General features: G+C 71.7%; 108 protein-coding genes and 1 pseudogene (1 of these 109 only partly in view). 48 read left to right on the top strand and 61 right to left on the bottom strand.

Annotated elements, in window-relative coordinates; all coding sequences use genetic code 11:
- The 12 genes from ABD844_RS03330 to ABD844_RS03275 all read right to left on the bottom strand — a co-directional run.
- Positions 1-891 carry the 5' portion of an extracellular solute-binding protein gene (locus ABD844_RS03330; protein WP_344872791.1) on the bottom strand. 387 nt of this gene lie to the left of the window's left edge, so the window shows 891 of its 1,278 coding nt (coding positions 1-891); its start codon is at positions 889-891; the stop codon falls past the left edge of the window.
- A gap of 159 nt (positions 892-1,050) precedes the next feature.
- Positions 1,051-2,592, bottom strand: a complete 1,542-nt coding sequence (locus ABD844_RS03325; RefSeq protein ID WP_344872789.1) for a xylulokinase — start codon at positions 2,590-2,592, stop codon at positions 1,051-1,053.
- The gene (locus tag ABD844_RS03320; RefSeq protein WP_344872787.1) at positions 2,589-3,674 is read right to left on the bottom strand and encodes a zinc-dependent alcohol dehydrogenase; all 1,086 of its coding nucleotides are present in this window, start codon (positions 3,672-3,674) and stop codon (positions 2,589-2,591) included. The genes ABD844_RS03325 and ABD844_RS03320 overlap by 4 nt, the downstream gene beginning before the upstream one ends.
- A gap of 121 nt (positions 3,675-3,795) precedes the next feature.
- Entirely contained in the window at positions 3,796-4,602 is an 807-nt protein-coding gene (locus tag ABD844_RS03315; RefSeq protein WP_344872785.1) for a class I fructose-bisphosphate aldolase, read from the bottom strand.
- Positions 4,599-5,621, bottom strand: coding sequence for a zinc-binding dehydrogenase (locus ABD844_RS03310; RefSeq protein ID WP_344872783.1), 1,023 nt, complete (start codon positions 5,619-5,621; stop codon positions 4,599-4,601). The genes ABD844_RS03315 and ABD844_RS03310 overlap by 4 nt, the downstream gene beginning before the upstream one ends.
- Entirely contained in the window at positions 5,618-6,577 is a 960-nt protein-coding gene (locus tag ABD844_RS03305) for an amidohydrolase family protein (protein ID WP_344872781.1), read from the bottom strand. The genes ABD844_RS03310 and ABD844_RS03305 overlap by 4 nt, the downstream gene beginning before the upstream one ends.
- Positions 6,574-7,533 carry an acetylxylan esterase gene (locus ABD844_RS03300; RefSeq protein ID WP_344872779.1) on the bottom strand — a complete coding sequence of 320 codons (960 nt, stop codon included), beginning with the start codon at positions 7,531-7,533 and terminating at the stop codon, positions 6,574-6,576. Before ABD844_RS03300 ends, ABD844_RS03305 begins: the two co-directional genes overlap by 4 nt.
- Position 7,534: 1 nt before the next feature.
- Positions 7,535-8,188, bottom strand: a complete 654-nt coding sequence (locus ABD844_RS03295) for a type 1 glutamine amidotransferase domain-containing protein (RefSeq protein ID WP_344872777.1) — start codon at positions 8,186-8,188, stop codon at positions 7,535-7,537.
- Positions 8,185-9,240, bottom strand: coding sequence for a phosphotriesterase family protein (locus tag ABD844_RS03290; RefSeq protein ID WP_344872775.1), 1,056 nt, complete (start codon positions 9,238-9,240; stop codon positions 8,185-8,187). Before ABD844_RS03290 ends, ABD844_RS03295 begins: the two co-directional genes overlap by 4 nt.
- A 33-nt stretch (positions 9,241-9,273) precedes the next feature.
- Positions 9,274-9,708, bottom strand: a complete 435-nt coding sequence (locus tag ABD844_RS03285; protein WP_344872774.1) for a DJ-1/PfpI family protein — start codon at positions 9,706-9,708, stop codon at positions 9,274-9,276.
- Positions 9,709-9,776: 68 nt separating this feature from the next.
- A complete protein-coding gene (locus ABD844_RS03280; protein WP_344872773.1) occupies positions 9,777-10,205 on the bottom strand; it encodes a GlcG/HbpS family heme-binding protein in 429 nt (142 codons plus the stop codon).
- Between the two features lie 113 nt (positions 10,206-10,318).
- Positions 10,319-11,065 carry an SDR family NAD(P)-dependent oxidoreductase gene (locus ABD844_RS03275; RefSeq protein WP_344872771.1) on the bottom strand — a complete coding sequence of 249 codons (747 nt, stop codon included), beginning with the start codon at positions 11,063-11,065 and terminating at the stop codon, positions 10,319-10,321.
- 147 nt (positions 11,066-11,212) lie between these two features.
- Here ABD844_RS03275 and ABD844_RS03270 point away from each other — a divergent pair, with 147 nt between their 5' ends.
- Positions 11,213-12,334, top strand: coding sequence for a C45 family autoproteolytic acyltransferase/hydrolase (locus ABD844_RS03270; protein ID WP_344872769.1), 1,122 nt, complete (start codon positions 11,213-11,215; stop codon positions 12,332-12,334).
- A gap of 158 nt (positions 12,335-12,492) precedes the next feature.
- On the opposite strand, the gene ABD844_RS03265 is transcribed toward ABD844_RS03270, so the two are convergent.
- The gene (locus tag ABD844_RS03265; protein ID WP_344872767.1) at positions 12,493-13,206 is read right to left on the bottom strand and encodes a FadR/GntR family transcriptional regulator; all 714 of its coding nucleotides are present in this window, start codon (positions 13,204-13,206) and stop codon (positions 12,493-12,495) included.
- Between the two features lie 97 nt (positions 13,207-13,303).
- Here ABD844_RS03265 and ABD844_RS03260 point away from each other — a divergent pair, with 97 nt between their 5' ends.
- Positions 13,304-13,930 (top strand): TetR/AcrR family transcriptional regulator, encoded by a 627-nt coding sequence (locus ABD844_RS03260; RefSeq protein WP_344872765.1) that lies wholly within the window; start codon positions 13,304-13,306, stop codon positions 13,928-13,930.
- 9 nt (positions 13,931-13,939) lie between these two features.
- Here ABD844_RS03260 and ABD844_RS03255 read toward each other — a convergent pair whose 3' ends face one another.
- Together ABD844_RS03255 and ABD844_RS03250 are read right to left on the bottom strand one after the other, a co-directional pair.
- Positions 13,940-14,749, bottom strand: coding sequence for an endonuclease/exonuclease/phosphatase family protein (locus ABD844_RS03255; protein WP_344872763.1), 810 nt, complete (start codon positions 14,747-14,749; stop codon positions 13,940-13,942).
- A 147-nt stretch (positions 14,750-14,896) separates the two neighbouring features.
- Complete coding sequence (locus tag ABD844_RS03250) at positions 14,897-15,382, bottom strand: DUF1801 domain-containing protein (RefSeq protein ID WP_344872761.1); 486 nt, start codon at positions 15,380-15,382, stop codon at positions 14,897-14,899.
- 84 nt (positions 15,383-15,466) lie between these two features.
- Here ABD844_RS03250 and ABD844_RS03245 point away from each other — a divergent pair, with 84 nt between their 5' ends.
- Together ABD844_RS03245 and ABD844_RS03240 are read left to right on the top strand one after the other, a co-directional pair.
- Positions 15,467-16,249 carry an SDR family NAD(P)-dependent oxidoreductase gene (locus tag ABD844_RS03245; protein ID WP_344872760.1) on the top strand — a complete coding sequence of 261 codons (783 nt, stop codon included), beginning with the start codon at positions 15,467-15,469 and terminating at the stop codon, positions 16,247-16,249.
- Between the two features lie 184 nt (positions 16,250-16,433).
- Entirely contained in the window at positions 16,434-16,931 is a 498-nt protein-coding gene (locus ABD844_RS03240; RefSeq protein WP_344872758.1) for a cupin domain-containing protein, read from the top strand.
- Positions 16,932-17,092: 161 nt separating this feature from the next.
- On the opposite strand, the gene ABD844_RS03235 is transcribed toward ABD844_RS03240, so the two are convergent.
- Both ABD844_RS03235 and ABD844_RS03230 read right to left on the bottom strand, forming a co-directional pair.
- A complete protein-coding gene (locus tag ABD844_RS03235) occupies positions 17,093-17,482 on the bottom strand; it encodes a cupin (RefSeq protein ID WP_344872756.1) in 390 nt (129 codons plus the stop codon).
- 13 nt (positions 17,483-17,495) lie between these two features.
- A complete protein-coding gene (locus ABD844_RS03230; protein WP_344872754.1) occupies positions 17,496-18,404 on the bottom strand; it encodes an alpha/beta hydrolase in 909 nt (302 codons plus the stop codon).
- A 94-nt stretch (positions 18,405-18,498) separates the two neighbouring features.
- On the opposite strand from ABD844_RS03230, the gene ABD844_RS03225 reads away from it, so the two are divergent.
- Entirely contained in the window at positions 18,499-19,533 is a 1,035-nt protein-coding gene (locus ABD844_RS03225; protein ID WP_344872752.1) for a PucR family transcriptional regulator, read from the top strand.
- A 28-nt stretch (positions 19,534-19,561) separates the two neighbouring features.
- Here ABD844_RS03225 and ABD844_RS03220 read toward each other — a convergent pair whose 3' ends face one another.
- Entirely contained in the window at positions 19,562-20,365 is an 804-nt protein-coding gene (locus tag ABD844_RS03220) for a PIG-L family deacetylase (RefSeq protein WP_344872751.1), read from the bottom strand.
- Positions 20,366-20,589: 224 nt separating this feature from the next.
- Here ABD844_RS03220 and ABD844_RS03215 point away from each other — a divergent pair, with 224 nt between their 5' ends.
- On the top strand, positions 20,590-21,660 hold the full coding sequence (locus tag ABD844_RS03215; protein WP_344872749.1) for a serine hydrolase domain-containing protein: 1,071 nt from the start codon (positions 20,590-20,592) through the stop codon (positions 21,658-21,660).
- Between the two features lie 13 nt (positions 21,661-21,673).
- On the opposite strand, the gene ABD844_RS03210 is transcribed toward ABD844_RS03215, so the two are convergent.
- A complete protein-coding gene (locus tag ABD844_RS03210) occupies positions 21,674-23,509 on the bottom strand; it encodes a DUF305 domain-containing protein (RefSeq protein WP_344873029.1) in 1,836 nt (611 codons plus the stop codon).
- Positions 23,510-23,754: 245 nt separating this feature from the next.
- Here ABD844_RS03210 and ABD844_RS03205 point away from each other — a divergent pair, with 245 nt between their 5' ends.
- Together ABD844_RS03205 and ABD844_RS03200 are read left to right on the top strand one after the other, a co-directional pair.
- Entirely contained in the window at positions 23,755-24,249 is a 495-nt protein-coding gene (locus tag ABD844_RS03205) for a SigE family RNA polymerase sigma factor (RefSeq protein WP_344872747.1), read from the top strand.
- Positions 24,246-25,493 carry a hypothetical protein gene (locus ABD844_RS03200; RefSeq protein WP_344872745.1) on the top strand — a complete coding sequence of 416 codons (1,248 nt, stop codon included), beginning with the start codon at positions 24,246-24,248 and terminating at the stop codon, positions 25,491-25,493. The genes ABD844_RS03205 and ABD844_RS03200 overlap by 4 nt, the downstream gene beginning before the upstream one ends.
- Positions 25,494-25,578: 85 nt before the next feature.
- Here ABD844_RS03200 and ABD844_RS03195 read toward each other — a convergent pair whose 3' ends face one another.
- On the bottom strand, positions 25,579-26,337 hold the full coding sequence (locus tag ABD844_RS03195; protein WP_344872743.1) for a class I SAM-dependent DNA methyltransferase: 759 nt from the start codon (positions 26,335-26,337) through the stop codon (positions 25,579-25,581).
- 323 nt (positions 26,338-26,660) lie between these two features.
- Here ABD844_RS03195 and ABD844_RS03190 point away from each other — a divergent pair, with 323 nt between their 5' ends.
- Positions 26,661-27,608, top strand: coding sequence for a GNAT family N-acetyltransferase (locus ABD844_RS03190; RefSeq protein ID WP_344872741.1), 948 nt, complete (start codon positions 26,661-26,663; stop codon positions 27,606-27,608).
- Positions 27,609-27,656: 48 nt separating this feature from the next.
- Here ABD844_RS03190 and ABD844_RS03185 read toward each other — a convergent pair whose 3' ends face one another.
- The 6 genes from ABD844_RS03185 to ABD844_RS03160 all read right to left on the bottom strand — a co-directional run bounded on the left by ABD844_RS03185 (position 27,657) and on the right by ABD844_RS03160 (position 32,200).
- Complete coding sequence (locus ABD844_RS03185; RefSeq protein WP_344872739.1) at positions 27,657-28,337, bottom strand: alpha/beta fold hydrolase; 681 nt, start codon at positions 28,335-28,337, stop codon at positions 27,657-27,659.
- Between the two features lie 136 nt (positions 28,338-28,473).
- Positions 28,474-29,088 (bottom strand): serine hydrolase domain-containing protein, encoded by a 615-nt coding sequence (locus ABD844_RS03180; protein ID WP_344872737.1) that lies wholly within the window; start codon positions 29,086-29,088, stop codon positions 28,474-28,476.
- Positions 29,073-29,522, bottom strand: a complete 450-nt coding sequence (locus tag ABD844_RS03175) for a serine hydrolase (RefSeq protein WP_344872735.1) — start codon at positions 29,520-29,522, stop codon at positions 29,073-29,075. The genes ABD844_RS03180 and ABD844_RS03175 overlap by 16 nt, the downstream gene beginning before the upstream one ends.
- A complete protein-coding gene (locus ABD844_RS03170; protein ID WP_344872733.1) occupies positions 29,519-30,049 on the bottom strand; it encodes a PadR family transcriptional regulator in 531 nt (176 codons plus the stop codon). Before ABD844_RS03170 ends, ABD844_RS03175 begins: the two co-directional genes overlap by 4 nt.
- Before the next feature lie 89 nt (positions 30,050-30,138).
- Entirely contained in the window at positions 30,139-31,503 is a 1,365-nt protein-coding gene (locus ABD844_RS03165) for an aspartate aminotransferase family protein (RefSeq protein ID WP_344872731.1), read from the bottom strand.
- A 223-nt stretch (positions 31,504-31,726) separates the two neighbouring features.
- Complete coding sequence (locus ABD844_RS03160; RefSeq protein WP_344872729.1) at positions 31,727-32,200, bottom strand: carboxymuconolactone decarboxylase family protein; 474 nt, start codon at positions 32,198-32,200, stop codon at positions 31,727-31,729.
- A gap of 376 nt (positions 32,201-32,576) precedes the next feature.
- Between ABD844_RS03160 and ABD844_RS03155 the strand changes: the two genes are divergently transcribed.
- Together ABD844_RS03155 and fmdA are read left to right on the top strand one after the other, a co-directional pair.
- Positions 32,577-32,858, top strand: coding sequence for an FmdB family zinc ribbon protein (locus ABD844_RS03155; RefSeq protein ID WP_344872727.1), 282 nt, complete (start codon positions 32,577-32,579; stop codon positions 32,856-32,858).
- An 88-nt stretch (positions 32,859-32,946) separates the two neighbouring features.
- Entirely contained in the window at positions 32,947-34,203 is a 1,257-nt protein-coding gene (gene fmdA, locus ABD844_RS03150; RefSeq protein ID WP_344872725.1) for a formamidase, read from the top strand.
- Between the two features lie 40 nt (positions 34,204-34,243).
- On the opposite strand, the gene ABD844_RS03145 is transcribed toward fmdA, so the two are convergent.
- The 4 genes from ABD844_RS03145 to ABD844_RS03130 form a co-directional block, all read right to left on the bottom strand.
- Positions 34,244-35,074 carry a ChbG/HpnK family deacetylase gene (locus tag ABD844_RS03145; RefSeq protein ID WP_344872723.1) on the bottom strand — a complete coding sequence of 277 codons (831 nt, stop codon included), beginning with the start codon at positions 35,072-35,074 and terminating at the stop codon, positions 34,244-34,246.
- Positions 35,071-36,465, bottom strand: a complete 1,395-nt coding sequence (locus ABD844_RS03140) for an MFS transporter (RefSeq protein WP_344872721.1) — start codon at positions 36,463-36,465, stop codon at positions 35,071-35,073. The genes ABD844_RS03145 and ABD844_RS03140 overlap by 4 nt, the downstream gene beginning before the upstream one ends.
- Positions 36,466-36,798: 333 nt before the next feature.
- Positions 36,799-38,013, bottom strand: coding sequence for an RICIN domain-containing protein (locus tag ABD844_RS03135; protein ID WP_344872719.1), 1,215 nt, complete (start codon positions 38,011-38,013; stop codon positions 36,799-36,801).
- Between the two features lie 258 nt (positions 38,014-38,271).
- Complete coding sequence (locus ABD844_RS03130) at positions 38,272-39,363, bottom strand: glycerophosphodiester phosphodiesterase family protein (protein ID WP_344872717.1); 1,092 nt, start codon at positions 39,361-39,363, stop codon at positions 38,272-38,274.
- Positions 39,364-39,476: 113 nt separating this feature from the next.
- On the opposite strand from ABD844_RS03130, the gene ABD844_RS53025 reads away from it, so the two are divergent.
- From ABD844_RS53025 to ABD844_RS03115, 3 genes are all read left to right on the top strand, one after another.
- Positions 39,477-39,884, top strand: a complete 408-nt coding sequence (locus ABD844_RS53025) for a substrate-binding domain-containing protein (protein WP_425568501.1) — start codon at positions 39,477-39,479, stop codon at positions 39,882-39,884.
- 158 nt (positions 39,885-40,042) lie between these two features.
- Positions 40,043-41,392: a sensor histidine kinase gene (locus ABD844_RS03120; RefSeq protein WP_344872713.1), complete on the top strand. Its 1,350-nt coding sequence runs from the start codon at positions 40,043-40,045 to the stop codon at positions 41,390-41,392.
- A 57-nt stretch (positions 41,393-41,449) separates the two neighbouring features.
- Positions 41,450-42,370 (top strand): PaaX family transcriptional regulator, encoded by a 921-nt coding sequence (locus tag ABD844_RS03115; protein ID WP_344872711.1) that lies wholly within the window; start codon positions 41,450-41,452, stop codon positions 42,368-42,370.
- 54 nt (positions 42,371-42,424) lie between these two features.
- Here ABD844_RS03115 and ABD844_RS03110 read toward each other — a convergent pair whose 3' ends face one another.
- On the bottom strand, positions 42,425-43,612 hold the full coding sequence (locus ABD844_RS03110; protein WP_344872709.1) for a cytochrome P450: 1,188 nt from the start codon (positions 43,610-43,612) through the stop codon (positions 42,425-42,427).
- Positions 43,613-43,812: 200 nt separating this feature from the next.
- Between ABD844_RS03110 and ABD844_RS03105 the strand changes: the two genes are divergently transcribed.
- A complete protein-coding gene (locus ABD844_RS03105; RefSeq protein WP_344872707.1) occupies positions 43,813-44,109 on the top strand; it encodes a hypothetical protein in 297 nt (98 codons plus the stop codon).
- 18 nt (positions 44,110-44,127) lie between these two features.
- On the opposite strand, the gene ABD844_RS03100 is transcribed toward ABD844_RS03105, so the two are convergent.
- Positions 44,128-45,006, bottom strand: coding sequence for a sigma-70 family RNA polymerase sigma factor (locus ABD844_RS03100; RefSeq protein WP_344872705.1), 879 nt, complete (start codon positions 45,004-45,006; stop codon positions 44,128-44,130).
- Positions 45,007-45,368: 362 nt separating this feature from the next.
- Here ABD844_RS03100 and ABD844_RS03095 point away from each other — a divergent pair, with 362 nt between their 5' ends.
- Both ABD844_RS03095 and ABD844_RS03090 read left to right on the top strand, forming a co-directional pair.
- Complete coding sequence (locus ABD844_RS03095; protein ID WP_344872703.1) at positions 45,369-45,869, top strand: SRPBCC family protein; 501 nt, start codon at positions 45,369-45,371, stop codon at positions 45,867-45,869.
- Between the two features lie 29 nt (positions 45,870-45,898).
- On the top strand, positions 45,899-48,235 hold the full coding sequence (locus ABD844_RS03090) for an FdhF/YdeP family oxidoreductase (RefSeq protein ID WP_344872701.1): 2,337 nt from the start codon (positions 45,899-45,901) through the stop codon (positions 48,233-48,235).
- Positions 48,236-48,244: 9 nt separating this feature from the next.
- Here the strand turns inward: ABD844_RS03090 and ABD844_RS03085 are convergent, their stop codons facing one another.
- From ABD844_RS03085 to sigJ, 4 genes are all read right to left on the bottom strand, one after another.
- The gene (locus ABD844_RS03085) at positions 48,245-48,964 is read right to left on the bottom strand and encodes a VOC family protein (RefSeq protein WP_344872699.1); all 720 of its coding nucleotides are present in this window, start codon (positions 48,962-48,964) and stop codon (positions 48,245-48,247) included.
- A gap of 72 nt (positions 48,965-49,036) precedes the next feature.
- Positions 49,037-50,236: a helix-turn-helix domain-containing protein gene (locus ABD844_RS03080; protein WP_344872697.1), complete on the bottom strand. Its 1,200-nt coding sequence runs from the start codon at positions 50,234-50,236 to the stop codon at positions 49,037-49,039.
- A 129-nt stretch (positions 50,237-50,365) separates the two neighbouring features.
- On the bottom strand, positions 50,366-51,622 hold the full coding sequence (locus tag ABD844_RS03075) for a serine hydrolase domain-containing protein (RefSeq protein WP_344872695.1): 1,257 nt from the start codon (positions 51,620-51,622) through the stop codon (positions 50,366-50,368).
- Between the two features lie 161 nt (positions 51,623-51,783).
- The gene (sigJ, locus tag ABD844_RS03070; protein WP_344872693.1) at positions 51,784-52,752 is read right to left on the bottom strand and encodes an RNA polymerase sigma factor SigJ; all 969 of its coding nucleotides are present in this window, start codon (positions 52,750-52,752) and stop codon (positions 51,784-51,786) included.
- 217 nt (positions 52,753-52,969) lie between these two features.
- Here sigJ and ABD844_RS03065 point away from each other — a divergent pair, with 217 nt between their 5' ends.
- The gene (locus tag ABD844_RS03065) at positions 52,970-53,476 is read left to right on the top strand and encodes a carboxymuconolactone decarboxylase family protein (protein WP_344872691.1); all 507 of its coding nucleotides are present in this window, start codon (positions 52,970-52,972) and stop codon (positions 53,474-53,476) included.
- Between the two features lie 192 nt (positions 53,477-53,668).
- Positions 53,669-55,249, top strand: coding sequence for a serine/threonine-protein kinase (locus ABD844_RS03060; protein ID WP_344872689.1), 1,581 nt, complete (start codon positions 53,669-53,671; stop codon positions 55,247-55,249).
- A gap of 86 nt (positions 55,250-55,335) precedes the next feature.
- Here the strand turns inward: ABD844_RS03060 and ABD844_RS03055 are convergent, their stop codons facing one another.
- Positions 55,336-56,256, bottom strand: coding sequence for an RAD23 family protein (locus ABD844_RS03055; RefSeq protein WP_344872687.1), 921 nt, complete (start codon positions 56,254-56,256; stop codon positions 55,336-55,338).
- 105 nt (positions 56,257-56,361) lie between these two features.
- Entirely contained in the window at positions 56,362-57,162 is an 801-nt protein-coding gene (locus ABD844_RS03050) for an isocitrate lyase/PEP mutase family protein (RefSeq protein WP_344872685.1), read from the bottom strand.
- 282 nt (positions 57,163-57,444) lie between these two features.
- Here ABD844_RS03050 and ABD844_RS03045 point away from each other — a divergent pair, with 282 nt between their 5' ends.
- The 3 genes from ABD844_RS03045 (at position 57,445) to ABD844_RS03035 (ending at position 62,479) form a co-directional block, all read left to right on the top strand.
- Positions 57,445-61,146, top strand: a complete 3,702-nt coding sequence (locus ABD844_RS03045; RefSeq protein WP_344872684.1) for a S8 family serine peptidase — start codon at positions 57,445-57,447, stop codon at positions 61,144-61,146.
- A 214-nt stretch (positions 61,147-61,360) separates the two neighbouring features.
- Positions 61,361-62,155 carry a ClpP family protease gene (locus ABD844_RS03040; RefSeq protein ID WP_344873027.1) on the top strand — a complete coding sequence of 265 codons (795 nt, stop codon included), beginning with the start codon at positions 61,361-61,363 and terminating at the stop codon, positions 62,153-62,155.
- Positions 62,156-62,239: 84 nt separating this feature from the next.
- Positions 62,240-62,479, top strand: a complete 240-nt coding sequence (locus ABD844_RS03035) for a hypothetical protein (RefSeq protein WP_344872682.1) — start codon at positions 62,240-62,242, stop codon at positions 62,477-62,479.
- Between the two features lie 33 nt (positions 62,480-62,512).
- Here ABD844_RS03035 and ABD844_RS03030 read toward each other — a convergent pair whose 3' ends face one another.
- Together ABD844_RS03030 and ABD844_RS03025 are read right to left on the bottom strand one after the other, a co-directional pair.
- Positions 62,513-63,733 (bottom strand): cytochrome P450 family protein, encoded by a 1,221-nt coding sequence (locus ABD844_RS03030; protein ID WP_344872680.1) that lies wholly within the window; start codon positions 63,731-63,733, stop codon positions 62,513-62,515.
- A gap of 167 nt (positions 63,734-63,900) precedes the next feature.
- Positions 63,901-64,686 carry an ABC transporter ATP-binding protein gene (locus ABD844_RS03025; protein WP_344872678.1) on the bottom strand — a complete coding sequence of 262 codons (786 nt, stop codon included), beginning with the start codon at positions 64,684-64,686 and terminating at the stop codon, positions 63,901-63,903.
- Between the two features lie 157 nt (positions 64,687-64,843).
- Here ABD844_RS03025 and ABD844_RS03020 point away from each other — a divergent pair, with 157 nt between their 5' ends.
- The 7 genes from ABD844_RS03020 to crcB all read left to right on the top strand — a co-directional run bounded on the left by ABD844_RS03020 (position 64,844) and on the right by crcB (position 70,168).
- Positions 64,844-65,869 carry an ABC transporter substrate-binding protein gene (locus ABD844_RS03020; protein WP_344872676.1) on the top strand — a complete coding sequence of 342 codons (1,026 nt, stop codon included), beginning with the start codon at positions 64,844-64,846 and terminating at the stop codon, positions 65,867-65,869.
- Positions 65,866-66,708 (top strand): ABC transporter permease, encoded by an 843-nt coding sequence (locus tag ABD844_RS03015; protein WP_344872675.1) that lies wholly within the window; start codon positions 65,866-65,868, stop codon positions 66,706-66,708. Before ABD844_RS03020 ends, ABD844_RS03015 begins: the two co-directional genes overlap by 4 nt.
- A gap of 203 nt (positions 66,709-66,911) precedes the next feature.
- The gene (locus ABD844_RS03010; RefSeq protein ID WP_344872673.1) at positions 66,912-68,126 is read left to right on the top strand and encodes a GDSL-type esterase/lipase family protein; all 1,215 of its coding nucleotides are present in this window, start codon (positions 66,912-66,914) and stop codon (positions 68,124-68,126) included.
- A gap of 244 nt (positions 68,127-68,370) precedes the next feature.
- On the top strand, positions 68,371-68,763 hold the full coding sequence (locus ABD844_RS03005; RefSeq protein ID WP_344873025.1) for a BTAD domain-containing putative transcriptional regulator: 393 nt from the start codon (positions 68,371-68,373) through the stop codon (positions 68,761-68,763).
- Between the two features lie 198 nt (positions 68,764-68,961).
- Positions 68,962-69,456, top strand: a complete 495-nt coding sequence (locus ABD844_RS03000) for a fluoride efflux transporter FluC (RefSeq protein WP_344872671.1) — start codon at positions 68,962-68,964, stop codon at positions 69,454-69,456.
- On the top strand, positions 69,453-69,809 hold the full coding sequence (locus tag ABD844_RS02995; RefSeq protein WP_344872669.1) for a DUF190 domain-containing protein: 357 nt from the start codon (positions 69,453-69,455) through the stop codon (positions 69,807-69,809). Before ABD844_RS03000 ends, ABD844_RS02995 begins: the two co-directional genes overlap by 4 nt.
- Positions 69,806-70,168: a fluoride efflux transporter CrcB gene (gene crcB / locus ABD844_RS02990; protein WP_344872667.1), complete on the top strand. Its 363-nt coding sequence runs from the start codon at positions 69,806-69,808 to the stop codon at positions 70,166-70,168. Before ABD844_RS02995 ends, crcB begins: the two co-directional genes overlap by 4 nt.
- Positions 70,169-70,292: 124 nt before the next feature.
- On the opposite strand, the gene ABD844_RS02985 is transcribed toward crcB, so the two are convergent.
- Together ABD844_RS02985 and ABD844_RS02980 are read right to left on the bottom strand one after the other, a co-directional pair.
- On the bottom strand, positions 70,293-71,444 hold the full coding sequence (locus ABD844_RS02985; protein ID WP_344872665.1) for a lactate 2-monooxygenase: 1,152 nt from the start codon (positions 71,442-71,444) through the stop codon (positions 70,293-70,295).
- Positions 71,445-71,556: 112 nt separating this feature from the next.
- Positions 71,557-72,777: an MFS transporter gene (locus ABD844_RS02980; protein ID WP_344872663.1), complete on the bottom strand. Its 1,221-nt coding sequence runs from the start codon at positions 72,775-72,777 to the stop codon at positions 71,557-71,559.
- A gap of 55 nt (positions 72,778-72,832) precedes the next feature.
- Here ABD844_RS02980 and ABD844_RS02975 point away from each other — a divergent pair, with 55 nt between their 5' ends.
- Complete coding sequence (locus tag ABD844_RS02975) at positions 72,833-73,897, top strand: LacI family DNA-binding transcriptional regulator (protein ID WP_344872661.1); 1,065 nt, start codon at positions 72,833-72,835, stop codon at positions 73,895-73,897.
- On the opposite strand, the gene ABD844_RS02970 is transcribed toward ABD844_RS02975, so the two are convergent.
- The 4 genes from ABD844_RS02970 to ABD844_RS02955 all read right to left on the bottom strand — a co-directional run bounded on the left by ABD844_RS02970 (position 73,878) and on the right by ABD844_RS02955 (position 77,852).
- Positions 73,878-74,870: a hypothetical protein gene (locus ABD844_RS02970; RefSeq protein WP_344872659.1), complete on the bottom strand. Its 993-nt coding sequence runs from the start codon at positions 74,868-74,870 to the stop codon at positions 73,878-73,880. The two genes, ABD844_RS02975 and ABD844_RS02970, sit on opposite strands and share 20 nt — an antisense overlap.
- Before the next feature lie 81 nt (positions 74,871-74,951).
- Complete coding sequence (locus ABD844_RS02965; protein ID WP_344872657.1) at positions 74,952-75,338, bottom strand: VOC family protein; 387 nt, start codon at positions 75,336-75,338, stop codon at positions 74,952-74,954.
- A gap of 34 nt (positions 75,339-75,372) precedes the next feature.
- A complete protein-coding gene (locus ABD844_RS02960) occupies positions 75,373-76,590 on the bottom strand; it encodes an MFS transporter (protein WP_344872655.1) in 1,218 nt (405 codons plus the stop codon).
- Between the two features lie 53 nt (positions 76,591-76,643).
- The gene (locus ABD844_RS02955) at positions 76,644-77,852 is read right to left on the bottom strand and encodes an MFS transporter (protein WP_344872653.1); all 1,209 of its coding nucleotides are present in this window, start codon (positions 77,850-77,852) and stop codon (positions 76,644-76,646) included.
- A 93-nt stretch (positions 77,853-77,945) separates the two neighbouring features.
- On the opposite strand from ABD844_RS02955, the gene ABD844_RS02950 reads away from it, so the two are divergent.
- Positions 77,946-78,995: an MFS transporter gene (locus ABD844_RS02950; protein WP_344873023.1), complete on the top strand. Its 1,050-nt coding sequence runs from the start codon at positions 77,946-77,948 to the stop codon at positions 78,993-78,995.
- A 115-nt stretch (positions 78,996-79,110) separates the two neighbouring features.
- On the opposite strand, the gene ABD844_RS02945 is transcribed toward ABD844_RS02950, so the two are convergent.
- Together ABD844_RS02945 and ABD844_RS02940 are read right to left on the bottom strand one after the other, a co-directional pair.
- Positions 79,111-79,629, bottom strand: a complete 519-nt coding sequence (locus ABD844_RS02945; RefSeq protein ID WP_344872651.1) for an SRPBCC domain-containing protein — start codon at positions 79,627-79,629, stop codon at positions 79,111-79,113.
- Between the two features lie 509 nt (positions 79,630-80,138).
- Positions 80,139-80,468, bottom strand: coding sequence for a hypothetical protein (locus tag ABD844_RS02940; RefSeq protein ID WP_344872649.1), 330 nt, complete (start codon positions 80,466-80,468; stop codon positions 80,139-80,141).
- Positions 80,469-80,736: 268 nt separating this feature from the next.
- Between ABD844_RS02940 and ABD844_RS02935 the strand changes: the two genes are divergently transcribed.
- On the top strand, positions 80,737-81,675 hold the full coding sequence (locus ABD844_RS02935) for a DUF1838 family protein (RefSeq protein WP_344872647.1): 939 nt from the start codon (positions 80,737-80,739) through the stop codon (positions 81,673-81,675).
- A gap of 65 nt (positions 81,676-81,740) precedes the next feature.
- Here ABD844_RS02935 and ABD844_RS02930 read toward each other — a convergent pair whose 3' ends face one another.
- Genes ABD844_RS02930 through ABD844_RS02915 form a run of 4 tightly spaced genes read right to left on the bottom strand, consistent with a single transcriptional unit; the run spans position 81,741 to position 85,552 of the window.
- Positions 81,741-82,340: a GTP-binding protein gene (locus ABD844_RS02930; RefSeq protein ID WP_344872645.1), complete on the bottom strand. Its 600-nt coding sequence runs from the start codon at positions 82,338-82,340 to the stop codon at positions 81,741-81,743.
- A complete protein-coding gene (locus ABD844_RS02925) occupies positions 82,321-82,719 on the bottom strand; it encodes a DUF742 domain-containing protein (RefSeq protein WP_344872643.1) in 399 nt (132 codons plus the stop codon). The genes ABD844_RS02930 and ABD844_RS02925 overlap by 20 nt, the downstream gene beginning before the upstream one ends.
- Positions 82,716-83,150 (bottom strand): roadblock/LC7 domain-containing protein, encoded by a 435-nt coding sequence (locus ABD844_RS02920; protein ID WP_425568498.1) that lies wholly within the window; start codon positions 83,148-83,150, stop codon positions 82,716-82,718. The genes ABD844_RS02925 and ABD844_RS02920 overlap by 4 nt, the downstream gene beginning before the upstream one ends.
- The gene (locus ABD844_RS02915; RefSeq protein ID WP_344872641.1) at positions 83,147-85,552 is read right to left on the bottom strand and encodes a sensor histidine kinase; all 2,406 of its coding nucleotides are present in this window, start codon (positions 85,550-85,552) and stop codon (positions 83,147-83,149) included. Before ABD844_RS02915 ends, ABD844_RS02920 begins: the two co-directional genes overlap by 4 nt.
- A 349-nt stretch (positions 85,553-85,901) precedes the next feature.
- On the opposite strand from ABD844_RS02915, the gene lepB reads away from it, so the two are divergent.
- The 3 genes from lepB (at position 85,902) to ABD844_RS02900 (ending at position 88,135) form a co-directional block, all read left to right on the top strand.
- Positions 85,902-86,429, top strand: a complete 528-nt coding sequence (gene lepB, locus ABD844_RS02910) for a signal peptidase I (RefSeq protein WP_344872639.1) — start codon at positions 85,902-85,904, stop codon at positions 86,427-86,429.
- Between the two features lie 135 nt (positions 86,430-86,564).
- The gene (locus tag ABD844_RS02905) at positions 86,565-87,173 is read left to right on the top strand and encodes a short chain dehydrogenase (protein WP_344872637.1); all 609 of its coding nucleotides are present in this window, start codon (positions 86,565-86,567) and stop codon (positions 87,171-87,173) included.
- A 77-nt stretch (positions 87,174-87,250) separates the two neighbouring features.
- Entirely contained in the window at positions 87,251-88,135 is an 885-nt protein-coding gene (locus ABD844_RS02900; protein ID WP_344872635.1) for a helix-turn-helix domain-containing protein, read from the top strand.
- A gap of 72 nt (positions 88,136-88,207) precedes the next feature.
- Here ABD844_RS02900 and ABD844_RS02895 read toward each other — a convergent pair whose 3' ends face one another.
- Positions 88,208-91,789 (bottom strand): alpha-N-acetylglucosaminidase TIM-barrel domain-containing protein, encoded by a 3,582-nt coding sequence (locus tag ABD844_RS02895; RefSeq protein WP_344872633.1) that lies wholly within the window; start codon positions 91,787-91,789, stop codon positions 88,208-88,210.
- Positions 91,790-91,932: 143 nt separating this feature from the next.
- Between ABD844_RS02895 and ABD844_RS02890 the strand changes: the two genes are divergently transcribed.
- The gene (locus ABD844_RS02890) at positions 91,933-93,123 is read left to right on the top strand and encodes an ROK family transcriptional regulator (RefSeq protein ID WP_344872631.1); all 1,191 of its coding nucleotides are present in this window, start codon (positions 91,933-91,935) and stop codon (positions 93,121-93,123) included.
- Between the two features lie 36 nt (positions 93,124-93,159).
- On the opposite strand, the gene ABD844_RS02885 is transcribed toward ABD844_RS02890, so the two are convergent.
- Genes ABD844_RS02885 through ABD844_RS02875 form a run of 3 tightly spaced genes read right to left on the bottom strand, consistent with a single transcriptional unit; the run spans position 93,160 to position 96,360 of the window.
- Positions 93,160-93,951: a GntR family transcriptional regulator gene (locus ABD844_RS02885; protein WP_344872629.1), complete on the bottom strand. Its 792-nt coding sequence runs from the start codon at positions 93,949-93,951 to the stop codon at positions 93,160-93,162.
- Entirely contained in the window at positions 93,948-94,898 is a 951-nt protein-coding gene (locus ABD844_RS02880) for a shikimate dehydrogenase family protein (RefSeq protein WP_344872627.1), read from the bottom strand. The genes ABD844_RS02885 and ABD844_RS02880 overlap by 4 nt, the downstream gene beginning before the upstream one ends.
- The gene (locus tag ABD844_RS02875) at positions 94,888-96,360 is read right to left on the bottom strand and encodes a xylulokinase (protein WP_344872625.1); all 1,473 of its coding nucleotides are present in this window, start codon (positions 96,358-96,360) and stop codon (positions 94,888-94,890) included. Before ABD844_RS02875 ends, ABD844_RS02880 begins: the two co-directional genes overlap by 11 nt.
- Before the next feature lie 125 nt (positions 96,361-96,485).
- On the opposite strand from ABD844_RS02875, the gene ABD844_RS02870 reads away from it, so the two are divergent.
- From ABD844_RS02870 to ABD844_RS02850, 5 genes are read left to right on the top strand one after another with little or no spacing between them, the layout of a single operon-like run.
- Positions 96,486-97,871, top strand: a complete 1,386-nt coding sequence (locus ABD844_RS02870) for an aldehyde dehydrogenase family protein (RefSeq protein ID WP_344872623.1) — start codon at positions 96,486-96,488, stop codon at positions 97,869-97,871.
- Entirely contained in the window at positions 97,868-99,322 is a 1,455-nt protein-coding gene (locus tag ABD844_RS02865; RefSeq protein ID WP_344872621.1) for a sugar ABC transporter ATP-binding protein, read from the top strand. The genes ABD844_RS02870 and ABD844_RS02865 overlap by 4 nt, the downstream gene beginning before the upstream one ends.
- Complete coding sequence (locus tag ABD844_RS02860; RefSeq protein WP_344872619.1) at positions 99,319-100,257, top strand: ABC transporter permease; 939 nt, start codon at positions 99,319-99,321, stop codon at positions 100,255-100,257. Before ABD844_RS02865 ends, ABD844_RS02860 begins: the two co-directional genes overlap by 4 nt.
- The gene (locus ABD844_RS02855) at positions 100,257-101,207 is read left to right on the top strand and encodes a substrate-binding domain-containing protein (RefSeq protein WP_344872617.1); all 951 of its coding nucleotides are present in this window, start codon (positions 100,257-100,259) and stop codon (positions 101,205-101,207) included. Before ABD844_RS02860 ends, ABD844_RS02855 begins: the two co-directional genes overlap by 1 nt.
- 59 nt (positions 101,208-101,266) lie before the next feature.
- Complete coding sequence (locus tag ABD844_RS02850) at positions 101,267-102,586, top strand: hypothetical protein (RefSeq protein ID WP_344872615.1); 1,320 nt, start codon at positions 101,267-101,269, stop codon at positions 102,584-102,586.
- Positions 102,587-102,648: 62 nt separating this feature from the next.
- On the opposite strand, the gene ABD844_RS02845 is transcribed toward ABD844_RS02850, so the two are convergent.
- The gene (locus ABD844_RS02845) at positions 102,649-103,551 is read right to left on the bottom strand and encodes a LysR substrate-binding domain-containing protein (protein WP_344872613.1); all 903 of its coding nucleotides are present in this window, start codon (positions 103,549-103,551) and stop codon (positions 102,649-102,651) included.
- A 110-nt stretch (positions 103,552-103,661) separates the two neighbouring features.
- Here ABD844_RS02845 and ABD844_RS02840 point away from each other — a divergent pair, with 110 nt between their 5' ends.
- On the top strand, positions 103,662-104,105 hold the full coding sequence (locus ABD844_RS02840) for a hypothetical protein (protein WP_344872611.1): 444 nt from the start codon (positions 103,662-103,664) through the stop codon (positions 104,103-104,105).
- Positions 104,098-105,708: a multicopper oxidase family protein gene (locus ABD844_RS02835; RefSeq protein WP_344872609.1), complete on the top strand. Its 1,611-nt coding sequence runs from the start codon at positions 104,098-104,100 to the stop codon at positions 105,706-105,708. The genes ABD844_RS02840 and ABD844_RS02835 overlap by 8 nt, the downstream gene beginning before the upstream one ends.
- Here the strand turns inward: ABD844_RS02835 and ABD844_RS02830 are convergent.
- Both ABD844_RS02830 and ABD844_RS02825 read right to left on the bottom strand, forming a co-directional pair.
- Positions 105,701-106,078: a hypothetical protein gene (locus tag ABD844_RS02830; RefSeq protein ID WP_344872607.1), complete on the bottom strand. Its 378-nt coding sequence runs from the start codon at positions 106,076-106,078 to the stop codon at positions 105,701-105,703. The genes ABD844_RS02835 and ABD844_RS02830 overlap by 8 nt on opposite strands.
- The gene (locus tag ABD844_RS02825) at positions 106,071-107,321 is read right to left on the bottom strand and encodes an FAD-dependent oxidoreductase (protein WP_344872605.1); all 1,251 of its coding nucleotides are present in this window, start codon (positions 107,319-107,321) and stop codon (positions 106,071-106,073) included. Before ABD844_RS02825 ends, ABD844_RS02830 begins: the two co-directional genes overlap by 8 nt.
- 197 nt (positions 107,322-107,518) lie before the next feature.
- Here ABD844_RS02825 and ABD844_RS02820 point away from each other — a divergent pair, with 197 nt between their 5' ends.
- A complete protein-coding gene (locus ABD844_RS02820; protein ID WP_344872603.1) occupies positions 107,519-108,142 on the top strand; it encodes a TetR/AcrR family transcriptional regulator in 624 nt (207 codons plus the stop codon).
- A gap of 115 nt (positions 108,143-108,257) precedes the next feature.
- Positions 108,258-108,974: a DUF2637 domain-containing protein gene (locus ABD844_RS02815; RefSeq protein WP_344872601.1), complete on the top strand. Its 717-nt coding sequence runs from the start codon at positions 108,258-108,260 to the stop codon at positions 108,972-108,974.
- 424 nt (positions 108,975-109,398) lie between these two features.
- Here ABD844_RS02815 and ABD844_RS53020 read toward each other — a convergent pair.
- Both ABD844_RS53020 and ABD844_RS02805 read right to left on the bottom strand, forming a co-directional pair.
- Positions 109,399-109,524 (bottom strand): annotated as a pseudogene (locus ABD844_RS53020) (hypothetical protein); the annotation flags it as partial.
- Positions 109,525-109,609: 85 nt separating this feature from the next.
- Positions 109,610-109,978, bottom strand: coding sequence for a hypothetical protein (locus ABD844_RS02805; RefSeq protein ID WP_344872597.1), 369 nt, complete (start codon positions 109,976-109,978; stop codon positions 109,610-109,612).
- Between the two features lie 455 nt (positions 109,979-110,433).
- Between ABD844_RS02805 and ABD844_RS02800 the strand changes: the two genes are divergently transcribed.
- The 3 genes from ABD844_RS02800 (at position 110,434) to ABD844_RS02790 (ending at position 112,051) form a co-directional block, all read left to right on the top strand.
- The gene (locus tag ABD844_RS02800) at positions 110,434-110,613 is read left to right on the top strand and encodes a hypothetical protein (protein WP_344872595.1); all 180 of its coding nucleotides are present in this window, start codon (positions 110,434-110,436) and stop codon (positions 110,611-110,613) included.
- A gap of 382 nt (positions 110,614-110,995) precedes the next feature.
- The gene (locus ABD844_RS02795) at positions 110,996-111,295 is read left to right on the top strand and encodes a hypothetical protein (RefSeq protein WP_344872593.1); all 300 of its coding nucleotides are present in this window, start codon (positions 110,996-110,998) and stop codon (positions 111,293-111,295) included.
- Positions 111,296-111,478: 183 nt separating this feature from the next.
- Positions 111,479-112,051 carry a hypothetical protein gene (locus ABD844_RS02790; protein WP_344872591.1) on the top strand — a complete coding sequence of 191 codons (573 nt, stop codon included), beginning with the start codon at positions 111,479-111,481 and terminating at the stop codon, positions 112,049-112,051.
- Positions 112,052-112,437 lie beyond the last annotated feature (386 nt).

The raw sequence follows: 112,437 nt of genomic DNA, 5'->3' as shown, positions 1-112,437 counted from the left end.
GGGGCCCGACGGGATGAGCGCGACGCCGAGCTGCTCCTTCAGCTCGGGCTTCTCGGCGACGAGTTGCTTGATCTGCCAGGGGCCGAACAGCCCCATCGCGACCTTGCCGAGACCGAGGCTCTTGACCGCGTCGGGGCCGAGCCAGCCGGCCGACTCGGCGGGGGCGACCTTGTCGTCGCGCACCATGCTCGCGTAGAAGTCGAAGGCGGCCTTGGCCTGTGGCGTGTTCATGGTCGCCGTCCACTTGCCGTCCTGCTGGGTGGCGATCTCGCCGCCCCAGTTCCAGACCATCGGCAGGTAGTACCAGATCTCACCGCCGACGATGCCGAAGCCGGCGATGCCCTCCGCCTTGTTGTCCGCGGCCAGCTTGGCGGCCGCGGCCTTGGTCTCGTCCCAGGTCTTGGGGACGTCGAGGCCGCTCTTCTCCAGCAGGTCCTTGCGGTAGACGAGCGCCCTGTTGGCGACGTTGTAGGGATATCCGTAGATCTTGCCGTCGTTCGTGACGCTGTCCACCATCGAGCCGACGAACTTCTGCTTGGCCTGCTCGGGCGTGAGGTCCACCGGCGCCAGCGCCCCCATCTGGGCGAACTCGGGCGTCCAGGTGTTGCCGAGGGTGGCCACACAGGGCGGCGCCCCTCCGGCGATCGCGGTCACGAACTGCTGGTGGGTGTCGGCCCCGCCGATGAAGCGCAGGCTGACCTTCACCCCTGGATTGGCCTTCTCGAATCCCGAGATCAGCCCTTTCACCGTTTCCTGGAGCTTCGGTCCCGGATCGTTGAACCAGACGCTCAGCTCCTTCTGCTCGGCGGCACCCGTCCCCCCGCCGCCGCACGCGGTCATCGCTACCGCGGCAGCCACGATCACCGCCGTCAGGCTTTGTGTCTTCCCCATCTCGAATCCTTCTTTGTGCGTTGAATGGGCGTCGTCTCGAGTTGGATCGCCTGCCGGCATCGGTGTGCCCTCCTGTCTGACCAGCGACGGGTGCGCATTGCCCCTTGGGGTGCCTGGCTACCCGACTGTCAGACAGGTTCCCATCTTGTCCATATTGCGTTAACCGCGCAAGAGATCTGCCGAATCGTTAGCCGAGCGCCCTGACGAGAGCCCCGGGAGCCCTGAGACGAGCGCTGACGTGAATTCGGCGTAGCGATCGGCGTAGTGGCCGGTGGCTGCCGGGCGGGGCTCCACGGTCAGCGCGGGCGCGGGCGCGGATCGATCCGCCTCCTTCCCCAGGGCTCGCCAGGCCAGCACGCCCAGGCCCGTGCTCGCCGCGTCCGGCTCCCCGGCCACCGTGACCGGCCTGCCCAGCACGTCGGCCAGCACCTGGACCCAGCGCGGGTCGCGGGCGCCGCCGCCGCACACCGTGAGGTCGCCGGTGAGATGCGGCGCGAGGCACCGGCGCAGTCCCATGGCGACGCCCTCCACCACGGCTCTGGCGGCGTCTTCGCGGCTCACGTCCGGGCCCAGGCCACGCAGCTCTCCCCGGCCCAGGCCGCGTTCCCGTGGCCCGGCGGCGAGGGCGAAGCCGGGGACGAAGCGGGCGCCACCCGTACCGGGGCGCCCTCGCTCGGCCGCGTCGAGCAACGCCCGGACCGCCGCGGCCTCGCCCCACGTCGTGGGCTCTCCGCGCACCCCGGACACGCTGTGTGCGGTGGTTTCGCCGGGTGGTGGTCCGAAGAGCAGGCGTCCGGCCCAGCCGAGCAGCGCGCCGCCGCCGACGGCGACGGTCGCGCAGCGCGGCGGCGCCACCTCGCGCAGCGCCGCTTCGTCGGGGAAGCCGCCGTACGCGGCCGAGGTGCCCAGGTAGAGGCAGCCGCGCCCGGGGAGCACCGCGCCGATCCCCAGGCAGGTGGCCGCCCAGTCGCCGGTGCCGACGGCGACGGGGATCCCGGCGGGCAGGCCGGTCAGCCGGGCGGCCCGCGCGCTCACCGTACCCGCGACCTCGGCGGGCCCCAGCATGGGCGGCGGCTCACCTCCCAGGCTCCGCAGCAGCGCGACCGCGCTCGACTCCGGCTCCCCGGTTCCCGCGACCAGCAGGCCGCACCCGGCACCGTCGTACCGGTCGGTCGCGACCACACCGCCGTCGCGATGGGCGGCCCTCCGAGATGCTCGCCGCGCGGCGGCCGGGACGGCGTCGGTCAGCTTGGCTCGCAGGTAGTCCTTGACGGTGACGGCCGTTGCCAGGTCCAGGTTCCGTCCGGCCGCCCACGCGGCGAACCTGGCCAGGGCGGCGCGCCCACCGGCCGAGCCGACGCCGGCGAAGGCGGCCTCGTCCACCCCGGGTCGCCGGTCGCCGGGCAGCGGGACGGCCACGTCGTCGTACGGCCCGGCCCGCCCGAACGGGACCAGGGTGTGCATGAAGCCGCAGATCGCGACCGACCGTACGGCGGCCGGCGGAACCTCGCCGCCCAGCTCGCCGATCAACCCGGCGACCGCCGCCCACCAGTCGCCCGGCCGGGCCTCCACCCGCCCGTCGCCGTCCCTGAACACGGCCGTCGGCCGGGAGACGCGGGCGACGATGCGGCCGGTGGCGTCCACGGCGGCCACCTTGGTCGAGGTCGTGCCCTGGTCGATGGCGAGCACCAGCGGGGTCACGGCCCGGCTCCGGGCTTGATGAGGATCTTCACGGCCCCGGCGGCCCGGTCGAGGTGCGTGGCGAACGCGTCGCCGATGTCGTCCAGCGCGAACCTGTGGGTGATCAGCCCGGCGGCCCTGACCTCGCCCCGCGCGAGCAGGTCGAGCGCCCGCCGGAAGTCCGGCACGCCGTCCACGCACCGGCCGTAGCTGTTGGACCAGCGCACCGAGACCTCGCGCTGGTAGGCGACGTGCGGGTCGAAGCGGGGTCCGGTGGCGTACACGCCCACGACCACCACCTCGCCGCCCGGGGCCACGAGGTCGAGCGCCTCGGCGAGCGAGGTGTCGGGGTTGCCCGCGGCGTCGTACACGGTGGCGAACCCGCCGGAGGGCAGGGCGCCGGAGAGGGTGTCGATCGTTTCGTCGGCGGCGCCCTGCTCGGTCGCCAGGCGGAGCGAGCCGGGGCGGTGGCCGAGCATCGTGACCGGGTGGCCGAGCGCGCGGGCCACCTGCCCGAGGGTCAGCCCGATGGCGCCGCTGCCGATGACCAGCACCGGTGCTCCGGGCGGCGGCGGGCTGAGGTGCAGGGCGTGCACGGCGCAGGCGTAGCAGTCCAGGATCGCGGCCTCCTCCAGGCCGACGCCGTCCGGCAGGGGGTGGACGTGGGCGGCCGGGGCGAGGTCGTACTCGGCGAAGCCGCGGCTGTGGGTGTGCACGCTGCCGATCAGGCCACGGTCCCCGCACAGGTACGTGCGCCCGGCCCGGCACCGCTCGCACGTCCCGCAACTCGCCAGGTGGATCGGCTCCACGGCGACCCGGTGGCCGACCGCGAGCCCGGTGACCCCCGGTCCGAGGGCGGCGACGGTCCCGCTCAGCTCGTGCCCGTCGCCGTCCGGACGATCCGGGCCGGCCTGCCACGGCCCGAGGCCGCGGTAGGAAAGGACGTCGCTGCCGCAGACCCCGGCCGAGTCCACCCGGACCAGCACGTCACCGGGTCCGGGCGACGGCACGGGCAGCCGCTCGACCCGGATGTCCCGGCCACCGCGAAAGACCGCCGCCCGCATCACGCTTCCGGCCTCCGCACCGGAAGCCGCCCGCGTCACGGCCCGGCCTCCGCTCCGGAAGCTGCCCGCATCACGGCCACGGCCTCCGCTCCGGGAGCCCCTCGCGTCACGGCCCCAGCCCTGGGCTCCGGGGCCGGTGGGGGCGGAGAGTCGGGGCGCATCAGAGGGGGACGTTCAGCAGCTTCGCCGCCGCGTCCACCGACGAGCCGCCGTGCACGATCTCGACCAGGGCGGCGACCATCCGGTCCGGGCGCTCTGCCTCCACGATGTTGCGGCCGTACACGACGCCCCTGGCCCCGGCCTCGATGGCGTCGGCCGCCATCTGCAGGGCGTCGCGCGGCGTCTTGCGCGGCCCGCCCAGGGCGAGCAGCGGCGCCGGGCAGGCGGCGACGACGGTGCTGAACTGCTCGACGTCCCCGACGAACTGCGCCTTGACGAAGTCGGCACCGGCCTCGGCGGACAGGCGGGCGGCGTTGGCGACGTTCTCGACGGTGTGCGCCCGCAGCTCCTTGAACCCGACCGGGATGGGCTCGGCCATCAGCGGCATCCCCCACCGGTCGGCGGTCGCGGCCAGCTCGCGCAGCTCCCCCAGCTTGGTCACCTCGGGGTTGCCGGGGAACACCTTCAGCTCGACCCCGTCGGCGCCGAACCGTACGGCCTGCTCGACGCCGTACCCGGCGGAGGGGATCTCGCTGTCCAGCGCGACGATCAATCCCCGCCCGCCCAGCTCCCCCGCCGTGGCGCGGGCGAACCCGATGGTGGCCAGGATGGCGTCGATCCCGCCGTCGACCACCGCGCGCACGGCGGCGTGCGCGTCGGCCAGGCCCGGCGGCACCCCCTTGATCCCGGCGTCCATGGCCGCGATGACCGCCCGGCCATCGGGACCGAAGAGGTGGTGCATGCGGCGCCGGGGCCAGGCCGGCAGGGTTTCGGGGAAACAATAGGGCCCGCTGGGCTTACTGGTCACTGCTCACTCGCTTCGCTAGGGGTGATGACGGATTTGAGGCCCTTCTGCGACATGGTCATCTCGAAGGCTTCCTTGACGGCCGACAGCGGGAACCGGTGGCTGATCAGCGGGCCGGTGTCGACCAGCCCGAAGCGCAGCATCCGCAGCGCGGTGCTGAAGTCGCCGGGGTTGAAGTCGTGGCTGCCGTTGATCGTCACCTGGTCGTAGTGCGGCACGTCGGGGTTCAGCCGCACCGAGCCCTTCGGGTGGGTGCCGGCGAACAGGTTGACGACCGCGTTCCTGCCCGCGACGCCCAGCGCCGACTCGATCGCCGCCGGGGCGCCGACGGTGACGATCACGGCGTCGGGACCGTAGCCGTCGGTGAGGTCGCGTACCTCGTCGAGGCCGTCGTCGCCGACCTGGACGACGTCGTGCGCGCCCAGCCTCTCGGCCACCGCCAGCCGTTCGGGGAGCCGGTCGGCGACGATCACCCGGGCGCCGCGCCTGAGCGCGACCTGGGTGTGCAGCAGCCCGATCGGGCCCGAGCCGAGCACCAGCACGTCGGCGGCCGGTTCGACGGGGATGGCGCGGTGGGCGTTCAGCACGCAGGCCAGCGGCTCGCAGAAGCTGGCCGCCTCGAACGACACCTCGTCCGGCACGATCCGCAGTTGGGTGACGGGCATCTTGGTGAACTGGGCGAACCCGGCGATCGGATGTTTGACCACGGATTCGCAGAAGTTGGCGGCGTTGCGGCGGCACTGGCGGCACACTCCGCACACGCCGCGCCAGTCCAGGACGACCCGGGCGCCGGCGACCCATGGGAACCCGACCCCCGGCCCCGTCTCCGCGATCGTGCCCGCGACCTCGTGGCCGGGGGTCCAGGGCGCCTTCGACGCCGCGGCGCCGGTGAAGCTGCGGATGTCGCTGGGGCAGACGCCCGAGCCGCGTACCTCGACCACGACCTCGCCCGGCCCTGCGACCGGTCTCGGGACCTCTTCCACGCGCAGGTCGCCGACGCCGTACAACAATGCTGCCTTCACTGCTTTCCTTCCAGTAGTGCGCGGCCGTTGCCGCCCAGCGCGGCCAGCCCGGTACGCGGGCCCAGCCCGGCCAGCAGCTCGATCTCGGCCCGCACGGTCGCCTCGTCCACGAAGGGGAAGTCGGAGCCGAAGACCACACGGGTCTCGTCCACGACCGACAGCAGCGCGCCCAGCCCGGAGGCGGAGGCCGACAGCGCGCAGTCGTAGCGGAACTCCCGCAGCGTGCCCTCGATCCCGCGCTCGCCGACGCGGGCCAGCTCGGGCAGCGGTTCGGCGATGGCGAGCCGGTGGGCGACGAACGGGACGACGCCGCCGCAGTGGGAGAAGACCCAGCGGATGCCGGGGTGGCGGTCCGCGACCCCGGCCAGCACGAGGCTGGTCAGGGTGCGGCTGGTGTCGAAGACGTACTCCAGCAGCGAGGGACGCAGGTCGATCGCGCCCTCGGCCCACCACGGGGGCAGCGTGGGGTGCACGTGGACGAGCGCGCCCAGCCCGTCCAGCTCGGCCAGGAGCGGATCGAACCGGGGGTCGCCCAGGTAGTGCCCGCCGTAGTTGGACAGCAGGCTGACACCGGCGAAACCCGGCCGGCCGGCCAGCCGCCGCACCTCGGCGACCGCGTCCGCCGCGGACGGCAGCGGTACGGCCATGAACGCGCGGAACCGCCCGCCCGAGCCGGCCACGACTGCGGCCAGCTCGTCGTTCGTGTCGCGGCAGAGGGAGGTGGCGAAGCCCTGGTCGCCGAAGTAGAAGCCGGGAGAGGCGACGGAGAGCACGGCCGTGCCGATGCCGAGGCGGTCCATCATGGCCAGGGACGCCTCGGCCGACCAGCCGGGGAAGTCGATGCCGGGCTGCGCGCGCACCCCGATCGCGCTCAGCCGCCGCCGGTAGCCCGGCAGGATCGCGTGGTGGTGCAGGTCGACGGGGCCGTCCACGGCACGGTCGAGGTCGCCGCTCACGTCAGGGTCCTGACTGCGCGGATCGTGCGGAGCTGGTCGTACGGCCCGCCGGCCTCGTGGCCGTTGAACTCCCAGACCGTCATCTCCTTGGGCCCGCCGTAGTCGTTGTAGGCGGCGTACACCGTCGAAGGCGGGCACACCAGGTCGCGCAGCGCCACCGAGAAGCTCGCCCGGCAGCGGGCCCGCCGGGCGAAGAAGACCCCGTCGAAGTAGGCGAGCGTGCCGAACGCCTCCGCCACCTTCGTCCGGTGGACGGCCATCCAGCGGGTCAGCTCGCCGTACGGGCTCTCCGCGGTCATCCGCAGCGCGCGCCGGAACGCGCACAGGAACGGCACGTGCGGCACGGCCAGCGCGATGTCGTCCCGCAGCCCGGCCACGACCAGCGACAGCCCGCCTCCCTGGCTGCGCCCCGTCACGGTGAGGCGGCCCGGGTCGACGTCCGCCAGCCCTTTGACCACGTCGGCGAACCGGTACGCGTCCACGTAGAGCCGCCGGTAGTAGTAGTCGTCGCGGGAGAGGACGTCGCGGCTGAGGTGGCCGGGGATGGCGGGCGCGCTGCCGGCCGGGTCGGGGGTGTCGCCGGTCCGCCAGGTGCTGCCCTGGCCGCGCGTGTCGAGGATGAAGTGGGCGAACCCGGCCGAGGCGTACGTGAGCGACTCCAGCGGGAGTCCCCGGCCGCCGCCGTACCCGAGATACTCGACCACGGCGGGCAGCGGGCCGGAGCGCCCGCGCGGCAGCAGCGCCCAGCCCTTGACGCGGGCGCCGCCGTATCCGGCGAACTCGAGGTCGAGCACATCCACCGTCTCCAGCTCCGCGTCGTACGGCCGGACGGTCACCGCCAGCGGGCGCTCGTCCTCGCGGGCGAGGGTGGCCCGCCAGAAGTCGTCGAAGTCGGCGGGCTCCGCGCCGTCGTAGCGGTAGCGCTCCAGTTGTTCGAGGGGGAGGTCGACCTGCACGTCAGCCCAGCTCCGCGTACGCCCGGTAGTTCGCCGACCCCGGCCCGGCCGACCGGCTGCGGAGCACCGCCGGCCGGTCGTAGGCGGCCGGGCTGGGACGCAGGGCGGGCAGCGGCGGGCGGTCCGCCGGCTCGGCCTCGGCCAGCAGCCTGAGCACCTCGCGCATGAACTCGGGCAGGTCGTTGGGGAGCTGACCGGTGACGAGCCTGCCGTCCACCACGACGGGGGCGTCGACCCATTCGGCGCCCGCGTGCCGTACGTCGTCCTTGATCGTCGCCACCGAGGTGGCCCGGCGGCCCTCCAGCAGCTCCGCGGTGGCCAGCAGCCAGCCCGCGTGGCAGATCGCGGCGAGCGGCTTGTCCACGGCGGCGGCCTTCTGGACGAACTCCACCATCGCCGGGTTGCGGCGCAGGTACTCCGGCGAGAACCCGCCGGGCACGACGACCGCGTCGAAGTGGTCGGGGGTCACCTCGGACACCGCGACGTTGGCGACCGCGGGGTAGCCGAGCTTGCTGGCGTACACCTCGTCGGCGGACGGGCCCACGATCACGGCGGTGGCGCCGGCCTCACGCAGCCGCAACACCGGATACCACAGTTCGAGCTCCTGGTACTGGTTCTCGACCAGGACGGCGACACGCGCCTCGGAGATGTTCACTGGTTTCCCTCTGCAACGTCGATGGCGAAGATCCGGCGCGGGTTGTAGATCATCATCTGGTCGAGCTGCTCGTCGGTGACGCCCTTGCTCTTCAGGCGCGGCACCCAGCTCGTGAACATGTAGCTCAGGTCCACCTTCTCGTTGAGCAGTTGCGGGTCCTGTTCCGTGACGCCCGCGCGCGGGTTCATGAACCAGCGGTCGAACGACATCACGACGCGCTCGCCGTACCCCTCGTCGAGCAGCGTGACCAGGGCCTCGGCCATCGCCTCGTCGAGCTCCTCGGCACTGTCCACCCGCCAGGGGATGCCGATGTGGTCGAGCTGGACGTTGGCGCCGAGCTTGAGGATCTCCCGCATGGACTCGAGCTGGGGCGGCACGAACGCGTGCCCGATGATCACCTTGGCCGGGTCCATGCCCTCCTCCAGCAGGATCTCGAGCTGCTCCCTGCCGGGGTTGGTGACCTCGAAGTCCATCGGGTCGATGTGGGTGTTGATGGCGCAGCCGACGCGCGTGGCGGCCCGCCCCGCGGCCCTGATGACCCGGTCCTCCACCTCGTGGATGTGGCGGCCGTTCGGGCCGAGCGGGCTCGGCATCGGGGTGACGCTCTCCTGCCCGGTCGCGATCTTGATCGCCCCGGCCCGGTACGGCGTCTGCGCCCAGGCGAACACCATGCCCTCGGTCAGGTCCTTGACGAAGAAGTCGGTCAGCTCCTCGATCGTCTGCCGCCGCCAGTAGTAGGGCACGCCCATGCGCTCGGGGAAGAAGCCGGTGATCGCGATGACGTTCATGCCGGTCTTCGTGGCCACGTCCACCATGAACTGGGGGTGCCGCCCGACCTCCGGCGGCGTCATGTCCACGATCGTGCCGTAGCCGAAGTCGTCCTTGCCGCGCCGGACCTGCCCGGCCACGAAGTCGACGGCCGCGTCGTAGTCGAGCACCGCACGGTGGTCCAGCTCCGCGCCCGGATATCCGTAGAGCAGATGCTCGTGCGACAACATCAGACCGGAGTTCTCGGCCGGGACGTCGCCCAGCACCGTACGCAACACCTTCATGGGGGGCTCTCTCCTTCTCACTCGATGGCGGGCTCAGCCTTCTGAGAGGTCACGGGACAGCCGGGCGACCAGGTCCGGCAGGTCGTCGGCGGAGTCGAAGGCGACCCACCGGTCGTGGCTGTCGGCGCCGAGCGAGCGCCGTACGGCCGCCGCCGAGTTGCCGACCGAGTAGACGCGGGCGCTGCCCTCGGCCGCGGCGCGGATCAGGTCCGACTGGGCCGCCGAGTACTCCGGCTCGCCCGTCACCGTCCCGGCCACCACGAGGGCGTCGAGCGCGGCGGGGTCGGCCTGGCCGTCGGGGAGCAGCGGGTAGCCCAGGTTGCTGTCCACGCCGCCGGGGTCGGAGCTCACGATGACGACCGTGGCTCCTTCCTCGCGGGCGCGCAGCACCGGATACCACAGCTCCAGCTCCTGGTAGCCGTCCGCGGCGAGCACGGCGACCGTACGGCCTCGCAGTTGCAGTGACATCGTCTGGCTCTCCCTAGGGGGCAAGGTGGATCCAACCTGTCTGCTTGCCTGACAGGTTAGGGAAGACGTCAGCCGGACGCAAGGGACGCCGGCAAATCGACCGTGGCGAGACCGGCCTCGGCGCAGGCCAGATCGACGGCCGGGGCGGCGCCGCTCACGCCGAGCGCTCCGATCAGCCTGCCGCCCGCCATGATGGGCAGACCGCCGGGGAGCACCAGCACCCGTCCGCCCGCCGCGCCCGCCATCCCCCAGTCGGGCCCGCCCGGCGCGGTGGCCTCGGCCCAGGCATGGGAGGGCGCTCCGAACGCCGCCGCCGTGAACGCCTTGTCCGCGGCCAGGCGGGCGGCGACGGCGTTGGCGCCGTCCATCCGCGCTGTGGCGATCGGGGCTCCGGCGGGGTCGCACACCGTGACGGCGAGCGCCACGCCCCGAGCGGCGGCGGCGCCCTCCACGCCCGCGATGATCACGCGGGCCCCGGCAAGCGTTATGGCCTCCATTGAATGACTAAATCCCATCTATTCCCCTATGTCCATCTTGTTGTTCCTGCGATTCACGGGGCCGCGGGCGGGCCCTGTTCATGAGGCGTTCATGAGGCGCTTCCGGAGTCGCTTCAGGAGGCGAGCAGGCCGCCGTCGACGACGAACGACTGGCCCGTGACGTACCCGGCCTCCTCCGACACCAGGAAGGCCATCAGCCCCGAGACGTCGTCCGGCCGGCCGAGCGCGCCGAGCGGGATCCTGGAGGCCAGCGCGGCCTCGGCCGCCTCGCGCTCCCCGCCGACGCGCTGCCAGTAGGGGTCGTTGAACGGGGTGTCGATCCAGCCGGGGCACACGCAGTTCACGCAGACACCTGACGGGCCGAGCGCCACCGCGAGCGAGCGGACGAGGGCGACCAGGCCGCCCTTGGACGCGGCGTACGCGAAGGAGCCGCCGCCGCCCCTGAAGGCCGCCGTCGATCCCGTGAGCACGACCCGCCCCCGCCCGGACGCGGTCAGGTGCGGGGCCGCAGCCTGGGTGATCAGGAACGGCGCGCGCAGGTTGAGCGCCATCACCCGGTCCCAGTCGGCCGCCGGGAAGTCGGCCAGCTCGTGCTCCACCAGCAGCGCGGCGCAGACCACGACGGCGTCCAGCCGGCCGGTCAGGCGCACCGCGTCCGCCACCGCCTGGGCCGGCCCCTCGGGGGCGGCCAGATCGCAGTACGCCGCCGAGCCCCGGCCGGGCCCCTCGCCGCGCGCCGCGTCCGTCGCCCCGTCGAGGTCGATGTCGGCGATGTGCACGTCATATCCCGAGCCCAGCAGCCGTCGAGCGGTGGCCCGCCCGATCCCGGTCGCGCCACCGGCGATCAACACAGTCGCCACAAGCCTTACCTCCGACCTGTCCGGTATGAAACTCTTGCAGCCAGGTTGTCTGACTGCCGGACATTATGCTTAGATTCTCCTCGGCTTTGCAAGCATCCCACCTGTCAGGCAACCTGACCGGTTTGGCGTCTAAGGAAAGGCTCGTCGATGTCGGTGCCCGCGCTTGTGCCGTCCTTTCCCCGATACCGGATCACCGGAACACCGGCCGAGCGCGGCCTCATGTACGGGCGGCTGGCACGCAGGGAGATCCGCGAGGCGATCACGGGTTACGCGGACGTCTTCCAGCACTACCAGAACTGGGACTGGGCCCGGGTGCGACGGCAGGCCGCGCGGTTCCGGCCGCACATCGAGGACTTCTCCCCCGCGTCGATGCGGGAGATCACCGGCATCGCGGAGGGCGCGGGGGTCGAGACCGACGACGTCCTCGCGCTCAACACGCGCAGCGAGATCATGTTCGCCGCGGGCGCGGAGGCCGAGCGGATGCCGATGGAGTGCACGTCGTTCGCGCTGACGGCCCAGGCGAGCGCGGACCGCACGGTGCTGGCCGGGCAGAACTGGGACTGGATCCTCCAGGCCCGCGAGACCGCGGTGCTGGTCGAGGTGACCCGCGAGGACGGGCCCGACTTCATCACGCTGGTGGAGGCCGGGATGCTGGCCAAGATCGGGCTGAACGAGAGCGGCGTCGGCCTCTGCACCAACACGCTCATCAGCAGCCACCTCGAAGGGGGGCCCGGCGTGCCGTACCACATCCTGCTGCGCTCGGTGCTCGACAGCGAGGACGGCGCGAGCGCGGCGAACCGGATCAAAGCCGCCAGCCGCTCGAATTCCGCCAACTATCTCATCGTCGATGAATCAGGCTTCTGCCAAGATTTGGAGACCACGCCGAAGGCCGGGGCGGTGCAGGCTTTTCTTCCGGACGACGACGGAATAATCACCCACGCGAATCACTTCCTGGCCGATCACCTCACGCCGCGGGATGTCTATCTCGAACGCAAGCGGCACACCCTGGCCCGCAAGGAACTGATCGACCGGGGCCTGCGGGGGGCGGAGAAGCTCACGATCGACCGGCTCAAGACCGTTCTGGGTGATCACACGGGCGAGCCGGACAACGTCTGCCAGCACCCGAACGCGAGCCTGCCCCGGGCCGAGCGCACGTGTACGGTGGCCGGGGTCATCCTGGCCCCGGAAAGCCGGACGATGCACGTGGCGGCCGGAAACCCGTGCGTGAGCGAGTGGCACGAGATCCGCCTGAGCACCACCACCGCCTGAACACCTCCCGAGCACTACACCACCTGAGCACCACCACCGGAAGAGCACCTCAAGAGCACCGCCACCGCCTGAACGCCGACTGGGCACCGGCTGACCGGCCGCGGCCCGTTCCGGGCGCCACCCCTCTCCGGCCGGGCTCCTCTCGGGTGCCGCCCGTCTCAGGACCCCGTCTGGCGCCGGGCCTTGGCCTGCTTCGCCGACTCGTCGGCGGGGGTGGCCGTGTGCTCGGCGACCGCTTCCAGATGGGCGTCCATCGCCCGCGCCGCGGCCTCACCGTCACCGGCCGCGATCGCGTCGAAGATGGCCTGGTGCTCGCGGGCGGCCTGCGCCGTACGCCCCTCGATGGTGGCCAGCTCCAGCGCCTGCTCCTGGAGCACGTCGCGCAGGTCCGCGATCAGCCGGGGAAAGAGCGGGTTGCCCGTCGCCTCCGCGATGGCGATGTGGAAATCGGCGTCGATCTTGACTCGCCTGCCGCTCTCCTCGGTGGCCGCGAACTGCGCGACCAGCTCCTCCAGCCGGGCCAGGTCCTCCTCACCGCGCCGCTCCGCGGCCAGCCGGGCGGACGGGACCTCCAGTGCCCGGCGGACCTCACCGAGATGAGGCGGCAGGAACCGGCCGATGAGCATGCGGGAGTTGAGCTTGGTGGAGGCGACGAATGTGCCCTTGCCGGCGTACGACTTCGTCAGTCCGAACGCGTTCAGGCTGTTGAGGGCCTCACGAACCACCGATCGGCTCACCGAGAAGGAATTTGCCAGCTCCGCCTCGGAGGGCAGGCGTTCATTGAGTTTGTAGTGGCCTTTCTCGATAAGGTCGATGAGTTGTGCCCTGACGGCCTCCGAAGCACGGCGCTGTTCAATGGGATGAATGCTCATGCTCGAACCGTACCGGTCAGGTTGTCGGACAGCAACTCGCCCGAGACGGCACTACACCCCCCTATTCTGGACTTTGTAGTCCAACCAGGAGGTGACCGTGCCGGGTGTCCTGACGCCGAAGGGCCGGGCGACGCGGGCCCGCATCGTCGAGGGCGCCGCCGAGGTGCTGCGGGAGAAGGGGGTCGCGTTCGCGACGTTGGACGACGTCCGGGCGCGGACGGGCACCAGCAAGAGCCAGCTCTTTCACTACTTCCCCGACGGGAAGGATCAACTGCTGCTGGCCGTCGCGCAGTACGAGGCGGACCGCGTGCTGGACGACCAGCAGCCGTACCTGGGGTGCCTGGACTCGTGGGATGCCTGGTACCGCTGGCGGGACGTGGTGGTGCGGCGCTACGAGGAGCAGGGTGACCATTGCCCGCTGGGCTCGCTGTTCCTGCAGATCGGGCGCTCGACACCGGGGGCGAGGGCCATCGTCGTCGAGCTGATGAGGCAATGGCAGGCGAGCCTGGCGCAGGGGGTCAGGGCGCTGCAGGCGGGAGGGCGGCTGCCGGGCTCGTTCGACGCGGACCAGGCCGCCGCCGCGCTGCTGGCCGGGATCCAGGGCGGGGTGTCGATCATGCTGTCGACCGGGGAGTCCGCTCACCTGCGGGCGGCACTCGACTGGGGCATCGCCCGGATGCGGGAGGCCGCCACCGCCGCCGATCGAGGTGACCGGCGGGCGTAGCCGCGAGGCTCAGTCCAGGAGGTCGAGCAGCAGGGCGCGGTGGTCCGAAACCTCCGGCGCGGCCATGATCTCGAACTGCTTGACGGCCCCGGGGTCGGAGACGAGCAGGTAGCTCGCGTGCCGTACGGGCTTGAGGTAGCGGGAGGTCCTGGTGTCGGCGTCCCGGACCAGGTCGACCAGTCCGAGCCCGGCGAGGATCTCGAACGTCTCGCTGCCGGGCAGCAGGTTGAGGTCGCCGCACACCACGGTCAGGTCGCCGTTCTCGCGCAGGCCGGTGACGAGTGCGGCGAGCCGTTCGGCCTGTGCGCGGCGGGCCGGGGTGTCGCCCTTCCCCTGCGCGTCGCGCAGGCCGTGAAGGTTGACGACGGTGACGAACCGCTGCGCGCGGCGGTCGAAGACGCGTACGCCCAGCGCGGCCCTGGGGCGGCCGTCGTTCGGCCATTGATCCCCATACTCGACGTAGCCGCCGTGCACGAACTCCGATCGCAGTCCGGCGACCGGAAGCGTCTCGGCGACGAAGGTGGCGACCCCGAAGTCCTGCCGCCGCGAGCGGTGGTCGTGGTCGTGGACCGGCCCGGAGTCGCTCGCGGTGAAGAGGACCTGGTGGCGGGGAAGACGCGAGCGGACGTCGGCCAGGAGGTTCGCCCGCTGCGGCAGCGATCGCTCCGCGTCGTCGAACCGTGTCCAGCCGTCGGCACCCGGGGTGTGGGTGACCTCCTGCAGGCACAGGACGTCGGCGTCGCAGTCGTCGAGCCAGCGGGCGAGTTCGTCGAACATCGCGCCGCCCCAGGCGTTGAGGGAGATGATGCGCACGGTCACGAACCTAGACCATGCCCGGACTCCCCGATCGCCGGGGGAGCGCGGAGATCGCCGGGACCGGGCTCGCTCTGGAGGTGCCCGCCGACGACGCGGCGACCTTCGTCGTCGGCCCCACCGGCCCTCGACCCTGATCCTCGACCCTGATCCTCAGCCGGATCGGCCCGACTCGGCAGCCGCGGGCCCCGGCTCCTCCTCGCGGCGGCTCTCCCGGTCGACGCCCCTGTGCACCCGCACCGTGCGGTCGACCAGCTCGCGCAGCACGCTCTCGTCGACGTCGTCGAGCCGTTTCAGGTAGAGGCATCCCTTGCCGGTCTTGTGCGGACCGAGCCGGGCGAGGACCGAGGCGTGCCGCTCCTCGAACCCGCCCACCAGGTAGACGACGAGATGCTGCTTGCGCGGCGAGAAACCCGCCAGCGGCCAGTCACCCGTACGCCCGCTCTCGTAGGTGTAGCGGTAGCTGCCGAAGCCGACGATGCTGGCACCCCACATCACCGCGGGCTCGCCGGTCACCGCGACCAGGATCGCGCGCAACCGCTCCGCGTCGTCACGTCGCCGCTGGTCGGGGACCGCGGCCAGGAACTCGTCCACGTCGGCGGCGGTGGGGACCGTGGCCGGCTGCTTCGAGGTCGCCATAGGGTCATGCTCCCACGCGGGTACGACATTCCGGCAGTCGCGCACGGGCACGCCCGCTCGAACGGACACCATCGAGGAGACACCATGCTCGACACCCGCCTCGCGGGCCAGAACGTCCTGGTCACCGGTGGAGCCGGGAACATCGGGGCGGCGATCGGCCGCGCGTTCGCCGCCCAGGGCGCGCGCGTGGCGATCCACTATCTCGCCCACGACTCCCCCGCGCCCACCGGCAGCGGATGGGCCCACGTCACGCCCGCCGCCGACGAGGCCCACCGGCTCGCCGGCCGGCTCGGCGACGGCTCGTTCGCCGTCAGCGCGGACCTGTCCGAGCCCGACGCCCCCGCCCGGCTCGTGGAGACGGTCGCGGCCCGGCTCGGCTCGATCAACGTGCTGGTCAACAACGCGGCCCACTGCGAGTCGCCGGACACCGTCGACACGCTGACCCACGGCTCGCTCGAACGGCACTACCGGGTGAACGCCATCGCCCCAGCACTCCTGACCGCCGAGGTGGCGCGTCTGCGGCGCGGCGACGACCCGTTGTGCGTGGTCAACATCACCACCGACGCCGCGCGGGCGTTCCCCGGCCAGACCGGGTACGGCACGTCGAAGGCCGCGCTCGAAGCGCTCACCCGGTCCACCGCGCTCGACCTGGCGTCGCAGGGCATCCGGGTGAACGCCGTCGCGCCCGGCCCCGTACAGACGGGCTGGATCGGGGCGGACGTCATCGACAAGGTCACGGCGATCGTCCCGTTGGGGAGAGTCGGCGAGCCGGACGACATCGCCGACGCGGTGGTGTTCCTGGCCTCCCATCAGGCCCGCTGGATCACCGGCCAGGTGCTGCAGGTGGCGGGCGGCCACGCGCTGTGACCACGGCCGGAGGACCTTGACAGGCGCGGCCCCTGACAGACACGGCCCTGACAAGCGCGGACCTTGACAGACTCCGCTTCGCCCTGAAACGCACCGATCGCCGAAGATTCCACCAGGAGAGTGATGTTTTTCCGCCGGGATGGTGAAAGGTTGACTCCGGCTCTTTACCAGACAGGAGATCGTCATGCGTGAACACCGAATCGGTGACCCGGCGACAGGCGCCCCACCGGCGCCCTTTCTTTCCGCGGCGGGTCAGGGCGAGCGGGCCGCCACGCCGCAGGGCACAGGAATGTTGATCAAGGCGTCGAGTGAGCTGACGGGCGGCGCGATCGGCTTGCTGGAGAGCGCGGACCCGCCCGGCTCCGCGACCGTCCTGCACAGCCATGAGGTGGCGGAGCTCTGGTACATCCTGGACGGCGCCTATGACTATTACGTCGCCGAACGGTGGCTGGCCGCGGAAGCGGGCGCGGTGGTGTTCGTCCCGCCCCGGGCACCGCACGGTTTCGTCGCCGGTCCCGAGGGCGGGCGCAAGTTGACCATCTTCGTGCCCGGCGGGACGGAGGGGTACTTCCGCGACATCCACCGAGCGTCCGAGGCGGGCGAGCTGACGAACGAGATCATGCGGGCGCTGGACACCACCTACGACCTGACCACCATGGGCCCGCTGCCGCCACTGCGATGACCGGCACCTCGCGCGCGGGTCATTCGCGGGCCGCCGGGGTCGCGGACGGCTCCCAGAAGCGGGCGTAGCGGCCGCCGCGGCGCAGCAGCGCCGCCAGGCTCGGTGGGGGTGCGGGTGGGGTGCGGGTGAGGGTGCGGGTGAGGGCCGCCGCTCCTACCTGCTCATGGCTCGGTTCGCCGTTCCCACCGGCTGCCGTGCGGCAGGGTGACGGCCATGATGTCGCTGGGGATGTCCAGCTCGATGCGGTGCCACCGCCCGCGCGGGACGATAGCGGCGGTCCCGGCGCCCAGCCTGATCTCTTCCTCCTCCTGTCCCGGCCGCTCCGGACGGAGGTAGAGGCGGAACTTCCCGACGAGGCAGGACACGATCTCCTCGGCCTCGGGGTGGACGGCCCAGTGACCGGCGTGCACGTCGGCGCCGGTCTTCGCGTAGAAGGCCGTCAGCCGCCAGCCCTCGTGGCCGGAGCCCGCCGGTCCGGTCCCGGCGTGGATCGTGCCGCCCTGGTGGAGGTGGATCGCGGACGCGTAGAGATCGAACGGGGTCACGGTCATGCCGGGCACGACCTCACCCGGCCAGCGCGCGGCGCAGGACGGCGCCCAGTTCGGCGAGCTGGCGCTGGGACACCTCGGCCGACAGGATCGCCTGTGACCCGTGGAAGGTCCCGGCCCACTGGTGCAGCTCGACCGGCACGCCCGCCTGGAGCAGGCGCAGCGCGTACGTGATGTCCTCGTCGCGGTTGGGGCACAGCTCGGCGGCGGCGACGTACGCGGGAGGCAGGCCGGACAGGTCGGCGGCCCGTGCCGGGGCGGCGTACGGGGAGACGGGCTCGCGGGCGGGCACGGGGCCCAGGTAGTGCCGCCACCCCGCGGTGACCTTGTCGCGGTTCATCCAGGGCGTGTCGGTGAAGGTGCGCTGCGACCAGGTCTCCTGCCGGTCGTCGAGTCCTGGCTGGTTGAGCAGTTGGAACCGGATGCGCGGCCCCTGCTCGTCCCGCGCCCGCAGCGACACCCCGGCCGCGAGCCCCGCTCCGGCGCTGTGGCCGCCGACCGCGATCCGCTCCGGGTCGACGCCCAGCTCGGCGGCGTGCCCGGCCAGCCAGGTCAGCACGGTGTAGGTGTCGTCCAGGGCGGCGGGGAACGGGTTCTCGGGAGCCAGACGGTAACCCACCGAGACCACCACCGCGCCGGAGACGTCCGCGAGCCGGATCGCCCAGGGATGCTCGGTGTCCAGATCGCCCATCACGAATCCGCCGCCGTGCAGCCACACGACGGCCCCCTGGGCCTGGTACGGGCGGTAGATCCGGACCGCCACGTCCGGATCGCCGGGCACCGTGCGGTCCTCGATCTCCATGCCCGCGAAATCGGGCACCGGGATCGCCCTGGCCAGCTCGGCGAAGCTCTTGCGCTCGACGACCGGGTCGGTGAGGTCGGCGCGGGGGAACAACGGGATGAATGCTTCCAGCTCTGGGTCCATGCCGCCATCCTCGCCGTCCGTGTCCCGGAGATCAGCCGCCAGTCGTCGCGCATTCCACCCGGACCACGCGACGAACGCCGCATATCCTCCAGGTATGGAGGCATTGGCGGCACGGCTGTCGAAGCTGGACACGGAGGCAGAGGGCGCGCTCCGCGTGGTGATGTTCTACGACACGCTGATGCGCCGCCGGGTGGATCTCCCCGCGCTCGCCCGCGCCTCGGCGGGCCTGGCCGAGTGCGTGACCGGGATCCGCCTGCACGGCACCGGACGCGTGATCCGATTCTCGCCCGAAGGCCGCGAGGCGTCGGCCCCGCCGTCACCGGCGTCCACCACGATGCCGATCACGCTCGACGAGGAGGAGATCGGCTCGGTGTGGCTGGAACGCCCCGGCCCGCCGGGGCCGCTCGACGAGATGGTGCTCGACCGGCTCGCCCTCGCCGCAGCGGCGGTCGTCGAACGGTACGGCCCGGCCCGCACCACCATGGCCGACCCCGCGCTCGTCGAGCTGGTGATCAGCTCCGACAGCGACGAGGCGGCCAGGGCGCGGGCCCTCCGGCTGCTCGGGTTCACCGCCGATCTGCCGATCCGCGTCCTCGCCGTACGCTCACCGCTGCCGCTCGACCAGGTCGGCGGCCTGATCTGCCCGGCCCGCCCGGTGAAGGCGGCGCCCCTCGCCGACGTGGGCGTCATCCTGGCCACCACCACGGACCCGGCCCGCTTCCCGCCGGGCGTCCGCGCGGGCATCGGCGCCGCCGGGAGCCCCGACCGGTCCTGGCAGCAGGCCCGTACCGCCCTGCGCTTCACCACGCCGCGGCGGCCGGTCGTCCACCACGACGACCTGGGCGTGCTGGCGCTGCTCGCGCACGTGCCGCAGGAGGCCGCGAGGGACAACGCCGACGTCGCCGCGATCACCCGCGTGGCCGCGAACCCGGACGACGTGGAAACCCTGGACGCCTACTGCACCACCGGCTCCCTGCGCCGCGCCGCCGACCTGCTCCACCTCCACCACAGCAGCGTCGCCCGGCGGCTCGACCACCTCGGGCAGGTGCTGGGCATCGACCTCACCGAGCCGGCCGGGCTGACCCGGGCCAGGCTCGCCCTCACCGCCTGGCGCCTCCTCGACGACTGACAGTGATGATGGAAGGGAGCGCTTCCCCTCAGGTGCTGACCCAACGACTGACAGTCTCGCCCGAGCCACCAAGACGGCCCAGGGTGGTCTCTTGGGCGCCGGTGAAGGAGACGCGGCGGTACCACTCGTTCGCCAGCATCTGGGCCCTGGCCTGCTCCGGCAGCGACGTGAGCAGGGTCATCGACGCGCCGCGCCCGACCTCGGACTCGTGCGCGTGCATGGCCGCCCACTTGCGCTCGGCCCACCGCTCGACGTCGAGGTGGGTGGTGACCTGCTCGTCGGGTACTCCCGGCAGCGTCATGCCGGGCTCGGGAGGCGTTCCGAAGACCGCCTGCCAGTGCGACACCACGACCGATCGCGGGATGGTCGCCAGGTAGAGGGCGCTCGGCCGCCAGGGAGCGCCAGCGTCCCGGTAGAGCTGGTCGTACCCGGCCGCCTCGACCGCGGCCATGGTCACCCGGTGCACGTGTACGTGGTCCGGGTGGCCGTATGAGCCGTACCCGTCGTAGGTGAGCACGACCTCGGGACGGAACTCCCTGATGTGCTCGACCACCCGGTTCACCGCCTCGTCGAACGGCACGTCCACGAAGCGCGGGCTGCCGGGCGCGGACTCGGGCTTGCCGGCGTCGGCGTAGCCGAGCAGCCTCGGCTCGCCCGCGCCGAGAATGCCGAGGGAGCGCTCCAGTTCGCCGGCCCGCCGGGTGCCCTCGGCCCAGGTGCACGTGACGACGGCGGTCCTGGCACCCTCGTCGGCGTACCTGGCCAGGGTCCCGCCGGTCCAGATCGCCTCGTCGTCCGGATGCGCGTGCACGGCCAACACCCCGAAATCCACGGGTACCTCCCCAAAGCGATCAGCGGCCGCTCATGGTAGCGTCCGGGCTCCCCTCGCCGCCGCCCGTTCGCCATGGTCGGACGCCGGGAGCGGGCATGCGGTGCACCGGCCGCGCGCACGCCGGAAGCGGCCGCTCGGATGTGCGCGACCATGTGGTTTTCCACAGGTCGCTGGGTGGTCGCCCGCATGGTCCCGGCCTGTCCTTAATCCTTAGCGTCGTCCCCATGTTTCTCACCAAGATCACGGCACTCCTGCTCACCGTGACCACCCTCACGCCCGCCCACGACTCGCTCCACCGGCAGCTCGACGCCCTGGTCAAGACCAAGGCCCTGTCGGCGGCGCTGGTACGGGTGAGCGAGGACGGCAAGAGCCGGACGTCCGCGGCCGGATATCGCGACCTCACCTCGCGCAAGCCCGCCGACCCCGCCGGATATTTCCGGATCGGCAGCGTCACCAAGTCGTTCGTCGCCACCGTGCTCCTGCAACTCGCCGACGAGGGCAAACTGTCCCTCGACGACCCGGTCGCCAAGCACCTGCCAGGAGCGCTGCCCACGGGCAGCACGATCACCGTGCGGCAGGCGCTCGACCACACCAGCGGCCTCTTCGACTACGCGGGCGCGGGCATCCCCGGCTGGTCGCTGCGCGACTACCGGCCGGTCGAGTCCCTCTACGACCAGACTCCCCAGGAACTGCTGGCCGTCGGCCTGTCCAGGCCGCCCTACTTCAAGCCGGGCCAGGGCTGGCACTACTCCAACACGAACTACGTGGTGGCCGCCCTGCTGATCGAGAAGCTGACCGGCGGTTCGTACGCCGACGCGATCAGGACCAGGATCCTGCGACCCCTCGGCCTGACCCACACGTTCCTCCCGGGCCACGACAAGTCCATCCCTCAGCCGCACGCCCGCGGCTACGCCCCCTCCAGCGGCAAGATCGTGGACGCCACCCGGATGAACCCGTCCCTGGAGTACGGCGGCGGCGAGATGATCTCGACCTCCGCGGACCTGGCCCGGTTCTTCGACGCCCTCCTCGGCGGCAAGCTGACCAGCGCGTCCACGCTCAAGCAGATGCGTGCCACGCACCCGGCGGGCGAGGGCATGGGCTACGGCCTCGGCCTCCAGAAGTTCGACCTGACCTGCGGCAAGAGCGTGTACGGGCACAGCGGCGCGATCTTCGGCTACCTCACGTACGCGCTGCGCTCGGACGAGGGCCGCACCCTGGTGATCTCCGCGAACCCCAACACCGGCCAGATCCCCGCCGACGCCCTGCCCAAGGCCCTGGCCACCGTCTTCTGCTGACCGGGGAGGAGAGCTAGGGCGTCTTCTGGACGAGCACCGGAGTGTCCGTTCCCGCCCCGGCGACCAGGAGGTAGCGCTGCCGGTCGCGGGCGGTGCCAGGGGCGGTACCGGCGGCGGTGCCAGGAGCGGTGAGCGCCTCTCTGAGCGGGCCGATCGCCTGGGCGATCTGGGCTCCCGAGGCGTTCGCCCTGAACGTCGCCAGCTCCTGCCGCTCCGCGAACGGCGGCGTACGCGAGGAGACGAGCCACAGCGTGTACGCGCCGCCGGGCCTCAGCCCCGAGGCGGCGATCTCCAGGGTGTCGAGAGGGCCCATGGCGTTGACCGAGACGGTGGCGCGCCCGCGCCCGCCGGTGCCGGGCGCGGCGGTCAGCTCCAGGTGCCCGGCGGTGGCCGCCTGGCCTCGGGGGCTCAGGTTCGCCGTGCCGGGGCCGGAGGTCACCGCCCGCGGCACGTAGACCAGGGCCATCGGCTGCTGCCCGATCGGGATGGTGGCGATGACCCGGTTGGTCCTGGTGTCGATCGCCGCGACCGCGTCCTGGTTCTCCAGGCCGACGTACACCCGCGTGCCGTCGCCCGACCCCCACACGCCGTGCGGCAGGTGGCCGACCGGGATCGTGGCGACGTGCCGGGGATTCGCGCCGTCGCGGCGGTAGACCTTCACCGCGTTCTCCGCGCCGACGGTCACGTACGCGAACCGGCCGTCCGCGTTGTCCACGGTGGTCACGTGGTTGGTGATGGGCCCGGTGTCGAGGGTCGCCAGGATGCGGAACGGCGGCTCGCCGCTCATCACCTGCGTCTTGCCGGTGTCCTTGAGGGTGAACCACACCTCCTTGCCGTCCCGGCTGACCGCCAGGTTGGGTGAGAAGGGGCTGGCCTGCGGAACCCTGGCGATGACCCGGTACGTGCGGGTGTCCACGACGTCCACCTCGGGCGTGAAGCTCGACGGCACGTACGCGTAGCGGCCGCTCGGATGGAAGAGCACCATGCCCGGACCGTTGGCCGTGCTCACCCGGCGCTTCTCCCGCATCGCCACCGGGTCGATCACCGACACGTAGTCCTGCCCGCGTACGGTCGCCCACACCTCCTTGCCGTCAGGGGTGAAGAACGCCTCGTGCGGCGAACGGCCGACGTAGACGACGCCCTTGACCCTGTTGGTGCCCGTGTCGATCAGGCTGACCGAGTTGGACGCGATGGACACCACCGCGAGCGTCCGGTGGTCGGGCGAGAAGCCCATCCCGTGCACCAGGAGCTGCCCCTTGTACAGCGGGTTCAGCGCGGCGGGCACGGTGTCGCCGAGCCGGATCACGCCGAGCAGCCGGTTGGCGGCGGGGTCGATCACGGAGACCGTGTTCGAGGTCTGGTCGGCGGTGTAGACGCGGTCGCGTCCTGAGACCGGGAGGGCGGAGCCCGCGGGTCCTGCGGCGCTCGGCGACGGCGCGGGTTGCGGCGTGACCGCCGCCCGGCGGCGCATCACGTCGATCTCCTGGCGCTGGGTCACGATGATCTCCTGGGCCAGCCGCCGCAGCACCGGATCCTTCCCGTACGCCAGCTCGGCCACCGCCATGTCCACCGCCCCCTGGTGGTGCGGGATCATCATGGCCGCGAAGTCGCGGTCGACGTCACCGCTCGGCCGCACGGCCGCCATGTCCCGGTGCATCCGCGCCATCATCCGGGCGAAGGGCGAGCCATCGGGCGAATCACCGGCGGCCGGTGCTGGGTGGACCGACGCCTGGTGGACCGGCGCTTGATGGACCAGCGCTTGGTGAACCGGTGCTCGGTGCGCGTGCTCCCCGCCGCACGCGGCCACCCCGAGGGCACAGCACACGGCCACCCCCGCCACCCGCCGCATCCCCGTTCCCATCAGCCGATCCCTTTCCCCGCACGGATGTCGATCGCGCCGAACGCCCCGCTGCCCGTCGCCACGCCCGGCATGCCGGGCCGCCTCGTTCTTCGTCGTACTTTGACCCGGGATCTAGGCGTTCACCGGCCGGTGGCGGAGGTCGCGTCATGACGCCGTATCGGAAGGTCTGGAGGGGCAGATGCAACACCTGTGGTCTTCGTTCCGTCTAGGTCGGGATGGAGGAGGATGCACACGTGCACGAAGATCCGCTGTTCGAGCAGTTCGTGGCCGAGCGGGTGGACGGGTTACTGCGCTACGGCTACGTGCTGACGGGCAACCCGCACGACGCGGCCGATCTGGTGCAGGAGGCCCTGGTCCGGCTGCGCGGTTCGTGGTCGCGGGTGCGCAGGAAGAACGCGCTGGAGGGTTACGTCAGGACGACGATGACGCGCCTGCACATCAATTCCTGGCGGGTGCGCAGGCGCGAGCACATCACGGCCACGCCGCCCGACGGCACCTACGAGGACGCCCCCTACGAGGGCTCCGGCCTCTGGGAGTCGCTGTCCAAGCTGCCGCAGCGCCAGCGGGCCGTGATCGTGCTGAGGTACTACGAGCAGTTGACGGACGCCGAGATCGCGGACGTCCTCGGCGTCTCGCGCGGGACCGTACGCAGCCAGGCTTTCCGCGCCCTGGACAAACTCCGCGGCGACCTGCCAGAAATCGTGAGGAGCATGGGGTACGTCACGTGACCGACAACCTGGAGACATCTCTGACCGCCGAACTCGCCGCCGCGGCCCGGCACGCCCCCCGCCCCGCGCACGACCTGCTCGCGCGCGTCGAGGAAGAGCACCGCAGGCGTCGCAGGAACGGCGTGGCGGGGCTCGCCGCCGCGGCGTCCGTGGTCCTGCTGACCGCCGGCGCGCCGTTGGTGATCGACGCGGCCAGAGGGACGCCGGTCGCGACGCCCCCGCCGACCGCCGCCGCCACCGAGAGGCCGGCCCAGCAGGCGGACCCGGTGTTCCCGCCGATCGAGAAGGTCTGGCCCGGCGCCGTGCACGTCGCGCCCGCGCTCCTGCCGAACGGCAGACCGTTCCGGCCTGAGGCGTTTCTCGACGACCGCACCGTCCTGGTCCGTACGGAGAAGGGCGGACACGCCGACAAGATGGACGGCCTGTGGGCCTACGACGTCAAGGCGCGGACGGCGCGGCTGCTCGTCCAGGTCACGCCGCCGCCCAAGACCGTCGTCACCGCGTCCTCCGTGCTGGCGGACCGCGATCGGCTGTACTGGTGGACCGTACGCAAGCAGGGCAGCAAGCGGATCGTGGACATCTGGACCGCGCCCAGAAAAGGCGGCGCGCAGAGCCGGCTGACCACGTTCGAGGGCGTGCCCGGTTACGGCGGCATCGACCTGGAGATCGTCGGCGACAAGGCGGTGTGGACGCTGTGGGGCAAGGGCGGTGTCTACGAGCTGCCGCTGTCGGGCGGCAAGCCCCGGCTGCTGCCCGGCACGTCCGGATACACGCTGATCGGCTGGCCCTGGGCCGCCACCCCTCGGTACGACCCCCAGCAGTACGACCCCGACCAGCGCGACCTCCGGCAGCGCGTGGACGAACTGGTGGTCTTCGGCGACCTGCTCAACATCGAGACGGGGAAGCGCAGCACGGCTGCCGTCAAGCCGTTCGCCACCTGCGGGATCAGTTGGTGTGTCAAGGGCGACACCCTGGAGGGCCGCGAGGGCGGCACCCGGGACCTGCCCGGCAATCCCGTACCCGACCCGCTGGCGCTCGACCGCTTCCTCACCCTGTCCCAGCAGGACAAGGACGGCAAATCGCGCGGCCAGGTCCTGTACGACGCGACCACCCGCCGAGCGGGCGATCTCGGGCTGCGGCCGTCCCAGAACGCATCGGCGTCGCTGGACTACCGGTCGAACGGGCTGTTCTGGTATGCCCGGGACGGCAAACAGGTGATCGTGAACCTGGACGCCATCCGGTGATCGGCCACGACCCCACGCGATCCGGCCGGGCGGCCGTACCGGGTCGGGTGGGGTCGCCCGGTGCTCCTCCGGACTCCAGGCGCGGTCAGAGCGGTGCCCGAGAGGCGTCCGCCCGCCGTTCGTAGACGCTGATGTGGCGCCAACTGCCGGCCGTGTACGGCTCGCCCTCCCAGCCTCCCCACCGCTCGCGCAGCCGGAGGCCCGCGATCCGGGCCATGAGGTCGAACTCGGGCGGATGGGCCAGACGGAGCCTGATGGGGCTGAAGACGATGCCCTGGGCGCTGAGTCGCACGTGATTCTCGTCGAGCACCTGGGTCACGGGGTCGTAGCGGCAGACGTCCAGGCCGACGTGGTCGACACCGACCCGCTCGACGTCGACGAACTGGTGGCCGGGGCGCGCAGGGGCGGTCGGCACCCGGCACTCGAGGACGAACACCCCCTCGTCGTCCAGGTGCCGAGCGGCGTTCTCGAAGCAGCGGACCTGGTCGTCCTGGCTGAGCAGATTGCCGATCGTGTTGTACACCAGATAGACCAGCCCGTAGGTGCGCCCGGTGGTGACGCGGGACATGTCGCCCATGGTCACCTGGATCTGGTCGCCGTCCGGCTTCTCGCGCATCCGGTCCACCATGTCGGGCGACAGCTCGATGCCGTCCACGCGCACCCCGGCCCTCGTCAGCGGCAGTGCGATGCGGCCGGTGCCCACCGCGAGCTCCAGCGCGTCGCGCCCGCCCGCGAGCCCGGCGAGGAACGCGACCGTCCGCTCCTCGTCACCTCGGGTGTCCTCGGCGTCGTAACGCTTGGACACCTCGTACCCGAAGCTCGTCCGCGGGTCGAAGCCCTCCATGTCTTTCCTCATTCCGCTCGTGCTGCCATGACCGAATGACCGCGCGCGTCACGTGATGAAGTCCATGCCATCCGGGCCCGGCGGCCAAACGATGTAGCCCATGGCTTAATGATCATCTTGGGCCAGCGAGGGTCGTGAAAATGGTTTGCGCCGGGGCCCGGTAGTCGGATAGATCTCTGGGGCCGAGACCCTCGACGACAAGGGTCACGAGACCGAGAGGAGGGATAAGCCCATGGTTCCCATGATCATCGCGCTTGTGTCCTCCCGGGGCGCGGACCACGTCTGACCCCGGAGCGGACAGGCGCCTTCACTTCGGAGCGTGCTTGACCGTGCAAGACAACCTGACCATCCGCCCGATCACCGGGCACGACGAACTCGACCTGTTCTGCCGGCTGCCCTACGTCCTCAACGAGGAGCTGGCCGACGACCTGACGGCGGGGCGCCGCCGGCCGCGATGGATGTGGGTCGCCCTCCACGGCGACCGCCTGCTGGCCAGGGCCGCCTGGTGGGGCCGGGCCGGTGACGACGCGCCCTTCCTGCTGGACGTTTTCGACGTCGACGACGGCACGACCGAACGCGACCGCGTGGACCTCGGCGAGCGGCTGCTGCGGACCGCCCTGGCCGAAGTGGTCCCCGTGGGCACCCGTCCTCCCGAATACCTCCGCCTCGTCCCGCCCGACTGGCGCGAGACCGAGGAAGCCAGGCGAAGCGTCCAGGACCTCACGGCCGCATTGGCCCGCATCGGCGCACGTCCGCTGGTCGAGCGGCTGCGTCTGGAGTGGCGTCCAGGGACTCCGATCCGCGAGCCGAGCGGACGTCTGGCGTTCCGGCCGGTGGGCGACGTCGAAGAGCTGCTCTCCCTGATGACCCAGGTGCTGGACGGGACGCTCGACGCGCACAGCCGCGAAGACCTGGCCCGGATGCCTCCCCGCGAGGCCGCCGTCAGACACTTCGAGCGCGAACTCGCGCACTACCGGAGCCCGCGCGACTGGTGGCGGATCGCGACGCTGCCGGACGGTGAGCCGGTCGGGTTCGTCGCCCCGGGCCACAACGACTACAACCCCGTCATCGGCTACCTCGCCGTCCTGCCCGCGCACCGGGGCAACGGCTACATCGACGACATCCTCGCCGAAGGCACCCGGATCCTCAGCGCGCACGACGTCCCGCGCATCCGGGCCGCCACGGATGTGGGCAACACCCCCATGGCGAACGCCTTCCGGCGCGCGGGATACGTCAACTTCGAACGCACGATCAACCTGACCTGGAGCTGAGCGTCCAGGCGCGGTGGGCTCAGGCGCGGGCCACCGGGCGTGCAAAGCTCAGGCGGCGGCCTGGCGGATGAGGCCGGCGACCGCGGCGGGCTGTGAGACGTAGACGGCGTGGCTGCCGATGGCCTCCACGACGGACGCTCCGGCCCGCTCGGCCATGCTCCGCTGGGCGGGCGGCGGGATCATGCGGTCCTCGGTGGCCACCAGGTACCAGCTCGGCCTGTGCCGCCAGGCCGGCTCGGTGACCGCCCCGCCGAGCGCGTCCACGCCCCAGGGGACCTGCGCGTCGGCCATGAACGCGGCCAGCGGCGCGGGCAGGTCGGCGGCGAACGACTCGTGGAACTTGTCCCGGTCGAGGAAGAGGAAGCCCTCGCGCGGCGGCAGGATGGGCGGCACCGGCGCCCCGGGCGGCGGGTCGGCGATCAGCGTGCTGACCGACTCGCCCTTGTCCGGCGCGAACGCGGCGATGTAGGCGAGCGCCGCCACATTGGGGTGCGTACCGGCCTCGCTGATGACCACCCCGCCGTAGGAGTGGCCGACGAGGACGGCCGGGCCGTCGAGGGCGTCGAGCACCTGACGGGTCGCGGCGACGTCGCCCTCCAGCGACAGCGTCGGGTTCTGCACGACGCGGACGTGGAAGCCGTCCCTGGCCAGCTCGTCGTAGACGCCCTGCCAGCCGGACCCGTCCACGAAGCCACCGTGCACGAGCACGATGTTCCTGATAGCCGTCATGCTCACTCCTGACCTGGATGAACGGGCCCGACGCCCGTCCCCGTGCCCTCCATCCAAGCCGTGCGGACACGCCCAGGCCATGCAGAACAGCACGCAGAAGTCGCCGCGAACACATCCAGGTCCGGTACGCGCGCTCTCACACGAGCCGCCCGATCAGCCGGAGCATGAGATGGTACGGCAGGCTGCGGTGCCGGAACTGGTTGACCGTGCCGGAGATGAACAGGTCGTGGTCCGGGGCGTGGAACAACACCGCTCCGGACGCTCCGGAGTGCCCGATCAGGGGCGGCACGGGGGCGAGCGGCGAGTACCACCGAGGGGGTGCGAACCGCATGATCCCGATGCCGTACTCGATCGGGGAGAAGATCCGGTTCCAGGTGGACGTCATCCGCTCCAGGTAGGAGGCCGGGAACAGCTCGCCGCCGAGAAAGGCGCGCAGGAACCGCAGCCCGTCGGCGGCGGTCGACACCAGGCCGCCGTCCGGACCGGCCGAGGCCATGGCGTCCGGCAGGCGTAAGGGGGCGCGGCCGTTCAGGAGGGGCGCGACCTCGTCGTAGCGCCCGCGCGTCTCCGGGGTGAACAGCCAGGTGTCGCGCAGCCCGAGCGGTTCGGCGATCCGGCGGCGGACGGCCTGCTCGTAGTCGCCGCCGGTGACCACCTCGATGACCCGGCCCAGGAGCTGGTAGTTGGTGTCGGAATAGTGCGCCCTGCCCGGCGTGCCGGGCGCGAACCCGCTGGTCAGCGAGCGGGCCACCTCGATGGCGTCGTCGAAGGTCCAGGCGCGGTCCGCGTGCGGCAGGTCCGCCGACAGGCTGCCTCCGCCGGGGCGCTTCCGCTCGAAGTAGTCGGGGATCCCGAGGTGTGCGCGAGCAGGTCGTGGACCGTGATGGCGCCGCCGTGGTCGTGGCCGTCGTAGGTGTTCAGGCCGCGCAGCAGGTCGTCGCCGAGCAGGTCCGCGACGCGCGTGCCGAGGGTGAGCGCGCGCTCGTGGCAGAGCTGCATGATCACGGATGTGGTGTGGAGCTTGGTGACGCTGGCGAAGAAGTACGGCCTGGCGGTGTCGCCGTGGCTCCAGGCGAACCCGGTGGCCGGTCGCTCGATGGCGACGCTCAGCGCCGAGGTCGTCGGCTTGGCGGAGAAGCGGGCCGCGATCCGGTCGAGCTCGCCCGCGCGGGACGGGCCGTTCACCGGCCGGTCCGGTCGAGCTGTCGTTCGACGGTGTCGAGCCAGTCGAGTTCGGCGCGGGCGTGGGCGACGCCGTTGGCCAGGGTGGCCAGGCGAAGGACCTGGCCGAGGTCGCCGGAGGGCTCGGGGACGGCGATGGCCTCCAGCGCGGCCAGCAACTCGCCGGTCTCGCGCCGCCTGGCCCGCACCAGCTTCCGTATCTCGTCCACCGGCAGCCTGTCGGCGAAGAACAGGCGCGCGAGGAACGGCTCGCGCACCGGAGGGGTGCGCAGGCCGGACGCGAGCCACCGGTCCAGCTCCGCCAGCCCACCGTCCGTCACCGCGTGGAGGTGCAGGTTGGGCCGATCGTCCTGGACGACCGTACGCCGCACGGCCAAGCCGTCGTCGACCAGCCCCGACAGCGTGCGGTAGATCTGCGACTGGTCGGCGGTCCAGAAGTGCCCGACGCTCTCGTCGATGGTCTTCTTCAACTCGTAGCCGCTCATCGGCCGTACGGCCAGCAGGCCGAGGATCGCATGACGTAAAGACACCCCTATAGGCTAGCTCCCATATGAGACTTGTCCTATAGGGGAGCTGACCCCCGATCGCCGATCGATCGGTCCGCCCTGGGACGCGGCCCTCACCGGGCGGCGGCGTCGAGCACGGCCTTCAGTGACGCCTCGAGGAGGTCCACGCCGGTGTGGAGCTCGTCCTCGCCGATCGTGAGGGGCGGGGCGATGCGGAAGATCCCGCCCATCCCGGGGAGCTGGACGATGTTCATGTGCAGCCCCCGTTCGAGACAGGCCGAGGTGACCGCCTTGCCCAGCGCGTCGGCGGGCGCCTTGCTCTTCTTGTCCTGGACCAGCTCGACGCCCTGCAGCAGGCCACGGCCGCGGACGTCGCCGACGACCTCGTAGGCGTCGCGAAGCGCCAACAGCCGCTCGGTGAGCCGGGCGCCCAGCCGCGCGGCGCGCTCGACGAGGCCGTCCCGTTCGATGACGTCGAGGACGGTCAGCGCGACGGAGGCGGCCAGCGGGTCGGAGACGTGCGTGGTGTAGAAGAGGAACCCCCGCTCGTGGCAGACCTGCTCGATCTCGGCGGTGGTGACGACGGCCGCCACGGGCAGCCCGGCTCCGAGGGTCTTGGAGAGCGTCAGGACGTCGGGGGTGACGCCGTCGCGCTCGAACGCGTACATCGTGCCGGTGCGGCCGAGACCGGTCTGCGCCTCGTCGAGGATGAGCAGCATCCCGCGTTCCTCGCACATCTCCTTGAGGCGGCGCAGGTAGCCGGGCGGCGGGTCGATGATCCCGCCCGAGGACAGGACGGGCTCGACCAGGCAGGCGGCCAGACTTCCGGCGGACTGCCGGTCGACCAGGGCGAAGCCGTAGGCCAGCTCGGCCTCCCAGTCGTACGAACCGTCGGGGCGCCGGAACGGCGAACGGTAGGCGTTCGGCGAAGGCAGCGCGAGGTTCCCCGGTGCGGGCGGACCGTAGCCGCGCCGCCCGGCCGAGAACGTCGCGGCGGCCGCCCCCTGGGTCATGCCGTGCCAGGAGCGGTCGAACGAGACGATCTCATACCTGCCCGTGCACAGCTTGGCCATCTTGATCGCGGCCTCGTTCGCCTCGGCGCCCGTGGTGAGCAGCAGCATCTTGCCCAGCGTGGCGGGCAGGGTCGCGGTGAGCCGGCCCGCCAGCTCCAGCACCGGGGCGCTGAGCATGCCGCTGTAGAGGTGGTCGAGCGACGCCACCGCCGACGACACCGTCGCCACGATGTCCGGGTGCGCGTGCCCGAGGATGGCGCTCATCTGCCCAGAGGTGAAGTCGAGGATCGGCGTGCCCTGGCGGTCGTAGACGTACGCGCCGTGGGCCCGTTCGATGACCCTCGGGGTGAAGTCGACTCCGTAACGGATCAGAACGCGGTCCGCCTCGTCCCAGAACGTCGTGTCCATCGCCCATCCTCCCTGGCCGCGCCCGGCGACGACGCCGAACGGCTCGCTCGATGCCATCCTCGATCATCGGCGGGCGTCACGACAGCTCCGCCCCGCCTCCGGCCGCACCCCGATGGTCGGCCCTCGATGGCCGGAGGCCGTCATCCGTCCAGGAGACCCGCCGGGGCCGGTGCCGGTCCTGTCGAGATCGGCGGTGTTCACGTGGGTGGTCACGCCGTCGGCGGACAGCTCCTGGGCGAGCCGAGCGGCACGGGGGGTGTCGCCACGGCCGGGGTGGCGGTCAGCCCCACTGGCCGGGTGTGTAGTCGCCGGCGGGCTGCTGGGTGATGACGTTCAGACGGTTCCAGGTGTTCATGACGGCGACGAGGCACACGAGGGCGGTGAGCTGGTCCTCGTCGTAGTGCTCGGCGGCGTTCGCCCAGACCTCGTCGCTGACGCCCCCGGCGCCGTCGGCGGTACGGGTGCCCTCCTCGGCCAGCTCCAGCGCGGCCCGCTCGGCCTCGGTGAAGACCTTCGCCTCCCGCCAGGCCGCCACCAGGTTGAGCCGCACCGGGGTCTCCCCCGCGTGCGCGGCGTCCTTGGTGTGCTGGTCGACGCAGACGGCGCAGCCGTTGATCTGGCTGACGCGGAGCTGCACCAGTTCGCGCGTCGCGGCCGGTAGGGACGAGTCCGCCACCGCCCTGCTCGCCGAGACGATGTGCTTCACGGCCTTGGTGCCTACCAGGTTGGCGGCGTAGTTCAAACGGGCGTCCATGCTGGTCCCCTTGTCGTGTTCGGGTGGTACACCCCCACCACGAACAGCTCGGCGGCGAGGGGACGGCCCCGCGATGTGACCCGCGTCACGGCGCGTGGCGCCGGGCCCGGCTCGGGCCGCGTGCCGTCCGGCCGCCCGCGCCACGGCCGCCGGGTGCTGGGGGAAGCCCCGTTTTGCTGGGGTTTTGCCCCGGGGCGAGGTGATCCGACTTACAGCGCGGGCAAGTTTGGCGGAAGCGAGATCGATTGCATTCCCTGCACACGTCGAATTGCGGATACATCCGACTCTGACGACTGTTTCCCGAGGTCCCGCCGGCAGAGAGGGCGGGCGTGGCCCGGGGATGCCTGGTTTCGAACTCGCTCGAAGGGCGCCCGCCATGGCGATGTACGCCTATCGCTGTCCGCACTGCCGGGAGATCGGGGTCACTTTTCCGATCGGCACCGCACCCGGGGCGGTGGCGTGCCCCGACTGCGGGGCGGCCGCGGTCCGGGTGTTCTCGGCGCCCATGCTGACGCGTACTCCGTCGGCCGTGTCGGCTCAGATCCGGCGCGCGGAGCGCAGCGCCGCCGAGCCCGAGGTCGTCACGTCCCTGCCACGACGCCGTGCCGCGGGCCCCGTGGCCGTCCATCCCGCCACCAGCCGCCTGCCGCGCCCGTGACCGCGCCCGCGACCGCGCCTGTGACCGTGATTGTGACCGTGATTGTGCCGGTGACCACGAACGCGACCGTGCAGAAAGGATTCCAGCCGTGCCAGAGCTGATCTTCCCGCTCGACTCGACCAAGCGGTTCACCGACCAGGCCAAGCTCGGTCACAACCGCTGGCACCCCGAGATCCCGTCGGTGGCCAGGGTCAGGCCCGGCGACAGCTTCCGGGTCCACTGCCGGGAGTGGTTCGACGGCGCGATCCACAACGACGACTCCGCCGAGGACATCCGTGACGCCCCGCTGACGACGGTGCACGCGCTCAGCGGCCCGTTCGCGGTCGAGGGGGCGCAGCCGGGTGACCTGCTGATCGTGGACATCCTCGACCTGGGCCCCATCCCCCAGGAGGACAGCGGCCCGCTGGCCGGCCAGGGCTGGGGTTACACCGGGATCTTCCCGACCAGGAACGGTGGCGGGTTCCTCACCGAGCAGTTCCCCGACGCGTACAAGGCGATCTGGGACTTCTCCGGTCAGACGGCCACGTCACGCCACATCCCCGCGGTGTCGTTCACCGGCATCACCCATCCCGGGCTCATGGGCACCGCGCCGTCGGCGGAGCTGCTGGCGAGATGGAACGCGCGGGAGGGGGCGCTGATCGCCACCGACCCGCGGCGGGTGCCGCCGCTGGCCCTGCCGCCCGAGCCGCGCGACGCCGTGCTCGGGTCGGTGCCCGCCGCCGACTTCGACCGGGTCGCGGGCGAGGCCGCGCGTACCGCGCCGCCCCGGGAGAACGGCGGCAACCAGGACATCAAGAACCTCACCAAGGGCTCGCGCGTCTTCTACCCGGTGTACGTCCCCGGCGCGAACCTGTCGGTCGGCGACCTGCACTTCTCCCAGGGCGACGGCGAGATCACCTTCTGCGGCGCCATCGAGATGGGCGGCTTCATCGACCTGCACGTCGACCTCATCAAGGGCGGCATGCAGACGTACGGCGTCGGCGAGAACACCATCTTCATGCCGGGCCGCACCGCGCCCCAGTACAGCGAGTGGCTCGCGTTCTCCGGGACGTCCGTCACGCTGGACGGCGAGCAGCGCTACCTCGACTCGCAACTGGCCTACCAGCGCGCCTGCCTGCACGCGATCGACTACCTGACGACGTTCGGCTACCGCCCTGAACAGGCGTACCTGCTGCTCGGGGCCGCGCCGATCGAGGGCAGGCTGTCGGGGGTCGTGGACATCCCCAACTCCTGCGCGACCGTCTACCTGCCGACCGCGATCTTCGACTTCGATATACGCCCCAGCGCGTCAGGACCGGCCCGCGTGCCCCAGGGCACCAGCGCGCCGCGCGCCGGCTTCGGCTGAACCGGCCACCGGGTTCGCGTCGCGGGTCGCGGGTCGCGGGTCAGGTCCACCAGCCCGCGACGGTCTCGACGCCCTCGCTCTCCAGGGCCCGGTGCCACACCGGGTCGCGCAGGAGCCGCGTCTCCCAGACCCGGACGATGCCGTCCGGCCCTCTGACCGCGTCCTCGCTGGACGGGTGCAGGAACAGCTCGCTCGTGCCCTCGGGAAGGGCCGCGAGCCGCCGCAGGTAGTCGTCGCGCAGGTGCTCGTACGAGCCCAGGTCGTGTGCGCCGCGCCGGTTGGTCGCGATCGTCTGCGGGAGGGACACGCCGAGCGCGTCGGCGAGGGCGACGGCCTGCGCGTGCGCCGCCGCGAGCTGTGGCGGGAGCGGCCCGCCGATGTAGGGCTCAGGGTCACGGGGCAGCCGGAAGGCGAGGCTGTGGCGTGCGCACCAGTGCAGCGCCTCGGCCAGCCACGATCTGCCGTGTAGTCCGTAGAGGGTGCCGGCGTGGGAGTCGGCGGCCTCGGGGACGGGGCCCCGCTCGCGCATCCAGCCGAGCTGCGCCTCGGCCTCCCCGATGACGTCGTGGGCCTCGCCGCGGGCGCCGAGTGTCATGGGGTCGTCGGTGAGCGTCCCGTCCGGATCGACGAGGCTGGCCGCGCCGTCGAGGGGCCGCCAGCGCGGGAGCCCGCGCTCGCTGGTGAGCGTCACGTGCAGCCGTGGCAGCACGCCCAACTCCCCGACCAGGCGCGCGGCCCGCTCCGCGACGGGCGAGACGCAGATGAGCGTGGTCGCGGTGACGTGTCCCTCGGCGAGCAGGGAGACGATGACGTCGGTCGTTCCCGGTTCGCGGCCGAGGTCGTCGGCGGTGATCACGACGCGGCGGGTCATCGGGGGCTCTCCACGGCCGCGGGCTCGTCCGTGGGGCCTGGGGGTGGCGGCTCGACCGGCTCGGCCGCCTCGGGCGGCGTCTCGATCGGGACGGAGATCAGCCGCGCCGCGAGCGCGCCGATCGCCGTCAGCGCGAACGGATACACGCACAGATACACCCGGAACGCGAGCCCGGGGTCGGCCCCGGCGTCGGCGCCCGAGTTGTAGCCGAAGAACACGCCCAGCGAGGTGAGCGCCAGCCCGGTCACGATCCCGTTGAGCCGGGTGAAGAACCCGAACGCGGACAGGAAGAGCCCTTCCCGGTGCTCACCGTTGCGCGCCGCGTCGGCGTCCAGGACGCGTGCGACGATGAGGTCGTTCGTGGCGAGCATGCCCGACCACCCGGCCCCGACGACCACCCCCGCGGCGATCGCGGTGACGAGGTCGGTGGCGAAGAACAGGGCCGCGAAGCTGACCGCGAGGATCGCGAAGGCGAGCCGCCAGGTCCATAACGCGCCCCGGCGCGCGACGATACGCGTCCACACCACGAGGCCGCCCGCCGAGACGAGGATGACGATGCCCTGGAGGTAGAGGGCGTTCCCGACCGGGAGTCCGAGCGAGTAGCGCACGTAGAGCTGGATGCCCGAGAGCACGAGCGCCATGGCGATCCCGTAGCAGGCGCCGGTGAGCCCGACCGTCCAGAACAGCGGGTTGCGCACGATCGACCACACGCTGCGCAGCAGCAGCGGGCGCTCGCGCGTGGAGTAGCGGGGGCTCTCGCGCGCGCTGAGCGCCATGAACACGATCACGACGAGCGCGATCACGCCGTAGACGATCGCGGTGATCTGGAAGCCCCCGGTGGACTCCTCGCTGCCGAACACGCCCGTGGTGAGCACGGGGGTGACCGCGAGGGAGATGACGAGCGCCACGAGCTGGAAGCCCTGACGCAGGCTGTTGGCCACTGCGCGGTCGCGCTCGCGCGGGAACAGCTCGGGCAGCAGCGCGCCGTAGTTCGCGTTGAGCATCGAGTCGAAAGCCTCGCACAGGATCGCGAACACCGCGAACCAGAGCACGAGGCCCATGCCCTCCAGCGAGGTCGGCGCGGAGAAGAACGCGATCATGCAGGCCGCGAGCATCGGCGCGCCGACGAGCAGCCACGGACGGCGTCGGCCGAAGCGGGTTCTGGTGCGGTCGGAGAGGTGGCCGAGCACCGGGTTGTCGATGGCGTCGATGACCGCGTACACCACCATGACCACGCCGTAGGCGCGTACGTCGAGTCCGAGGATGTCGACGTAGTAGAGGATCATCGATCCCTTGATCATGTTGATCGGGATGGAGGTGCCGAACATCCCGACGGCGTACCGCCACGCGGGAGTCCGCCCCGGGGCGGGGGCCGTACCGGGCTGGGCCACGCGATCACCCTCCTCACCGACGCCGACGTCGTGCGCCGGCGACACCTTCGCAGCCGAAGGCGAACAGCAGGTGAAGCGTAGTCGTGTCGCACCGGACGCCGAATTCCGGTTCGGTCACAGTCTTGCGTGTTCCGGGGTAACGACGGAGGAGCCGACGTGGCCATTTCCCGGCCTGGACGGCGTCAAATGGCCGTTCCTTTTACCCGATTTCCTGCGTCCAAAGGTGGGCCGAAAAGAGCTTGGGAGAGCGCGTTCTCGCGAATGAGAAGTCGTCACCCGCCCGGCGGGCCCTCCACTTCAGGAAGGGCCCGCCGGTTTCGGTGGGTACGGGTGTCAGACGCGGGTCCAGCGCTGGTTGGCACCGCCGCCGCAGTCCCAGATCTGCAGCCGGGTGCCGTTGGCCGAGCTGACGCCGGTCGCGTCGAGGCACTTGTTGGCCTGGGGGTTGACGATCTGGCCGGTGCCCGAGTTGTAGGTCCATCGCTGGGCGCCGCTGCCGTTGCAGTCGTAGAGCTGCACCTGTGCGCCGTTGGCCGTGGAACCGGCGGCGACGTCCATGCACTTGCCGAGCGCGCGGACCGAGCCGTCGGCGTTCCACGTCCAGCTCTGGGCGCCGCTGCCGTTGCAGTCCCAGAGCTGGACGGCGGTGCCGTTGGCGGTGGCGGCGCCCGCCACGTCGACGCACTTGCCGCCGATGCCGGTGATCTGACCGCCGGTGCCGCCGGTGGGCGGGGCGTAGACGCGGACGTAGTCGACGGTCAGGCTCTGCGGGAAGGTGGTGGAGCCGTCGGGGTAGCCGGGCCAGTAGCCGCCGACCGCCACGTTCATGATCATGAAGAACGGGTGGTCGAAGACCCAGCGGTTGCCGCCGAGGTCGGCCGGGGTGCGGCGCTGGTACTCGTTGCCGTCGACGTACCAGACGATCAGGTTGGGCGACCAGTCGACGGAGAAGGTGTGGAACGCGTCGGCGAACGCGCCGCCGATCGAGTAGCCCGCGCCGATGCCCGCCCCGCCCGAGTAGCCGGGGCCGTGAATGGTGCCGTGGACGGTGCTGGGCTCGCGGCCGATGTTCTCCATGATGTCGATCTCGCCGCTGTTGGGCCAGCCCACCGAGCCGATGTCGTTGCCGAGCATCCAGAAGGCCGGCCAGATGCCCTGGCCGCGCGGGATCTTCATGCGCGCCTCGAACCGCCCGTAGGCCCGCGTGAAGGTGGCCGCGGTGAGCAGCCGGGCGGAGGTGTACTGGCAGGTGCCGTAGTGGCACTGGTAGCCCGCCGGGTTCTCCCGGCGGGCGGTGATGACCAGGTTGCCCGCGCCGTCCATGGCGGCGTTGCGGGTGCTGTTGGTGTAGTACTGCTGCTCGTTGTTGCCCCAGCCGCTGCCGCCGATGTCGAAGCGCCACTTCGACTGGTCGACGGCGGTGCCCGCGGCTCCGTTGAACTCGTCCGACCAGACCAGGGGGCCGGGCGCGGGGGCGGCGCTGGCGGTGCCGGCCGTCGGGACGAGCAAGGCGAGCACCGCGACGAGGGCGGCGGCGATGGAGAGCAACCTTCTGGTTTGGGGGGTGTGAACCATTCGGCACCTCATCCGATTTAAGGATGTAGCTTTACGGAAACCTTCCGGCAATATCAGTGCCGCTGTCAAGAGAGCGCTCTCTCATCAAGCGGCGCCTTCTCCCGGGCGATTATCGAAGCGCAGGTGAACCGGTACGGCGGCGCATTCATCCGCCGTTCGGTGTGGCCGCTGCCGGGGGACGTCGAAAGCCCAGGCGAATCCCGCCTGGGCTTTCACGCGGGGCGCGGAAGGTCAGCGTCCCCGGTAGGACTTCGGCAGGCGCATGCCGCGCTCGGCCATGATCTCCCGCACCTGGTTCGGGTAGTCGGTGATGATGCCGTCGATGCCCATGTCCATGAGGGCCTCGATGGTGGCCGGGTCGTCGCACGTCCACGGGACGACCTTCAGGCCCAGCGCGTGCGCGTCGGACACCATGGTCTCGCTGACGTAGAAGCGGAAGTTCGGGTCGCTGATCTTCCCGTTCTGCGGGAAGCCGTACACCGGGGACAGGGTCGTGACACCCGGGATGGTCGCGGCGGCCTTGACGAAGTCGCCGCCGAAGTCGTCGGCGTCGATCCCGCCGAGCCACGGGGACGCGCCCGGCTTGCCCACCTGGAGGAAGTCGTAGTTGGTCAGCGCCACCAGCGGCCACTTCGGCGCGAGGCGGTGCATCTCGTTGAGCGCGCCCCAGTCGAAGGACTGGATGGTGACCTGGCGCTCGATCCCGGAGGCGCGGATCTCCTCGAACACCCGCCGGACGAACAGCTCGCGCGGCGCGGTCTGCTCCGGCGCACCGGCCTCGACCTTGGTCTCGATGTTCAGCTTGACCTGCTTGGCGTTGAAGCGCTTGACGAGGTTCAGCACGTCCTTGAGCTCGACCATCCGGAAGCCACTGATCACCTCCTGCTCGGGGAAGCCGGGCAGTTGCTGGTATCCGCAGTCCATGGTCTTGAGCTGCGCCAGGGTCAGGTCCTTGATGAACTTGCCGACGTACGGGTACATCGGGTCCCCGGGCACAACCGGCCCGGTGTCGCGGCACTTCTGCGCGCTGATCTGCCGGTCGTGGTTGACCACGACCTTCTCGTCCTTGGTGACGTGGGTGTCCAGCTCAAGGGTGCTGACGCCGAGGCGCAGGGCCTTGGCGAAGCCCTCCGGCGACTCCTCGGTCGTCATGCCGATGCCGCCCCGGTGGGCCTGCAGGTCGAAATGGGTCTTCTGCGGCCGGACACCGGGGTCGTCGGCCGTCGAGGCGTGGGCGGCCGCCGGCGCGGCGAGCGCCAACACGGAGACCAGGACGGGGGCCAGGACGGGGGCCAGACCTACCAGGGCGTGGCGAGGATTCACGGGAGACTCCGCTTGTCGGGTCCAAATGACGCTGTGACGCTAGAGGTCTGGCGGCACCTGTGGTGCGGCGGAGGCGTGATGGAGTCGTGAACGTTCGCGAAACCCTTCCGGTTATGTCCGAATGCGCCAGTGACGTGCCCCGTGAACGGATCGACAAGCTCTCGGGAGGGGCAATCTTCGGCAGCGCGTTCCGTCGCCGACGCGCCTGCCGGGGTGGAGAGCGGGGCGGCCGCCATCGTCACCTACAACGACCTCGTCGCCCAGGGGGCGCTGGCGCGGTTGCGGACCTGGGGGTGGACGTCCCGGGAGAGGTCTCGGTGGTGGGCTTCGACGACCTGTCGCTCGACTGGTTCGGGCTCGCGACGCTGACGACGGTGTCGGTCGCGCGCGACGCGCTCGGGCGGCGGGCGGGCGAGATGCTCGAACTCCTCATGGCGGACGGGCACGACACCGAGCCCCGGTACCTGCCGGTGGAACTGCTGGTCCGCGACACGTCGGGGCCGGTGCGCGGGCGCCGATGAAGGAGTCATGACGTCCGACTCCGGGGCTTGACGAGACCTTGGCAGCTTCCATGCCGTCACCCGAACCCGAGGTGCACATCCGGCTACTCCCCGCGTGCTCGACTGGGTGAAGGGGTTGCCATATGAAGACTCAGCGACGTTGGTCGATCACGACTCGCATGACACTGTTCACCGGTGCCGTGGCCGCCTTGCTGTCCGGGCTCCTGGCCACCGCCGTCATGCTCGCGATCCACCGGTACGCCACCGGGAACTTGACGGTCGAACTCGCCTCGGCCGGTAGTCGCGTGGCGCAGGAGGTGGCGTACAACGACGTCACCACGCCGCTGGTGAAGCACCCGGACCGCAACGTGCAGATCGTCGACGCGCGAGGGCACGTCATCGCCGCGACGCCCGCGCTACGCGGCAAGCCCGTCATGGCCGGGCTCATCCCCGACCACAAGGGCCTGTCCACCGAGGTCGTCTGCGGCGGGGTCTTCGCTCCCGGCTCGTGCAACCTCGTGGTCGCGCAGCAGGTCTACCGGGCGGGCGAGGACTGGTCCGTCTACAGCTCCTCCCCCACGGTCCCTCCGTACGTCATGCCCTGGCTGGCCGCGGCCGTGATCGGCACCGCGACCGCCCTGGCCGCCGCGATCACCCTCCTCGGCCACCGGATCGTCACCTCCTCGCTCCGGCCGGTGAGCGCCATCCGCTCGGAACTCGACCAGATCACCGACACCTGCCCCGAGCGCCGGGTCCCGCTCCCGCCCACCCAGGACGAGATCCACGACCTGGCCAGCACCGCCAACCGCACACTGGCGCGCCTGCAGGCCGCGATGCAACAGCAGCGGCAGTTCACCACAGACGCCTCACACGAACTACGCACCCCCATCGCCGCCATCCGCGCCGAGGTCGAGGACGCCCTGTACGCGCCCGCCGACACCAGCGTGTCCACGCTGAGCAACACCGTGCTGCGCAGCGTGGACCGGCTGGAGGCGATCGTGGGCGACCTGCTCACCATCGAACGCCTGGAGGCGGGCCGGCCGGTCGAGGGCGAGCCGATCGACCTGGCCGCGTTCGTGTCGGAGGAGTGCGAACGGCGCCCCAAACCGGACAAGAAATACGAGTACACGCTCGAACCCGGCGTGCGGGTCATCGGCGACCGCGTCAAGCTGTCCCGCCTGCTCACCAGCCTGATCGACAACGCCGAACGGCACGCCGCCACCACGATCACCTTCCACGTCCGGCACGAACCGCGCCCCAAGCGCGACCCCGGCCGCTTCCCCCACGGCATCGCGGTGCTGGAGGTGACCGACGACGGTCCTGGCATCGACCCGGACAAGCGCGAACTGGTCTTCCAGCGCTTCTCCCGGCTGGACACCGCCCGCGACAGACACGCGGGAGGCACCGGGCTGGGCCTGCCGACCGCCCGGCAGATCGCCCAGGCCCACGGCGGCACCCTGCAGATCGACGACAGCCCCGCGGGCGCCCGGCTCGTCCTGCACCTGCCCGCGGCCGCGACCCCGTCCTGACGCGGGCGGGCCAGGGGCCCGGAGCGGATTACGCCCGGGCGGGCCAGGGCTGGCAGAATGCCCGTCACGAAAGTGTCGAACGGCGGGAGAGCAGACGTGGCGGCGCCCGGCACGCGCACGGAGAGCGGTCCGACGGCCGAGCCTGCGCAGCGCCCGGGCGGGAAGACGTCGTCCAGCGCCCGGTCGCTCCTGCTGACGGTCCTCGGCGAGTTCGTGCTGCCCCGCAGGGGCGAGGTCTGGACCGGCACCCTGGTCGACGCGCTCGGCGCGCTCGGCATCGAGGAGAAGTCCGCCCGCCAGGCCCTGTCGCGCACCGCCGCCGAGGGGTTGCTCGAATCCGAACGGCACGGCCGCAAGGTGCGGTGGAGCCTCACCCGGGCCGGAGACCGCCTGCTGCGCGAGGGCACAGAACGCATCTACGGCTTCATGCGCAGGCCGCACGTGTGGGACGGCCGCTGGCTGGTCCTGACCGCGGGCGTGCCGGAGACGCAGCGGAAGTTGCGGCACCGCCTGCGTACGAAGCTCACCTGGCTGGGGCTCGGCTCGCCCGCCCCCGCCCTCTGGGTCATCCCCGACGCCTCCAAAGAGCCGATGGTCCGCGACGTCGTCCGAGAGCTCGACCTCACCGACCGCGCCTACGCCTGGACCGGCCCCTCGGCCGCCATCGGCGACACCGCCAAGCTGATCAACGCCGCGTGGGACCTCGACGACGTCGAGAAGCGCTACCTCGCCTTCATCGAGCGCTTCGAGGGTCTCGCGGTCGCGTCCGGGCGGGAGGCGTTCGTCAACCAGGTGCTGCTCATCCAGGAATGGCGGCACTTCCCGTTCCTCGATCCCGACCTGCCCGCCGAGCTGCTCGACCACGGCTGGCCCGGCCCGCAGGCCGCGACCGTCTTCCACGACCTGCGCAACCGCTGGCACCGGCGCGCCCAGGCCGAGTGGGACCGCATGGACGAAAGCGCCGCCGCCCGGCACTAGACGCCCGGCCGGCCCGGCGGCCTCGGGAAACCGCGCCCGGTGGGCGGCGTGCGCTCACCAGGTCACCGGGAGGCGGTGCACGCCGTGGATGTCGGTACCGTCGCGCGCGGGCACCTCCTCGGGCGCCACGGCCAGGCGGAGCGCGGGGAACCGGGTGACCAGGGCGGGCAGGGCCGCGCGCAGCTCCACCCGGGCGAGTTGCTGGCCGAGGCACTGGTGGATGCCGTGGCCGAAGCCCAGGTGGCCGGTGGCCTCCCTGCGCAGGTCGAGGACGTCGGGGTCGGGGAAGCGCCGGGGGTCGCGGTTGGCCGCCTGGATCGACAGCGCGACGGTCTCACCGGCCCTGATCACCTGGCCGTCCACCTCGACGTCCTCCAGCGCGGCCCTGGCGCCGGTGTGGGCGATGGCCAGGTAGCGCATCAGCTCCTCCACCGCCTTGGCGGCCAGGCCGGGGTCGGCGCGCAGCAGGGCGAGCTGGGCGGGGTGCCGGAGCAGCGTGAACGTGCCCAGCGCGATCATGTTGGCGGTGGTGTCGAGCCCGGCGCCCAGCAGGAAGCCACCGATCCCGGCCAGCTCCTCGTCGGACAGCTCCGTGCCGGCCAGGTCGCTGAGGAGGTCGTCGGTGGGGTGGGCGCGCTTGAGCGCCACCAGCTCGCGAATGTAGTCGGTCAGCTCGTCGTAGGCGGCGAACTGCTCCTCCGCCGTGCTACCCGCGCCGACCGTGGCCGCCATGGTCTGGAACCGTTCGCGCTCGGCGTAGGGCACGCCGAGCAGCTCGCAGATCATCACCGCCGGCACGGGCCACGCGAACGCCTGGACCAGGTCCGCGCCGGGGCCTTTGGCCTCCATGGCGTCCAGGTGCTCCATGGTGACGGCCTGGGTCCGCTCGGCCAGCAGGTTCATCCGGCGGACGGTGAACTTGCCGGTCAGCAGCTTGCGGTAGCGGGTGTGCTCGGGCGCGTCGATCCCGGTCAGGTCGCCCAGCGGCGCGGGCGGGATCCGGCCGACGTCGGCCAGCGGGTAGTGCAGCAGCTCGTAGCGGGAGCTGAAGCGGGAGTCGGCGAGGATCGCGCGGACCAGGGTGTGACTGAGTGCCAGCCAGCCCACGTGACCGTCGGGGAAGACCAGGCGCCGCAGCGGCTGCTCGGCTCGGAGCGCGGCCAGCTCGGACGGGGGGTCGAAGGGGCGGCCGACCGGACGGGCCTGCGGCAGGGCGGCCAGGGGCGCCAGGGGCTCTGTCATTGTCTCGCTCCTCGATGGACGCCGTTCTCTTGATGCGAACATTGTACGCAAACGGAACAGTGTGCGCAAGCTGCCGACGAAGTCCACGGGGTCACGGGCGGCGGGCGTCCGCCACGGGGCCTATCGTGGAGATGAGGAGCGTCATCAAGCCGAACCGCGTTGCATCGCGTTTGTTGCACCGCGCTGCGGAGGAGGCTGCGATGAGGGAGCACTTCGTCTGGGTGACCACGCGCCGGATCAAGCCGGGCGCGCTGGAGGAGTTCGAACGGGCCTGGCGTCCCGACCCGTACCCGCCGGGGCTGCGCCAGGCGTACGCGTACTGGTCCGAGGACGGGCTGGAGATCACCGGGGTGTCGTTCTGGAACACGCGGGCGTCCTGTGACGCCTGGCGGACGTCCGAGGCCGAGACCCGGCGGCGCCAGGCCATGGCCCCTTACGTCGTCGAGGAGCGGGAGGGCTTCTACCAGGGCCGCGAGCTGGGCATCCCGGTGCGGTGAGGCGCCCGGCCGGGCGGCTCACGCCGGGAGCGGCAGGTCCATCGACGCGAGCGTGGCCGGGTTGGCGACGACCGCGATGCCGGTGATCCTGCCGTCCACGACGGTGAACGAGATGAGCGAGACCGGGCTGCCGTCCGCGTGCCAGGAGAGCAGTCCGGGCAGGCCGTTGACGAGCACCGCCCGTCCCCGCGCGGCCGCGCCGGCCGACAGGCGCGCCCCGGTGGCGACCGCGGTGGCGCCGAGCGTGACGACCACGCCGCCGGGGGTGTCCGCGGTCAGCTTCACATCGGGGTCGAGCACGCGCAGCAGCCCTTCGAAGTCGCCGCGCCGGGCCGCAGCCAGGAACGCCTGGACCACTTCCCGCTGCTCGCGTCCGGCGACCGCCGGGGGCTCGCCGGCCTGCACCTTCCTGCGGGCGCGGCTGGCGAGCATCTTGGCCGCGTCGGTGGACTTGCCGAGGATCTGGGCGATCTCGTCGAACGGCACCGCGAACAGGTCGTGCAGCACGAACGCCAGCCGCTCGCCCGGCCCGAGCGACTCGAGGACGACGAGCAGCGCCAACCCGACCGAGTCGGCGAGCGCCGCGTCGTCCTCCGGCGCGGGGCCTTCGTCGGCCGTCACGATGAGCTGGGGCAGCCGGTCGTCGTAGGACGCCTCGGGGCGGGCCCGGCGCGAGCGCAGGACGTCGAGGCTGATCCGGCCGACCACCGTGGTCAGCCAGCCGGCGAGGTTGTGGATGGTCTCCGCGTCCTGACGGGAGAGCCGCAGCCAGGCCTCCTGGACCGCGTCCTCGGCGTCGGCGTGCGATCCGAGTATGCGGTGGGCGACCGCGCGCAGCCGCTCGCGCTCGGCCTCGAACGCCTCGGCCAGCGGATCGGCGGGGTTGGTGTCGGACATCGTGGTGACCCTCCTCGGAGCTGCTCCGTCATCGGTGATGACGAGCCGGGAAGGGCACAGGTAACCGACGGCGGGGCGAACCCCATGCAACCACGCGGGAGGCACCGGTCGAACCCCGGCGCAGCCACCCGGCGCCGGACGCTCTTGACCATGAATTTGCGCTGGTCGGCACTGCGGTGGATGGAGTCGTGAAGTTCCCCGGCCCTACGATGAATCCAGGGTCACGCGGCTCGACGAGCACCCGGGAGACCGCATCGGGTGCGGTCGGATCATTGTTACGAGCAGCGCCGCCGTCAGCGCCGTACCTCCCCCGAGGGGCGGCGGCGCCGGAAGATGGGCGACCCGTGAACACTGTTGAGGCGATGGTAGAGATCGCGGTCCCGGTGCGCACCGTTTACAACCAGTGGACCCAGTTCAAGAGCTTTCCGCGATTCATGACCGTGGTGAAGCGGGTCGACCAGGTCAGGCCCACGATCACCCGCTGGGTCATCGGCTTCGGGCCGGTGCGCCGCGAGTTCGAGGCGGAGATCCTGGAGCAGCAGCCGGACTCCCATCTGATCTGGCGCAGCCTGGGACGAGGTCCCTCCCACCAGGGAGGGGTGTGGTTCCGCCCCACCATGTCCGGCACCACCACGGTCACCGTGCGGATCCGGATCGCCGCGCGCGGTCGCGCGCGCCTCGTCCCCCGCCCGGCCGGGGTCACGAGCCGGGTGCTCGGGCGTGAGCTGCGGCACTTCAAGGAGTTCATCGAAGGGCTCGGGCAGGAGGGCGGGGCCTGGCGCGGGGAAATCCGCGACGGACGCGTGCTGCAGGCCGAACCGGACCCGCCCAGGTGCCGGGTGCCCACCTGGCCCGTCGGCTGACCGCGTCCCGGAGACCGAGAGGTGACCTGATGCACAAGCGCCCGGACGACGAGCCGAAGGACCCGCTCCATGTGACCCCGCCCAGGAGATGGGCGGCGGGAGTGCCCGCGGTGGTGCACGCGCTGACGTACTCCCTCGAGCAGACGTCCCCGCGGCGGGCCGGAGTGACGCTGCTGACCATGAACCAGGTGGGCGGCATCGACTGTCCCGGCTGTGCCTGGGCCGACCCCGCGCCGGGTCACCGGCACCGCAACGAGTACTGCGAGAACGGCGCCAAGCACATCAACGACGAGGCGACGACCCGCCGCGTCACCGCCGACTTCTTCCGCCGGCACCCGGTGTCGGACCTGGCCCGGCGTTCCGACCTGTGGCTGAACCAGCAGGGCCGCCTCACCGCGCCGATGGTCAAGCGGGAGGGCCGCGACCACTACGAGCCGATCGGCTGGGACGACGCCTTCGAGCTGCTCTCCCGGGAGCTGACCTCGCTCGGCTCCCCCGACGAGGCCGTCTTCTACACCTCGGGCCGGGCCAGTAACGAGGCCGCGTTCGTGCTGCAGCTCTTCGCCAGGGCGTTCGGCACCAACAACCTGCCCGACTGCAGCAACATGTGCCACGAGTCCAGCGGCTACGCCCTGCACGAAACCCTCGGCACCGGCAAGGGGACCGTCCGCCTGCACGACCTCCACCAGTCGGACCTGATCTTCCTGGTGGGCCAGAACCCCGGGAGCAACCATCCGCGCCAGCTCTCCGCGCTGGAGCAGGCCAAGCGGCGCGGCGCCCGCATCGTCGCGGTGAATCCGCTGCCGGAGGCCGGGCTGCTGCGGTTCAAGAATCCGCAGGAGGTGAACGGGGTGATCGGCCGCGGCATCCCGATCGCCGACCGTTTCCTGCACATCCGTCTCGGTGGCGACCTCGCGCTGTTCCAGGGACTCAACCGCCTGCTGCTGGAGGCCGAGGACGCCCGCCCCGGCGACGTGCTCGACCAGGACTTCATCCGGGCCAACACCAGCGGTTTCGAGGAGTTCGCCCGGCACGTCCGCGCCGTCTCCTGGGACGACGTCACCGCCGCCACCGGGCTGACCCGTACGGAGATCGAGCGGGTCCGCGACGACGTCCTGCGCAGCGAACGCGTCATCGTCTGCTGGGCGATGGGCCTGACGCAGCACCGGCACGCCGTCCCCACCATCCGGGAGATCGTGAACTTCCTGATGCTGCGCGGGAACCTCGGCAGGGCGGGAGCCGGGGCCTGCCCGGTACGCGGGCACAGCAACGTACAGGGCGACCGCACGATGGGCATCTGGGAGCAGATGCCCGACTCCTTCCTCGACGCGCTCCAGCGGGAGTTCGGCTTCGACCCGCCGCGCGCCCACGGGCTCGACTCGGTGAACGCGATCCGGGCGATGCGCGAGGGCCGGGTCAAGCTCTTCCTGTCCCTGGCGGGCAACTTCGTCCGGGCCGCGCCGGACAGCGCGGTCACCGAGGAGGCCATGCGCGGGTGCCGCCTCACCGCCCACATCTCCACTAAGCTCAACAGGTCCCACACCGTCTGCGGCGGGACCGCGCTCATCCTGCCGACCCTGGGCCGTACCGAGCGGGACGTGCAGGCGGGCGGGGAGCAGTTCGTCACCGTGGAGAACTCGATGAGCGAGGTGCACACCTCCCGTGGCCGCCTGGAGCCGGCCTCCCCGCTCCTGCTCAGCGAGGTCGCCATCCTGTGCAGGCTCGCCTGCCGGACTCTCGACGACAGGACTCCCGACGGCAGGGCTCCCGACGGCCAGGCCTTCGACGGCAGCGCGGGCATCCCGTGGCGGGAGTTCGAGGCCGACTACGGCGCGATCCGCGACCGCATCTCCCGCGTCGTGCCGGGACTGCACGACTTCAACCGGCGGGTGGCCCGTCCCGGCGGCATCAGCCTGCCGAACCCGGTCAACGAGGGCGTGTTCCCCACGGCCCAGGGGAAGGCGCTGTTCACCCGCAACGCCGGGCCGGCGCCGCACGTCCCCGAGGGGCACCTGCTGCTGCAGACCATGCGCTCACACGACCAGTGGAACACCGTCCCCTACACGGCCGACGACCGCTACCGGGGCATTCGCGGAAGCCGCAAGGTGGTGCTCGTCAACCCGGCGGACCTGCGGGAACTCGGCCTGTCAGGAGGGCAGCGCGTCGACCTGGTCAGCGTGTGGACGGACGACGTCGAGCGGCGGGCCGGGGGCTTCGAGGTGGTCCCGTACCCGACCGCGCGCGGCTGCGCGGCGGCCTACTACCCGGAGACCAACGTGCTGGTCCCGCTGGACAGCGTGGCCGAGTTCAGCAACCAGCCGGCCTCGAAGGAGATCGTGGTCCGGCTGGAGCGCCTCGGCGGGTGAGGGCGCCGGTCAGCCGGTCGACAGGCCGAAGCGGTTGCCCCGCGGGTCCACCAGGCGTCTCCTGGGGTCGTCGCGGTCGGATTCGAGGGTGGCGCCCAGGCTCCTGGCCTTCTCCACCGTGCCCTGGCCGTCCGTGACGTGGAAGAGCGGCATCAGGTAGTCATCGCCGTACAGGCCGTGGTCGGCCAGGCCGCCGATCCGCCGCCGGTCCTGGCCGAGCACGTGGTAGAACGAGCCGGGCGCGGCCGGGTCCAGTTCGAACGTCCAGCCGAAGCACTCGAAGTAGAACTCCTTGGTGGCATCCACCTCCGTGGTGCCCAGCTCGAACCCGGCCAGGCCGCCGTCCACGATCTCTGGTGGGTGCGGCCTGTCGTCGAAGTACAGGGTGAAGGCGTTGCCCAGCGGATCGCGCAGCCTGGCGTAGACGATGCCCTCGCGGCCGGGAACGTCCGCGGCCTTCGCCGGTGTCACCACCGCGGCTCCGGCCAACTGGATCTTCCCTAGGGCCTCCGCCACGTCGTGGGCGAGGATCGCCGGGCTCAGCTCGTCGCCCGGCGTGCAAATCCCGCCCATCGGCCGCGTCCCGTCGCGGGCGACGATCTCGGTGTAATCGGCCGAACGGGGCTCGAACGTCCATCCGAACAGCCCGCCGTAGAACCGCGTGACGTCCTCGGCGTCGGTCGTGCCGATCTCGAACCAGGACACCGTGCCCGGCGAAGCAACGCTCATGGCCCGTGCATCGCCTCGTTCCGGCAATCCCTAACGACCACCCGGGTCAGCGGCCGGTCAAACCACCTGCTTTCAGACGAGGATGCGCCGATGCCCGGCCCGCTGCGGCGGGATCCGGATCCTGGCCAGCTCCCTGATGGCGCGTACCGCCCCCGTGCTCCTGGCCAGGTCGAACGCCTCGCGCACGGCCTCGATCGACCGTTCGCGCTCGTGGGCGTCGGCGTAGGCGTGGGCCATGCAGGCGCACGCGTACGCGGCGGCGCACGTCGAGGCGGCCTGCGGCGGCGCCAGTTCCAGGATCTCGATCGCGCCCCCGGGGCGGCCCAGCTCGACGAGACACCCGGCGCACAGGGCGTTGTGCGCCTCTGGCGAGGAGTCGAAGCGGTAGGGGGTGTCGTCCTCCGGTTCGGCGAGCGACTGGGCGGACTCGTCCAGCCTGCGCAGGCACATGTCCACGTCTCCTGCGAGGGCGTGGCCGTGTGCTTCGTGGTGCCGGGCCAGCGCGTCCATCCGTGGCGGGAGGTGGCCGCGTTCGCGGGCCGCGAGGGCCGTGGCGACGAGGCGGCCCGGGTCGTCCGTGTCGGACAGGCCGCTGCGCTGGGCGAGCGTGTAGGACTCCAGCAGCGGGTCCGCGGCCTCCCTGGCACCGCGGATGGCCTCGTCCGACCAGGCCAGCGCCTCGTCCGGGTCCCCGTTCTCGTGGTGCACGCGGCTGATCAGCTCCGCGTTCTCGGCGGCGAGCAGCAGCAGGGCGCGCCTGACCGGCGGACCGGCGTCGCGCCGGAACTCCTCGATCCCGGCGAAGACGGGCCGCAGCACGCTGATCTGGACGGCGGGGCGCGGGTCGGCCCGCGTGCAGGCGTCGACGAGCGCCCTGAAGTAGCCGACCGTGCCCTCGTCGGCCCGCTCCGGCGCCTCGATCGCCCGGCCGGTGCGCTCCTCCTCCTCGGCCGGGAACAGGCCCGGCAGCAGCGGCACCCCGGTCAGATGGTGCCACAGCGTGGTCCCGGCGGCCTCGCCGACGAACAGCTCCGTCTCGTCCACGCCGAAGGCGCGGCAGAGCAGCTCCGCGTCCCGCTCGCCGGGCCGCCGCTCGCCGTCCTCCCACCGCTGGATCATCCGGACGAGCGCCTCCCGGCCGGGCAGGAGGTCACGCTCGGTCTCGTCCGCCGCTTCCGTCAGCCGGTCCGCCAGCTCTCCCCGGCTCCACAGCCGCCCGCGGCGCAACACGCGCAACCGTGCTGCCCAGATCGGAACCTCGATGTCAGTCATGGCACGCCCCCACCGTCCGCGTGTGACTTTTGACCCCTTTCGGGCTACTTGTGCCCAAAATTCGCTTCTTGAGACCGAATCGGCAGGAGTCGCGGCCCGGCGGTCAGGGACCGCCGCTGAGGGGCGGCCTCAGAAGTACCGTGAGGTCAGGTCGGTGGTGGGCCAGGTCTTCACGGTGCCGATCGCCTTGCCGAGGATCGGGTCGATCGCATCGAAGTCGGGCGTGCCGGCCTCCTCCCGCCGGTTGAAGATCGCGCAGTAGCTGACGCCGTTCTGCACCCGCGCCAGGAAGCTGAACGTGCCCGGCATCGAGCCGTTGTGCCAGGTGTTCAGCGTGCCGACGTTGTTGTTGCGGACGTGCCAGCCGAGGCCGTACCAGGAGCCGCCGGAGTTCACGCCGGTCTCCGGCTTGGCGAACACGCGCGAGATCGACGTCTGGTTGAGCACCGCGCCCGGGGCGTCGAAGACGAAACCCCACTTCACCAGGTCGACGGCGGAGGCGACCCAGCCGCCGTTGGCGTCCTGGTTCGGCATGTTGAAGCCGCCGTAGGGGTAGGGCACGACCGCGCCCGTGTCGTCCACGACGCTCTTCCTCGTGTACTGCGACTCATACGGCGCCTCCGTGGCGAACGCCTGCGCACGCAGGCTCCGGCCGAGCCGCGGGCGGGTGATGCCGACGGGCGCGAGCAGCTTCTGCCGGACGTACGACTCGTAGCTCATGCCCGAGAGCTTCTCGATCACCCGGCCGGCCAGCATGTAGCCGTAGTTGCTGTAGACGTACTTGGCGCCGGGGGCGAAGTCGAGCTTCCTGGCCGTGACGTACTTCATGATGTCGGCGTGGTCGATCGGCAGCGGCACGCCGAGCGACGTGGAGATCGTCTGGTCGTACCAGAGCGGGTCGTAGGCTGCGTCGCGGTCCCAGCCGCCGGTGTGCTGGAGCAGCCGCCACAGGGTGACGTTCGCCAGCCGGGGGTCGGCCGTCGTGGACAGGCCGAGCAGGCTCGACACCTTCGTGCCCAGGCTGACCTTGCCGTCCTGGGCCAGGCGGGCGAGCGCCGCCGCGGTGAGGCTCTTGCTGAGGCTGGCGATCCGGAGCAGCGAGGTCGGCTGCACGAGAGTGCTCGTGCTGCCCTTCAGGTACGAGCCGTAGCCCCGGGCCAGCAGGATCTTCCCGTTCTTGGCCACCGCGAGCTGGGCGCAGGAGATGTCCCGCTCCGCGATGTACGTCTTCATCGCGGTGTCGAACCCCGCGAGCGCGGCCGGCACGACCCCGGTCGTCGGGATCGCGGCGGCGGCCTCGGCCATCGCGGGCCGGGCCCCCAGCGCGATGGCGGGCACCAGACCGGCCCCTGCTTGCAACAGTCGCCGACGGCTGAGCGTACTCACATATCCCCCTACAACCACAAAAGCTAACGAACGCCCCCTTACTACCACAATGAACGGCAGTCACGGGTTCCGTCCGCCAGGACTCACAGGTTCGGCCAGATGATCAAGCACGGCATCCGTTCGCCCGCCCGGCCGAGGGCGGCGTGCGGCGAACGCGGCGGTCAAGGAGCTTCGACTGGCGGGCGTCCCGACGGGTCCTCGTGGTGGGGTCCCGCCGTCCAGGGGCGGAGCTTTTCTGGGTTGCGTACTCCCCAGATACGGGTGATCCGGTCACCGGCCACCTCGAACGCCATCACCGCCACGGTGCCGCCGTTCTCCTGGATGACCAGGCCGGGCTGGCCGTTGACGGTCCGCTCCAGAAGCGTCAGGTGGGGCGCCCGCTCGGTGAGGCCCAGGGCGTAGTGCGCGATCTGCGCGCCTTCGAGCTGATGCGCGACGGCCTCGACCAGGCCGCCGCTGTCGGCGACCACCGTGGCGCCGGGGTCGAGGAGGCCGATGAGGGCGTCGATGTCCTTGGCCTCCCAGGCCAGCTTGAAGTCCTTGACGATCCGGGCCCGCTGGGCCGCCGGGGTCGCGGGCGCGTGCGCGTCGCGGAGGCGGCGGCGGGCCGAGGAGGCGAGCTGGCGGCAGGCCGCCGGGGTACGGCCGACGATCTCGGCCACTTCGGTGAAGGAGTAGCGGAAGACGTCGTGCAAAATGAACGCCACCCGCTCGGCCGGGGTCATCGACTCCAGCACGACGAGGAACGCCATGTTGACCGACTCGTCCAGGGTGATGCGGTCGGCCGGATCGCCTCCCGCCCGGCCGCTCGTCCACTCCGCGGGCTCGGGCAGCGGCTCGGGGACCCATTCGCCCACGTAGCGCTCGCGCCGGGCCCGCGCCGAGCCGAGCAGGTCGAGGCAGACACGTCCGGCGACCTTGGTCAGCCAGGCACCGGGCGAGGCGATGGCCTCCTGCTGCTCCGGGGACATGGCGTACCAGCGGGCGTACGTCTCCTGCACCGCGTCCTCGGCCTCGGCCAGGGAGCCGAGCAGCCGGTAGGCGAGATTGATCAACTGGCGCCGCTCGCCGACGATCGCGCTCAGGCCCGGGTCAGACCGGGCCGCTCCCGGCTCGGATGGGGCGGTCATGGGGTGGTCATGGTGTCGTCGGCTCCCTCGGTGCGACTGCCGTCACCCGTTCGACGAGACAGCGCCGCGAAGTGTGAGGTCCGCGCCGCACCTCACATTTCGCGCGCCCGTGCCGTCGGACTCATGAGACACCATCCGGCGCCTGCCCCGCTCGGCGCCCCCCGCCAGGCCGGACGTCTTCGAACCACCCTGAGAACACCGAAAGGAAGATCACCCGATGACCATCCCCGCGACGACCGGCCAGGACGAACTCCGCTCCCGGCTGCCCGACCCCTCCACGGTCATCCCCGAGGTGGGCACCATCGCCGGAGCCATGTTCAAGGCCGTCACGAACGGCTCGATCCCGCAGACCACGATCGGCCTGGTGCAGCTCCGCGCCGGGCAGATCGTCGGCAGCACCTACCACGCCGTCCGGCAGACCGGGGACCTCCGCACCGCCGGGGAGACGGAGGAACGCATCACCGCCGTGGCGACCTGGCGGGACGCCCCCTACTTCACCGACGCCGAACGGGGCGCGCTGGAGCTCGTAGAGGCCGTGCTCACCCCGAACCCGTCAGGGGAGCGCGTCCCCGATGAGCTGTACGCCAAGGCGGCCGCCCACTACGACGAGCAGGCGCTCTGGACACTCACCCTGGTGATCGCCCAGATCTGCTTCTTCGTCCCGGTCGCCCTCATCGCCAAGCCGATCCCCGGCCGGCCCCTCGGGCAGCACTACCACACGTAACACCCCGTGGAATGCGCTCAGGGCGAGGGACTTCCGCTCGCCCTGAGCGCGTCCGGCACGGGCGTCGGGCGGCTCTGCCCGATCTGGCGAATTGTCACTAGAATCCTGACTGCGCTGCGGCGATGGCCTGGCGTGACCCTGCCAGGAACGGCGTGCCGGTGGCAGCCCGCCTCGACGTGCGCGGAGGAGCTCATGCCCGCTGGCCCGCTGGAGCCGGGAGACCCGCGAGTGCTCGGAGCGTTCCAGGTCGTAGGCAGACTGGGCGAGGGCGGGCAGGGGATCGTCTACGAGGGACGCGGCGCGTCCGGCGACCGGGTCGCGATCAAGGTCCTCAGAGGGGGCACCGATCCCGACACCCGCCGCAGGCTGGCCAGGGAGCTGGAGTCGGCCCGCCGGGTGGCTCCCTTCTGCACGGCGCGCGTACTGGAGGCGGAGCCCGACGGGCCCGTCCCGTACGTGGTGAGCGAGTTCGTCGCGGGCCCCTCGCTGCAGGAGCGGGTACGCACCGGCGGCCCCCTGCGCGACGGCGACCTCGACCGGCTGGCGGTGGGCACGGCGTGCGCTCTCGCGGCCATCCACGGCGCCGGGGTCGTGCACCGGGACTTCAAGCCCGCCAACGTGCTGCTCGGTCCCGACGGGCCGCGCGTGGTCGACTTCGGCATCGCCCGGCCGCTCGACGCCGGCACCGCGCCCTCGACGCTGTCGGGCACCCCGCCGTACATGGCGCCCGAGCAGCTCAAGGGCGATCACGGCTCTCCGGCGGCCGACGTCTTCGCCTGGGCCGCGACGATGGTCTACGCCGCGACCGGACGGGCGCCGTTCGGCAGCGACACCGTGGCGGCCGTCTTCCAGCGCATCCTCACCCAGGAGCCCGACCTTTCCGGCATTCCGCGGGGGCTGCGCGAGACGCTGGCCGCCTGCCTGGCCAAGGAGCCGGGGACGCGCCCGTCCGCCCGCTCGCTCATGATCCGCCTGGTGGATCCCGGGGCTCCCACCGTCGCGGTGCCCGACGTCGGTCAGGTCCCCAGCGTGTACGTCCCGCCGAACTGGTCCGGCCCCGGCGCGACCCGCGTGCTCCCGGCCGGCCCGGTCCCCCAGGCCACCGACGGACGGACGATCCCCGCTCCCCCGCCGGGGGCGTACCCCGGCCAGGACGGCTCCACGGGCGTGCGGATCCACCGGCGCGGGACGCGTCCGGTCGCAGCCGTGGTGGCCGTCCTCGTCGCGGCCCTCGCGACGGCGGGCGTGCTGTACGCGAGCGGGGCGATCGGGCGCCCCGCAGAAGGCGACCGGCCGACGTCGCAGGCGCTGCCGGAGACGTCCCCGACTCGGGAGACGACCTCAGGACCGGCCCCGACGCCGTCCCCGGCCCGGGAGGCGACCTCAGGACCGGCCCCGACGCCGTCCGCGGACCGGGAGACGACCTCAGGGACGACACCCCTCGCCTCGGGATCGGGCCAGATCCCCGAGACCTTCGCGGGGACCTGGACCGGACAGGTCGTCTCCCAGGACGACCGCCAGAAGCCCGTCGAAATCACCATCACCCTGGCGGCCGGGCAGCGCACGGGCACATGGGCGAGCGGCGCGTGCACGCTCACCGCCACGCTGACCAGCGTCGACGGCGACACCGTGCTGAACATGACCGTGGCGCAGCGGGACCAGTGCGTGGGCGGGGACATGACCCTCACGCTGAACGACCCCGACGCCCTGACCGTCGTCCAGCAGGAGGGCGCGAGCGCGCTGGAGTACCGCGGCGACCTGCGCCGCTCCTGACCGCCGCGAAGGAGCGCGGCAGCCGCACGGCCCGCGCCCCTCCTGACCTGCCCGAACGCCGTGGATGCGTGCGCGCGCCCGGCCGTTCAGCCGGCGCGGGCGATCTGGAACGAGTAGGCCCCGGTCTTCGCCGTGCCCGACCTGACGACCAGCGCGTAGCGTCCGTCGCCGTTCGAGAGCGGCAGGTCGAACTCGTAGCCGCACAGCGGGAACGGCTGCCGGGCGTCGGCGACGCTCTTCTCTGCGGCGTCGTACAGCTCCAGCTCGATGGCCGTGCACGCGCCCGCGCCGCCGAGCACCTTGATGGCCGTGGCGCCGTCCGAGTCGAACTCGAAGCGGTCGACGCGTCCAGGCACGTCCAGGCGTCCGGCCCCGGCGGGGTTGCCCTCGCCGATCTTCAGGCCGATCGCCACGGGGAACGTACGGACCTTGACGGTGGCGATCCGGAAGGCGTACGCGCCGACGACGTTCGTGTTCCCCCAGACCTCCAGCCGGTGGCCGCCCGCCTTGGTCAGCTTGAACAGCGAGGTGCCGAAGCTCAGCGCCACGCTGGAGGGGCCTAACGGCTCGCCGTCGACCTCGGAGAACACCTGGAGCTGAATGTCGTCGCCCTGCATGTCGGTGACGTAGAACTCCCTGGCGTCGCCCAGGTCCAGGGTGAAGGTGTCCTTCTGCCCCGAGCGGGTCAACTCTGCCGAGACCGTGCTGCCGTCGGTCAGGACGCCGCCCGGCTCGACCGCCGCCGCGCCGCCGTCCTGGGCGGTCTCGGCGGGGGTCGGCGCGGTCGTGGCCTCGGCGGGCCCAGTCTGGGCCTCGGTCTGGGCCTGAGGCTGGGCCTCGGGAGTGCTCTCCCTGGGCGCGGCGGCCGAACTGCTGGTCACGGGGCCGGTGCCGGCGTCTCTGGTCTCGCCGGCGAGGCCGCATCCCGCGAGTGCCACGAGTGAGAGAACGAGGACGGCACCGTAGCGGCGCGGTGCGGCTCGACGTACCCCAGGGAAATGTGTCATGGCTGCCATTCTTCGCGGCGCGCTTACAACCCGATTGCCCGCAACTATCCCAGCCTTGAAAGCCGGGGGACGCCCTGGGGCGAGGCCGCGCCGCCGCGCCGGGCGCTACTCGGTGAACAGGTCGTTCAGCTCGCCGAAGCCGAGGGCGCCGTCGAGGGAGTCGAAGGTGCCCTTGCCGAGCAGTTCGAGGGTGACCTGCCGAGCCGTGGTGTAGGCGGCCTGGGCGACGGCCATGCCGAGGCTGATCCTGCGTACTCCGGCGGCGGTGAGCGCCGCCACGTCGGGGCCGCCGGCCATGGCCATGGCGTTGACCGGGATCGGCGCCGCCTCGGCGAGGGTGCGCAGCGCGGTCAGGTCGAGCAGGCCCGGCACGAAGATGCTGTCGGCCCCGGCCTCCGCGTAGGCGTGCGTGCGGGCGATGACCTCGTCCAGGTCGCCGAGGCCGAACAGGATGACGTCGGTGCGGGCGTTGAGCACCAGCTCGTCCAGGCCCGCGTGGGTGGCGGCGGCGCGGGCCCGGCGGATGCGGGCCGTCTGCTCCTCGACGGTGTGGAGCGGGCCGCCGGCCGCGCGGGAGTCCTCCAGGTTGACGCCGACGGCGCCGGCCGCGATCACGTCGGTGATGGTGGCCGTCAGGTCGTCGTAACCGCCCTCGATGTCGGCGGTGACCGGGACGTCGACGACGGCCGCGATCCGGGCGACGATCCCGATCGCGTCGGAACGGCTGAGCGCCTGGCCGTCCTGGCGGCCCTGGCTCCAGGAGACCCCTGCGCTGGTCGTGGCGATCGCGGGTGCGCCGGCCGCGGCGATCACCGCGGCGCTGGCGGCGTCCCAGGCGTTGGGCAGGAGCAGCACCGACTCGTTCTGCAGCGAGCGGAGCCGGTTGGCCTTGTCGGCGGCGGTCATGCGGGTAACTCCTCGGTCGACGTGGTGCTTTCACTGCTGACGGGGTCTTGCTCGGCTGACGTGGGCGTCGCCGCATCAGGTATAGCGCCGGGCCGACCGACGTGCCCGGCGGATTTCGGACATCATCCCCTGATCCAGCGGCTCGGCTGTGACGGGTGGGGTGGCGGATACCTGACGTGTCAGGAGTTCGCCACTGACAGCTATGGGAGTGGAACGTCCGTTTTCTGAGAGTATGTCCCGTACATGATCAACGGCGCGGGACCATAGGGAGGACCCCCGAGGATGCGACCACTTTCCCAGGTCATCGCGGCGACCACCGGCGCGGCCGTACTGGCCTTAGGCCCGGTGGTGCCTGCGGGCGCGCAGGCCGGAGCCCCACCCGCCACGCCGCCCGCCACACCGCCCGCCACTCCCCCGGCGGCGCCCCCGGTCACCCGGACGCTGACGCTGGTCACCGGCGACGTCATCGACGTGCAGACGTACGCCGACGGCCGCCAGGTGGTCAGCCCTCGCCCCACCCCCGGCCGGACCCAGCCCGCGTTCAAGACCGTCGACCGCGACGGCGACCTGTACGTGATCCCGGAGACGGCCCGCCCGATGCTGGCCGCGAACCGGCTGGACAGCGAGCTGTTCAACGTCACCACCCTCATCGAGGCCGGTTACGACGACGCCCACCGCGCCTCGCTCCCGCTGATCGTCAGCTACGGCAAGAGCGCCGCCCGCTCGCTCACCGCCCAGCCGGTGCCGGCCGGGGCGCGCAGGACGCGGGTGCTGGCCAGCGCCAACGCGACGGCCGTCGAGCGCACGCCCGCCCAGGCGGCGGCGTTCTGGAACGCGCTCACCTCGTCGACGGCCAAGGCGGTGGCGGCGCCGTTCGAGAAGATCTGGCTCGACCGGCCGGTACGGGCCACGCTCGAGACCAGCGTGCCGCAGATCGGCGCCCCGGACGCCTGGCAGGCCGGCTACGACGGCAAGGGTGTGAAGGTCGCCGTGCTCGACACCGGCGTCGACGCCACGCACCCCGACCTCGAAGGCCGCATCACGGAGGCCGTCAACTTCACCGACGCCCCCGACACGGCGGACCGCAACGGCCACGGCACGCACGTGGCCGCCACGATCGCGGGCAGCGGCGCGGCCGACGGCGGCAAGCGCAAGGGCGTCGCGCCCGCCGCTTCCCTGTACGTCGGCAAGGTGCTCGGCGACGCCGGCCAGGGCTCCCTGTCGTGGATCGTCGCCGGGATGGAGTGGGCGGCGGCGCAGCAGGTCGACGTCGTCAGCATGAGCCTGGGCACCAACGACCCCTCCGACGGCCAGGACCCGGTGAGCCAGGCGCTCAACACGCTCTCCAGCCAGTCGGACGCGCTGTTCGTGGTCGCGGCGGGCAACGCGGGCCCGGACACGCGCACCGTGTCCTCGCCCGGCGCCGCCGACGCGGCGCTCACCGTCGGCGCGGTCAGCAAGCGCGACGAGCTGGCCGCGTTCTCCTCGCGCGGCCCCCGGCCCGGCGACGACGCGCTCAAGCCCGAGATCAGCGCCCCCGGGGTGGCCATCGTCGCCGCCCGCGCCGCAGGCACCGGCCTCGGCACCCCGGTCGACGACCGCTACACCTCGCTGAACGGCACCTCCATGGCCACCCCGCACGTCGCGGGCTCGGCGGCGCTGCTCGCCCAGCGCCACCCGGACTGGAGCGCCCAGCAGCTCAAGGCCGCCCTGGTCAGCACGGCCAAGCCGGTGTCCGGCGACCTCGACGCGATCGGCGCGGGCCGCGTGGACGCCGGGCGCGCGGTCGCCCAGCAGGTGTACGCCAGCCCGGCGACGATCAGCCAGCCCATCGTGGCCGCCGACGCCGAGCCCCTGACCTCGACGGTCGACCTCGTGAACGCGGGCGACGCGGCCGTCACGCTCGACCTGGCCCTCGACGTACGCGACGCGCACGGCGACCCGGCGCCCGACGGCATGTTCACCCTCCAGGCCGCCCGCGCCGACGTCGCCGCGGGCGGCCAGACGCGGGTCACCGTGGCCACCGACCCGTCCAAGGGCACGCGCGGGCGCTACACCGGACGCCTGCGCGCCACCGCGGCGGGCGTCGAGGTGACGGTCGCGATCACGCAGACCGTCAGCCCGACCAGGCACCGCGTCGAGATCCCCGTCACCTACCGCGACGGCGGCGCGCCCGGCGCCGACTCCAGCGTGGACGTCCTCGACCTGGACACCGGCGAGTTCTACGACCTGACGGTGCCGGAGGACGGCAAGCTCGTCGCCGACCTGCCCGCCGGACGCTACTCGATGATGGCCACGATCTTCGAGCGGCGGCAGGTGAGCGTGCACTCCTCGGAGGTCGTCTTCGCGGGCGACCCCGACGTGGAGATCACCGGCCCGGCCACGGTCCCGATCGACGCCCGTCCCGCCAACCTCGTCCGCCTGGACACCACCAAGAGGACCGAGCACCTGCAGGTCACGATCGGTCACGTCCGCTATGGAGAGGGACCCGGCCTGAACTCGTCGTGGATGATGACGTCCGCGACCGAGCGCGCCTACGTCACGCCCATCCAGAAGGCGGAGACCGGCGTGTTCGAGATGTACCACCACTGGGACCTCTACCAGCCGGTCGCCACCGCCACCGCCAACGGCAAGGACGTGCGGCTGACCCACATGGAGTACGGGCCCAAGTTCGACGGGCGGCGCGACCTGCGCGTCCACGACGGGGGCACCCGGGAGGACTTCACCGGCGTCGACCTGTCCGGCACGCTCACGCTGCTGACCTACCGGCCGGACGCGGACATGTTCCCCGCCGTCGAGAGCGCGGCCAAGGCCGGGGCCTCGGTCGTGGTGATCGCGCTGAACGAGCCGGGCGGCGCCCTGGCGTACTGGGGGGACGGGCTGCCGACGCCCGCCTTCACCACCGGCTTCGAGGACGCCGCGACGCTGCGCAAGGCCGGCCGGGCACGCCTGGAGGGCACCTCGGTCAGCCCGTTCTGGTACGACGTGCTGCGCTGGCACGACGGCGTGCCGCGCGACCTGCGCTACGAGATCTCGCCGCGGACCATGGCCCGCATCGACGCCACCTACCACGGCACCACGGACGAGCTGGGGTACGGCACGCGGGCCAGCTTCCGTCCCGCCGTCGGCAGCCTGCCGATCAAGCCGTCGCCGGTCGTCGGCCCGATGCGGCGCGAGGAGTGGACGACCCCCGGCGACCTCCTCGTCCGCACCAAGGTCCAGCGTTCCGGCGAGGGCGGCGAGCTGATCAGCGGCGACCGCTCCTACCGGGCGGGCCAGCGGCTCGACGAGCACTGGTTCGCACCGGGCGGGCCCGGCCAGCCGCGCAGCCTGTCCAGCGGCTACGTCGACTACGGCCTGCCCGCCCAGCGCACCGGTGACCAGGTGCGGATGATGACGCCCGCGTTCGGCGACTCCGAGCCCGACCACTTCGGGTTCGTCTCCGCGGTGGGCGACGAGGCGTCGTTCAAGCTGTATCGGGGGGACGAGGAGCTCGCCTCCGGCGGGGAGCTGTACAACCAGGCGTTCACGTTCCCCGCGGAGCGGGCGTCGTACCGGCTGGAGCAGCGGGCCGCGCGGAGCGCCCCGTGGTGGGGCACGGCCACCAGCACGGCCACGACCTGGACGTTCTCCTCGGGCCGGACGGACGAGCGGGAGGTGCTGCCGCTGTTCACGATCGACTACGACCTCGGGGCCGATCCGCGTAACGCGGTCTCGGCGCGCGGGCGGCACACGTTCGCGTTCGGGGTCAGGGCGCCCACCGGGGCCGCTCCTGCGCGGATCGCCGGGGCCGCGGCGCAGGTCTCGTACGACGACGGCGCGACCTGGGCGACGGTCCGGGTGGACCGGCTCCGCGACGGGACGTACCAGGTCAAGACCGACCACAAGCGGCGCAGCGGGCACGTTTCGCTGAAGGTGGCGGCCTGGGACGGGTCCGGCAACCGGGTCGACCAGACGATTGTCAGGGCGTTCGCCCTGAAGTAGGCCGCCTCCACCGCGTACGGTTCGGCGAACGGCGAGACAGGCCCGCGGCACAGCGGTACAACTGAGGCCGAAGCTCCCGGCAGCCGATCTCGACACACGGTGGAAGCGGCGATGACCGAAACCCTGGCTCACTCCAGGCGACCCCGGTCCGCGGAGGTCCGCGGACCGGGCGGAGCGAGAACGCCCGCGCGAGCAGTCGTCGCCGCAGCGGACGATCCTGCTCGGCGGGGCGCTGGAGCCCGGCGGCGCCGAGCGGATCGCCGCCGAGCTGCTCTCGCTGGCGCGGGACGACTCGCTGACCGACATCGTGCTGCTGATCGAGTCCGTGGGCGGTCCGGTCCAGGCCGGCCTCGACCTCGTCGACGTCATCGGCTCCGTCGGGTGTGATGTCGCGACGTACGCCACGGGGCTCGTCTCGGACATGGGGCTGCTCGTCCTCGCGGCGGGCGCCAGGGGCAAACGCCACGCGTTCCCCCACGCCCGCCTCGTGCTGCGGCGACCGCCGGACGCCCGCGTCATGAGGCGGCCACCGCCGGACGCGGCCGGGAGGTTCCCTGACGACCGGGGGATGCGCTCGGCCCTGCGCGAGGTCGCGCTGGTGACCGCCGAGCGGACCGGGCGCCGCGTCGAGCGGGTCCTCGCCGACATGAGGGCGGAACGCTCGTTCGGCGCTGAGGAGGCCCTCGCGTACGGTTTCGTGGACGAGGTCGTCCACCAGCGCAAGCCTCTCGGCCAGAAACCGCCCGATCGGGACCGGGACGCCGACGGCGGCACCCTGTTGCACCAGGCGTACTACGCGGGCGACCGAAGCGCCGTCGAAGCGCTGCTCGCCCGGGGCGCGGACGCCGGTCTGCGCAACCGGTTCGGGCTGACCCCGCCGCTGACGGCCGAGGTGCGAACGGCCGAGTCCCAGCTTCGCGACCTGGCGGGCCTGGTCCACCCCGCGCACAGTTGGGGACACGTCGGTCCGCCCGCGTACCCCGGCGCCTCTATGCCCGACCGCACCTGAACGGACTCCGCCTCCGCCGCCGGGCTCTGCGCCCTGCTGCGCGGCCACGACCCGGACGTCTACTCCTTCGCGCTGGCCAGGGCGGTGCGCGTCGGCGAGCCACGCGCGGTCCTGAGGTCCGCGATCAAGGTGGGCCGGCCGGAGTCGCTCGACCAGCTCGAAGCCCTCCTCGACCGGTACGGCACGGCGGAGATCGCGACCGACTACCTCAACTGCGGCTCGCGGGGACTCGCCGACGCGGGGAAGCGGTGGGCGCGCGAGCACCGCTACGAGATCCAGACGTGGTTCGGCGGCGGAGGCCCGGGCAGGTGGGGCACCGGCTGATCCCGGCGGCCGACCGGCCCGGACGACGGCGCTTCAGCGCCCGGCGAGGCCGAGGTTGACCGGCAGGGACAGCGGGCCGACCGTGAAGAACGACGGCGAGTACGGGATGTCTGCGGGGTCGATCGCGAAGGTGAGCTCCGGCAGCCGCCGGTAGAGCGAGGCCAGCGCCAACCGGCTCTCCAGCCGGGCCAGCGGCGCCCCAATGCAGTAGCGCGGGCCGTGTCCGAAACCGAGGTTTCCCGACTGCTCGCGGGTGAGGTCGAACCGGTCCGCGCTCTCGCCGTACTCGGCCGGGTCCACGCCGCTCGCCTGGTAGACCACGCCCACCGCGCGGCCCTTGGGGATGTGCACCCCGGCGATGGTGACGTCCTGCGCCGTGAAGCGGAAACTGGTCATCATCACCGAGTGGCGGTAGCGTACGGTCTCCTCGACCACGTCGGCCCACCGGTCCCCGGCCTTGGCCAGCGCGAGCTGCCCGGGGTTCTGCGCCAGGGCCAGGATGGCGTGCCCGAGCAGGTGGACGGTGGTCTCGTGACCGGCGACGAGCATGAGCCACAGCACGCCGACCAGTTCCTCGGTGGTGAGCTTGTCGCCCTCGTCCCTGGCCTGGACCAGGCCCGAGGTGAGGTCGTCGCCCGGTTCGCGCCGCTTGCGCTCCGCCAGCTCGTGCAGGAACGCGTACAGGTCGTTCTGCGTCGCGAACGCCACCTCCGGCGGGGTGGTGTGCGCCAGCAGCGTCGCGGTCCAGTTGCGCAACCGGAGCCGGTCCGTGGCGGGGATGCCGAACAGCTCGCAGATCACCCACATCGGCAGCGCCTCCGTGAAGGCGGGAACCAGGTCGACGCCGTCACCGGCGGCCATCACGTCGTCCAGCAGGCCGTCGATGATCTGCTGGATCCTCGGCTCCATTGCCTGTGCCCTGGCCGGGGTGAACGCCTTTCCCACCAAACCGCGCAGCCGCCTGTGGTCGCCGCCGTCCATGGTGGACAGGTGGCCGCCCTGGACGATGGCCCGCAGCGGCCAGTCCTCGGGGATCGACCCGTCGTACAGGGCGGGCCAGTGCTGGGGGTCCCTGAGGAAGGTCCTGTTGTCTCCGGCGAGGATCTCTCGTACGGCCTGGTGGGTCAGCGCCAGGTAGGCGGGCACGCCACCCGGGAATTCCACCTCGACCACGGGAGCCGTCTCCCGGAGCCGGAGGCAGGTGTCGAGCGGGTTTTCGGCCACGGCGGGAAAGGCTGGGAGCTTTGTCGTCATTTATCACCCTTGGAGAAGGAGAGCCGGAAAACAACCAGTGAGCACATCCAATATCCGGTATGAGCAAGAAACAACACCGGCGCGGTGATCAGTAAGGTGATGGTCGCCTCACGCTCGCCCGCACCGGCCGTACCTCTCTCGGGGCCTCTCTCGGGGCCTCCCCCGGCTCACTGCCCCTTCTCCTGGGCCACCGTCGGCGGGGCCCGCTCCACCAGCAGTTCGTGCAGGTCGGCGCTGCACCGGGCGACCTCTTCGAAATGGGCGTCGCGGCCCAGGGTCCGGGGGCGCGGGATGCGGATCTCGACGACCTCCCTGATCCGCCCGGGACGCGGCGTGAGCACCACCACCCGGTCGGCCAGGAGCACCGCCTCGTCGATGGAGTGGGTGACGAAGACGATGGTCGAGCCGCTCTCCATGTGCACGCGCCGCAACTCCACCGACAGCTCCTCACGGGTGATCGCGTCGAGCGCGGAGAACGGCTCGTCCATCAGCATCACCCGGGGGTCGCCGATCAGCGAGCGGCAGAGGGAGACCCGCTGCTGCATCCCGCCGGACAGCTCGTGCGGCAGGCGCTTGTCGAACCCGCCCAGCCCCGCCAGCTCCAGCAGCCGCAGGGCGCGCTCACGGTGGGCCGCCCGGCGCCAGCCGAAGATCTCCACAGGAAGCAGCACGTTGTCGAGCACCGACCGCCAGGGCAGCAGCGCGGGCCGCTGGAAGAGCATCGCGATGTCGCGCCGCGCCTTGGTGACCCGCTCGCCGGCGACCGTGATCGTGCCCTCGGTCGGCGGCAGGAGACCGGCGATCAGCCGCAGAAGTGTGGACTTGCCGCAACCTGATCGGCCGACCAGCGCGACGAACTCGCCCTCGGCCACGGTCAGGCTGATGCCGCGCAGCGCCTCGACGACCCCGGACCGACCACAGAAACTACGGGAAACCCCGGCCAGCTCAATCATGCGCCCGGCTCTCCATCTGACTGCGATTTTGACCCAGGCGAACCAGCATATACGGATTGGCAAGAAAGAGAAGTCTTATGTGGCCAGGGCCATTTCTTGTATCGTTTAATCCGTTTACCGGCCGAAGACTCAGGCACCTCACCCAGGGAAGCGGTGCATGAACAGGCTCATCCGTACGGTCGCCGCCCTCGCCTGGGCCTGCCTGCTCGTCGTCGCCTGCGCCGGTCCCGGCGGTCAACAGCAGACGTCGACCGCCGGCGGCGGACCGCTGGAAAAGGTGACCTACCTGACCTCCTTCGGCAACTTCGGGCGCGACGCGTACGCCTGGGTCGCGAAGGAGAAGGGCTTCTTCCGCGAGGCCGGCCTCGACGTGGACATCAAGCCCGGCGGCGGCACCGGCGACAACATCTCCAAGGTCGAGGCAGGGGCGGCGATGTTCACCCCGGTCGACCTCACCGGCCTGCTGCTGGCGCGCGGCAACGGCGGCGCCGGGAGCGTCGTCGTGGTGGCCGGGATCCAGCAGCGCACCATGGCCGCGCTCATCAGCCTCGAAGGCAACGGGATCACCACGCCGAAGGACCTGGAGGGCAAGACGCTCGCCGACAGTCCAGGCTCGGTGGTGCGCAACCTCTTCCCCACCTACGCCAAGCTGGCGGGCGTCGACGCGACCAAGGTCACCTGGGTCAACGGCGCACCCGCGAACCTCATCGGCCTGCTGGCCGGGGGCACCGTGGCGGGCATCGGCCAGTTCGTGGTGGGCGAGCCGACCGTGGAGTCGGTGGCCAAGGGCAGGCAGGCGGTCGTGCTGCCGTACAGCGAGGTGATGAGCGATCTGTACGGCAACGTCCTGATCACCACGACCAAGACCGCCCAGGAGCAGCCAGACCTGGCCAAGCGCTTCATCGCAGCCCTGATCAAAGGGCTCGTCCACAGCATCGACCACCCTGACGAGACCGGGCGGATCCTCCAGAAGCACGTCCCCGCGTCGGCACCGGCCCCCGCCGCCGCCGAGTGCACGCTGATGGGCGCCTTCGTCCGGCCGGAGGGCTCGGGCGACGTGGTCGGCACGATCGACACGAAACGGGTCGCCCGCACCATCGAGCTGCTCCAGGACGCCGACGCCATGCCGTCCGGGCTGACCCCCGACCAGCTCATCAGCGCGGACCTGACGCCGAAGCCTTGACCGCGCGAGAGGCACACCAGGTGGCCGAGGCGGGCGGCACGCGGCCCGCGAGAGGTGTCGTACGCGACCGGAGCGCGACGGTCGCGGCCGTGGGATGGCCCGCGCTCGGGCTCGTGGTCGCGATCGCCGCCTGGTGGACGGTCACCTCGGCGTTCCCTCTCGTGCATCCGGCGGTGCTGCCGCCGCCCGCCGAGGTCCTGGCCGCCTTCCTGGCGAGGTCCGCGGAACTGCTCGGCGGGCTGGCCACGACCACGCTGGAGACGGTGGCCGGTTTCCTGATCTCCGTGGTGGCCGGGGTGCTGATCGGCCTGCTGCTGGCCGCGTCGCGGGCGGCCGAGCGGATGTTCTCGCCCCTGCTGGTGGCGGTCAACGCGGTGCCGAAGATCGCGCTCGGGCCGCTGCTGGTCGTCTCGCTCGGCTGGGGGCAGCGGCCGATCCTGACCATGGTCTTCCTGCTCTCCTTCTTCCCGATCGTGCTGTCCACCACCACCGGTCTGACCACGACGCCCGCCGAACTCGCCGAACTGGCCCGCTCCCTGGACGCCTCGCGCTGGCAGACGTTCCGCAAGGTACGGTTCCCGGCCGCGCTGCCGCACGTCTTCGTCGGGCTGAAGGTCGCCATGCCGCTGGCCGCGGTCGGCGCGGTGATCGGCGAGTTCCAGGCCGGCGAGGGCGGACTCGGCTACCAGATCGTCCAGTACAGCGGCATCGCCGACAGTGCCACCGCCTGGGCGGCGATCACTCTGCTGGCGGCCATGAGCGTCGCGCTCTACTCCGCCCTCGTGCTGGCGGAACGACTGGCGCTGCCCTGGGTACGCGAGACCACGTCGGAGCGCTGACCGCGACACCACCCGTCCACGGCGGATGACCGGCAGCACGAAAAACGCGCTGCCGGACGGCGGGAAACGCCCGCCACCCCGCCGGCTTACCGCGGACATCGCCGCTGGTGGGAGATAGTGAGGCGACGAAGACCGCAGAGGAGGTGGCCCTCCTCGCCACGGACGCGGACGGCGATGGCCCCATACGGGAGGAAATGCCAGCAATGAGTACCACACCGGCGACCGGCCCGCAGGGCCTCACCGACGTAACGATCAGCACCGAACTGCTGCGCGGAGCGCTGGAGCTGGAACGCACCGAGCGCGGTGTGGTGCCGCACCGGCTGCCGGCCCGTGCCCGGGCGCAGGGCGCGGACGAGCAACTGCTGATGGCGGAGGCGCAGCCGGCCGGGGTGCGGCTGGCGCTGCGTACCACCGCCAGGGTGCTGGAGCTGGACACCATCCCGACCAAGCGCGTCTTCCCCGGCGCACCCTCGCGGCCGGACGGGGTCTACGAACTCCTCGTGGACGGGCGGCCGTTCGGCGCGGCGGTCACCACGAGCGAGCAGGGCGGGGACGTCGTGACCGTCGACCTGTTCACGGGCGCCGCCGAACTGCGCACCGGCGGCCCGGTCACCCTCAGGTTCGAGGGCCTGCCGGAAGGGCCCAAGGACCTCGAGCTGTGGCTGCCGCACGACGAGATCACCGTGCTCGCCGCACTGCGCGCCGACGCCCCGGTCGAGCCCGTACCGGACCGCGGGCGCCGCTGGTGGCTGCACCACGGCAGCTCGATCAGCCACGGCTCCAGCGCCGCCTCCCCCACCGGCACCTGGCCGGTGATCGCCGCCCGGCTGGCCGGTGTCGAGCTGGTCAACCTGGGCCTGGCAGGGAGCGCCCTGCTGGACCCGTTCACCGCACGCACGATCCGCGACACCCCCGCCGACCTGATCAGCCTCAAGCTCGGCATCAACCTGGTCAACCTCGACCTCATGCGCCGCCGCGCCTTCCGCCCCGCCGTGCACGGCTTCCTCGACACCATCAGGGAGGGCAGGCCCGACACCCCGCTGCTGGTGGTCTCCCCTCTGTACTGCCCGATCCACGAGGACACCCCCGGCCCTGCCGACTTCGACCGCGCCGCGCTGGCCGAGGGCCGGATCAGCTTCCTGGCCACCGGCGACCCGGCGGAGCGGGCGGCAGGGAAGCTGACGCTGAACATCATCCGCGAGGAACTGGCGCAGATCGTCCGGCAGCGCGCCGCCGACGACCCCCGCCTCCACTATCTGGACGGACGCGAGCTGTACGGCGCGGCCGACTACACCGACCTGCCGCTCCCCGACGAACTCCACCCCGACGCGGCCACCCACCGCCGCATGGGCGAGCGTTTCGCCGAACTTGCCTTCGGCGAGGCAGGCATTTTCGGCAGAGTTTCCGGCAGAGTTTGAGCCCTGCGCACTTACCGGGGCCACCGACGCCACCGGCGGTCACTAACATTTCTCTGCCATTCCGCTGAATTGCGCGCTTTCCTTGACAAGAAACACGGCCACCGCAAAGCTCTCCCGCTCGCGGCGCTGCTGCTCAACGAGAACGAGGCGGTGACGAGCGCGAACTCGACCTCCACCACCTTTCCACGCTGATGGACCAGGCAGCCAAAGCCCGAGCCGGCCTCGACCTCGCCACCGAGTACGCCTGCCTCGGCCGGGCCATCGGGTCGTCGGCAGGTTGCGGGAACTGACGCGCGAGCATCCGTTCCAGGAGAGGTGGTGGCAGCAATTGATGATCGCCTTGTACGGATCCGGCAGGCAGGTCGAGGCCCTGGACACCTACCGCGAACTGCGCCTCCTGCTGAACCGGGAGCTCGGCATAGAGCCCGGCCCGGACGCCGCGGCCGTCCACGAGGCCATCCTGTCGGCCCGGCTGCCGCTTCCCGCACCCACACCCGCACCCGCACCCGCCCCTGCACCCGCACCCGTCGCCGTCGCCGTCGCCGTCGCCGGAGAACGTCCGATCTGCCGGGCCTGGCGTTTTCCCGCACGCCGGAGCGACGGCGGGAAAGCCTCGTCGAGGTGCGGCCGAGCCTGACCCGCCACGTGCCGGGAGACTCTCGCGGACCGGCGCTTCGGCCCTTCGGGATTGGGTAGAGGTGCGGCGTTGCCGGTAGAGTGGTGGGATTCGCGGCGGTGGGGCCCGCCGCCCCGGCCATCGGCCGGGAAACCGCGGTTGGCGCCGCCAACGGTCCCTACCAGAGGAAATGCGTGTCGTTCTGGTAGGGAGAGCTGTATGAACGAGCCTGTCACACCCGTCGATCCCGACGTCGACGTGCACGCCCCCGCCATGCGCGGGGAGTTGCGGCCTCGGGCCTGGCCGGTGCTGGCGGCCATCTCCGCGGGCGGCGTGCTGGGCGCGCTGGGGCGCTTTGCGGTCTCCGTCGCGCTCCCGCACGGCCCGGGGGGCTTCCCGTGGTCGACGTTCCTGGTCAACGTGTCGGGCTGTCTCCTGATCGGCGTGCTCATGACGCTCATCGACCAGGTCTGGACAGGGCGGCGGCTGCTGCGCCCGTTCTGGGGCGTCGGCGTGCTCGGTGGCTACACCACCTTCTCCACGTACGTCCTGGACATCCACACCGCGCTGCGCGCCGGCGCGCCCGGCGTGGCCCTGGCCTACCTGGCGGCCACGCTGGTCGCCGCCCTGCCGGCGGTCTGGGCGGGCGGGGCTCTCACCAGTCAGGCGCTGGCCATCGCCCGGCGCCGGAGCGAACGCAGGAGGCAGCGGTGAAACTACACGGACCCGCGCTGCGGCTGACCGTCTTCATCGGCGACACCGACACCTGGCACCACAAGCCGCTCCACCACGAGATCGTGCACCGGGCGCACACGGCCGGGCTGGCCGGTGCGAGCGTGTTCCGCGGCATGGAGGGTTACGGGGCCTCCAACCGCGTCCACACCACGCGCATCCTGTCGCTGTCACAGGATCTGCCCGTGGCCGTCATCATCGTCGACACCGAGGAGAGGATCCGCGCCTTCCTCCCCGAACTGGACGAGTTGATCAGCGAAGGTCTGGTCATCCTCGACCAGGTCGAGGTGATCCGCTACGCGGGCCGCACTCCCGGGCCGGCGGACGACCGATGACGGTGCTGCTGGTGGCCCTCGGTGCGGCGATCGGGGCTCCTTTGCGCTACCTGACCGATCGTCTGGTGCAGGCCCGGCACGATTCGGTGTTTCCCTGGGGCACCCTGGCCGTCAACGTGGCCGGGTCGTTCGTGCTGGGGCTGCTGGTGGGGCTGCCCGCCGACGCGGCCTGGTTCGCGGTGGCGGGCACCGGGTTCTGCGGCGCGCTGACCACGTACTCCACTTTCAGCTACGAGACGCTGCGGCTCGTCCAGGACGGCTCCCGCTTCTATGCCCTGGCCAACATCGTCGCCAGCGTGGTGGCCGGGCTCGGCGCGGGAGCGGCAGGACTGCTGGCGGCTCAGGCCATCGCCGGGTGACGCCTTGATCATCTCTCCACGCCATTCGAGACGGACGAGGCGACCGGATCCGTACACTTTTCTGCGCGTTGCCCAAGGGCTTCCGTCCCTCCCGACGAATAACCCCTCGGGGAGGCGTCCGCGATCAGCGGGTGACGAGGTCGGGGCCCACGTCGGCGAGGGTGGAGCGGCCGGACAGGGCGAGGGTGAGGTCGAGGTCGGCCATCAGGCAGCGCAGCACGTGCCGCACCCCGGCCTCGCCGCCCAGGCCGAGGCCGTAGGCGTAGGGGCGGCCGATCATGACGGCCCGCGCGCCGAGTGCCAGGGCCTTGGCGACGTCGGCGCCCGTGCGGACACCCGAGTCGAAGAGGACGGTGATCTCCCCGCCGGCCTCGGCGGTGATCGCGGGAAGCGCGTCCAGGGAGGCGATCGCGCCGTCGACCTGGCGGCCGCCGTGGTTGGAGACCACGATCCCGTCCATCCCCGCGTCCACGGCGCGGCGGGCGTCCCCGGCGTGCTGGATGCCCTTGAGCACGATCGGGCCGTCCCACTCCTGCCGCAGCCACGCCAGGTCGTCCCAGGTCAGGCTGGGGTTGCCGAAGTTGGCCGCCCAGTGCAGCAGGGCGAGGTCGCGGTTGGCGTCGGTGACCGGGCCGCCGATCGCCTTCTGGAACACGGGGTCGCTCCAGAAGTTCTGTACGCCGATCCCCCGGAGGAACGGCAGGTAGGCCCGGTCGAGGTCGCGCGGCCGCCACGCCAGCGTGCACGTGTCGAGGGTGACGACCAGCGTGCTGTAGCCCGACGCCGCCGCCCGGCCGACGAGGCTGGCGGCCAGGTCGCGGTCCTTCGGCCAGTACAACTGGTACCAGCGGGGACCGGCCTCGGCGGCGACCTCTTCCATCGCGGTCGAGGCGGCCGTGGAGAGCGTCATCGTGACACCGAGCGCTTTGGCCGCGCGCGCGACCGCGAGTTCGCCGTCCTCGTGGAAGATCCGCAGCACACCGACCGGGCCGAGGATGATCGGAGCGGGCATCGGCGTGCCGAGGATCGTGGCCGACAGGTCGCGCTCGGCGACGTCACGGAGCATCCGCGGCACGATCTTCCACGCGTCGAACGCGGCGAGGTTGGCGCGGGCCGTCCGCTCCGCGCCCGCCGAACCGGCGACGTAGTCGTGGGCCTGCGGCGTCAGCCGCGCCCCGGCCACCTCCTCCAGGCGGTGCAGGTTGGTCGGCAGGTCGGGGACGATCCCGTCGAGGCCGGCCAGGTAGATCTCGTGCTGGAAGTCGGCGAGGTTCACTGGGGTGCTCCGGCCTACGCGACGCACTGGATGGCGGTACGGGAGGAAAAGATCGGCAGCGTGTGGTTCATGATAACTTTCCAGCCATTCACGTCAACGTGTGCCAGGCCGGTCAGGTGCGGATCGAGGACGGCTCCTCGTCCCGGGGAGGGCTGACGGCCCCCGCCCGCCTGAGCACGGACAGCGCCGGGATCGTCGCGGGAAGCACCGCGGTCAGCGCGGCGACGCCGAGAAATGCCTTCTGCACGCCGGTGGCGTCGGCGAGCAGGCCGAAGCACGCCGGTCCGGCGAGATAGCCGAGATAGGCGACCGTGGAGATGGCGGACGTGGCCCGCCCCCGCGACCCGTCGGCGACCGGGCGCAGCCCGTACGACAGCAGGGTGGGAAAGAGCACGGAGGTGCCGACGGCGGCGGCGGTGATGCCCACCAGCGCGAGCGGCGGCGTGGCCGCGAACGCCGTCAGGAGACCTCCCGCCGTGGCGATCGTGCTCGCCACCACCAGCGTGGCGATCGCGCGGCGCAGGGTGATCGCGGCGGTGGCGAGACGGGTCAACGCGGCGGTCGTGGCGAACGCGGCCGGTGCCACGGCGGCCAGCGCGGGCGAGGCGGTGAACGCGTCGGTCAGCAGGACGGCGGCCCAGGTCTGATACGCGTTCTCCGCCGCGAACGCCAGTGCGCCGATCGCGCCGACCACGAGCAGGCCGGTCCACCACGGCGTGCGTCCCGCGGGTTCGGGACTCCCCGGCGCGTCGGCGTCCCGGGCCGGAGCCGAACGTGTGGCGGCGACGACGCCCAGGCCGAGAGCGACGACGACCACCGCGGCCACGGCGAAGGTCACCAGCAGCCTGCCCGCCGTCGCGGAGAGGGCTCCGGCGCTCAGGCTCGCGACCGCCACCGAGGCGGAGAACGCCGCGTGCGAACGGGCCACCACCGGGCGTCCTGTACGCCTTTCGACCGTCGCCGCCAGCGTGTTGATCGCCACGTCGGCCGCTCCCGAACTGGCGCCCACGCACAGGACCCCGGCGCACAACGCGACATAGCTCACCGAGGCCGCGGACAGCACCACGCCCATGAGGCCCAGCAGCGCGAGCAGCACGCCGGTGACCCGCAGCCCGAGTGCGTCGACCAGCCGTCCGGTCAGCAGCATGGCGGGCAGCGCTCCGGCGCCCACGAGCAGCAGCGCGAGGCCGAACTCCGCATCGCCGACCCCGGCTCTGGCCCGCAGCAGGGGCAGGGTGGCGCCCCACACCCCCCAGAAGACGCCGAACCCGGCGAAGGCGAGGAACGGCGCCACGCGTAACGCCAGGGAGGGACGAACGGTCACGATCGACATGTGTGTAACGTTACACAGAGCGAGCTGTGTAACGCTACATGCCTAGGATGGCCTCGTGCCGACGAATCCCAGACGCGTGACGCTGAAGGACGTGGCGGCCCGCGCCGGGGTGTCCGTCATGACCGCCTCCTACGCCTTCAACCGGCCGTCCCGGGTGGCCGCCGCCACCCGGGACCGCGTGCACCGCGCGGCCGACGAGCTGGGCTACCGCCCCGACGCCGTGGGCCGCGCGCTGAAGTCCGGTCGTACGCGGCAGCTCGGGGTGGTCTTCAGCGAGCACCTGACCTACGCCTTCGACGATCCCCAGGCCGCACAGTTCCTGGCCGGGGTCGCGGAGGTCTGCGTCGAGCAGGACCAGGGCCTCACCTTCATCCCCACCAGGGGCGACGCCGCGGACACCGGTCGTGTGCTGTCCGCGGCGGTCGACGGTTTCGTGCTGTGGACCACCGCGGACGACGACCCGGTGCTGGCGGCGGTCGCCGGCGACCCTCGCCCAGCGGTCGTCCAGGGAGGCCCGGCACGCGAGGGGATCGCCTGCGTCACCCAGGACGACTACCGGGCCGCCCACGCGCTCGCCGCCCACGGGCTCCGCGACGGCCGGCCGCCCGTCGTGATCTCCTTCCCGCTCGACCGTGACCGCGAGCACCTGGTCACGACCGGCGCGAACCTGCCGTCCCACATACCGTTCCCGGTCACCGGCGCCCGGCTGCGCGGCTTCCGCGCCGCCATCGAACAGGCCGGGCTCAGGTGGACGGACATCCCGGTCGCGGTCGTGGCGCGCAACACCCAGCAGGACGGCGGCGCGGCGGCGCGCGCACTCGTCCCGCACCTCTCCCCCGGCCCGCTCGTCATCGCCATGAGCGACGAACTCGCCCTCGGAGCCCACCACGCCCTGCGCGACACGTTCCCGGACGCCGCCTACCTCGGCTGGGACGCCTCACCGGCCGGGCGGCGACTCGGCATCACGTCCGTCACCAACCCGCTGCGCGACCAGGGCCGCCTCTGCGCGCGTCTGGCGCTCGACCCCGCCCTGCCGGACGACCGGGAGATCCCGTGGGCCATCACCACCGGCCCCGCGCCCGCCGCCGGGGCCGGGCCCGTCACAACCGCCGCAGGGTGAAGGTGTCGACGGGCTTGCCCGCGAACAACAGGTCCATGCGGCCGCTCAGCACGTAGTGGCGACCGCTCGGGTCGGCGACGGCCGTGGTCGGGGCCGGGTCCTTCCAGGTCGTCTGGCCGGTGACCCGGGCGCTCTTCCAGTCCTTGGCCGGCCGTACGACGGCGACCGCGTCGGCGGGGGTGTCGCTGAGCCGGTTCCGCACCACCAGGAGCGACCCGTCGTCACGTACGGCGAGGCCGTCCGCGCCGGTCAGAGGCTGGTCGAGCGGCACGGGGCGCAGCGAGCCCGGATCTCCCGCCGGCACCCGCCACAGCGTGCCGTCGTCGGTCTTGGCGATGACCAGATGACCGTCCTGCCAGGCGATGCCGTTGGCCGCGAAGCCGTCGCCGCCGAGCCGGGCGTCGCGGAGGAAGACCGACGCCCGGCCGTCCGTGCCCACGCGGTAGACCACGGGCGCGAAGGAGTCGGTGACGTACGCCGTCCCGTCAGGGGCGATCGCGATGTCGTTGCCGAAGTGGTTCTCGCCGGCCCGACCGGCGGTGGCGGCGAGGTCCACGTAGCGCACCCGCCGCCCGGTCCGCAGGTCGTACACGCCGAGCCCGGCGACCCGCTTCCTGGTCGCGGGCGTGGAACGCTCGCCGGCGCCGTCGTCGGCGTTCGCCACGTACAGCAGCCGGCGGGCCGGGTCGATCCTGATCCCGACGGAGGAGATCAGCTTCGGATCGTTCACCAGCGTCTCCGCCGACCCGTCCGGGCGCACGACGGACACGGTCCCGTGGCGCATCGAGCTGACCAGGAACGCCCGGCGTACGGGGTCGTAGGCGACCCCCTCAGGGTGCAGCGTGGGCGCCTGGCCGTTGATCACCGCTGGATGCCGGACGGCCGTGGCCGACGCGGCGGCCGGCGCCAGGGCCACGGTGAGCGCCACCGCCACCGGCACGCCGAGGACACGGTGGACGAATGTCGAAGGCACGAGGGTCTCCTTATGAGGTGTTTCGCGTGGAGTGCGGATGAACCGAGCGAGGCGGTCGTCGGTGGTCGGGGACGGAACGGCTCACCGTTCGGCGTCCTGGGGGTACCAGCGCAGCTCGACGGTGTTGCCGTCCGGGTCGCGCACGTACACCGACTGCGCGACGCCACGCGCGCCGGACCGGCCGACCGGTCCCTCCAGCACGGTGAAAACGCCGGAGTCGATCACCTGCTGCCAGTCCAGGGGGTCCACGACCAGGCAGATGTGGTCCACGTTCGACCCACCGCGCGGGCGGTGGAGCAGGTCGATGATGGTGGACTCGTTCACCCTCACCGACGGGAAGGACACCTGCCCCGCCCGCCACTCCGCGACCCGCTCCTCCTGGAGCCCGAGTGTTCCCGAGTAGAACTCCAGCGACCGTTCGACGTCCCGCACGTTGAGCACCAGGTGGTCAAAGGCTTTCACGCGCATCGGCGATCTCCTTCTTCTGCATGGGAGGACTGGTCTACTTACCTGCGGGCACCGGCGCGTCACCGGGGACCGCGCGTACGGTCTTCCGCCGGGTGACGAGGGTGAGGAGCAGCGAGGCAGCCGTCAGCGCCACACCGAACCAGACGACGCTCGTGACGCCCACATGGTCGGCGAACAGCCCGCCGAAGAGCGCCCCGAGCGCGATCGAGGTGTTGTACGCCATCGTGTTGAGCGACATCGCGGCCTCGAACGTGTCGGGCGCGGCGGCCTGCGTCATGTTGATCTGGGACAACTGGACGACCCCGAAGGAGACACCCCACAGGACCAGCGACACGATCGAGCCGACCGGCCCGTGGCCGAACGCGAGCAGCGCCAGCAGCGACACCACGAGTCCGGCGCAGCCCGCGAGGAAGCTGCCCCGCAGGCTCCTGTTCACCGTGAATCCGGCGACGAAGTTCCCTGCCGCGCCTCCCACGCCGTAGACCATCAGCACGACGGTGATGAAGAGCGGGGTGGCGGCGGCGCTCTGCTCCAGGTAGGGCCGCACGAACGTGTACGCGCCGAAATGGCCGAGCACGAACAGCACGACGGTGCACAGCACCAGACGCAAGGGCGCGTTCCTGAGCGGGAGCCCGAAGACCTCCCGTACCGAGACCGCGTTCGTCGACGGCAGTGACGGGATGACGGTGACGACCGCGAGGAGCACCAGGGCGCTGAGCCCGGCCCAGATGAGGAACGTGGTCCGCCACGTGGTGAGGCTCTCCAGGACGGTTCCCAGGGGTATGCCGACGACCGCGGCGACCGAGATGCCGGACATGACGATCGCGGCGGCCCTGCTCGCGTGGCGTCCGGGGACGAGGCGCATGGCCATGCTCACGCCGATGGCCCAGAACACGCCGCTGGCGAAGCCCATGACGAGCCGCGTCGTCAGGACCAGTGGGTAGTTCGGGGAGATGGCGGTGATCGTGTTGCCCACGGTCAGGATCACCAGGAGCGTCGACAGCAGGACGCGCCGGTTGACGCGCCTGGTCCAGGCCACGATGAAGGGCACGCCGAGCCCGGCGGAGACGCCGTACAGCGTGACCATCAGCCCGGCGGCGCCCACGGAGATGCCCAGGCTCGCGCTCACCGGGGTGAGCAGGCCGACGGGCATCAGCTCGGTCGTGAGGAAGACGAAGAGACTGGCCGTGATCGCCGAAACGCCGAGCCATGATCTCAAGATGGAGTGCGGGTGATTGTCGTTGGTGACCATTCTCTTCTTCTCATTGGTTCGGTGGAAACATCAGGAATGAACTGCGGGATCGGTCAGAGTCGCTTGGCGTGGACCCGTTCCAGCGCCCACAGCACGAAAGCCGCGGTGCACAGCCCGCCGCCGAGCAGGGTCACCCCGGTCCAGCCGGCCGTGGTCCAGGCCACCGAGGTCAGCAGCGACCCGGCGGCGCCCCCGAGAAAGCACGAGGTCATGAACGCGGAGTTGAGCCGGTTGCGGCTTTCTGGGCGCAGCGCGTAGATGACGTTCTGGTTGGCGTTCAGCACCGCCTGGTGCGACACGTTGAACAGCACGACCCCGACGGCGAGCCAGCCGGGCGAGAGCGCTCCGGCGCCGATCACCGGCCACGACAGCGCCAGGACCGCGGTGCCGACGCCGCTGACCTGCTGCACCCGTCCGCGGTCGGCCAACCGGCCCGCGATCGGCGTGGTGACCGCCCCGACGACCCCGACCAGGCCGAACATGCCGATGGCCGCCTCGCTCCAGCCGTACGGCGGGCCTGACAGCAGGAAGGTGACCGCCGTCCACAGCACGCTGAACGTGGCGAACGACAGCGCGCCGATCCCGGCCCGCCAGCGCAGCAGCGGTTCGTGACGGAACATCGCGAGCGTCGACCGCAGCAGCGCCGGATAGGACAGCCCGACACGGGTGTGCAGGCGCGGGAGGAACCGCCACAACAGGACGGCGACGACCGACACCAGGACCGCGTTCAGCCAGTAGATCGTCCGCCAGCCGCCGAGCGCGGAGAGCGTTCCCGAGGCCGTGCGGGCCAGCAGGCCGCCGAGCAGCAGGCCCGCCATGACCGTCCCCACCACGCGCCCGCGCTCGCCGGGCGCCGCGAGCGTGGCCGCGTACGGGACCACGACCTGCGCGGCCACCGACGTGATCGCGGTCAGCGCGGTCCCGGCCAGCAGCACGGGACCGCTCGGCGCGAGGGCCGACACCAGCAGGAACACCGCGGTGACGGCGAAGAGCAGGACCGCGAGGCGGCGGCGTTCGACCAGGTCGCCCAGCGGAACCAGGAGGATCAGCCCCACCGCGTACCCGCCCTGGGCGGCGGTCACGATCAGCGCGGCCATGGTGGTGCCCAGCCCCAGCTCCCGCCCGATCACCTCCAGCAGGGGCTGCGCGAAGTAGTTGCCGGCGACCGAGAGCCCGGTGGCCACCGACATCAGAAGCAGGATCCCGCGATGCAGCCGCGGAGCGGCCGCCGGGGCGGGTGCCCGCTTCAGGGATTCCTTCATGCGCTCAAGAGTGCGCGAGAACCGATCTATGAGTCCAACACATACTTTTCATGGGTATCGATCGTGATTCACTATCGTTGAGACGGATCCCCGATCTGGCCGGATCAGGCAGGCGACCGGTTCGACGCCCGTACCGTCCTGGTGGGCACGTACGTGATCCGCGCGCTCGGCTTCGGCCTCTACCCGCTCGTGGACGGCTTCGGCCCGCTCGTCGCGGTCGCCGCCGTCATCGCGGCCGGGGATCGCGCGTACTATCCGGCGTCGGGCAGCCACGTCGCCGCGCTCACGGAGGGCGGGGGCAGAGACCGGCTCTACGCGGCGCAGGCGACGGCCCGCAACGTGGCCTTCGGGCTCGGCGGTCTCCTGTCGGCCACGGCCGTGTCGGTGGCGGGCCAGACCGGATTCGCGCTGATCGCGGCACTCAACGCGATCAGCTTCGCGGTGGCCGCGGCCTGCCTGCTCCTGCCGCGCAGCGTCCGGCCGCGCGCGTCCGGGGCCGTCCGCGCGGGTGAGCGGCCGGGTGGCGGCTATCGGCGGGTGCTGGGCGACCGGCCGTTCATGGGGCTGGTGCTGGCCGAGCAGGCGTTCACGCCGGCCCACCTGATCCTCTCCGTGGGGCTGCCGTTGTACGCCGTCTCGGCCCTCGGGACGCCACTCGCCCTGCTGGGCATCCTCTACACGGTCAACACGCTGCTCATCGCGGCGGGGCAACTCCCGGTGCGGCGCTTCCAGCGCCACGCCCGGCGTACGCACGCGATGGCGCTGGCCGGAGCCGTGTTCGTGCTCTCCTGCGCCCTGTACGCCGCGACGGCGTTCCTCCCCTCCGGCCTGCCGAGAACCTGCGGTCTGGTGGCCGCGACCCTCGTCTTCACCCTCGCCGAACTCCTGCACACGGCCCCGGCCGCCGCGCTGGCGGCGGGCACGGCGCCCCCGGCGCTGCGCGGCCGTTACCTGGCCGTCCATCAGATGACGTGGTCGGTGGGCCAGGTGCTGGCGCTGGCCGGGTTCTCGGCCCTGATCGGCGTGGCCCCGCCGCTGATCTGGGCCGTGCTGTCCGCCTTGCTGGCACTCGCCTGCGCCGGGCTGCTGCGGCTGGCCGCCCGGCTGCCCGCGTCAGCCGTGGCTGCCCCGGGCGACGGCTGAACGAGCACTGCCTGGCGGGACGGTGACGCCGGAGAACGACGGGACGGCCGGGGCCGGTGGCCCAGGGCTCCCAGGGCTCCCAGCGGCATGATCGGCGCAGTGGTGGTGCGGCGGGTCAGGCGTCGGCGGTGTCCCCGCGCAGCGCCGCGGCGAAGCGTCGGCCCGGCCCCGGGTCGACCCCGAAGCGCTCGGCGTAGAGCTCGTGGAGCTCCGCCCACGGCTCGTGCGCCACCTCTTCCGAGACGAACTCACCGGCGAGATGCGGCTCGAGCCGCGACAGGTAGGTCTCCCAGCCGGTGGCGGTCTGCGCGGTGAGGCCATGGTCGTCGATGACGTGGGTGAAGACCAAGCGGCAGCCGCCCCCGTCGGTCGTCAGGTCGAAGCCGTAGAGCTGACCGGCATAGGTCCAGGCCAGGCGATGGGGTGGAACGACCTCGGTGACTTCGCCGCTCTCGCCGGCGGCCTCGAAGGTCTCGCCCCTCGCCGGCGTCCAGTCGGCGGCCGCCGGGAACCAGCGCTCCAGCTCGGCCGGCACGCTGACGGCCCGCCACACACGCTCGATCGGGTACGGGAGCGCGCGCTCGAAGCGCAGGGCCGGGCGGCCGTCGATCGTCTCCAGGGTTCCGTGAATCATGGGTTCTCCTCCAGGTGTCGTTCCAGGGCGTCGAGGCGCCTCGGCCAGAGCACGCGACAGGGCTCCGGCCACCGGTCGACCTCGGCGAGGGCCTGGGGCGCAGCGCGTGGACCCGCCACTTGCCCTCCGTACGCACCACGAGGATCGGTCCTCCCGGCGCTCAGTTCGTGGTACGTGACGGCATCCTCGGCCATGACCCCCACCATATGCAAGCAACAACTTGCCTATCAACCCGGGCGACCCTTGCGACTCACGACGAGGCGATGCGGCCAGAAAAGGATCGGGCCGCCGTCGCAGCCCGCTGGTCAGCGGGTGGCCGGGGTGCTCAACCCGGCGGCCAGGCCCACGCCCAGCTCACCTGCCACGAGCGGCGAGCGGCGAGCGGCGAGCGGCGAGCGGCGAGATCGGGACGCAAGAGGGCGCCCGGGGGTTCTCCCCCGGGCGCCCTGCGGCGCCGGTGGCCTGCCGGAGCCGGACTCCGGCCGGGTCAGCCGGCCGTCGTCCCTCCTCTAGGAGGGGAGAACCGGGAAGCAGTGTTCTCCTCTGACCCAGAGCGGGCCTTCCGCCCATCCCGTCCGGCAGTGGTACCGCTGCCAGAAGATCGGGCCCTGGATGACGACGTTGTGCAGCGGCCCCCAGTGGTCGGGCCAGCAGTGCCGCCCGTGGACGGCGAAGTCGTCCACGTCGAGGTACCGGCACTCGAAGACGTGCGGGTGCCCGGACTGGACGGCGACCTGCGGGGTGGTGGTCCTGGCCTGGTCGGCGAGCGCGGCGGGCGCCAGGCTCAGCAGGCCGACCACGGCGGCGGCCGAGGCGAGCGCGTGACGACGGATAAGCACGACGGAAGTCTCCTTTCACTCGAATGGAACCGTCGCTACGCACAGTAATCTTATGAATACTCAAAGTAAACAGACCGGAAGGTTACCCCACCGTGACGATGCCCGCGCCGCCGTGCTGGTCACCGCTGGTCATCGGGGTGGACACCCGAGTGGACAAGCCTTCGCGCGGCATGATCACAATATGGCGCTGTTCGCTCGATTCCCTCGCGGCACCGAAAGGCCGAACGTGATCAGAAAAGGCATTACCGGGCTACTGGCCTCGATCGCCATGCTCCTAAGCACCAGCACTCCGGGCGCGGCGGCGCACGACGAGTCCCACGGTCCCACACATCCCGGGCCGCTCTACGCGACGGTCACCGACCCGAGCGGGAAGCTGTCCTTACAGACGTTCGGGCGGCCGGACGGAAAGGACATGGTCTTCCGGATCTCCGGCTCGGTGTACGCCAACGTCGAGGGCAACAGTCTGGACCCGGCGATCCGGCACGGCCAGAAGCTGTTCAACATCGAGGGCTACAACATCCGGCGGCTCTACCGGGTCCCCGACACCAACCAGCTCTACCAGCTCTCCCGGGAGATCGTCTTCTACACCGACCCGGCGGACCCCCAGCGCGTCCTGCGCGAGTGGACGAACCCGATCGACGGCAAGACGTACCCGGTCGTGCCCATCAACAATGACACGGTCAACTTCGGACCGTTCCCGATCACCCCTTCGTACGCGGGCCCGCCGCTGCAGCAACTGCACGACGAGACGTTGTGGACCAGCGACATCGGCGTACGCACGAACTTCGCCGCCACGCTCGGCGAGCGGTTCGGCCTGACCGGCGGCGTCTACGCCGCGCAGGAGATGTTCGACTTCTCCGTCGATCAGCGCGAGGTGGCGGCCCGCACCAAGCCCGGCGTGCCGTACGGGGCGATGAAGACGAAGATCAGCTGGGCGCGGACCAGCCCGTGGGCGCCCTTCATGTGCCTGCCGGAAAGCGACGTGCGCGGCCAGCTCACCTACCACGCCCGTAGCTGGTCGCTGGGCTCCTACGGCCAGATCGAGCCGTGGCTGCGGGCCGAGGTCGAGGCGAACCACCCGCTGTACCAGGCCGCCCCCGCCGAACCCGGGCCGAGCGAGAACTCCTGGACGTCCTTCTACAACAAGCAGCTCGGCAAGGGCACCACCACCTGGGCAGGATGGTGCGCCGCCAACGGCCGCGCCTGAACGCCCCGATGACCGGCCGCCGCCCACCCGGGCGGCGGCCGGTCAGGACCCGGACACGCGGCCGGTCAGGACACGGGGTGCGGTGTGCTGGGCGACTGGGCGGCCATCAGGAGATCGATGAGCGCCAGCAGCACATCGCGCCCCTCCCTCCGGTCGCGGGCGTCGCAGAGCAGCAGGGGCACCTGCGGATCGAGGTCGAGCGCCTTGCGGATCTCCTCGTGGGTCCGGTCCCGTACGCCGTGGAAGCAGTTGACGCCGACGACGAACGGGATGCCGCGGCTCTCGAAGAAGTCGATCGACGCGAAGCTCACCTCCAGCCGCCGGGTGTCGACCAGGACGACCGCCCCCAGTGCCCCGTTGACGAGGTCGTTCCACATGAACCAGAACCGTTCCTGCCCGGGGGTGCCGAACAGATAGAGCACGAGCTGCCGGTTGATGGTGATGCGGCCGAAGTCCAGCGCGACCGTGGTGGTGGCCTTGCCGCCCACGCCGTCCAGATCGTCCACGCCGACGCTGGCGTGCGTCAGGTACTCCTCCGTACGCAGGGCGGCGACCTCGCTCACCGCGCCGACCATGGTCGTCTTCCCGACGCCGAACCCGCCGGCGATCAGGATCTTCACGGCCAGGGGAGCATCGTCACCGTGGTCAGAGTTCGCGTAACCCATCCCTCACCGCCTCCAGGATTGAAATGTCGGGGAGACCGCCTGCCCGCGCGAAAGCCAGCGGTGGCCGGGCCCGTACCTGGCCCGACTCGATCAGATCGCCGATGAGAATCTTGGTCACCGACACCGGGAGGTGCAGCGCGGCGGCGATCTCGGCCACCGCCAGGGGCCGCCGGCAGAGACCGTGGACGGTACGGTGCTCCGGCTGGAGCCTGCGCCGGTCGCGTCCCGGCTCCGCGAGCACCTCGGCGACCGCCGTCACCACGGTGATCAGCGTCAGGTCGTCCCGCTCGGGGGTGGTTCGCCCGCCGGTGATCGTGTAAGGACGGACCAGGGACCGGTCGGCGTCGTCGTCCGCCTGGCCCTCCGTCCAGTGCCTCATCCGTGTCCCCCTATGTCGCGGCCCTGCGGGGTGCGGGCGTCGGTGCCCAGCTTCTGCCCGACCTGCTGGATCAGCGTGTGCATCGCGACGCTCATCAGCTCGGCGTCGACCTCCTGCGAGGCGAGCACGGCCAGATGGGTGCCCCGGCCCGCCGCGGTGATGAACAGCCACAGGTCGGCCATCTCGATGATGACCTGCTGGACCGGTCCGCCGCTGAAGAGCTGCCCGACGCCGCGGGCCAGGCTCTGCTGGCCGGTGGCGATCGCGGCCAGGCGTTCGGCGTCCGTGCGGTCGATGGTCCTGGACCGGCTGACCACGAGGCCGTCGTCGGACAGCACGATGGCGTGCCGGGTGCCGGCGACTTGATCCACCAGGCCGTCCAGCAGCCAGTCCAGGTCCCTGTTGGTGGCGGTGGTGCGCTGCGTCATCATCGATCTTCCGTCGTCGGGGTGGTGGGTTCCGGGGATCCGCCCGGCCGGGGCGGGGCGGCGTCGTCATCGGCGCGGCGCTTGCGCGACTGCCGTTGGAACGCGCCGATGGTGGCGCCGGATCGGCGCGGTTGGTCGCGCGCGGCCCGGCCTTCCTGGTCGCGGTCGTCCGTGTCCACGGGGGCCTTCAGCTCCTCGGCCAGGCTGGCCTGGCGCACCCGCTGGGGCAGCGGACGGCGGGCGTACGGCGCCGCTGCGCCGCCATGGTCCTGTGGTCCTGCCGGGCCCTGCTCCGGCCCCGGCGAGCCTGCCTGGGCGGTCACGGACGCCATCGCGCGTCCTCTGGAACGGGTCGGCAGCGCACCGTCCTCGCGGGCCGGGCCCGCCTCCGACGCCTCCGACCCGGGTTCCGTGTTGGCCGCGGTGGTGGCGGTGGCGGTGGCGGCCTCCTGGGGGGCCTCTTCTGGGCGCTCGGCCGGTTCGGGAGCGGCGGGCGGGCGGTCCACGATCAGCGGTTCCTGGAGGAGCACGACGACCCGGGTGCCGCCGAAGGCCGACGCGCGCATCTCCACCTGAAGGCCCAGATTCGCGGCGAGCCGGGCGACCACGTACAGGCCCAGGCGTACGTCGTCGGCGTGGGTCAGCACGTCGAGCTGGGGCGGCGACTGCAGGAGGGCGTTGACGGCGGCGTACTGCTCGGGTTCCATGCCCAGGCCGCGATCCTCGATCTCCACGGCGACGCCCCGGCCGACCGCCGCGGCCCGTACCTCGACGGGGGTCAGCGGCTTGGAGAAGGTGGTGGCGTTCTCCATCAGCTCCGCCAGGACATGGATCAGCGAGCCCACCGCGCGCTCGGCTATCCAGGGCTCGCCCTCGACGTCGATCGAGATCCGGCGGTAGTCCTGGACCTCGCTCTGGGCGGCGCGCAGGATGGCGAGCAGCCGTACCGGCTTGCGCCAGCGCCGCTGCGGCTGCCCGCCGCCGAGGATCACCAGGTTCTCCTCGTAGCGGCGCAGCCGGGCGGTGAGGTGGTCCAGGTCGAACAGCCCCTCCAGCACCTCGGGGTCCTCGTGCTTGTGCTCCAGCTCGTCCAGCTTCTTCAACTGCAGGCCGATGAGGATCTGCGTGCGGCGGGCAATGCGCTGGAGCATGCGCTGGAAGCCGCGGTGCTGTTCGGCCTGCCGTACGGCGGTGCGGACGGCGCTGCGGCGGGCCAGGTTGAGCGCGTGCCCGAGTTCGCCGAGCTCGTCGCCGGTGGGCGTGATCATGGGCACTTCGGCGTCCGCGTCGACGTCCTCGCCGCGCCGCAGCCGGGCGACCACGTCGGGCAGCCGCTCCTGCAGTTCGTGGGCTTCCTGGCGCAGGTGCGTGATCCGCCGCCGCAGCACGGCGGTCAGCCGCCAGCTCGTGAGGACCACCAGGCCCAGCGCGAGCAGGCCGACGGTGGAGATGCTGACGAAGACCGTGAAGATCATGTTCGCGTGGCCGTAGCCGATCTCGGTGACGTGCTCGAACCGCAGGCTGAGCAGTTCGCGCAGTTGCGTGGCGACCGTCTCCGTCGAGGAGCGCCAGGTGGCGCTGTCGTCGCGGAGCCTCAGCTGATCGCCGTCGGCGTTGCCCGCGGCGAGGGTCAGCCGCCCTTCCACGGCGGTCATGGCCCGCCACGCCTCGCCGTCCGTGAGCTTGGCGTACCGGGTCTCCTCGCCCGTGAGTGCGGGGACCACCCGGGCGTGCATGAGGTGGTTCCTGGTGCCGATGGCCTCGGTGGCGAGGCCGTACTCGGTCTTCGTGAGCCGGCCGGTCTCCCAGCCGCGAGCCAGCAGGGCGTCTTCCCTGCCGAGCAGGTCGATGATCCAGAGCAGGTCGACCAGCGGCTGCGACGCGGTGTTCACCTGGCCCTCGTCGGTGTGGCTGAGCGCGGTCAGCACGCCGAGGCCCGACTCGACGACGCCGCTGTAGTAGTCGAACGCCTGCCGGCTGCCGGACGAGCCCTCGTCCACCGCGCGACGCTGCTGCTCCAGGAGGTCGAGGCCGCGTACGGTCCGGGAGATCGCGGCGGTGAGCCCCACCTGCCCGTTGGCGACGTCCAGCGCCGTCAGGGGGCGGAAGGCGCGCACGGCCTCGTCGGTCGCCTCGCGCTGCTCGGCCAGACTCTGACGGGCGGCGCTCCCGGGACCGGCCTGGCTCCTGGGACCGGCCAGCACACGCGCGGTGACCTGGCGCTCCTGGTCCAGCGCGAAGAACAGGTCGATCGAGGGCCTGCCGACGACCGTGGTGGCCAGGTCCATCTGGGCCTGCTCCGCCTGCCACTGCGTGAAGAGCTGGCGCATGCCCGACGCCAGCAGCGGAGTGAACGTCACACTCGGCACGATCACCACGATGAGCAGCACGGTACGCAACGGCAACCGGCGTCCACCCGCCGGTCGCCGCGGCCCGCCGCCGGCCGGTCCAGCCGGTCCGTTACCGCCGTTCTGGCCGCCGCCGGCCGGCCCCGCCGGTCCGCTGCCGCCGTTCTGGGCCCCCGTGCGTTGTCGCCTGTTCCTGCCCCATCCAGCCACGTGCAGGACACTCTCCTCGCCGGTTGGTGAAGCCCATGATGAATGATCGCCGTACAGGCGATCGGTGCCAGATCGTAGTCATACGGCAGGTATGCCGAAAGCCCCAGTTGTACCGCTCCCGCGCCGACCTGGCCGAGCGGCCCGTCCACCGGTGCGCGTGGCGCTCGTCGGGGCCGCCGTCCGGGATAATGCCGTGGTGATTCCTTTACGCGTGGCCGCGGTGGCGCTGCTCTGCCCGGTCCTGTTCGCCACCACGGGCTGTGCGCTGCTCGGGGAGGCCGTCGGCACTTTCTCCTTCTCGATGTCGAGCGAGTCGATGCTGCCGACCGTCGAGAAGGGAGCGCGCCTCACGGTTCGGCGGGCCGTGGGTGGCTACGTCCCCCGCCCGGGTGACGTCGTCGTGTTCACACCGGCCGACTGGACGGGTATCACCCCGGACGCCGGGCACGTGTCGAGGGTCATCGGCGTACCGGGAAGCACCGTGGTCTGCTGTGACTCCCAGGGGCGCCTCGAAGTGAACGGCAAGGCGCTGGACGAGCCGTACCTCGCCCTTCCGCCCGCTTCGCACGTGCCGTTCAGTGTGCTGGTCCCGGCGGGCCGGCTGTGGATGATGAGTGACAATCGCCACGTCGCCCTGGACTCCCGCGCTCACCGTGGTGACCCGGGCGAGGGCACCGTGGCGGTCTCCGACGTCGACGGCCAGGTGAGTCTGCCGGTTCGATAGAAGGCGGAGGGCCGGTCCAGGCGCGGCACCCGATCCTGTACCTGGCAGGTGTACTCCCGGCAGTGCGCTGGTTACGACCCGGCGGGTGGCCGCAGGCTGGGTCCGTACGCCACTTTCGAGGAACGGGGGCATCACATGAAGGTTCTGGTGATCGGTGCGACGGGGACCCTGGGCCGCGCGGTGTGCGCCGCGCTCGCCGTACGTCACGACGTGGTGGGGGCCTCCCGCGGCGGCCCGATCAAGGTAGACCTGGCGGACGCCGCGTCCGTGGACCGGTTGTTCGAGGAGGTCGGCCCGGTGGACGCGGTGGTGGCCTGCGCGGCGAGCGGCGCGATGACGCCGCTGAGCGGGACCTCGGACGCGGACTTCTGGAACGGCCTCCAGGGCAAGCTCGTCGGCCAGGTCAACCTGGTACGCCGGGCGCTCGCGCACCTCCCGCGCGGCGGGTCCGTCACGCTCACCAGCGGCCGGTTCGCCGAGCCGGTCCCGGGAAGCGCGCTCGGCCATCTCGTCAACGCGGGGCTGGAGGCGTTCGTGCACGCCGCCGCGATCGAGTCGCCTCCCGGCGTCCGGTTGAACGTCGTGAGCCCCGGCTGGATCCGCGAGACGCTGCTCGGCCTCGGCATGGATCCGGCCGACGGCACCCCCGCCGCCGAGGTGGCCCGCCTGTACGTGGAGGCGGTGGAAGGCGACGCCCACGGCCGCACGCTGACCGGGCGCGGCGGCCCCGCCGCGGCCCGCTGAGAGCGGTGGACGCCCCCGCGCTGCCTGCATCTCACAGGTGCAGGCTCCACAGCGGCAGGTACGGCATCCTTGGCGATATGGACACAAAGCTCGAACTTGGCGAATTTCTGAGAAATCGCCGGGCCAGGCTGCGACCCGCGGACGTGGGACTGGCGGAGCACGGTGGCCGCCGCCGCGTCCCGGGGCTGCGCCGGGAGGAGCTCGCCCAGCTCGCCGGGGTCAGCGCCGGTTACTACACCCGGCTGGAACAGGGGAACAGCCCCAACGCCTCGGACGCCGTCCTGGACGCCATCGCCCGGGTGCTCCGGCTCGACGCCGCCGAGCAGGCACACCTGTACGCGCTCGCCCGCCCCGCGCCCGCGACGGCCCGCAGGCGCAGCCGCCAGGAACGGTTGCGCCCATCGGTGCGGCTGATGCTCGACGCCGTCGGAGACACACCCGCGCTGATCATCGGCCGCGCCGCCGACGTGCTCGCCTGGAACCGTACGGGACACGCGCTGCTCGCCGGTCACCTGGACTTCGACGCGCCTGACCGGCCCGGCCACCGCCCCAACGTCGCCCGCCTCGTCTTCCTCGACGAGCACACCCGCGGGCTGTACACCGACTGGCGGGCCAAGGCCCGGGACACGGTGGCCGATCTGCGGCGGTCGGCGGCCCGGCACCCGGACGACCGCGAACTGGCGGAGCTGGTCGGCGAGCTGACCATGAAGAGCCGCGAGTTCGCCGCCCTGTGGTCGGCGCACCCCGTACGCGTGTGCGACCACCACGTCCGCGAGCTGCACCATCCCCTGGTGGGCCGCCTCACCCTCTACAACGAGGCCCTGGTCCTGCCCGACGACGACCGCCAGCGCCTCGCGCTGTTCTACGCCGAGCCGGGCTCCTCCTCCGCCGCCGGGCTGAGGCTGCTGGCGGACCTCGTCGCCGGAAGCCACGACGCGCCGGTAAGCCGGGTGCCGGGCTGAGACCCCAGGGTGCCCTGGTCGTCGACCAGGGCACCGGTCACCTCGGGCCACAGGCCCCGGGCTCGACGGGGGTCATCGTGCCGGGGTGCCGTACACGCTGACCTCGGTGAGGTGGAAGGACAGGTTGGCGGTGTTGTGGGTGCCGACCACCCGGACGTAGCGGGCCCTGGCCTCGGTGGTGATCGTGTCCCCTGCGTCGGTGGCGGGCCGCGGGCCGCGGCGTCCGCCGAGGGTGTACCAGGTGGCGCCGTCGAGGCTGCCCTCCAGCCGGTACTCGTAGTAGCGCCCGCTCCCGACATAGTTGCGCACGTTGACGCGGGAGACGTCGTTGACCGCCCCCAGGTCGACCTGCCACCAGGTGGTGTCCCAGGTCATCTGGCTGGCGAAGTACGGCGAGTTGGCCCGGTTGCCGTCGTTGGCCAGCTCAGGGCCCCGGTTCGTCTCCCAGCTCAGCGCGGTGACCGGCTTGCTGAGGCTCTGCAGCGTGTCCCCGGAGGCGTCGCGGGCGGTGGACGGGGCGGGGGCGGGGTCGGTCAGCACGGCGATCGCCTCCTGGCCGGTGTCCCGGTTGGCGGCGCTGACGAACAGGCCGGCGTCCAGCGTGGCGCCGGCGCCCGGCACGGCGGCCGACCCGACCACCGCCCAGTTGCCGCCGTCGCCGCCGCACGAGCCGGTCAGCCGGTCGCCGGACTTGCCGATGCGCACCCGTACGGGTGGCGTGAACCCGCCCACCTCGGTGAAGGAGTCGAACCGGCCGTCGCCGTCGGAGTCCCAACTGAAGACGCAGCCGTGGCCGGGGGTGACGGCGATGTTCGCGTACCCCGTGGCGCCGGGGGTGGCCAGGTCGTCGCTCACCACCAGGCCGGAGCGGGTGAAGGCCGACGAGCCGTCCTGCCGCAGCACGGTGCTCTCCAACTGCTGCCCGTCGGCCAGGGCGTCCGTGCGGTAGGCGGTGGCGAGTTCGTTGCTCTCCTGCCACAGGTCCGCGCCGCCCGCCGCGATCGCGACCCCGTCGCCGGTGGCCGCGAACTCGGCCTGCGTGTTGCTCATCGTCCGATACGACGCGGGCGCCGCCCCGCCGACCAGCAGCCCGGTCGAGGCCCTGTCCTGCCGGGCAGAGTCGCCGGACCGCCAGGAGACGGTGGCGTCCAGCGCCGGAGTGACGCCCGGGGTCTCATCGGCGGGAACGGTCACCGTCCACGTCACGGACAGCTCGCCGCCCGGGGCGACGCGGTCGGCGCGGGCCGGGGAGGTCGCCCGCACCCGGTATCCGCGCGGGGCGTCGAGCCCGAGCGTCACCTGGCCGGTGGGCCGCAGCGCGTTGTCGTTGGCGAACACGGCGGTGACCTGGACCGACCCGCCCGGCTTGACGCCCTTGCGGTCGGTTCTGACGCTCAGCGCGCCGTCGGGCAGCGCGGCCACCTTGCTCGCCTCGGTGTAGGCGTCGCCGTGGGGCTCGGCGGCGAGCTTCGTACCGGCCCCGGCCCAGTCCAGGGCGACGGCCTTCCAGTCGATGCGCTCGGGGTGGTCCTCGCCCGAGCGCAGCGCGGTCTCCAGGCTGTCGAAGAACAGTTGCCACCGCTTGGCGTAGTACTGCCCGACGAGGCCGTTCATCTCCCTGCGGGCGTAGTCCTGCAGTTGGGCGTCGGCGGTCCAGATCGTGACCAGGGACTTGAGGTTGTAGTCGAGGGTCGCCGCCTCGGCCGGGGTGGCGGCCTGCCGGCGGGCCTCCTGCTGCCAGGTCCCGAGCAGGAACGACTCCTCGGTGCCGAGCAGCCGGTCCATCAGGCGCATCCGGTCCATCCACTGGCCGGTGAGCCGTTCGAAGCGGCCGAGGTCCTTGGCGCGGTAGGCGGCGCGGATCTGCGGCAGCTCCAGCCGGCTGTGGTTGGCCAGCACCTGCCGCGCGACGTCGACGAGGTCGTAGCGGTACGCGCCCGAGCCGCGCAGGCGCCGGTCGACCTGGAGCAGCTCGTCGAGCGCCCGGTCGAAGGCGGCGATGTCGTACTGGAGCGGGTAGCCGGTGTTCGCCAGGCCGGGCTGGTCGTCGTACAGGCCGGTGACGTGCCGGGTGTCGGCTCCGGCGGGCCAACTGTAGACGGTGTCGAGCAGGATCCGCCAGGCCGCCTCGGCGTGCGGGTCCTGGGCGCCGTAGCGGGCGGTGGCGTACTCGCCGAACCACTGGCGCATGTCGGCCGGGGCGTCCTGCCAGGGCAGGTCGGTGAAGAACGCGACCGCGGCCGGGTTGTTGTCGATGGCCTCGGGCATCAGCGCGATGCCGTTCATGGCCGTGCCTGGCTTGGTGCGCCAGGCGTGGAACTTCTCGTTCCACACGGTCAGCCTGGCGCCGAGGTTGACGTGGCCGCCGAAGTTCCAGATGGTGCCGAACGCGTACCCGGTGCCCTGGAAGTCCTTCTCCCTGTCGGTGGTGCCGGCCTCCTCGCTGATGCCGTCGACGATGAACATCTTGCTCCGGTCGATGGCCGCGAGCGTCGCGGGCAGGGGGTTTCGCTGCCAGCCCAGGATCGTCCAGAGCGCGTCGGGGTGGGCGGTGTTCAGTGCCCGCTGCACCGCCCGCGACGCCTGCGCGACGTCGACCGAGCCGGCGGTGCCGCCCTCGTGCAGCAGGTCCATCTTGTACATCGTGCTGGGGCCGAACAGCTCGGTCTGCACCCGGTAGAACGTGGCCGCGACACGGGCGAAGAGCGGATCGGTCGGGTCGAGCCAGTCGGGGCGCTCAAGCCGGTTCCAGGTGCCCTGCGGGACCGTGTTGGCTCCCGGGTTGCGTACCTCGAAGTCGGTCGGCACGGTGCCGAAATAGCCGGGCAGCACGGGGACCATGCCCAGGGAGCGCAGGTGGTCGGCCATCTTCCGGCCCAGCTCGATCCGCCGGTCGATGAGCTGCTGGGAGATGGGGCCGTCGGTGCAGCACATGTTCTGCAGCAGCCACCACGCCTGGTGGCCCGGCTGCGGGATCCACTCGCGCATCTGCTGCCCGGAGTAGCCGAACTCCATGAACGTGCGCTGGTAGACGGCCTCCTGGCCCTCGTAGACGAGCACCTCGTTGATGCCGTGCAGGGCGAGGACGTCGATCCGCCGCTGCCACTCCTGCCAGCTCAGGTACGGCCCCGCGTACCCCTGGTTGGTGTCGTTGAGCGCGAAGCGGTGGTCCACCGAGGAGTCCTTGGCGATGGGGGCGGCGGGTAACGGCAGGCGCTGGGGCAGGTCGACCTGGGTGCCGTTGATCGCGATGTCGGCGTGCGCCACCTGGCGCAGGTAGTGGCCGAAACCGGTCAACTGGACGGCGGGCGTCGTGCCGGCGACGACGAGGCGGCCCTGCTCGGCGTACACCTCGAAGCGGTCGCGGCCGGTGCCCTTGTCGATCGGGCGCAGGGTGACCTGCCTGGCGCGCGCGGCCCCGATCAGCCGCTCCAGGGTCTGCGCAGCCGGGCCGTCGAGCCGGGCGGGCGCCGCCGTCGAGGCGGTGTCGGCCGCCGCCACCGGCTGGGCGGCGAACGGGGTCGCCGGCAGGGCGGCGAGCACCGTGAGCACAGTGAGCACGGTGAGCACGACGGCGAGCGGCGTCAGGCGCGACCGCCGTCGACGCCGCGCGGGCGAGGTGGCTGGGGTCTGTGGGTCGAGGGAGCGGGTCATGGGGACGGCCACCTCCGGGGGGTGCGACGTACACTTTAAGTAAAGACTTTTCGTAAAGTCGCTGCGAAAATATGCTCTGTCTCAGGAGCCGGAAGGTCAAGACTCCCCACGAAAGTTGATAAATCGGACAGCAAGGGGCGTGGATGGAGGACGAACGGCCGGCGGGCACACCCGTGCTGCGCCGGATGAACCGGGCCTCGGTGCTCGACGCCGTCCGCCGGCGCGCTCCCGAGCCCGTACGGGTGGCCGAGCTGGCCCAGTCGACCAAGCTCACCCGCCCGACGGTCGCCCAGGCCGTGGAAGACCTGCTGGCCGCCGGCTGGCTGCGGCAGCACGCGCCGCGGCCCGCCGCGGTGGGCAGACCGGCGACGCGGTTCTCACTGAACGGCCGGGCGGCCCCCGTGCTCGGTCTTGACGTCGGCCCGCACACCGTGACGGCGGGGGTCGCCGACCTGGCCGGTGAGCGCCTCGCCGTGGTCCGCAGGACGGTCGCCCGCCGCGGCGCCCGGCACCTGATCGAGACGGTCGACGAGGTGACGGACGAGGCCCTGGCGACGGCCGGCCTGACCGTCGAGCAGGTCAAGGCGGTCACCGCGGCGACGCCGGGCATCGTCGAGGTGACCACCGGCCGGGTGCTGCTCGCCCCGAGCGTGCCGGGCTGGCCGGAGATCGACCTGGCCGGCCGCCTGCGGGCGCGGTTCGCGTGCGCGGTCACGGTCGAGAACGACGCGAACCTCGCCGCGCTGGCGGCCGTCCACCGGCGCACGGGCTCGGGCACCCTGCTCGCGGTTCAGTGGGGCGAGCGGCTCGGGGCCGGCGTCGTCATCGACGGGCGGCTGCACCGGGGCGCGGGCCAGGCCGGTGAGATCGGTTTCATCCGCCCGGCGGGTGACCTGCTGCCCGACGCGGACGGCGACGGGCGCGGGCCGCTGGAGCGGGCGATCGGCGCGGAGGCGATCGTCGATCTGGCCCGCCGCCGCGCCGCCGGGCATCCGGAGTCCGGGTGCGCCCGCGTGACGGACGCGGCCGCGGTCTTCGCCGCCGCCGCCGCGGGAGACCCGATCGCCGCCGAGGTCGTCGACCGGGTCGCCGCCGTCTTCGCCGCGGCGATCGCGCCCGGTGTCCTCGTGCTGTCGCCGGACACGATCGTGATCGGCGGCGGCATCGCCCGAGCCGGCGCGGTCCTGCGGGACGCGATCGTCCGGCATCTCGAAGAGCTGACCCTGACCACGCCCGGCGTGGAGCTGTCGGAGTGGGCCGAGGGCACCGTGCTCACCGGCGCGCTCCAGATGGCCCTGGACGAGGTGTGGCGGCACACCCTGGCCGTCTGCTGACGGCAGACCCGGGGCGTGCCGAATCAGGTGGCCGGGTCAGGTGCCGGCGGACTGCACGGTGAGCAGGGGGTTGCGCGGCACGCCCCTGCGCCGTTCCAGGCGCACCTCGAACCGGCTCAGGTCGCCCCGGTGCGAGGCCACGAAGTATTCGACGGGCCGCCCGTCCGGCGCGTACGACGTGCTGGACAGCAGGAGGACCGGGCTGCCGCGGCGGATGTCCAGCGCCTGTCCCACCGCCGCGGGCGCGGGCACGGCCTCCACCTGCCGCCGCCCCCAGGAGATCTCGATGCCGTACTTGTCCTCCAGGAGCGCGTACAGCGACTGATGGGTCAGGTCCTCCTCCAGCAGCCCCGGGCACAACGCGTACGGCAGGTACGTCACGACCACCACCCACGGGATCTCGTCCACGAACCGCAACCGGTCGAGGACGATGACCGGGTCGCCCGGCGCGATCGCCAGCTCGGCGGCGACCTCGGGGGTGGCCGGGACCCGTTCGAGGCGGCGCACGTCGCTGCGCATGGTGCCACCGCGCGAGGTGACGTCTTCGTGCAGGCCGGTGAGGGTCTGGACCAGGCGCTCCGAGGTCTTGGGCGGCGTCACGAACGACCCCTGCCCCTTCCTGCGCACGATGCGGCCGCTGATCTCCAGCTCGCGCAGCGCCTGCCTGACCACGGTCCGCGACACGCCGTAGGAGTCGCACAGCTCGCTCTCGCTGGGCAGGCGGTCGCCGGGGCGGTGCACCCCCTCGTCCATGTCGGAAATGAGGGCCTGCTGAAGCTGGTAGTACATCGGGACGAACGAATCCCGGTCCAGCCGCTGTTGGGTCATGACTCCCCTGAGGTGTGTGCGATCGTGTCCAGCCGGGCGAACGTCTCCTCGCCGATCGAGGTCCCGTAGACGCCGCCGATGTGGTCGGCCCAGCCGTGCAGGAAATAGCGCCACCCGTCCGCCACCCGCAGCCCGCGCCGTGCGGCCTGGCGCCCGGCCTGGCGCAGGAAGGTGAGCGGCCCCCGGTAGTTCAACTCCCAGACGACGGCCTCCCTGGGGAAGAGCGCGGTGTCGCCGATCGGCGAGCCGGGCCGGTCCTTGCCCATGCCGGTGGCGTTGACGACGAGCGAGCCGGCGGGCAGCCCGGCCGGCAGGTCGTCGCCGGGCGGCACGCACCGCACCTCCACCGGCGCGCCGAGCGCCGCCGCCACCTCGCGTACCTTGCGCAGCCGTTCGGGCAGCACGTCCGACACGATCAGGCGGCCTGGCCGGTCGGTGTGACGTTCCAGCAGCACGACGGCGATCGCCAGCCCGGCCCCGCCGGCGCCGAGGCACAGCGCGTGGCCGCCGGTCCTGGCGAAGTGGCCGGGGGGCAGGATCTCACGCAGCGCGCGGGCCGCCGTCACGACGTCTCTGGCCGCGCCCGCCAGCCGCCCGTCCCGCTTGGTGACGAGGGAGATCTCCCCGCACAGCCGGGCGTAGTCGTCCAGCTCGTCGAACAGGTCGGACGCGGCGGCGTGCACGCCGGTCTTGTGGCTGGTGATCAGGGCGCCCCGGGTGTGCGGGTCGGCGGCCAGCTCGGCCACCGCGGCGCGGTAGACCTCCGGCGGGCTGTCGAGCGGCAGGTCCTGCCCGACCAGGCGGGCGGCGGGCAGCCCGAGTGCCCGCGCCCAGCGGGGGAACAGAGCGTGGATCGACGACTGCGAGGTCGTGACGCCGAGAAACCGCATGAGGTCGGGGCCGGTCCCGGCCTCGGCGGCGTCGCGGGACAGGATCTCAATGCTCATTGAACCACGGCTCCAGCCGGGCGTAGGCGTCGAGGAAGCGGTGATACTCGCGAATGTACCGCTCGTGAACGATCATGTCTGGCATGATCGCCGGTTCGGCGGCCGAGAGCCCCGGGGCGACGCCGAAGTCGTCGAAGACCCCCATCGCGACCCCGCCCACGATCGCCGCACCCAGGCTGTTGGCCTCGACGATCGTACGCCGGCGCACCGGCAGGCCCCACACGTCGGCCAGCACGCGCAGCACCTCGCCGGCCACGGCCGCGCCGCCCACCGCGTCGATGCGCTCGATCGCGGTGCCGTTGCCGGTGAAGGCCCGCAGCCCGGTCAGGAGGTTCATCGCGACGCCCTCCACCACGGCCCTGGCCAGGTGGGCGCGCTCGTGGTGGCGGGCCAGCCCGATGAACGCGGCCCGCGCCTTGGGGTTCCAGTACGGCGAGCGCTCCCCCAGCAGGTGGGGCAGGAAGAACAGGCCGTCTCCCGCGGCCTCGACCTTGCCGGCGGCCGCGAGCAGGTCGGCGTGCGGCGCGGCGAGCACCTCGCTGATCCACTCCAGTGACGCGCCGCCGGCCTGCATCGTGGCCGTGGGCACGAACCGGCCGGGCACGACGTGGTTGAACGTCATGGTCCGCATGCCGGGGTCGAGCAGCGGAGCGTCGGCGGCCAGCGAGATCCACGAGGAGGAGCCCAGGTAGGTGTAGGCGGAGCCGTCGGGCGCCACCACGCCGGCGCCCGTCGCGGCGCACGGCCCGTCGCCGCCGCCGATCACCACCGGGGTGCCCTGGGCCAGGCCCGTGAGCGCGGCGGCCTCCGGCGTGACGTGGCCGATCACGGTGGTGGACGGGACGACCTCCGGCCACAGCGTCATCGGGACACCGGCCGCCTCCAGGATCTCCTCCGACCAGACCCCGGCCACCTGGTCGAAGGCGTTGGTGCCGGACGCGTCCGACGGGTCGGTGGCCAGGCGCCCGGTCAGCCGGTGCGCGACGAAGTCCTTGGCCTGCACGATCGCGCGGGTGGCGGCGTACGCGTCCGGCTCGTGCTCGCGCACCCACAGCACCTTCGCCAGTGAGTACGTGGCGTTGAGCCGGTGGCCGGTCAGCTCGTAGACCCGCTCCATCGGGATGCGGCCGAGCAGGTGCTCGCACTGCCCGGCGGAGCGGGTGTCGGCCCAGATGATCGCCGGGCGCACCGGCTCGCCCCGGCCGTCGAGGAAGACCGCGCCCATCATCTGCCCGGAGAACGACACGCAGGTGATCTCGGCCGGGGCCGTCCCCGTCCGTTCCAGCAGGTCACGGGTCGAGCGGAGCACCGCGTCCCACCAGTCGAGCGGAGACTGCTCGGCCCGGCCCCCCGGCCCGAACGCGGTGGGGTAACGCACGGTGATCACCGCGGTGGGAGTACCGTCGTCGCCGAACATCGCCGCCTTGTCGCCGGTGGTGCCGAGGTCGTGGGTGAGGATCATCTGCTGCTCCGAGTGGCCTGGGGTGGCCCCAACTTTAGACATTCCGAGCAGCGGGCTCTTGCCTAACATCCTAGCATCCTGTAATTACAGGATGCGTCCACATTGTCGTAACAGGGGACACCTACATGATCGAGGTCCGTAATCCAGGCACCGGCGAACTGCTCGGCGAGGTCGAGTCGTGCACCGAGGAGCACGTGGCGAGCGTGGTCGACACCGCGCAGGAAGGGCAGCGGGAGATGGCCGCCCTGGCCGCGCACGAGCGCGAGTCGTTGCTGCGACGGGTGGCCGACCTGATCGAGGCGGAGGCCGAGAGTCTGGCGCGGCTGCTGGCCGCCGAGAACGGCAAGCCCATCGTGCAGACGCGGGGCGAGGTGGCCGCCGCCGTACGCATTTTCCGCGGCTACGCGGGCGAGGCGACCCGGTTGTTCGGCAGGCAGATCCCGCTGGACGCGGTGCCGGGGCTGGAGCGCCACCTCGCGGTGACCATCCGCGAGCCGCTCGGCGTCGTGGCGGCCATCGTGCCGTTCAACTACCCCGTGGAGCTGTACGCGCACAAGGCCGCCGCCGCGCTCGCCGCGGGCAACGCCGTGGTCGTGCAGCCGCCCGCGCGCTGCCCGCTCGCCGTGCTCCGGGTGGCCGAGCTGGTGGCGCAGGCCGGCGCCCCGCCGCACGCCCACCAGGTGGTCACCGGCGGCGTACGCGTGTCCCAGCTCCTGGCCGAGCTGCCCGGGATCGCGGCCGTGTCGCTCACCGGCAGCACGGTCGCCGGCAGGGAGCTGGCCAGGCGCGGCGCGGACACGCTGAAGAAGGTCTTCCTGGAGCTCGGCGGCAACGACGCCCTGATCGTCTGCGCCGACGCCGACCTGACCGAGGCCGCCCGCGCCGTCGTACTCGGCCGCCTGGCCAGGGGCAACGGGCAGATCTGCTGCGCCGTCAAGCGCGTCTACGCCGACCGGGCCGTCTACGACGACTTCGTCGCGGTGCTGCTGGAAGAGACCGGCAAGCTCAGCGTCGGCGACCAGTTGCAGGAGTCGACCGATGTCGGCCCGCTGATCGCCGAGGAGGCGGCCGAGCGGGTCGAGGCGGCCGTGGACAGGCTCGTCGCCGACGGGGCCAGGCTGGTCACCGGCGGCGGCAGGCGGGGCGCGTTCTACGACCCGGCCGTGCTGTCCGACGTGCCCGTCTCCAGCGCGGCCTTCAACGAGGAGATCTTCGGGCCGGTCGCCCCCGTGGCCTCCTTCACCGACCCGATGGAGGCGGTGCGGCTGGCCAACGACTCGCCGTACGGGCTGCAGGCGGCGGTCTTCACCCGCGACATCTCCCGGGCGTTCACGATCGCGAGCCGGCTCGACGTCGGCGGGGTGGTGATCAACGGCTCCACCGCGCTGCGCGCCGAGAACCTGCCGTTCGGCGGCACCAAGGACACCGGCGGCTTCCGGGAGGGCGTGCACGACACGGCGCTGGAGTTCACCCGCCAGAAGACGGTGATCATCACGGAGGCGTTCGGATGAGCCTCGTGCTGCGCGGCGTCACCAAGGACTACGCGGGCGTCGGAGTGCTCCACGGGATCGACCTGGAGGGGCACTTCGGCGAGGTGCTGGCCGTGGTGGGCGCCAACGGTGCGGGCAAGTCGACACTGATCAAGATCCTGGCCGGGGCCCAGCCGATGAGCGCGGGCGAGATGCTGATCGACGGCGAGCACGTCCGGCTGCGCTCCCCGCACGACGCCCACCAGCGGGGCATCAGGACCGTCTACCAGGAGCTGACGCTGGTGCCCGAGCTGTCGGTCACCGAGAACCTGCTGATGGGCGACTTCCCCCGGCGGCGCGGCCTCATCGACTGGCCCGCCGCGCACGACAGGGCCGCCAAGCTGCTGGAGTCGATCGGGTTCGGCACGATCGACCCGCGCACGCCCGCGGAACGCCTGACCGTGGCCCGTCAGCAGATGGTCGAGATCGCCAAGGCGCTGGTGACCGAGCCCCGCGTGCTCATCCTGGACGAGCCGTCGGCGGTGCTGTCGGGGCGCGACCTCGACTCGCTGTTCGCGCTGATCAGGCGGCTGCAGGAGCGCGGCGTCCTGGTGATCTACGTCTCGCACCGGCTGGCCGAGGTGCTCGACCTGGCCACCTCGATCGTCGTGATCAAGGACGGCCGGGTCATCGAGACCACCGAGCCGTCGCGTACGAGCGAGGACGACCTCATCAGGCACATGGCGGGCAGGAAGCTGGAGCAGATCTACCCCGACCGCCGCTCCGAGCCCGGCGAGACCCGGCTCACGGTCACCGGGCTCACCAGGGCGGGCGAGTTCGACGACGTGTCGTTCACGCTGCGGGCGGGCGAGGTCGTGGGCATGTTCGGGCTCGTCGGGTCGGGGCGCAGCGAGCTGGCCCGGTGCGTGTTCGGCGCCGAGCCGGCCACCGCGGGCAGCGGCGCGTACGGCTCCCCCGCCGAGGCCATCGCCGCCGGGCTGGCGCTGGTCACCGAGGACCGCAAGCGCACCGGGCTCGTGCTCGGCATGTCCGTACGCGACAACATCGCGCTCACCACGCTCAAGGGGCCGCTCATCGACCTGGCCAGGCAGCGTGACCAGATCGGCGGCATGATCGACCGGCTGGGCATCCGGCCCGCGGGCTGCGCGCCCATGTCGGTGGAGCACCTGAGCGGCGGGAACCAGCAGAAGGCGGTGCTGGCCAAGTGGCTGCTCAGGAACCCGCGCGTGCTCCTGCTGGACGAGCCCACCCGCGGCGTCGACATGGCCACCCGGGTGGAGATCTACCGCATGATCGACACCCTCGCCCGTGACGGTGTGGCCGTGCTGCTCATCTCCTCCGACCTGACCGAGGTGATCGGGGCGAGTGACCGCGTACTCGTGATGGCACACGGCCGGATCGTCGGCGAGCTGCGCTCCGACCAGACCAGCGAGGACGAGGTCCTCGCCCATTCGATGGGAACCCTCACATGACCGTCGCCTCCCCCCGCCTCGTGCTGCGAGGGCGGGACATCACCGCCGAGGCGATCTCCGCGGCCGTCATCGTCCTGCTCGTGGTGGTGGCCGCCACGACCTCCGACACCTTCCTCACCCCGGTCAACCTCACCAACCTGCTCAAACAGATGGTCACGACGGGCCTGCTGGCCTTCGGCATGCTCGTGGTGATCCTCACCGGCGGCATCGACCTGTCCGTCGGGTCCGTGGTGGCCTTCTCCGGCATCCTCGCCGCGGGGCTGTCCGCGGGGCTGCCCATCCCGGTCGCGATGGTCGTGGGCGTGGCGGCGGGCATCGCGTTCGGGCTGGTCAACGGCACGCTGGTGGCGCGGTTCGGGCTCGCGCCGTTCGTGGTGACGCTGGCCTCGCTCACCACGATCCGCGGCCTGGCGTTCGTCTACTCCGAGGTGCCCGTCACGCCGAGCGACCCGGCGTTCCTCTCGCTCGGCTCGGCCATGCTCGGGCCCATTCCGCTCATCACGGTCATCATGGCCGTGGTCTTCGCCGCGGGCGGCGTGTTCCTGTCCCGCACACCCGCCGGCCGGTCGATCATCGCGATCGGCGGCAACGCCGAGACCGTGCGGCTGGCCGGCATCAACGTCCGCAAGCACGTGATCCTCGCGTACGCGATCAGCGGCGCCTGCGCCGGACTGGCCGGGGTCGTCCTGGCCAGCCGCGTCGGCATCGCGCAGCCCAGTGTCGGCGTGGCCTTCGAACTCGACGCGATCGCCGCCTGCGTCATCGGCGGCGCCAGCCTGGCGGGCGGGCGCGGCTCGGTGCGGGCGACGTTCGGCGGCGTGCTCGTCCTGGTCCTCATCAACAACCTGCTCAACCTGTACGGCGTGCAGAGCTTCTGGCAACAGGTGCTCAAAGGCTTGATCATCATCGTCGTCATCCTCGTCCGGAGAAAATGATGAAGCTACGAATCCTCCTCCTCGCCTCCTGCCTCGGTCTGGCCGCCTGCTCCTCTGGAGGCGGCGCCCAGGACGACGGCAAGCAGACCATCGGTGTCGCCAACTTCCTGCTCAGCGGCCCCTACTTCAGCGGCATGGACAAGGCCATCGCCGCCCAGGCAAAGAAGAAGGGCAACGTCGAGGTCATCAGCACCGACGCCAACGGCGACGCCGCCAAGCTGGCCTCCAACGTCGAGGACCTGCTCAGCAAGAACGTCGACGCGATCATCATCTCCGGTGGCCCGCTGGAGTCGGCGCCCGCCGCGCTCAACGCCATCAAGCAGGCGGGCAAGCCGGTCGTCCTGGTCGACCGCAAGTTCGCCACCGGCGAGTACACGAGCTGGATCGGCCCCGACAACAAGGCGATCGGCGTGCAGAACGGCCAGTTCCTCGCCAAGCAACTGGCCGACGGCGGCAAGGTCGGCATCATCAAGGGCGGTCCCGCGGACAACTCGATCGGCCTGGCGCGCACCGAAGGCGTGAAGTCGGTGCTCGGCACCGCCCAGGGCATCACGCTCGTCGAGGCCCCGGACTTCGGCAACTGGAGCTCGGACGGCGGCCTGTCGGTCATGGAGAGCCTGCTCGCCCAGCACGGCGACCTCAAGGCGGTCTTCTGCGAGAACGACGCCATGTGTCTGGGCGCGCAGCGGGCCATCGCCGACGCCGGCAAGGCCGAGCAGATCGTCATCGCGGGCGTCGACGGCCAGAACGAGGCGCTCAAGGCCATCCAGGACGGCACGAACTATCTGGTAACCGGTCTCAATGACGCCGACGAGATCGGCAGCAAGGGCCTCGACCGGGCCGTCGAGATTCTCGGCGGCGCACAGGTCGAGAAGGACACCGTCGTCCCCTCGCCCATGGTCACCAAGGAGAACGCGGCCCAGTACTACGACCCCAATGGCAGCTTCTAACCCCCCTTGGAGGAAAAATGTCACGCAAAATCGCGACCCGCGGGCTTATGGCCGCTGTGGTGGCTTTGATCCCGCTAGCCGTAAATCCGCCAGCCGAGGCCAAGCCGTCGGGCTGGCGGCTGCTCTACCAGGAGAACTTCGCCAAGCCGCTCGGCGACGCGCCCTGGGTGAAGGAGACCCACGCCCAGCCGTTCGACACCATCATGGACGACTCGGGCCTGTGGTATCAGAACGACTACGGCTCGGCCTGGAACACGGCCTTCGAGTCGTTCGACACGTACCGCAAGGAGTTCAAGGTCGGCAAGGACGGCTGGCTGACCGCGTCGCTCTCGGCCCGCGACTGGAACAAGGACGGCGTGATCGAGTCGCCGCCCTCCATCAGCAGGAAGGTGATCAAGGGCGGGCCGGTGGCCGAGCTGAAGGTGCCCGACCACACGGGCGGCGCGATCTTCCGTCCTACGAATGCGCTGCCGGACAAGTACCGGGTCGAGTACAAGCTCAAGACCGTCGACTTCGGCGGCAAGCGCAACGGCAGCATCGAGTACGACAACCGGATCAACGGCTACTCGAAGGACGGCTGCAAGACCCAGCACCCCTGGGGCGAGGGCTCGCGCAGCCCGGGCTGGAACGGCGACGCGTCCTCTCCCTACTGCGACTGGCAGGATGTACGCGAGGGCGCCTACGGCTACAACGGCTTCCACTTCATGACGATCGTGGACTTCGCCGACCCCGCGCCGCGTAACAACCACTTCTGGCACTACCGCCGCAAGGTGCTGATGGACTCCTTCTCCCAGCACCCCGACCGCGTCGGCACCGGCACCGGCGGCCGGGTCTGCGACTCCAACACCGGGCAGTACTACAACTACCGCGACAGCAGCTTCAACACGGTCAACATGTGGATCAGCGGGATGCCCAACTGGACGCCGGGCAAGGGCGGCCTGGCGGGCAACTCCCAGTGGTTCATGACCACCTGCTCGGGCGGCGTGGCCGAGCGCCAGCTCTCCTCGGCCGCCGAACTGCAGCCCGAGCTGATGCCCAACGAGTACTACACGTTCGCCATCGAACGCGACGAGACCGGCTACACGCTGGAGGCCAGCGGCAACTTCGCCCGGGTGGGCAAGAAGACGATCCGCTTCCACCGGCCGTTCGTCGTCGACAACAACCCGATCTGGCACTACAACGTCAAGCCCGAGGAGTACGACGGCCGCTTCAACGGCAACCTGGTGCAGAACGACAACAACGGCAGCATGACCTGGCCCGACCAGTGGCCGGCCGGGTCGGCCTACCCCGACTACTTCGTGATCGGCGACCTCTACACCAACGTCTACGAGGGCAGCGCGAGCCTCACAGACATCCGGCTGTACGTACCGAAGAAGTAGCAAGGCGCTGACGACGGCCCGGTGAGGCGGCGCCCCGCCGCCTCACCGGGCCACAGGCGTGATCAGGCGCCGTTGTCCAGTGGTTCGCCGGTGGTCCAGTTCCAGTCGGTGATCGTGGTACGCATCAGGCGCGCGGCGGTCGACAGGTGGCCGTCGGCGCCCCAGTACAGGGTGAGCGCACGACGGCAGTCGGGGCTGTCGACGGCGACGCAGGCGAGGGGCGCCCGGGTGTAGGCGCGGCGGGCGATGCCGGGGACGAGACCGATGCCGAGCCCGGCGCTGATCAGGTCGACGATGGCGCTCAGCTCGTCGACCTCGCAGACGATCTTCGGGGTGAGGTCTCTGGCGGCGAAGAGCCGATCGAGCAGCCGCCGTTGCCAGTGCCCCCTGCGGGCGGAGACGAACGGCTGGTCGCCGAGCGCTTCGACGCTCACCGAGGCGCGGCCCGCCAGCGGATGCTCGAACGGCATCGCCAGCCATACCTCCTCGTCGAGCAGCCGGACCGCCTCCAGGCCCTCGGCGTCGATGGGCTGCGAGGCCACGCACAGATCGACGTCCTGGGCGCGCAGTCGGCGGGCCATGTCTTCGGCCGGTGTCCAGTCGAGTTCGATCTCGACGGTGGGATGCGCTCGTTTGAAGGCCGCCAGCGGCCCGGTGAGGGTGAGGAAGGTCTCCGACGCCAGCCGCACCGTGCCCAGCCCCTTGCTGCCGGCCTCGGCGACGGCTCGGCGGCCCGCGTCCAGCTCACCGAGGCAGCGCTCAACGTAACCGCGGAAGAGCTTGCCCGTGTCGTTGAGCCGGAGCCGGCCGCTCCTGTCGAAGAGCGGGGCGCCCAGCTCACTCTCCAGCCGGGCGATCGTCCGGCTCAGCGAGGGCTGGGCGACGCGCAGCTCCTGCGCCGCGCGGCTGAGGTGTTCGAGCCGCGCCACCACCAGGAACTGCCTGAGCGCGTTCAGCTCCATCATGCCTCCCGAGACATAACACCATAGCAATATTAATCTTAGACAAGATAGCGTCACGGCCATACTGTCGAGGGGTTCGCACATGGACGACTTCGCACCGAGGAGGATCCCTCATGCTCACCGTGGCCGGCGGTCCCGGCTCCGATGCCGCGCACCGGACGAGACCCGCGGGATGGACGCTGCGGGCCGTCGTCAGCGCGCACGCGGCGGCGATCGCCGCCCAGCCGGTGTTCGCCGGGGTCTACCTGAGCGGTGACTTCGACGGCCTGCGCTGGCACGCGCTCGGCGCCGACGTGGTCACCTCCATCGGCTACCTCCAGGTGATCGTGGCGGTCGTGGTGTGGGTCCGGCTGCGTCAGGTCTGGCCGTTCCTGGCCACGTCGGGCGTGGTGGCGGCCGAGACGGCGCAGTACTTCGCCGGGCTGGACGGCGCGCTGTGGCTGCACCTCCCGCTGGGGGTGATGACCGTCGCCGCGCTCGTCGTGCTGTTCATCGCCGTCTGGCTCCGGCCCCTCGGGCTGCGGCCCGGCGCCCGGCGGGAGGCCCGTGATGCGTGAGCGCGACGCGGGCCGCGGCGTCACCAGGCGGCGGGTGCTGGGCATCGGCGGGGCGCTCGGGCTGATGGCGGCCACCGGGCTGTCGGCCTCGGCCGCGCTGGCCCGCCGGCCGTCGATCACGGGTGCGGAGCTGCGCAGCGCCGTACCGCTGCCGCCGCCGTTCCAGGTGCCGCTGCCGCTGCCGCCCGTGCTGAAGCCGGTCGCCACCTCGGACGGCACCGACCGCTACGAGATCACCCAGCGCGAGACGACCGCGGAGATCCTGCCCGGTGTCAGGACACCGCTGTGGACGTACGAGGGCACCTTCCCCGGGCCCACGATCGAGTCGCGCCGCGGCCGGCCGGTCACCGTGACGCACCGCAACACCCTGCCCGTGCCGACCGTCGTGCACCTGCACGGCGGACGTACCCCGGCCGACTCCGACGGTTACCCGACCGACCTCGTCCTGCCCGAGGGCTGGCAGGAGCCCCACCAGCAGATGGGGCACGGCATGCAACCGGGGCACGGCATGCGCGACCCGCGGGCCGTGGTGACCACGCTGACGCGCAGCTACACCTTCCCGCTCGACCAGCGGCCGACGCTGTTGTGGTACCACGACCACCGGATGGACTTCACCGCCCCGGCGATCTGGCGGGGCCTGGCCGGGCTGCAGATCGTCCGCGACGACGCCGAGGACGCGCTCGGCCTGCCCGCCGGGCCGCGCGAACTGCCGCTCATGATCGCCGACCGCGCGTTCGCCGCCGACGGCGGCCTCGCCTACCCCGCCCTCGACCCCACCCTGCGCGTACGGCCCGGCGTGCACGAGCCGTACGTCGCCGGGGTGCTCGGAGACGTGATCCTGGTCAACGGCGCCCCGTGGCCCGTGCACGAGGTCGACGCCGCCCGCTACCGGCTGCGCGTACTCAACGCCTCCAACGCCCGGCACTACGAGCTCGAAGCGGTCACCGACGACGGACGCCGCCTCGACCTCGTCCAGATCGGCGCCGACCAGGGGCTGCTCGCCGCCCCCGTCACCCACCGGCTGCTGCCGGTCGCGCCCGCCGAACGCTACGACGTGGTCGTCGACTTCTCCGGCGTCCCCGTCGGCGGCCTCGTCAGGGTGGTGAACCGGCTCGGCACCGGCCGTACCCGCGACGTGCTGGCCTTCCGCGTCGTGCGCGAGGCCGCCGACGACAGCCGCGTCCCCGCGACTCTGTCCGCCGACCTGCCCTCCTGGCGGCCGTCGGACGCCGTCAGGGTGCGCGACCTCGCCTTCCGCGTCGGGCGGATGGGCGGCGGCCACGGCTGGCTGATCGGCGGGCTGCCGTTCGACCCGGCCCGCTCCGACCTCACCACAGGGCTCGGCGACGTCGAGGTGTGGCGGCTGGTCGCCGACGTCCACCACCCCGTCCACCTGCACCTGGCCGGCTTCCGGGTGCTCTCGCGCAGCGGCCGGCCACCGCTCCCCCACGACGCGGGGCTCAAGGACACCATCTCCCTGCGGCCCGCCGAGTCGGTGGAGATCATCACCCGCTTCGACGGCTACCGCGGCCGCTACCTCTTCCACTGCCACAACGCCGAACACGAGGACATGGGCATGATGGCCAACCTCGAGATCACCTGATCCCGGGTGACCCGCGCGAGCCGGTGAGCCAGACCGCCGAGCCGAACGCCGTCAGCGCCAGGGCCGGGGCCGCGACTGCCGCGGGGTTGCCGTTCAGCGTGTGCAGGAGCGCGTCGCCCGCCTGGAACAGGCCGGTCACCCAGAGCAGGACGATCAGCCCCGCCTCGGAGCGGCGGGCCAGCAGGATCAGCAGCGCCCCGCCCACCGCCAGCGACCGCAGGGCGCACGCCTGGGCGAACGTCTGCACCGCCGGCGTCACCGGCGAGCCCCCGGGCAGCGCGACGGCCGGGTCGGCGATCACGACGACGGAGACCGCGAGGGTCAGCAGGGTCGTGGCCACGGTGACCGCGACGAAGATCCGCTCACCCATGGCTCAGCGGCTCCAGCGATCCGGTCAGGCGCTCGGGCCGGATGCCCAGCGCCACGACCCTGCCGAACAGGTGCGGGAACCCTCGCCAGCGCCGCAGGGTGCGCAGCGGCTGGGGCACGCGCAGCGGGGCGGTCGCGGCGTCGTCGCCGGTGATCGAGGCGGCCACGATGCGCTCCTGCGCCGCGCGCTGCGCCATCTGGGTCAGCACGGTCGGCCACTGGCGGCGGCGCTGCACCGCGGCCAGGTCCCTGCCGCGCACCCGGCCGCGCCGCAGTGCGGGCACCAGGATGCGGGCCGCGGCGACGGCGTCCTGGATGGCCAGGTTGATGCCCACGCCCGCGATGGGCGACATGGCGTGCGCGGCGTCGCCGATGAGCAGCGCTCCCGGCGCCCACCAGCGGGCGAGCCGGTCGATGCGGATCTGCAGGGAGGCGATGTCCCCGGCGCCGATGGCGGCCATCCGCTCGCCGGTGTACGGGGCCAGCCGGGCGATCGTACGGCGGGGCCACTCCCCGTCGTGGGCGAGCGCGTCCCGCGCCGTCCCCTTGGCGATGAGCAGGGCCGCCTGCCAGTAGTCGCCCCGGTTGATCATGATGAGCCCGCCGGTGGCGCTGAAGCGCAGGAACGTGCCGTCCGGGTCACCGGGCAGGCGGGGAACGCGTACGTAGAGGCAGTCGTGCGGCGTGGCCGAGGCGCGGGGCCGCAGGCCGAGCAGGCGCCGTACGGCGGAGTGCCGCCCGTCCGCCGCCACGACCAGCGGCGCGGACACCTCCCTCGACAGGCCGGTGTCCTTGTCGGTGTAGCGTACCCCGCACACCTGCCCGCCCTCGCGCAGCAGGCCGTCGACCTCGGCGTGCCGGGCGAGGTGGAAGTGCGGCGACTCGGCGCCGGCCGCGGCCAGCAGGTTGAGGAAGTCCCATTGCGGGACCAGCGCGATGTGCTGGTGGCGGCCCGGCAGGCGGCTGAAGTCCTCGGTGAGTGCGCCGTCGTCGAACTCCATGGTGACCCGCCGCTCGCGCCGCTGCGGCAGGGCCGCGAACCGGTCGCCGAGGCCGAGGTCGTCCAGCAGGTTGAGGGTGGAGGCGTGCACGGTGTCGCCGCGGAAGTCGCGCAGGAAGTCGGGGTACTTCTCCAGCACCGCCACCTCCACGCCCGACCTGGCCAGCAGAAGGCCGAGCACCATGCCCGCCGGCCCGCCACCGGCGACGACGCACGCCACCGAGGTCTTCTCGATCGATCCCATCACTGCCTCCCACCGACGAGAAAGTGGGGAGAAACTCCCCGGTTACGCCGCACAGTAACATAACCGGGGAGCATGTCCACGGTTACGGGTCTGGAGTGGCCGATGATGCAGCGGGGTCTGGAGTCGCCGATGAACGAGCGTGTCTGGGGCGGCCGACGAACGAGCAGGTCCGGAGTGGGCCGCGCGGGCGGCGGCCGATGAAAGAGTTGCGCGCCGATGCCCGCCGCAACCGCGAGCAGATCCTGCGGGCGGCGCACCTGGCCTTCCTCGAACAGGGCCCGGACGCGCCACTCGACCAGATCGCCACGTCCGCCGGGGTCGGCAACGCCACCCTGTACCGGCACTTCCCGACCCGCGCCGACCTGATCGCCGCCGTGGCGGTGGACAACATGGAGCAGGTGGCCGCGCTCGCCACCGAGGTCCTGGCCGAACCGTCTGCCGATCAGGCGCTGGCCGTGTTCGCGCGGGGGGTCGTCGAACGCCGCATCGTGGCCATGCTGCCCATCCTGGGCGGCCAGGTCGAGCGGGCCCCCGGGTTCCGCCAGGCCCGCGACCGGGTGCTGACGGCGCTGGACGCCCTGGTCGACGCCACCCGTACCGAGGGGGCGCTGCGCCCCGACGTGAGCGCCGCCGACCTCGTCATGTTCCTCACCGTGCTGACCCGCCCGCTGCCGTCGGCGTCACGCGACCTCGGCGACGTGGTGCGCGCCCGCCTGCTGGCCACCCTCCTGGACGGCCTGCGCCCCACCGGCGCCACGCCGCTGCCGGGCGACCCCCTCGACGCCGACCTCATCACGACCGCACTGACCCCACCGGCCTGAGGGCGCACCGGGCCCTCCCGCCTGCGCAAACGGCCCCGTACGAGGGACCCGGAAGAAGGGAACCGATCCAAGCTCGTCCTGAGCACGTTGTTCTTCCAGACCAGGGCATCGATGCGTGGTGCTGTCAGATCGGTGGATTCGCTGGACGACAACCGGGGCCGTGGTGGTGCTGGCCGCCATCGCAGCGGTTGTGTCGTTTCGACACATGCGCGAGCTGGCGCTGGCGCATGGCGAGGATGAGCTGGCAGCTGCGCTAATCCCGCCGGCCGTGGACGGGACGATGGTGGCGGCGTCGATGGTGCTGCTGCGAGCCAGCCGTCAGGGCATGCGCGGCGGCCTGTTGCCCTGGACGCTGCTGATCGTCAGTAGCCTGGCCGGCATCGGGGCAAACGTGGCAGTCGCCGAGCCCACGCTGATCGCTCGCCTGACAGCGGGCTGGCCCAGCCTGGCGCTCATCGGGGCCTACGAAATGATGATGTGCCAGATCCGCCAGTCTGCCTCCCTCACCGATCAGGGCGACCAGGCCGGTGGCGATCTGCCCGAGCAGAAGGACCGACCGGATCAGTGGTGCCACGCGTCGCCACCGATCATCTTGGGGCACGGGGAACGGGCCCTTCAACGTACAGCCTGGAAGCGGGCCGTAACCGAAGCGGACGAAAACGGCACGCTGCCAACCGGAATGAAGATCGCCCGGCAGTTCGAACGTTCGTCGAGATGGGGGCGGATGGTAAAGAAGGCTGGGCTGGCGGGAGAGCTAGGCCAAGTCCTCCGCCACCGTCCTGTGGGACATCGACCATCGGATTATGAAGTCGGTTCCCTCAGTGTCGTTTAGTGCCGCAGAGTGCTGTTTTCAATCGCTGTGGCCGGAATTTTCACCGCCGTCGTGTCAGGAAGTGGCGATAGATGCCGCGCCGTATCACGTACACGCGAGCAACCACCGAGCAGCCATGCGCCCTTGACCATCGCCATTATGTGTCGTTTGCCCACCATCTCAGCGCGGCGGCATAGGCCAGGGATTCCGAGACCAAGCCCCAGCCTTATGGCAGATCGAGCGCGTACGAGCAACCACCGAGCAACCGTCGGGTAGGTGATGTCCGTCTGCTCGCCAGGGGCACTTCCCTCTGGTTGGTGGACACGCTGATACTGGAATGTGCTTGCTCCGGAGGAAGCGAGAAGATCGCCGATGGCGTTGAAGGACTTCTAAGGAGTTCAAAGCCGATGCCGTGGCCTTGTACGAGTCCACCCCCCGGCGCGACCTACAAAGGCATCGCGGCCGATCTGGGCGTGAGCCGGGGCGGCCTGCGCGCGTGGGTGCTGCGGGCGCGCGCCCGCGTGTTACAGGTGCTGCACAACGGGGCGCGGACGAACCCGTGCGTATGGCAGTGATCCCAGACGCGGGCCCGCGCGGCCGGGCAGGCCGCGCACCAGAACCGTGTCGCCCTGGGTCAACCCTGGCGGTCGCCGCGATCAACGCGGTAGCGCTGGCCCTGCAGTCGCCGTCGTAGAAGACGGCTGCAGCGTCATCGCCTTTCGCCCTGTACAGGACGACGGTCTGGTGATCTCGCCGAGCTCGGCAATCAGGACGTCGCCGCAGCGCTCGAACCAGTCGCTGGTGTTCTGCCCCTGGTGGGCCCCCCGACAGGCGCACTGGCACTCGAGGCCCTCCGCTTCCTGGCATTTGCGGTTGCGCCGCGCCAGCCGCGACATGTCCCGCACTAACACGATGTAGCCGAATCGGTCGATGGCCGCGATCGTCAGCTTGGTCGAGCAGGTACGAAGCAGCCGCCAGTACTTTCGGTCGTCGAGGTGCCGGGGAACGCATACCCACGGTTGCATGCAGCCACCGGTGGTTGCCGCTCATCGCCGGAAGCTTCGCGACGACCTGCCCGCAGAGCGGAAGTCAGGCCAGCGCCACCCCCTCCGGCGTGGTGACGACACGGCCATTCTCGAGGCGCACCTCTGGCACGCAGTCCCGCATGCCTTCACCATGGCAGGCGGGTCTGACAAATCCAGAGTCGCCTAGGGCCGTGTGATCAAGGCCAAACGCCTATGGGCAAACGATCTGGAGCTCCTCAACCCGGACACGGACAAGCCTGAATCACTAAGAGTGTGATCATAGATACCGTGAGTGACGGAATGGGCTGTCGTGCATTCCGCACCGATCTCAAGGAGTCACTCATGCGACGTATCGCAACCACACTCGGAATCCTCGCCACGGCGGGGATGCTGGCTGTCGCCCTGCCCGGCCCGGCCTCCGCCGCCGGGGAAAGTTCGTCTTCGGTGACGGCCAGGTGATCGAGAATCCGAGCGGCTGCGTCGACCCCCGCTCCCGCCCGCTCATCCTGCACAACCAGACCAACGAATACGCCATGGTCTACAGCGGTCACCGCTGCACAGGAAGGATCCTGGCGGTTGTTCATCCGGGCGGGCGCACGACGCAGGAGTTCGGCTCCAGCGTGTTCATCGCCTGACACCTCGCACCTGGCTGGGGAGCGGCCGGACGAGGTGCCAGGCCCGGCACTCCGATCCCGAGCACCCCTCGATCGGCCGCCTTCCGCCGTCCCGGCCCCTGCCCGCAGACCGATTGGCCCACGGGGACTGCGTTACTTGGGGACCCCTTGGCCGTCGGCCGCGCCGGCGGCTCCGTGTCGCGTTCTGCTCGCTGTTCGGTCTGCGAGCACTATCCGAACGTTGACCAAGGACTGCTGGACGAGTGCCGACAGCTCGTTGGGGTCCCCGTAGTAATGGCGCAGGATCCAACAGATATGCCTCTGACCTGCGCTTATGTGGAAGTTTTGGGCTGGTGGGCCAAACCTGAGCCCTGCCTATCAATGCAGGCCAGAGGCATATCTGTTGGATTTTGGGCCGAAGCTACGGGGACCCCTGCTTGAACGCACCCTCGCCAAAGCGCTCACCGAGATCGTTATCACGCTTGATCGCAGCGACGACGACGCCATCACGCCCGAGGCCACCATGCAAGTGCTGGAGCCGGTGATCGCCCTGCTGCAGGACCTGTCCGAGCAGGACCGGCAAGCCCTCGCCGATTTGATCAACCAGTGCGCGCACCAGGAGACCGACCCTGACCGGCAGCTGACGGCCTGGGAAACGCCGCAGACCCTGGGGCTTCTGGCCGACGATCGCTTGCGTTCGTAGTTCCGGACGTTCCGCCTCACATGCCACACCATCTGAGGCGGACTCACCGCGCCGGCGACGGGCTGACCAGGCCGGCCTCACTTTTCAGGAGCGCCGCCCGCCGCAGTGAGTGCGGGAAGGGGGCATACCGGATCTCCGCAGGAGTCCGCTCGGCCGGGCCGGGCGAAACCTATAATCCAGAAAATGGGACGCCCCCGGACCTTCCTCGCGCTGGCCGTGATCTTCCTCACCGGCACACGCGCGGCTCAGCGCCGCAAGAGGACGCCTCCCATCGACCGGCCCTCCCCCCTGCCAGACGGCACGCCAGCGTCGCAGGCCGCGCCGACCACCACCACAGACGCCAGCGGGCGCGTGGTCCCCCTCTGGTCGATGATCGGCACCGTGCTCGCGGGCGTCGCCGCCGTGGCTGCCCTCGTGGTCTCCTACATGACCTTCACCATCCAGCAGCAACAGCATGCGGAACAGCAGCGGCGCAGACTTGCCGGCTTCGCTTCCAAAGTCACCTGGTGGACCGAGGAAACCGCTAAGGGTGATGGCGTTCTCGCGATCCAGAACAGTGGCTATGAGCCCATGCCCGCATCCATCACGTTCTCGGGCGCCTCCTTCATCGGAGACATCACTCACAGCCTTGAGGCGAACCGATCCTTGACCGCCCCCTCACCCACGCATGACACGACGGCACACGAGGTGGATATCGGCGCTCTTTCCTCCCTGCAGCATCAGCAGGCTTACGCTGACTCCCGAAGACCCAAGTGATGGCGTCTGGAGGGCTCCCCTCGTCGCATACGTCAAAGTTGTCGATCCAGATGGCAACGCATGGTCTCGGCTGCGCTCTGGCCAGCTCGTCGCAGCGGACAACACCAAAGAGGACATCTCGCTCTACTATGCGGGTCGTGCGGATCGTTTTCGCCAGTGGCTCCTCTTCCAAGGAACGCGCTTCGTGCGGCTGAGCGGCGATCTTACCCGCACGAGCGTCCCACATTGCTCCGGGTCCGCCGACTAAGCCCAGTACGGCTCCGACGCTCTGACGCCGCGCCCTTGGTCATCGCAGTTGGTAAGCCCACTTGCCTTACGTGGCTTACTGTCCGTGGCCGTGCAAAAGTAGCCGCAGGTGGCCGGGTTGAGGTCACCGCTGGTGGCCA

This window comes from Nonomuraea antimicrobica, from assembly GCF_039536965.1.
In the GTDB taxonomy this organism is placed as follows: Bacteria; Actinomycetota; Actinomycetes; order Streptosporangiales; family Streptosporangiaceae; genus Nonomuraea; species Nonomuraea antimicrobica.
The sequence above is the reverse complement of the archived record's forward strand: the minus strand, read 5'-3'. Positions and strand labels throughout refer to the sequence as shown.

Bases quoted from the DNA above. Each gene is read 5' to 3' on its own strand.
- ABD844_RS03290 (WP_344872775.1), bottom strand. From the start codon at position 9,240: ATGAAGGTGTTGCGTACGGTGCTGGGCGACGTCCCGGCCGAGAACTCC.
- ABD844_RS03285 (WP_344872774.1), bottom strand. From the start codon at position 9,708: ATGTCACTGCAACTGCGAGGCCGTACGGTCGCCGTGCTCGCCGCGGAC.
- ABD844_RS03280 (WP_344872773.1), bottom strand. From the start codon at position 10,205: ATGGAGGCCATAACGCTTGCCGGGGCCCGCGTGATCATCGCGGGCGTG.
- ABD844_RS03270 (WP_344872769.1), top strand. From the start codon at position 11,213: ATGTCGGTGCCCGCGCTTGTGCCGTCCTTTCCCCGATACCGGATCACC.
- ABD844_RS03265 (WP_344872767.1), bottom strand. From the start codon at position 13,206: ATGAGCATTCATCCCATTGAACAGCGCCGTGCTTCGGAGGCCGTCAGG.
- ABD844_RS03250 (WP_344872761.1), bottom strand. From the start codon at position 15,382: ATGGCGACCTCGAAGCAGCCGGCCACGGTCCCCACCGCCGCCGACGTG.
- ABD844_RS03245 (WP_344872760.1), top strand. From the start codon at position 15,467: ATGCTCGACACCCGCCTCGCGGGCCAGAACGTCCTGGTCACCGGTGGA.
- ABD844_RS03240 (WP_344872758.1), top strand. From the start codon at position 16,434: ATGCGTGAACACCGAATCGGTGACCCGGCGACAGGCGCCCCACCGGCG.
- ABD844_RS03235 (WP_344872756.1), bottom strand. From the start codon at position 17,482: ATGACCGTGACCCCGTTCGATCTCTACGCGTCCGCGATCCACCTCCAC.
- ABD844_RS03230 (WP_344872754.1), bottom strand. From the start codon at position 18,404: ATGGACCCAGAGCTGGAAGCATTCATCCCGTTGTTCCCCCGCGCCGAC.
- ABD844_RS03225 (WP_344872752.1), top strand. From the start codon at position 18,499: ATGGAGGCATTGGCGGCACGGCTGTCGAAGCTGGACACGGAGGCAGAG.
- ABD844_RS03215 (WP_344872749.1), top strand. From the start codon at position 20,590: ATGTTTCTCACCAAGATCACGGCACTCCTGCTCACCGTGACCACCCTC.
- ABD844_RS03210 (WP_344873029.1), bottom strand. From the start codon at position 23,509: ATGCGGCGGGTGGCGGGGGTGGCCGTGTGCTGTGCCCTCGGGGTGGCC.
- ABD844_RS03195 (WP_344872743.1), bottom strand. From the start codon at position 26,337: ATGGAGGGCTTCGACCCGCGGACGAGCTTCGGGTACGAGGTGTCCAAG.
- ABD844_RS03185 (WP_344872739.1), bottom strand. From the start codon at position 28,337: ATGACGGCTATCAGGAACATCGTGCTCGTGCACGGTGGCTTCGTGGAC.
- ABD844_RS03165 (WP_344872731.1), bottom strand. From the start codon at position 31,503: ATGGCATCGAGCGAGCCGTTCGGCGTCGTCGCCGGGCGCGGCCAGGGA.
- ABD844_RS03160 (WP_344872729.1), bottom strand. From the start codon at position 32,200: ATGGACGCCCGTTTGAACTACGCCGCCAACCTGGTAGGCACCAAGGCC.
- ABD844_RS03155 (WP_344872727.1), top strand. From the start codon at position 32,577: ATGGCGATGTACGCCTATCGCTGTCCGCACTGCCGGGAGATCGGGGTC.
- ABD844_RS03145 (WP_344872723.1), bottom strand. From the start codon at position 35,074: ATGACCCGCCGCGTCGTGATCACCGCCGACGACCTCGGCCGCGAACCG.
- ABD844_RS53025 (WP_425568501.1), top strand. From the start codon at position 39,477: ATGTCCGAATGCGCCAGTGACGTGCCCCGTGAACGGATCGACAAGCTC.
- ABD844_RS03120 (WP_344872713.1), top strand. From the start codon at position 40,043: ATGACACTGTTCACCGGTGCCGTGGCCGCCTTGCTGTCCGGGCTCCTG.
- ABD844_RS03115 (WP_344872711.1), top strand. From the start codon at position 41,450: ATGCCCGTCACGAAAGTGTCGAACGGCGGGAGAGCAGACGTGGCGGCG.
- ABD844_RS03110 (WP_344872709.1), bottom strand. From the start codon at position 43,612: ATGACAGAGCCCCTGGCGCCCCTGGCCGCCCTGCCGCAGGCCCGTCCG.
- ABD844_RS03105 (WP_344872707.1), top strand. From the start codon at position 43,813: ATGAGGGAGCACTTCGTCTGGGTGACCACGCGCCGGATCAAGCCGGGC.
- ABD844_RS03100 (WP_344872705.1), bottom strand. From the start codon at position 45,006: ATGTCCGACACCAACCCCGCCGATCCGCTGGCCGAGGCGTTCGAGGCC.
- ABD844_RS03095 (WP_344872703.1), top strand. From the start codon at position 45,369: ATGGTAGAGATCGCGGTCCCGGTGCGCACCGTTTACAACCAGTGGACC.
- ABD844_RS03090 (WP_344872701.1), top strand. From the start codon at position 45,899: ATGCACAAGCGCCCGGACGACGAGCCGAAGGACCCGCTCCATGTGACC.
- ABD844_RS03085 (WP_344872699.1), bottom strand. From the start codon at position 48,964: ATGAGCGTTGCTTCGCCGGGCACGGTGTCCTGGTTCGAGATCGGCACG.
- ABD844_RS03080 (WP_344872697.1), bottom strand. From the start codon at position 50,236: ATGACTGACATCGAGGTTCCGATCTGGGCAGCACGGTTGCGCGTGTTG.
- sigJ (WP_344872693.1), bottom strand. From the start codon at position 52,752: ATGACCGCCCCATCCGAGCCGGGAGCGGCCCGGTCTGACCCGGGCCTG.
- ABD844_RS03065 (WP_344872691.1), top strand. From the start codon at position 52,970: ATGACCATCCCCGCGACGACCGGCCAGGACGAACTCCGCTCCCGGCTG.
- ABD844_RS03060 (WP_344872689.1), top strand. From the start codon at position 53,669: ATGCCCGCTGGCCCGCTGGAGCCGGGAGACCCGCGAGTGCTCGGAGCG.
- ABD844_RS03055 (WP_344872687.1), bottom strand. From the start codon at position 56,256: ATGACACATTTCCCTGGGGTACGTCGAGCCGCACCGCGCCGCTACGGT.
- ABD844_RS03050 (WP_344872685.1), bottom strand. From the start codon at position 57,162: ATGACCGCCGCCGACAAGGCCAACCGGCTCCGCTCGCTGCAGAACGAG.
- ABD844_RS03045 (WP_344872684.1), top strand. From the start codon at position 57,445: ATGCGACCACTTTCCCAGGTCATCGCGGCGACCACCGGCGCGGCCGTA.
- ABD844_RS03030 (WP_344872680.1), bottom strand. From the start codon at position 63,733: ATGACGACAAAGCTCCCAGCCTTTCCCGCCGTGGCCGAAAACCCGCTC.
- ABD844_RS03025 (WP_344872678.1), bottom strand. From the start codon at position 64,686: ATGATTGAGCTGGCCGGGGTTTCCCGTAGTTTCTGTGGTCGGTCCGGG.
- ABD844_RS03020 (WP_344872676.1), top strand. From the start codon at position 64,844: ATGAACAGGCTCATCCGTACGGTCGCCGCCCTCGCCTGGGCCTGCCTG.
- ABD844_RS03010 (WP_344872673.1), top strand. From the start codon at position 66,912: ATGAGTACCACACCGGCGACCGGCCCGCAGGGCCTCACCGACGTAACG.
- ABD844_RS03000 (WP_344872671.1), top strand. From the start codon at position 68,962: ATGAACGAGCCTGTCACACCCGTCGATCCCGACGTCGACGTGCACGCC.
- crcB (WP_344872667.1), top strand. From the start codon at position 69,806: ATGACGGTGCTGCTGGTGGCCCTCGGTGCGGCGATCGGGGCTCCTTTG.
- ABD844_RS02980 (WP_344872663.1), bottom strand. From the start codon at position 72,777: ATGTCGATCGTGACCGTTCGTCCCTCCCTGGCGTTACGCGTGGCGCCG.
- ABD844_RS02965 (WP_344872657.1), bottom strand. From the start codon at position 75,338: ATGCGCGTGAAAGCCTTTGACCACCTGGTGCTCAACGTGCGGGACGTC.
- ABD844_RS02960 (WP_344872655.1), bottom strand. From the start codon at position 76,590: ATGGTCACCAACGACAATCACCCGCACTCCATCTTGAGATCATGGCTC.
- ABD844_RS02955 (WP_344872653.1), bottom strand. From the start codon at position 77,852: ATGAAGGAATCCCTGAAGCGGGCACCCGCCCCGGCGGCCGCTCCGCGG.
- ABD844_RS02945 (WP_344872651.1), bottom strand. From the start codon at position 79,629: ATGATTCACGGAACCCTGGAGACGATCGACGGCCGCCCGGCCCTGCGC.
- ABD844_RS02935 (WP_344872647.1), top strand. From the start codon at position 80,737: ATGCTCCTAAGCACCAGCACTCCGGGCGCGGCGGCGCACGACGAGTCC.
- ABD844_RS02930 (WP_344872645.1), bottom strand. From the start codon at position 82,340: ATGGGTTACGCGAACTCTGACCACGGTGACGATGCTCCCCTGGCCGTG.
- ABD844_RS02925 (WP_344872643.1), bottom strand. From the start codon at position 82,719: ATGAGGCACTGGACGGAGGGCCAGGCGGACGACGACGCCGACCGGTCC.
- ABD844_RS02920 (WP_425568498.1), bottom strand. From the start codon at position 83,150: ATGATGACGCAGCGCACCACCGCCACCAACAGGGACCTGGACTGGCTG.
- ABD844_RS02905 (WP_344872637.1), top strand. From the start codon at position 86,565: ATGAAGGTTCTGGTGATCGGTGCGACGGGGACCCTGGGCCGCGCGGTG.
- ABD844_RS02900 (WP_344872635.1), top strand. From the start codon at position 87,251: ATGGACACAAAGCTCGAACTTGGCGAATTTCTGAGAAATCGCCGGGCC.
- ABD844_RS02895 (WP_344872633.1), bottom strand. From the start codon at position 91,789: ATGACCCGCTCCCTCGACCCACAGACCCCAGCCACCTCGCCCGCGCGG.
- ABD844_RS02890 (WP_344872631.1), top strand. From the start codon at position 91,933: ATGGAGGACGAACGGCCGGCGGGCACACCCGTGCTGCGCCGGATGAAC.
- ABD844_RS02885 (WP_344872629.1), bottom strand. From the start codon at position 93,951: ATGACCCAACAGCGGCTGGACCGGGATTCGTTCGTCCCGATGTACTAC.
- ABD844_RS02880 (WP_344872627.1), bottom strand. From the start codon at position 94,898: ATGAGCATTGAGATCCTGTCCCGCGACGCCGCCGAGGCCGGGACCGGC.
- ABD844_RS02875 (WP_344872625.1), bottom strand. From the start codon at position 96,360: ATGATCCTCACCCACGACCTCGGCACCACCGGCGACAAGGCGGCGATG.
- ABD844_RS02870 (WP_344872623.1), top strand. From the start codon at position 96,486: ATGATCGAGGTCCGTAATCCAGGCACCGGCGAACTGCTCGGCGAGGTC.
- ABD844_RS02865 (WP_344872621.1), top strand. From the start codon at position 97,868: ATGAGCCTCGTGCTGCGCGGCGTCACCAAGGACTACGCGGGCGTCGGA.
- ABD844_RS02860 (WP_344872619.1), top strand. From the start codon at position 99,319: ATGACCGTCGCCTCCCCCCGCCTCGTGCTGCGAGGGCGGGACATCACC.
- ABD844_RS02855 (WP_344872617.1), top strand. From the start codon at position 100,257: ATGAAGCTACGAATCCTCCTCCTCGCCTCCTGCCTCGGTCTGGCCGCC.
- ABD844_RS02845 (WP_344872613.1), bottom strand. From the start codon at position 103,551: ATGATGGAGCTGAACGCGCTCAGGCAGTTCCTGGTGGTGGCGCGGCTC.
- ABD844_RS02840 (WP_344872611.1), top strand. From the start codon at position 103,662: ATGCTCACCGTGGCCGGCGGTCCCGGCTCCGATGCCGCGCACCGGACG.
- ABD844_RS02835 (WP_344872609.1), top strand. From the start codon at position 104,098: ATGCGTGAGCGCGACGCGGGCCGCGGCGTCACCAGGCGGCGGGTGCTG.
- ABD844_RS02830 (WP_344872607.1), bottom strand. From the start codon at position 106,078: ATGGGTGAGCGGATCTTCGTCGCGGTCACCGTGGCCACGACCCTGCTG.
- ABD844_RS02825 (WP_344872605.1), bottom strand. From the start codon at position 107,321: ATGGGATCGATCGAGAAGACCTCGGTGGCGTGCGTCGTCGCCGGTGGC.
- ABD844_RS02820 (WP_344872603.1), top strand. From the start codon at position 107,519: ATGAAAGAGTTGCGCGCCGATGCCCGCCGCAACCGCGAGCAGATCCTG.
- ABD844_RS02805 (WP_344872597.1), bottom strand. From the start codon at position 109,978: ATGCAACCGTGGGTATGCGTTCCCCGGCACCTCGACGACCGAAAGTAC.
- ABD844_RS02790 (WP_344872591.1), top strand. From the start codon at position 111,479: ATGGGACGCCCCCGGACCTTCCTCGCGCTGGCCGTGATCTTCCTCACC.